The 113,443-nt window shown below is 67.4% G+C and carries 114 protein-coding genes and 1 riboswitch (1 of these 115 only partly in view); of the genes, 87 read left to right on the top strand and 27 right to left on the bottom strand.

All coding sequences use genetic code 11. The annotated features are described in order from the left end of the window. Together ACIBK2_RS19330 and ACIBK2_RS19325 are read left to right on the top strand one after the other, a co-directional pair. Window positions 1–356 carry the 3' end of an NAD(P)H-dependent glycerol-3-phosphate dehydrogenase gene (locus ACIBK2_RS19330; RefSeq protein ID WP_396968895.1) on the top strand. Its footprint begins 640 nt before the window's first position, so the window shows 356 of its 996 coding nt (coding positions 641–996); its start codon lies off the left edge, out of view; it ends in the stop codon at window positions 354–356. Between the two features lie 79 nt (window positions 357–435). Next, entirely contained in the window at window positions 436–1,539 is a 1,104-nt protein-coding gene (locus ACIBK2_RS19325) for a D-alanine--D-alanine ligase family protein (protein WP_396968894.1), read from the top strand. A 4-nt stretch (window positions 1,540–1,543) separates the two neighbouring features. Here ACIBK2_RS19325 and ACIBK2_RS19320 read toward each other — a convergent pair whose 3' ends face one another. Continuing rightward, the gene (locus tag ACIBK2_RS19320; RefSeq protein ID WP_396968893.1) at window positions 1,544–2,224 is read right to left on the bottom strand and encodes a DUF3515 domain-containing protein; all 681 of its coding nucleotides are present in this window, start codon (window positions 2,222–2,224) and stop codon (window positions 1,544–1,546) included. Window positions 2,225–2,401: 177 nt separating this feature from the next. Between ACIBK2_RS19320 and ACIBK2_RS19315 the strand changes: the two genes are divergently transcribed. Genes ACIBK2_RS19315 through ACIBK2_RS19300 form a run of 4 tightly spaced genes read left to right on the top strand, consistent with a single transcriptional unit; the run spans window position 2,402 to window position 5,323 of the window. Then, entirely contained in the window at window positions 2,402–3,373 is a 972-nt protein-coding gene (locus ACIBK2_RS19315; RefSeq protein ID WP_396968892.1) for a thiamine-phosphate kinase, read from the top strand. An 11-nt stretch (window positions 3,374–3,384) separates the two neighbouring features. After that, on the top strand, window positions 3,385–4,068 hold the full coding sequence (locus tag ACIBK2_RS19310; protein WP_357378196.1) for a uracil-DNA glycosylase: 684 nt from the start codon (window positions 3,385–3,387) through the stop codon (window positions 4,066–4,068). A gap of 54 nt (window positions 4,069–4,122) precedes the next feature. Continuing rightward, complete coding sequence (locus ACIBK2_RS19305) at window positions 4,123–4,401, top strand: hypothetical protein (protein WP_357378197.1); 279 nt, start codon at window positions 4,123–4,125, stop codon at window positions 4,399–4,401. Window positions 4,402–4,459: 58 nt separating this feature from the next. Continuing rightward, window positions 4,460–5,323, top strand: a complete 864-nt coding sequence (locus tag ACIBK2_RS19300) for an alpha/beta fold hydrolase (protein WP_396968891.1) — start codon at window positions 4,460–4,462, stop codon at window positions 5,321–5,323. A 1-nt stretch (window position 5,324) separates the two neighbouring features. On the opposite strand, the gene ACIBK2_RS19295 is transcribed toward ACIBK2_RS19300, so the two are convergent. From ACIBK2_RS19295 to rpmB, 3 genes are all read right to left on the bottom strand, one after another. Continuing rightward, entirely contained in the window at window positions 5,325–6,104 is a 780-nt protein-coding gene (locus tag ACIBK2_RS19295; protein WP_396968890.1) for an enoyl-CoA hydratase/isomerase family protein, read from the bottom strand. Window positions 6,105–6,150: 46 nt separating this feature from the next. After that, window positions 6,151–6,657, bottom strand: a complete 507-nt coding sequence (locus ACIBK2_RS19290; protein ID WP_396968889.1) for a GNAT family N-acetyltransferase — start codon at window positions 6,655–6,657, stop codon at window positions 6,151–6,153. Between the two features lie 86 nt (window positions 6,658–6,743). Beyond that, a complete protein-coding gene (rpmB, locus tag ACIBK2_RS19285) occupies window positions 6,744–6,935 on the bottom strand; it encodes a 50S ribosomal protein L28 (protein WP_011210730.1) in 192 nt (63 codons plus the stop codon). Between the two features lie 296 nt (window positions 6,936–7,231). Here rpmB and ACIBK2_RS19280 point away from each other — a divergent pair, with 296 nt between their 5' ends. Then, window positions 7,232–8,881, top strand: a complete 1,650-nt coding sequence (locus tag ACIBK2_RS19280) for a DAK2 domain-containing protein (RefSeq protein WP_396969224.1) — start codon at window positions 7,232–7,234, stop codon at window positions 8,879–8,881. After that, window positions 8,882–11,167, top strand: a complete 2,286-nt coding sequence (recG, locus tag ACIBK2_RS19275) for an ATP-dependent DNA helicase RecG (RefSeq protein WP_396968888.1) — start codon at window positions 8,882–8,884, stop codon at window positions 11,165–11,167. A gap of 30 nt (window positions 11,168–11,197) precedes the next feature. Here recG and ACIBK2_RS19270 read toward each other — a convergent pair whose 3' ends face one another. From ACIBK2_RS19270 to ACIBK2_RS19260, 3 genes are all read right to left on the bottom strand, one after another. Continuing rightward, a complete protein-coding gene (locus tag ACIBK2_RS19270; protein WP_396968887.1) occupies window positions 11,198–11,602 on the bottom strand; it encodes a nuclear transport factor 2 family protein in 405 nt (134 codons plus the stop codon). A gap of 64 nt (window positions 11,603–11,666) precedes the next feature. After that, on the bottom strand, window positions 11,667–13,088 hold the full coding sequence (locus ACIBK2_RS19265) for a short-chain fatty acyl-CoA regulator family protein (protein ID WP_396968886.1): 1,422 nt from the start codon (window positions 13,086–13,088) through the stop codon (window positions 11,667–11,669). Between the two features lie 170 nt (window positions 13,089–13,258). Next, window positions 13,259–13,432, bottom strand: coding sequence for a DUF1737 domain-containing protein (locus ACIBK2_RS19260; RefSeq protein ID WP_396968885.1), 174 nt, complete (start codon window positions 13,430–13,432; stop codon window positions 13,259–13,261). Between the two features lie 136 nt (window positions 13,433–13,568). Here ACIBK2_RS19260 and ACIBK2_RS19255 point away from each other — a divergent pair, with 136 nt between their 5' ends. Further along, window positions 13,569–13,946 carry a nuclear transport factor 2 family protein gene (locus ACIBK2_RS19255; RefSeq protein WP_396968884.1) on the top strand — a complete coding sequence of 126 codons (378 nt, stop codon included), beginning with the start codon at window positions 13,569–13,571 and terminating at the stop codon, window positions 13,944–13,946. A 339-nt stretch (window positions 13,947–14,285) separates the two neighbouring features. On the opposite strand, the gene metE is transcribed toward ACIBK2_RS19255, so the two are convergent. Further along, a complete protein-coding gene (gene metE / locus ACIBK2_RS19250) occupies window positions 14,286–16,553 on the bottom strand; it encodes a 5-methyltetrahydropteroyltriglutamate--homocysteine S-methyltransferase (protein WP_396968883.1) in 2,268 nt (755 codons plus the stop codon). 151 nt (window positions 16,554–16,704) lie between these two features. Continuing rightward, window positions 16,705–16,912: riboswitch (cobalamin riboswitch) on the bottom strand. A gap of 257 nt (window positions 16,913–17,169) precedes the next feature. Here metE and ACIBK2_RS19245 point away from each other — a divergent pair. From ACIBK2_RS19245 to coaD, 4 genes are all read left to right on the top strand, one after another. Continuing rightward, window positions 17,170–18,042, top strand: a complete 873-nt coding sequence (locus ACIBK2_RS19245) for a glycosyltransferase (protein WP_396968882.1) — start codon at window positions 17,170–17,172, stop codon at window positions 18,040–18,042. Between the two features lie 115 nt (window positions 18,043–18,157). Further along, window positions 18,158–21,556 (top strand): pyruvate carboxylase, encoded by a 3,399-nt coding sequence (locus tag ACIBK2_RS19240; RefSeq protein ID WP_396968881.1) that lies wholly within the window; start codon window positions 18,158–18,160, stop codon window positions 21,554–21,556. Further along, window positions 21,553–22,104, top strand: a complete 552-nt coding sequence (gene rsmD, locus ACIBK2_RS19235; protein WP_396968880.1) for a 16S rRNA (guanine(966)-N(2))-methyltransferase RsmD — start codon at window positions 21,553–21,555, stop codon at window positions 22,102–22,104. Before ACIBK2_RS19240 ends, rsmD begins: the two co-directional genes overlap by 4 nt. A gap of 59 nt (window positions 22,105–22,163) precedes the next feature. Continuing rightward, a complete protein-coding gene (gene coaD / locus ACIBK2_RS19230) occupies window positions 22,164–22,649 on the top strand; it encodes a pantetheine-phosphate adenylyltransferase (RefSeq protein WP_396968879.1) in 486 nt (161 codons plus the stop codon). Window positions 22,650–22,719: 70 nt separating this feature from the next. On the opposite strand, the gene ACIBK2_RS19225 is transcribed toward coaD, so the two are convergent. Then, on the bottom strand, window positions 22,720–23,238 hold the full coding sequence (locus ACIBK2_RS19225) for a GtrA family protein (protein ID WP_396968878.1): 519 nt from the start codon (window positions 23,236–23,238) through the stop codon (window positions 22,720–22,722). A 368-nt stretch (window positions 23,239–23,606) separates the two neighbouring features. On the opposite strand from ACIBK2_RS19225, the gene ACIBK2_RS19220 reads away from it, so the two are divergent. From ACIBK2_RS19220 to ACIBK2_RS19180, 9 genes are all read left to right on the top strand, one after another. Then, a complete protein-coding gene (locus tag ACIBK2_RS19220; RefSeq protein WP_396968877.1) occupies window positions 23,607–24,353 on the top strand; it encodes a DivIVA domain-containing protein in 747 nt (248 codons plus the stop codon). A 162-nt stretch (window positions 24,354–24,515) separates the two neighbouring features. After that, window positions 24,516–25,184 (top strand): YceD family protein, encoded by a 669-nt coding sequence (locus tag ACIBK2_RS19215; protein WP_396968876.1) that lies wholly within the window; start codon window positions 24,516–24,518, stop codon window positions 25,182–25,184. 2 nt (window positions 25,185–25,186) lie between these two features. Beyond that, window positions 25,187–25,369 carry a 50S ribosomal protein L32 gene (gene rpmF / locus ACIBK2_RS19210; protein ID WP_014987105.1) on the top strand — a complete coding sequence of 61 codons (183 nt, stop codon included), beginning with the start codon at window positions 25,187–25,189 and terminating at the stop codon, window positions 25,367–25,369. A 99-nt stretch (window positions 25,370–25,468) separates the two neighbouring features. Beyond that, complete coding sequence (gene rnc / locus ACIBK2_RS19205; RefSeq protein ID WP_396968875.1) at window positions 25,469–26,179, top strand: ribonuclease III; 711 nt, start codon at window positions 25,469–25,471, stop codon at window positions 26,177–26,179. 2 nt (window positions 26,180–26,181) lie between these two features. Then, a complete protein-coding gene (gene mutM / locus ACIBK2_RS19200) occupies window positions 26,182–27,042 on the top strand; it encodes a bifunctional DNA-formamidopyrimidine glycosylase/DNA-(apurinic or apyrimidinic site) lyase (RefSeq protein WP_396968874.1) in 861 nt (286 codons plus the stop codon). A 64-nt stretch (window positions 27,043–27,106) separates the two neighbouring features. Continuing rightward, window positions 27,107–27,688 carry a dihydrofolate reductase family protein gene (locus ACIBK2_RS19195; RefSeq protein ID WP_379284786.1) on the top strand — a complete coding sequence of 194 codons (582 nt, stop codon included), beginning with the start codon at window positions 27,107–27,109 and terminating at the stop codon, window positions 27,686–27,688. Between the two features lie 5 nt (window positions 27,689–27,693). Next, window positions 27,694–28,755 (top strand): PHP domain-containing protein, encoded by a 1,062-nt coding sequence (locus tag ACIBK2_RS19190; protein ID WP_396968873.1) that lies wholly within the window; start codon window positions 27,694–27,696, stop codon window positions 28,753–28,755. Window positions 28,756–28,861: 106 nt separating this feature from the next. Then, the gene (locus ACIBK2_RS19185; protein ID WP_396968872.1) at window positions 28,862–30,388 is read left to right on the top strand and encodes a PstS family phosphate ABC transporter substrate-binding protein; all 1,527 of its coding nucleotides are present in this window, start codon (window positions 28,862–28,864) and stop codon (window positions 30,386–30,388) included. 80 nt (window positions 30,389–30,468) lie between these two features. Continuing rightward, complete coding sequence (locus tag ACIBK2_RS19180; protein ID WP_396968871.1) at window positions 30,469–30,900, top strand: carboxymuconolactone decarboxylase family protein; 432 nt, start codon at window positions 30,469–30,471, stop codon at window positions 30,898–30,900. An 84-nt stretch (window positions 30,901–30,984) separates the two neighbouring features. Here the strand turns inward: ACIBK2_RS19180 and ACIBK2_RS19175 are convergent, their stop codons facing one another. Next, window positions 30,985–31,281, bottom strand: coding sequence for a hypothetical protein (locus ACIBK2_RS19175; protein ID WP_396968870.1), 297 nt, complete (start codon window positions 31,279–31,281; stop codon window positions 30,985–30,987). A gap of 80 nt (window positions 31,282–31,361) precedes the next feature. Here ACIBK2_RS19175 and ACIBK2_RS19170 point away from each other — a divergent pair, with 80 nt between their 5' ends. The 4 genes from ACIBK2_RS19170 (at window position 31,362) to ACIBK2_RS19155 (ending at window position 36,399) form a co-directional block, all read left to right on the top strand. Continuing rightward, window positions 31,362–32,450, top strand: a complete 1,089-nt coding sequence (locus tag ACIBK2_RS19170; protein WP_396968869.1) for a winged helix DNA-binding domain-containing protein — start codon at window positions 31,362–31,364, stop codon at window positions 32,448–32,450. Window positions 32,451–32,784: 334 nt separating this feature from the next. Further along, window positions 32,785–33,981: a glycosyltransferase family 4 protein gene (locus ACIBK2_RS19165; protein WP_396968868.1), complete on the top strand. Its 1,197-nt coding sequence runs from the start codon at window positions 32,785–32,787 to the stop codon at window positions 33,979–33,981. Continuing rightward, a complete protein-coding gene (locus ACIBK2_RS19160; protein ID WP_396968867.1) occupies window positions 33,978–36,116 on the top strand; it encodes a glycogen debranching N-terminal domain-containing protein in 2,139 nt (712 codons plus the stop codon). Before ACIBK2_RS19165 ends, ACIBK2_RS19160 begins: the two co-directional genes overlap by 4 nt. A 97-nt stretch (window positions 36,117–36,213) precedes the next feature. Beyond that, a complete protein-coding gene (locus ACIBK2_RS19155) occupies window positions 36,214–36,399 on the top strand; it encodes a hypothetical protein (protein ID WP_396968866.1) in 186 nt (61 codons plus the stop codon). A 63-nt stretch (window positions 36,400–36,462) separates the two neighbouring features. Here the strand turns inward: ACIBK2_RS19155 and ACIBK2_RS19150 are convergent, their stop codons facing one another. Continuing rightward, the gene (locus ACIBK2_RS19150; RefSeq protein ID WP_396968865.1) at window positions 36,463–36,684 is read right to left on the bottom strand and encodes a hypothetical protein; all 222 of its coding nucleotides are present in this window, start codon (window positions 36,682–36,684) and stop codon (window positions 36,463–36,465) included. 276 nt (window positions 36,685–36,960) lie between these two features. Between ACIBK2_RS19150 and ACIBK2_RS19145 the strand changes: the two genes are divergently transcribed. Together ACIBK2_RS19145 and ACIBK2_RS19140 are read left to right on the top strand one after the other, a co-directional pair. Beyond that, on the top strand, window positions 36,961–37,674 hold the full coding sequence (locus ACIBK2_RS19145; RefSeq protein ID WP_396968864.1) for a hypothetical protein: 714 nt from the start codon (window positions 36,961–36,963) through the stop codon (window positions 37,672–37,674). Between the two features lie 209 nt (window positions 37,675–37,883). After that, the gene (locus ACIBK2_RS19140) at window positions 37,884–38,951 is read left to right on the top strand and encodes an NAD-dependent epimerase/dehydratase family protein (protein ID WP_396968863.1); all 1,068 of its coding nucleotides are present in this window, start codon (window positions 37,884–37,886) and stop codon (window positions 38,949–38,951) included. 3 nt (window positions 38,952–38,954) lie between these two features. Here the strand turns inward: ACIBK2_RS19140 and ACIBK2_RS19135 are convergent, their stop codons facing one another. The 3 genes from ACIBK2_RS19135 to ACIBK2_RS19125 are packed head-to-tail and all read right to left on the bottom strand — an operon-like array spanning window position 38,955 to window position 42,025. Continuing rightward, complete coding sequence (locus tag ACIBK2_RS19135; RefSeq protein ID WP_396968862.1) at window positions 38,955–39,980, bottom strand: sensor histidine kinase; 1,026 nt, start codon at window positions 39,978–39,980, stop codon at window positions 38,955–38,957. Then, entirely contained in the window at window positions 39,973–40,677 is a 705-nt protein-coding gene (locus ACIBK2_RS19130) for a response regulator transcription factor (protein WP_396968861.1), read from the bottom strand. Before ACIBK2_RS19130 ends, ACIBK2_RS19135 begins: the two co-directional genes overlap by 8 nt. Before the next feature lie 4 nt (window positions 40,678–40,681). Next, window positions 40,682–42,025: a hypothetical protein gene (locus ACIBK2_RS19125; protein ID WP_396968860.1), complete on the bottom strand. Its 1,344-nt coding sequence runs from the start codon at window positions 42,023–42,025 to the stop codon at window positions 40,682–40,684. 124 nt (window positions 42,026–42,149) lie between these two features. On the opposite strand from ACIBK2_RS19125, the gene ACIBK2_RS19120 reads away from it, so the two are divergent. The 8 genes from ACIBK2_RS19120 (at window position 42,150) to ACIBK2_RS19085 (ending at window position 47,787) form a co-directional block, all read left to right on the top strand. Continuing rightward, on the top strand, window positions 42,150–42,821 hold the full coding sequence (locus ACIBK2_RS19120; protein ID WP_396968859.1) for a glycosyltransferase family 2 protein: 672 nt from the start codon (window positions 42,150–42,152) through the stop codon (window positions 42,819–42,821). Continuing rightward, complete coding sequence (locus ACIBK2_RS19115) at window positions 42,818–43,498, top strand: DUF2064 domain-containing protein (RefSeq protein ID WP_396968858.1); 681 nt, start codon at window positions 42,818–42,820, stop codon at window positions 43,496–43,498. The genes ACIBK2_RS19120 and ACIBK2_RS19115 overlap by 4 nt, the downstream gene beginning before the upstream one ends. A gap of 178 nt (window positions 43,499–43,676) precedes the next feature. Further along, window positions 43,677–44,336, top strand: a complete 660-nt coding sequence (locus tag ACIBK2_RS19110; protein ID WP_396968857.1) for a methyltransferase domain-containing protein — start codon at window positions 43,677–43,679, stop codon at window positions 44,334–44,336. A 46-nt stretch (window positions 44,337–44,382) separates the two neighbouring features. Further along, entirely contained in the window at window positions 44,383–45,657 is a 1,275-nt protein-coding gene (locus ACIBK2_RS19105; protein ID WP_396968856.1) for a molybdopterin-dependent oxidoreductase, read from the top strand. Then, complete coding sequence (locus tag ACIBK2_RS19100; protein WP_396968855.1) at window positions 45,654–46,094, top strand: hypothetical protein; 441 nt, start codon at window positions 45,654–45,656, stop codon at window positions 46,092–46,094. The genes ACIBK2_RS19105 and ACIBK2_RS19100 overlap by 4 nt, the downstream gene beginning before the upstream one ends. Beyond that, complete coding sequence (locus ACIBK2_RS19095; protein ID WP_357378269.1) at window positions 46,091–46,795, top strand: flavodoxin family protein; 705 nt, start codon at window positions 46,091–46,093, stop codon at window positions 46,793–46,795. The genes ACIBK2_RS19100 and ACIBK2_RS19095 overlap by 4 nt, the downstream gene beginning before the upstream one ends. A 120-nt stretch (window positions 46,796–46,915) precedes the next feature. Then, entirely contained in the window at window positions 46,916–47,302 is a 387-nt protein-coding gene (locus ACIBK2_RS19090; protein WP_396968854.1) for a hypothetical protein, read from the top strand. An 86-nt stretch (window positions 47,303–47,388) separates the two neighbouring features. After that, window positions 47,389–47,787 (top strand): VOC family protein, encoded by a 399-nt coding sequence (locus ACIBK2_RS19085; protein WP_396968853.1) that lies wholly within the window; start codon window positions 47,389–47,391, stop codon window positions 47,785–47,787. A 118-nt stretch (window positions 47,788–47,905) separates the two neighbouring features. Here ACIBK2_RS19085 and ACIBK2_RS19080 read toward each other — a convergent pair whose 3' ends face one another. The 4 genes from ACIBK2_RS19080 to ACIBK2_RS19065 are packed head-to-tail and all read right to left on the bottom strand — an operon-like array spanning window position 47,906 to window position 52,725. Continuing rightward, on the bottom strand, window positions 47,906–48,796 hold the full coding sequence (locus tag ACIBK2_RS19080) for a potassium-transporting ATPase subunit C (protein WP_396968852.1): 891 nt from the start codon (window positions 48,794–48,796) through the stop codon (window positions 47,906–47,908). Window position 48,797: 1 nt separating this feature from the next. After that, window positions 48,798–50,966 carry a potassium-transporting ATPase subunit KdpB gene (gene kdpB / locus ACIBK2_RS19075; RefSeq protein WP_396968851.1) on the bottom strand — a complete coding sequence of 723 codons (2,169 nt, stop codon included), beginning with the start codon at window positions 50,964–50,966 and terminating at the stop codon, window positions 48,798–48,800. 1 nt (window position 50,967) lies between these two features. Then, on the bottom strand, window positions 50,968–52,638 hold the full coding sequence (gene kdpA, locus ACIBK2_RS19070; protein ID WP_396968850.1) for a potassium-transporting ATPase subunit KdpA: 1,671 nt from the start codon (window positions 52,636–52,638) through the stop codon (window positions 50,968–50,970). After that, window positions 52,639–52,725, bottom strand: a complete 87-nt coding sequence (locus ACIBK2_RS19065) for a potassium-transporting ATPase subunit F (protein WP_357379335.1) — start codon at window positions 52,723–52,725, stop codon at window positions 52,639–52,641. A 381-nt stretch (window positions 52,726–53,106) separates the two neighbouring features. Between ACIBK2_RS19065 and ACIBK2_RS19060 the strand changes: the two genes are divergently transcribed. From ACIBK2_RS19060 to ACIBK2_RS19020, 9 genes are all read left to right on the top strand, one after another. Beyond that, window positions 53,107–53,268, top strand: coding sequence for a hypothetical protein (locus ACIBK2_RS19060; protein ID WP_396968849.1), 162 nt, complete (start codon window positions 53,107–53,109; stop codon window positions 53,266–53,268). Window positions 53,269–53,334: 66 nt separating this feature from the next. Then, window positions 53,335–55,836: an ATP-binding protein gene (locus tag ACIBK2_RS19055; protein ID WP_396968848.1), complete on the top strand. Its 2,502-nt coding sequence runs from the start codon at window positions 53,335–53,337 to the stop codon at window positions 55,834–55,836. A gap of 56 nt (window positions 55,837–55,892) precedes the next feature. Further along, complete coding sequence (locus ACIBK2_RS19050; protein WP_150405534.1) at window positions 55,893–56,600, top strand: response regulator; 708 nt, start codon at window positions 55,893–55,895, stop codon at window positions 56,598–56,600. Between the two features lie 165 nt (window positions 56,601–56,765). After that, a complete protein-coding gene (locus ACIBK2_RS19045) occupies window positions 56,766–57,212 on the top strand; it encodes an OsmC family protein (RefSeq protein ID WP_396968847.1) in 447 nt (148 codons plus the stop codon). Beyond that, the gene (locus ACIBK2_RS19040; RefSeq protein ID WP_396968846.1) at window positions 57,212–57,499 is read left to right on the top strand and encodes an acylphosphatase; all 288 of its coding nucleotides are present in this window, start codon (window positions 57,212–57,214) and stop codon (window positions 57,497–57,499) included. Before ACIBK2_RS19045 ends, ACIBK2_RS19040 begins: the two co-directional genes overlap by 1 nt. A gap of 31 nt (window positions 57,500–57,530) precedes the next feature. Beyond that, window positions 57,531–58,322, top strand: a complete 792-nt coding sequence (locus ACIBK2_RS19035) for a hypothetical protein (protein ID WP_396968845.1) — start codon at window positions 57,531–57,533, stop codon at window positions 58,320–58,322. Beyond that, a complete protein-coding gene (locus ACIBK2_RS19030; protein WP_396968844.1) occupies window positions 58,322–59,503 on the top strand; it encodes a glutathionylspermidine synthase family protein in 1,182 nt (393 codons plus the stop codon). Before ACIBK2_RS19035 ends, ACIBK2_RS19030 begins: the two co-directional genes overlap by 1 nt. Further along, complete coding sequence (locus ACIBK2_RS19025; protein WP_396968843.1) at window positions 59,503–59,958, top strand: DUF350 domain-containing protein; 456 nt, start codon at window positions 59,503–59,505, stop codon at window positions 59,956–59,958. The genes ACIBK2_RS19030 and ACIBK2_RS19025 overlap by 1 nt, the downstream gene beginning before the upstream one ends. A 137-nt stretch (window positions 59,959–60,095) precedes the next feature. Continuing rightward, complete coding sequence (locus ACIBK2_RS19020) at window positions 60,096–60,416, top strand: helix-turn-helix domain-containing protein (protein ID WP_396968842.1); 321 nt, start codon at window positions 60,096–60,098, stop codon at window positions 60,414–60,416. An 18-nt stretch (window positions 60,417–60,434) separates the two neighbouring features. On the opposite strand, the gene ACIBK2_RS19015 is transcribed toward ACIBK2_RS19020, so the two are convergent. Beyond that, window positions 60,435–61,055, bottom strand: a complete 621-nt coding sequence (locus ACIBK2_RS19015) for an MBL fold metallo-hydrolase (protein ID WP_396968841.1) — start codon at window positions 61,053–61,055, stop codon at window positions 60,435–60,437. Continuing rightward, entirely contained in the window at window positions 61,052–62,137 is a 1,086-nt protein-coding gene (locus ACIBK2_RS19010) for an S-(hydroxymethyl)mycothiol dehydrogenase (protein ID WP_396968840.1), read from the bottom strand. The genes ACIBK2_RS19015 and ACIBK2_RS19010 overlap by 4 nt, the downstream gene beginning before the upstream one ends. Before the next feature lie 196 nt (window positions 62,138–62,333). On the opposite strand from ACIBK2_RS19010, the gene ACIBK2_RS19005 reads away from it, so the two are divergent. Further along, entirely contained in the window at window positions 62,334–62,759 is a 426-nt protein-coding gene (locus tag ACIBK2_RS19005; protein ID WP_396968839.1) for a DUF1707 domain-containing protein, read from the top strand. A gap of 11 nt (window positions 62,760–62,770) precedes the next feature. Here the strand turns inward: ACIBK2_RS19005 and ACIBK2_RS19000 are convergent, their stop codons facing one another. Further along, window positions 62,771–64,807, bottom strand: a complete 2,037-nt coding sequence (locus tag ACIBK2_RS19000; RefSeq protein ID WP_396968838.1) for a hypothetical protein — start codon at window positions 64,805–64,807, stop codon at window positions 62,771–62,773. A 555-nt stretch (window positions 64,808–65,362) separates the two neighbouring features. Between ACIBK2_RS19000 and smc the strand changes: the two genes are divergently transcribed. Continuing rightward, the gene (gene smc, locus ACIBK2_RS18995; protein ID WP_396968837.1) at window positions 65,363–68,989 is read left to right on the top strand and encodes a chromosome segregation protein SMC; all 3,627 of its coding nucleotides are present in this window, start codon (window positions 65,363–65,365) and stop codon (window positions 68,987–68,989) included. A gap of 117 nt (window positions 68,990–69,106) precedes the next feature. Here the strand turns inward: smc and ACIBK2_RS18990 are convergent, their stop codons facing one another. Further along, window positions 69,107–70,024: an NmrA family NAD(P)-binding protein gene (locus ACIBK2_RS18990; RefSeq protein ID WP_396968836.1), complete on the bottom strand. Its 918-nt coding sequence runs from the start codon at window positions 70,022–70,024 to the stop codon at window positions 69,107–69,109. A 105-nt stretch (window positions 70,025–70,129) separates the two neighbouring features. On the opposite strand from ACIBK2_RS18990, the gene ACIBK2_RS18985 reads away from it, so the two are divergent. Continuing rightward, on the top strand, window positions 70,130–70,900 hold the full coding sequence (locus tag ACIBK2_RS18985; protein WP_396968835.1) for a TetR/AcrR family transcriptional regulator: 771 nt from the start codon (window positions 70,130–70,132) through the stop codon (window positions 70,898–70,900). 245 nt (window positions 70,901–71,145) lie between these two features. On the opposite strand, the gene ACIBK2_RS18980 is transcribed toward ACIBK2_RS18985, so the two are convergent. After that, window positions 71,146–71,535 (bottom strand): DUF2237 family protein, encoded by a 390-nt coding sequence (locus ACIBK2_RS18980; protein WP_040737431.1) that lies wholly within the window; start codon window positions 71,533–71,535, stop codon window positions 71,146–71,148. A 119-nt stretch (window positions 71,536–71,654) separates the two neighbouring features. Between ACIBK2_RS18980 and ftsY the strand changes: the two genes are divergently transcribed. The 11 genes from ftsY to ACIBK2_RS18925 all read left to right on the top strand — a co-directional run bounded on the left by ftsY (window position 71,655) and on the right by ACIBK2_RS18925 (window position 85,827). Continuing rightward, window positions 71,655–73,394, top strand: a complete 1,740-nt coding sequence (ftsY, locus tag ACIBK2_RS18975) for a signal recognition particle-docking protein FtsY (RefSeq protein ID WP_396968834.1) — start codon at window positions 71,655–71,657, stop codon at window positions 73,392–73,394. Window positions 73,395–73,874: 480 nt separating this feature from the next. Next, window positions 73,875–75,254, top strand: coding sequence for an ammonium transporter (locus tag ACIBK2_RS18970; protein ID WP_396968833.1), 1,380 nt, complete (start codon window positions 73,875–73,877; stop codon window positions 75,252–75,254). A gap of 5 nt (window positions 75,255–75,259) precedes the next feature. After that, a complete protein-coding gene (locus tag ACIBK2_RS18965; RefSeq protein WP_040737447.1) occupies window positions 75,260–75,598 on the top strand; it encodes a P-II family nitrogen regulator in 339 nt (112 codons plus the stop codon). A 65-nt stretch (window positions 75,599–75,663) separates the two neighbouring features. Continuing rightward, complete coding sequence (locus ACIBK2_RS18960) at window positions 75,664–78,144, top strand: [protein-PII] uridylyltransferase (RefSeq protein WP_396968832.1); 2,481 nt, start codon at window positions 75,664–75,666, stop codon at window positions 78,142–78,144. A gap of 118 nt (window positions 78,145–78,262) precedes the next feature. After that, the gene (locus ACIBK2_RS18955) at window positions 78,263–78,577 is read left to right on the top strand and encodes a hypothetical protein (protein ID WP_357378324.1); all 315 of its coding nucleotides are present in this window, start codon (window positions 78,263–78,265) and stop codon (window positions 78,575–78,577) included. A 147-nt stretch (window positions 78,578–78,724) separates the two neighbouring features. Continuing rightward, window positions 78,725–80,290 carry a signal recognition particle protein gene (gene ffh, locus ACIBK2_RS18950; RefSeq protein WP_396968831.1) on the top strand — a complete coding sequence of 522 codons (1,566 nt, stop codon included), beginning with the start codon at window positions 78,725–78,727 and terminating at the stop codon, window positions 80,288–80,290. A 494-nt stretch (window positions 80,291–80,784) separates the two neighbouring features. Continuing rightward, window positions 80,785–81,714 (top strand): LysR family transcriptional regulator, encoded by a 930-nt coding sequence (locus tag ACIBK2_RS18945; protein ID WP_396968830.1) that lies wholly within the window; start codon window positions 80,785–80,787, stop codon window positions 81,712–81,714. 368 nt (window positions 81,715–82,082) lie between these two features. Next, entirely contained in the window at window positions 82,083–83,222 is a 1,140-nt protein-coding gene (locus ACIBK2_RS18940; RefSeq protein WP_396968829.1) for an amidohydrolase family protein, read from the top strand. Between the two features lie 191 nt (window positions 83,223–83,413). Continuing rightward, window positions 83,414–84,397 (top strand): LLM class F420-dependent oxidoreductase, encoded by a 984-nt coding sequence (locus ACIBK2_RS18935; protein WP_396968828.1) that lies wholly within the window; start codon window positions 83,414–83,416, stop codon window positions 84,395–84,397. A 61-nt stretch (window positions 84,398–84,458) separates the two neighbouring features. After that, a complete protein-coding gene (locus tag ACIBK2_RS18930; protein WP_396968827.1) occupies window positions 84,459–85,202 on the top strand; it encodes a class I SAM-dependent methyltransferase in 744 nt (247 codons plus the stop codon). Between the two features lie 67 nt (window positions 85,203–85,269). After that, a complete protein-coding gene (locus tag ACIBK2_RS18925) occupies window positions 85,270–85,827 on the top strand; it encodes a dihydrofolate reductase family protein (protein ID WP_396968826.1) in 558 nt (185 codons plus the stop codon). A gap of 146 nt (window positions 85,828–85,973) precedes the next feature. Here ACIBK2_RS18925 and ACIBK2_RS18920 read toward each other — a convergent pair whose 3' ends face one another. Beyond that, window positions 85,974–86,126, bottom strand: coding sequence for a hypothetical protein (locus ACIBK2_RS18920; protein ID WP_396968825.1), 153 nt, complete (start codon window positions 86,124–86,126; stop codon window positions 85,974–85,976). A 228-nt stretch (window positions 86,127–86,354) separates the two neighbouring features. Between ACIBK2_RS18920 and rpsP the strand changes: the two genes are divergently transcribed. From rpsP to trmD, 4 genes are all read left to right on the top strand, one after another. Next, window positions 86,355–86,795, top strand: a complete 441-nt coding sequence (gene rpsP, locus ACIBK2_RS18915; protein ID WP_396968824.1) for a 30S ribosomal protein S16 — start codon at window positions 86,355–86,357, stop codon at window positions 86,793–86,795. An 82-nt stretch (window positions 86,796–86,877) separates the two neighbouring features. Continuing rightward, window positions 86,878–87,120, top strand: a complete 243-nt coding sequence (locus ACIBK2_RS18910) for an RNA-binding protein (RefSeq protein WP_011210690.1) — start codon at window positions 86,878–86,880, stop codon at window positions 87,118–87,120. Further along, complete coding sequence (gene rimM / locus ACIBK2_RS18905; protein ID WP_396968823.1) at window positions 87,121–87,645, top strand: ribosome maturation factor RimM; 525 nt, start codon at window positions 87,121–87,123, stop codon at window positions 87,643–87,645. It abuts the gene before it with no gap. Between the two features lie 46 nt (window positions 87,646–87,691). Further along, window positions 87,692–88,378, top strand: coding sequence for a tRNA (guanosine(37)-N1)-methyltransferase TrmD (trmD, locus tag ACIBK2_RS18900; RefSeq protein ID WP_396968822.1), 687 nt, complete (start codon window positions 87,692–87,694; stop codon window positions 88,376–88,378). A gap of 80 nt (window positions 88,379–88,458) precedes the next feature. On the opposite strand, the gene ACIBK2_RS18895 is transcribed toward trmD, so the two are convergent. Next, on the bottom strand, window positions 88,459–89,310 hold the full coding sequence (locus tag ACIBK2_RS18895; RefSeq protein WP_396968821.1) for a LuxR C-terminal-related transcriptional regulator: 852 nt from the start codon (window positions 89,308–89,310) through the stop codon (window positions 88,459–88,461). A 166-nt stretch (window positions 89,311–89,476) separates the two neighbouring features. On the opposite strand from ACIBK2_RS18895, the gene ACIBK2_RS18890 reads away from it, so the two are divergent. From ACIBK2_RS18890 to ACIBK2_RS18865, 6 genes are all read left to right on the top strand, one after another. After that, window positions 89,477–91,099, top strand: a complete 1,623-nt coding sequence (locus ACIBK2_RS18890) for an AMP-binding protein (RefSeq protein WP_396968820.1) — start codon at window positions 89,477–89,479, stop codon at window positions 91,097–91,099. Next, a complete protein-coding gene (locus ACIBK2_RS18885) occupies window positions 91,099–92,724 on the top strand; it encodes an AMP-binding protein (protein ID WP_396968819.1) in 1,626 nt (541 codons plus the stop codon). The genes ACIBK2_RS18890 and ACIBK2_RS18885 overlap by 1 nt, the downstream gene beginning before the upstream one ends. 108 nt (window positions 92,725–92,832) lie before the next feature. Continuing rightward, entirely contained in the window at window positions 92,833–93,300 is a 468-nt protein-coding gene (locus ACIBK2_RS18880) for a hypothetical protein (protein ID WP_396968818.1), read from the top strand. A gap of 238 nt (window positions 93,301–93,538) precedes the next feature. Then, a complete protein-coding gene (locus tag ACIBK2_RS18875; protein WP_396969223.1) occupies window positions 93,539–95,914 on the top strand; it encodes a Tex family protein in 2,376 nt (791 codons plus the stop codon). A 24-nt stretch (window positions 95,915–95,938) separates the two neighbouring features. After that, a complete protein-coding gene (locus ACIBK2_RS18870; protein WP_396968817.1) occupies window positions 95,939–96,835 on the top strand; it encodes a hypothetical protein in 897 nt (298 codons plus the stop codon). A gap of 87 nt (window positions 96,836–96,922) precedes the next feature. Further along, window positions 96,923–97,336 (top strand): DoxX family protein, encoded by a 414-nt coding sequence (locus ACIBK2_RS18865; protein ID WP_396968816.1) that lies wholly within the window; start codon window positions 96,923–96,925, stop codon window positions 97,334–97,336. 23 nt (window positions 97,337–97,359) lie between these two features. On the opposite strand, the gene ACIBK2_RS18860 is transcribed toward ACIBK2_RS18865, so the two are convergent. Beyond that, window positions 97,360–97,794 (bottom strand): hypothetical protein, encoded by a 435-nt coding sequence (locus ACIBK2_RS18860; RefSeq protein ID WP_396968815.1) that lies wholly within the window; start codon window positions 97,792–97,794, stop codon window positions 97,360–97,362. A gap of 75 nt (window positions 97,795–97,869) precedes the next feature. Between ACIBK2_RS18860 and ACIBK2_RS18855 the strand changes: the two genes are divergently transcribed. The 10 genes from ACIBK2_RS18855 (at window position 97,870) to ACIBK2_RS18810 (ending at window position 106,145) form a co-directional block, all read left to right on the top strand. Next, complete coding sequence (locus ACIBK2_RS18855) at window positions 97,870–98,436, top strand: helix-turn-helix domain-containing protein (RefSeq protein ID WP_396968814.1); 567 nt, start codon at window positions 97,870–97,872, stop codon at window positions 98,434–98,436. A 161-nt stretch (window positions 98,437–98,597) separates the two neighbouring features. Then, window positions 98,598–98,939 (top strand): 50S ribosomal protein L19, encoded by a 342-nt coding sequence (gene rplS, locus ACIBK2_RS18850; protein WP_029893064.1) that lies wholly within the window; start codon window positions 98,598–98,600, stop codon window positions 98,937–98,939. A 78-nt stretch (window positions 98,940–99,017) separates the two neighbouring features. Further along, complete coding sequence (lepB, locus tag ACIBK2_RS18845) at window positions 99,018–99,875, top strand: signal peptidase I (protein ID WP_396968813.1); 858 nt, start codon at window positions 99,018–99,020, stop codon at window positions 99,873–99,875. Window positions 99,876–99,906: 31 nt separating this feature from the next. Next, window positions 99,907–100,668 (top strand): signal peptidase I, encoded by a 762-nt coding sequence (gene lepB, locus ACIBK2_RS18840; protein WP_379284873.1) that lies wholly within the window; start codon window positions 99,907–99,909, stop codon window positions 100,666–100,668. 28 nt (window positions 100,669–100,696) lie between these two features. Continuing rightward, entirely contained in the window at window positions 100,697–101,512 is an 816-nt protein-coding gene (locus tag ACIBK2_RS18835; RefSeq protein ID WP_396968812.1) for a ribonuclease HII, read from the top strand. 46 nt (window positions 101,513–101,558) lie between these two features. Next, window positions 101,559–101,864, top strand: coding sequence for a DUF2469 domain-containing protein (locus tag ACIBK2_RS18830; RefSeq protein WP_011210678.1), 306 nt, complete (start codon window positions 101,559–101,561; stop codon window positions 101,862–101,864). Window positions 101,865–102,009: 145 nt separating this feature from the next. After that, window positions 102,010–102,366, top strand: coding sequence for a YraN family protein (locus ACIBK2_RS18825; protein WP_379284726.1), 357 nt, complete (start codon window positions 102,010–102,012; stop codon window positions 102,364–102,366). After that, window positions 102,366–103,874 carry a YifB family Mg chelatase-like AAA ATPase gene (locus ACIBK2_RS18820; RefSeq protein ID WP_396968811.1) on the top strand — a complete coding sequence of 503 codons (1,509 nt, stop codon included), beginning with the start codon at window positions 102,366–102,368 and terminating at the stop codon, window positions 103,872–103,874. The genes ACIBK2_RS18825 and ACIBK2_RS18820 overlap by 1 nt, the downstream gene beginning before the upstream one ends. 95 nt (window positions 103,875–103,969) lie before the next feature. Continuing rightward, window positions 103,970–105,127, top strand: coding sequence for a DNA-processing protein DprA (gene dprA, locus ACIBK2_RS18815; RefSeq protein WP_396969222.1), 1,158 nt, complete (start codon window positions 103,970–103,972; stop codon window positions 105,125–105,127). A gap of 94 nt (window positions 105,128–105,221) precedes the next feature. Beyond that, window positions 105,222–106,145, top strand: a complete 924-nt coding sequence (locus tag ACIBK2_RS18810; RefSeq protein WP_396968810.1) for a tyrosine recombinase XerC — start codon at window positions 105,222–105,224, stop codon at window positions 106,143–106,145. Between the two features lie 175 nt (window positions 106,146–106,320). Here the strand turns inward: ACIBK2_RS18810 and ACIBK2_RS18805 are convergent, their stop codons facing one another. Next, window positions 106,321–107,781, bottom strand: a complete 1,461-nt coding sequence (locus tag ACIBK2_RS18805) for an MFS transporter (protein WP_396968809.1) — start codon at window positions 107,779–107,781, stop codon at window positions 106,321–106,323. A 54-nt stretch (window positions 107,782–107,835) separates the two neighbouring features. Between ACIBK2_RS18805 and ACIBK2_RS18800 the strand changes: the two genes are divergently transcribed. The 8 genes from ACIBK2_RS18800 (at window position 107,836) to ACIBK2_RS18765 (ending at window position 113,309) form a co-directional block, all read left to right on the top strand. Then, window positions 107,836–108,561, top strand: coding sequence for a TetR/AcrR family transcriptional regulator (locus tag ACIBK2_RS18800; RefSeq protein WP_396968808.1), 726 nt, complete (start codon window positions 107,836–107,838; stop codon window positions 108,559–108,561). A 110-nt stretch (window positions 108,562–108,671) separates the two neighbouring features. Then, complete coding sequence (locus ACIBK2_RS18795; protein ID WP_396968807.1) at window positions 108,672–109,403, top strand: acetoacetate decarboxylase family protein; 732 nt, start codon at window positions 108,672–108,674, stop codon at window positions 109,401–109,403. 148 nt (window positions 109,404–109,551) lie between these two features. Beyond that, window positions 109,552–109,965 carry a DUF3159 domain-containing protein gene (locus ACIBK2_RS18790; protein ID WP_396968806.1) on the top strand — a complete coding sequence of 138 codons (414 nt, stop codon included), beginning with the start codon at window positions 109,552–109,554 and terminating at the stop codon, window positions 109,963–109,965. Beyond that, complete coding sequence (locus ACIBK2_RS18785; protein ID WP_396968805.1) at window positions 109,962–110,327, top strand: YidH family protein; 366 nt, start codon at window positions 109,962–109,964, stop codon at window positions 110,325–110,327. Before ACIBK2_RS18790 ends, ACIBK2_RS18785 begins: the two co-directional genes overlap by 4 nt. Next, complete coding sequence (locus tag ACIBK2_RS18780; protein WP_396968804.1) at window positions 110,324–110,632, top strand: DUF202 domain-containing protein; 309 nt, start codon at window positions 110,324–110,326, stop codon at window positions 110,630–110,632. Before ACIBK2_RS18785 ends, ACIBK2_RS18780 begins: the two co-directional genes overlap by 4 nt. Window positions 110,633–110,678: 46 nt before the next feature. After that, window positions 110,679–110,816 carry a hypothetical protein gene (locus ACIBK2_RS18775; RefSeq protein WP_396968803.1) on the top strand — a complete coding sequence of 46 codons (138 nt, stop codon included), beginning with the start codon at window positions 110,679–110,681 and terminating at the stop codon, window positions 110,814–110,816. A 156-nt stretch (window positions 110,817–110,972) separates the two neighbouring features. Beyond that, the gene (locus ACIBK2_RS18770; RefSeq protein WP_396968802.1) at window positions 110,973–112,889 is read left to right on the top strand and encodes an alkyl/aryl-sulfatase; all 1,917 of its coding nucleotides are present in this window, start codon (window positions 110,973–110,975) and stop codon (window positions 112,887–112,889) included. Window positions 112,890–112,943: 54 nt separating this feature from the next. Beyond that, window positions 112,944–113,309: a hypothetical protein gene (locus ACIBK2_RS18765; RefSeq protein WP_396968801.1), complete on the top strand. Its 366-nt coding sequence runs from the start codon at window positions 112,944–112,946 to the stop codon at window positions 113,307–113,309. Window positions 113,310–113,443 lie beyond the last annotated feature (134 nt).

Raw genomic sequence — 113,443 nt, 5'->3', positions numbered from 1 at the left:
TCACCCGCGGCCTCGCCGAGATCATCCGGCTCGGCGTGGCCCTCGGCGCCGAACCGGCCACCCTCTCCGGCCTGGCCGGCGTCGGCGACCTGGTCGCCACCTGCACCTCACCGCTGTCGCGCAACCGCTCGTTCGGCCATGCCCTCGGCGCGGGCGGTTCGATGGAAACCGCGCAGGAAGCAACGCATGGCCAGGTGGCCGAGGGCGTGAAGTCCTGCACCTCGATTCGCGCACTGGCCGTCAAACACGACGTCGACATGCCGCTCACCACCGCCGTGAACCAGGTCTGCCACGAGGGCATGGCGGTGCGCGAAGCCGTCGGCAATCTCCTCGGCCGGCGGATCAAGCCGGAGTAGTCGCAGCACGGACACGCGCCGCAGTTACGCCAGCGGGTAGCGGTGGGGACTACGCGCCGCGACGGGTACGGTTCGGGGCATGACGAAGCGGATCCGGGTGGCTGTGGTTTTCGGCGGGCGGAGCAATGAGCACGCCGTCTCCTGCGTGTCGGCGGGCAGCGTGCTGCCGAACCTGGACCCGGAGAAGTACGACGTCGTGCCGATCGGCATCAGCACCGAAGGCACCTGGGTGCTGGCCGATTCGAACATCGCGGCGCTCGGGTTCCACGATCGCGCGTTGCCGTCGGTCGACGCCACCGGTACGGCGTTGACCTTGGCGTCCGGTCCGAGTAACTCGGGTGCGCTTGTCGCACTCGACGATCCCGGCGCCACCCTCGGTTCGGTGGACGTGGTGTTCCCGCTGTTGCACGGACCGTTCGGCGAGGACGGCACCCTGCAGGGCATGTTGGAGCTCGCCGGTGTGCCGTACGTCGGTGCGGGCGTGCTGGCCAGCGCGGCGGGCATGGACAAGGAGTTCACCAAGAAACTCCTTGCGGCAGAAGGCTTGCCGGTCGGCATCCAGGTGGTGCTGCGGCCGGGCACCGAGACGGTGAGCGAGGCGGACCGGGCCCGGCTCGGGCTGCCGGTATTCGTGAAGCCCGCGCGCGGCGGTTCGTCGATCGGCATCACGAAGGTCGACGACTGGACCGAGTTGGCCGCGGCCATCGCCACGGCCCGTGCGCACGACCCGAAGGTGATCGTCGAGGCGGGCATCGTCGGCCGCGAAGTCGAGTGCGGCGTACTGGAATTCCCGGACGGCCGGGTGGAAGCCAGTGTGCTGTCGGAGATCCGGATGCCCGAGGAAGGCGCGACCGCCGCGAATCCCGAGTTCTACGACTTCGAGACCAAATACCTCGACGACGTCTGCGAATTCGACGTGCCGGCGAAGCTGGACGACGAAGTCTCCGACAGCGTCCGGGAACTCGCGGTCCGGGCGTTCCGCGCGCTGGACTGTCAGGGCCTGGCCCGCGTCGACTTCTTCGTCACCGCCGACGGACCGGTGATCAACGAGATCAACACCATGCCCGGCTTCACGCCGATCTCCCAGTACCCGCGGATGTGGGAGGCCACCGGCATCGACTACCAGGATCTGGTGTCGATCCTGGTCGAGACGGCCCTCGCGCGCGGCACCGGACTTCGCTAGCGCCTCAGTTGGGGAGCGGGCCAGGGTCGAGTGGGGTCGCGGGGAGGTTGGCGGTGATGGTGTCGGAGACCGCTTGCAGTGGGGTGGGGCCGGAGCCGTCGGGGACGGTCAGGGCGATGTAGGTCTCGCGGTCGACGGCGAACCAGGTGCTTGCTTTGGCGGCTTGGTCGCGGGCCTCGAACCACTGGACGCCGTTCACGATCTGCAATGCAGAGGCGCGATTGAATTCGAGCGGGCGGTCCAGGCCGCAGCGCAACACGATCGGGTCGCCGCCGTCGGTGTGCTGCCAGGCGCGGGTGGCCGGTGGGGAGGGTTCGACGAGGGTGGATTTGGTGTAGTCGCCGAGTTCGGTCGGCAGGGCGGGCAGCAAGTTGGTGCAGGCGGCGCCGGTCGCGGCGGGGGCAGGGACCGGGCCGAGGACCAGCGGTTCGCGGTCGACGGGGGCGTTGCGAGCGAAGATCGCGATCCCCAGCACGACGACGACCAGCGCGACCGGTAATGCGACTGCGGTGGCGATGAGTGCCGGGGAGTGCTGGCGCGTGCTCGCGGTCGAGTCGGTGCTGCTCGCCGCAGTGTCCGAGGTAGCGGATTCGGTGTCCGACGGACCGTCTGCGAGCGTGGTGCTCTCGGCGACTTGTCCGGCCGTGTCCTTCGCCGAATCGTGGTCCGACGATTCCGCCGCCATGCTCACCGATCCTTCCTGTTGCGCTGACCGGGCGGTCGGCGGCCGTGCGAAGGCGCGGCGATGCCGTGACCGGCCCGGTAGCAGTCGATTGCCCTGAAAAGGGTACCTTCGGGTCGATTCCAGCCGTCAGCGCGTCTGAAAGGACCGGTCATCAGCGAGCACACGGGACCAAGGACGGTGCGTGAACTGGGCGAGTTCGCGTTGATCGAGCGGATCAACCGCGGCCGGGTCCAAGCGCCGAGCGTGCTGCTCGGGCCCGGCGACGACGCCGCCCTGGTCGCCGCGCCGGACGGCCGGTTCGTGGTCACCACCGACATGCTCGTGCAGGACCGGCATTTCCGCCTCGACTGGTCGAGCCCCGAGGACATCGGCCGCAAGGCGATCGCGCAGAACGCGGCCGACGTGGTGGCGATGGGCGCGTGTCCGAGCGCGTTCGTAGTGGCGCTCGGCTGCCCGGCCGACACCGCGCTCGACGTGATCGATGGCCTGACCGACGGAATGTGGGCCGAGGCGACCCGCGCGGGCGCCTCCATCGCGGGCGGCGATCTGGTTCGCAGCCGCGAGCTCGTCATCTCGGTCACCGCGTTCGGCAATCTGCGTGGCCGGGCGCCCATCACGAGAGCCGGTGCGCGCGTGGGGGACACGGTCGCCGTCGCGGGCCGCCTCGGTTGGTCGGCCGCGGGCCTCGCGATCCTGACAGCGGGCATCGAATCTGCCGACTTCACCGAAGCGCTTGCCGCGCACCGTGTCCCGCAGCCGCCCTACTCGGCAGTGCTGAATGCGCAGCCGGAAACGGGCCTGAATGCACTGACCGATGTGTCCGACGGGCTACTGGCGGATCTCGGCCATATCGCCGAATTATCCGGTGTCGCTATTGATCTGGATTTGTCCGCATTGCACGACCGAGCACTCGCCGATATCGCCGCCCGCATGGATGCCGATGCGGCGCAATGGATTCTGACCGGCGGCGAGGATCACGCATTCGTCGGCACCTGGTCGGCCGAAGGTGACCTGCCCGCCGGATGGGTGCCGATCGGCCGCGTGCGCGCCGGTCACGGCGTCACGGTCGACGGCGCGGCGCGGTCGGGCAGCGCCGGCTGGGAATCATTCGGTGGGGCGGACTCGGCGGTCGCGAGCGAACCACGATAAGTTGTGCGGTCATGGGCGCGAAACCACTGTCGGAAATTGTGGATCCGGGATGGGCGAAGGCACTCGAGTCGGTGGCGGAACGCATTTCCGCCATGGGCGAGTTCCTGCGCGAAGAGAACGCGGCGGGCCGCGGCTATCTACCGGCCGGTGAGAACGTGCTACGCGCCTTCCAGCGCCCCTTCGACGCGGTGCGCGTGCTGGTCGTCGGCCAGGACCCCTATCCGACTCCCGGCCATGCGATGGGCCTGAGTTTCTCTGTCGCGCCGGATGTTTCACCGGTCCCGCGCAGCCTGGCGAACATCTTCGCCGAATACACCAAGGATCTCGGCCACCCGACGCCGTCCTGCGGCGACCTGAGCCCCTGGTCCGATCAGGGCGTGCTGATGCTCAACAGGGTGCTCACCGTGGCGCCCGGCCAGCCCGCCTCCCATCGCGGCAAGGGCTGGGAAGCGGTGACCGAACAGGCCATTCGCGCGCTGGTCGCGCGGGACGAGCCGCTGGTCGCGATCCTCTGGGGCCGCGACGCGGCCACCCTCAAGCCGACCCTGGTCGAGGCCGAGATCCCCTACATCGAGTCCGCGCATCCGTCGCCGCTGTCGGCCTCGCGCGGCTTCTTCGGTTCGCGCCCGTTCTCCCGAGTGAACGAACTGCTCGACGAACTGGGTGCCGAACCCGTTGACTGGCGCCTGCCCTGAGCCGGCGTCTGTGTGTGAGTTACCTAGATTGATTGTCGAGTGAGGAGCTTTTCCATGCCCAACACCACCGTTCGCGGCGTTCTGCGCGGCACCACCGCCACCCTGGCCCTCTGCGCCGCTCTCGCGGGTGGCGCCGCCACCGCGAATGCCTCGGGGCTGCCGCTGGAGCCTGCCACGGAGACCACGTCGGCACCGGCCGCCGATACCTCGTCGACACAGATCGGCGAGGAGTTCACCTCCAACGGCTCCTCCACCATTTCCTCCTCGGTCAACGCCAAGGTGGCCTGCCTGCTGCAGCGCACCCTCAGCGCCTCCGGCAAGTGGGACTGCTGAACCAACCGTTCGGGAGGCTCGCCGCGAACCGTAACCGGTTCTATGCGATGCTCGGTTCGTGAGTAATGCGAACAATCTTCTCGAGCCCGCGCCATTTCGGCTGCGCGGCTCGGGTGGGCTCGAGCTGGCCGCCGACCAGTTCGGCCCGGCCGACGGTCCGCTCGTCGTCTTCCTGCACGGCGGCGGGCAGACCAGGCACTCGTGGAAACAGACCGGCGCGAAACTCGGCGCCGCGGGCATGCGCGTGGTCACGCTGGACGCGCGCGGACACGGCGACAGCGCGTGGTCCGAAGACGGCGACTACCGCCGCGACACCATGGTGCGCGACCTACTGCTCGCGCTCGAACAGCTCGGTGCGCCCGCCGTCGTGGTCGGGGCGAGCATGGGCGGCATCACCGGCCTGCTCGCCACCGCAACGCCCGGCGGCGAGGCGATCAGCGCGCTGGTGCTCGTCGACATCGTGACCAGGCCCGAGAAGGCCGGTGTCGCGCGGGTGATCGACTTCCTCGGCAAGCACCGCGACGGCTTCGACAGCCTGGAGCAGGTGGCAGACGCGGTCGCCGAGTACCTGCCGCATCGGCCGCGCCCGAAGAACACCGACGGTCTGCTGCGCAACCTGCGCGAGCGCGACGGCCGCTGGTACTGGCACTGGGACCCGGACATGCTGTCCGGCCGGGTCGAGGACGCGTCGGAGATGACCGACCAGCTGGAAGCCGCCGCGCGCAAGCTGACGATTCCGGTGATGCTGGTGCGCGGCCTGCAGTCGGACGTGGTGAGTGCCGAAGGCGCCGCGGCGTTTCAGGAGTTGGTGCCGCAGCTGCAGCTGGTCGAGATCGGCGGCGCGGCGCACACCGCGGCCGGTGACGACAACGACTCGTTCACCGACGCGGTCGCCAAGTTCGTCTTGCAGACCAAACAGTGAGTTACGCGTAGTTCGGCTTGCGCTTCTCGACGAACGCGTCGACGCCCTCGCGGCCGGTCGCGTTGTTGGCCGCCGCGGCGATCGCGTCGCGTTCGCGATCCAGCTGATCGCCGAGAGCCGACGAAGAAGACTGTGCGAGAAGGGTTTTGATGCTCGCGTAGGTGGAACGTGGTCCGGCGGCGAGGGTTCGGGCCAGGTTCAGTGCCTCGGCCTGCACCTCGTCGTCGGCGACCAGCCTGCTGAGGATGCCGAGCCGGACCGCCTCGTCGGCGTCCAGAACCGCGTCGGTGAGCAGGATTTCGCGAGCCCGGCCGAGTCCGACGATGCGCGGCAGCGTCCAGGACATGCCGCCGTCGGGGCTGAGGCCGATGCCGGGGTAGGCCGGGCGCAGCTTGGTGCTCGGCCCGCCGAGTGCGATGTCGGCGGCGCAGACCAGGCTCATTCCGGCACCCGCCGCCCAGCCCTGGACGCCGACGACTACCGGGATCGTGGTCGCGTCGAGCGCGCGCACGAAGTGGTGCAGATCCGTTGCCAGGCCGTAGATGTGGGCCGCCCGATCGGCCGCTGCCGCGAAGCCGCGCACATTGCCGCCCGCGCAGAAGTTCGCGCCGGTGCCGGTCAGCAGCACCGCGCCGACCTCGGAGCCGAGCGAGCGCAGGGCAGCGGTGCCCGCGACGATCCCGCCGAAGTCCATGGACGTGCCGTTCGCGGCGGTCGCGATGGTGATCTGCAGAACGCCGTCGACGGAAGTCACGTACCCGGCTTGCTCGGTGGAGGTCATGTTCAGCACCCTAGCGTGTGGATATGTACGGTCCGGACGCCCGGTTTCATTCCACGGTTCCGGGCCCGCGCACCATTTTGACCTCGATCGACGGCGAGAAGGCTTCGACTCTGCTCGTGTCGTCCAGTGCGAAACCGTGTTTGCGGTAGAAGGCCAGTGCGCGCGGATTCTGCTCGAATACCCACAGCGAGTACGTCTCTGACGGGTCGAGTGCGGCTCGCAGCAGATCGTGCGCGACGCCTGTGCCGTACCAAGGCGAACGAACGTACAGCGCGTACAGCTGGTGCGAAGGTATCGGCGGATCGTCGAGGGTCTCGCCCGCGCTGGCGAAGCCGATCACTTGCGCACCGACCAGCGCGACCCAGGTGCGTCCGGGGTACTTGACCCGGTTGCGCTCCCATTGCTCGGCTCGCCGGTCGACGTCGAAGGCGTCCAGCACGTGCGCGGGCACCAGGTCGCGGTAGGCCTCGCGCCAGCAGGCGATGTGGCATTCGGCGAGCGGGTAGGCGTGCTCGGCGGCAAGTGGGGTGATGCGCCAGTCGGGCTCGGTCATACCCACCTATCGATGACGACGCCCCGGACCACCCGTGAAGGGTGCCGGGGCGTGCGTCGGTTCTCGTACTAGGTCAGCCGTGGCAATCAGCCGCGGACGACCTTGCCCGCCTTGAGGCAGGAGGTGCACACGTTCATGCGACGGGTGTTACCCGGCGCAACCTGGGCGCGAACGGTCTGGATGTTCGGGTTCCAGCGACGGTTGGTGCGCCGGTGCGAGTGCGAGACCGACTTCCCGAAGCCGGGGCCCTTGGCGCAGACGTCGCAGACGGCAGCCATAGTCGCGAACTCCTTCATGTCATGTGGAGGACCGTCGCCCGCGGGCGGCATGTCCGGAAACAATGTTTGACGTACCCCTGCCGATGTACATCGGCCAGCGCAAACCGGCAACGGCCACGCGAAGGCAACCCTGCAAGGGTAGCGGGACCGCCCCGGATCCACCAAACCGGGTGGGCTGCGGACCTGGCTGGCACGCGCGGTGGGTGCAAACAGTATGTCGGTTGCGCCCGCTAACCTTGCGGGCGGTGCAGGTGGCGACGATTAAAGGGGTGACGGTGCCCGGAGTGCGGGATGTGATGGACGGCACGGCGTTGCTGCGCTGGGGCCGAGCCTGCCTCGACGGTTTGGAAAACCGGCGCGAGGAGATCAACGCACTCAATGTCTTCCCTATCCCGGACGCCGATACCGGCACCAACCTGCTCGCCACGATGCGCGCTGCGATGGACGCCGCGGCGGCGCGCGGTCCGGTGGACGCACTGTCGGCGCACGACGTCGCCGCCGCGATGGCGCGCGGCGCGACCATCGGCGCGCGCGGCAACTCCGGCATCATCCTGTCGCAGGTCCTGCGCGGTATCGCCGAGGCGGTCCGGAGCGAACCGCTCACCGCCACCACCTTGCGCGATGCCTTGAACCGCGCCTCGGTCCTGGTTCGCGAGGCATTGAGCGAGCCGATCGAAGGCACCATCCTTACTGTCCTTGACTGCGCGGCCGCCAGCGCGGCGTCGTGCCAGGACACCTCGCTCGCCGAGGTGGCGTTGGCGGCGGCCGACGGTGCCGCCAAGGCGCTCGGTGACACACCGTCCCAGCTCGGCGTGCTGCGCGCGGCCGGAGTGGTCGACGCGGGTGCGCGCGGGTTGGTGGTGCTGCTGGACAGCCTCGTCTCGATCACCTTCGGGGAGATCCCCGCTCGCCCGGAGTACACCCCGCGTGAACCCGTCATCGTGCGATCCGTCGAGGACAACCGCGAAACCGGTTCGGCGGAACCGCAATACGAGGTGATGTACCTGCTCGCCGACACCGACCAGGACCGGATGGCGCAGCTGCGCGCCCGCCTCACCGAGCTCGGCGACTCCGTGGTGGTCGTCGGCGACGGCGACTCTTTCTGGTCTGCCCACGTGCACTGCGCGGATGCGGGCGCCGCCGTCGAAGCCGGGCTGGCCGCCGGAAAGCTCAGCGGTATCCGCATCGAGAGCTTCGGGCTGACCGGACGCGAGACGCCGCACGACATGACCTCCGGCCACCTCGTCACCCACACCACCATGGACTCCGCGAAGGAAGTCGACGGACCCGCCGACCGCGGAATCCTGGCGGTAGCCGCCGGTGACGGTGCGGCCGAACTGTTCGAGGACGCCGGAGCGGTGGTGCTCGCCGGTGACGGCGCGGTGACCGCCGCCGACCTGCTCGCCGCGATCCGAGCCATGCCCAACCGTGAGGTACTCGTCCTGCCCAACGGCGCGTTACCCGCGCACGACCTGGTCGCGGTCGGTGTCGCCGCTCGTGACGCGCACCGCGACGTGCTCCTGCTGCCGAGCGGATCCATGGTGCAGGGCCTCGCGGCGCTGGCCGTGCACGATCGCGGCCGGATCGCCGTCGACGACGCCTTCGCCATGTCGGAGGCCGCCGCGACCACCCGGTGGGGGTCGCTGCGCGCCGCACCGGAACGGGCGCTCACCATGGTCGGCACCTGTGAAGCGGGCGACGGGCTGGGCCTGGTCGGCCAGGATGTCGTAGTGATCGACCATGATGTGCGGGCGGCCGGACTGACGCTGCTGGACCGGATGCTCGCGTTCGGCGGCGAGCTGGTCACCCTGCTGATGGGTGCGGCGGCGCCGGACGGCCTGGCCGGCGAACTAGCGGCACACATCGGCGAAAGCTTTCCCGGCGTGGAGGTCACCGTGTATTCCGGTGGGCAGCACGGGGATCTGGTGCAGATCGGAGTGGAGTAGATGGCGACCCTGAGTGATCGGCTCGACCATATTCTCGGCGTGAAGGCGGCGGGCTCGCTGGTCGACGCGTTCGACATGCACACGGTGGAGGACCTGCTCCGGCACTATCCGCTGCGCTACGCGACGCAGGGACAGCCGCTCACCGAGGAAGAGCCGGAAGACGGCACGCACATCACCGTGATCGGCCGGATCACCAAGGCCGAGCTGCGGCCGATGCGCAACCGGCGTGGTTCGCTGCTGAAGGTGGTGCTGGACACCGGATCCGGCACCGGCCGCGGCGTCGACGTCACCTTCTTCAACGGTGACAAGGTGAAATACGTTGTCCGGGAAGGTCTTCGGGCGATGATGTCGGGCACCGTCAACTACTGGCGGCCCGGTCAATGGAACCTGAGCCATCCGGGCTATCTGATCCTGCCCGAGAACGACGACGACGAGTCGGTCGTCGCGGTGCAGACCGTGCGCGGCGGCGGTGACCTGCGCGGGCTGGCGCAGAGCGCGAAAGGCGCTGAGGGCGTGGACACCTCGTTCATGGAGCGGGAGTTCATTCCGGTGTATCCGGCCACCGCGAAGGTGCAGAGCTGGGACGTGCTCGCCTGCGTGCGGCAGGTGCTCGATCAGCTGGACCCGATCGACGATCCGCTGCCGGACGCGATCAGGGACGACCGTTCGCTGATGAAGATCTCCGACGCGCTGCGCCTGATCCACCTGCCCGAGCACAAGGCCGACATCGAACAGGCGCAGCAGCGTTTGCGTTTCGACGAGGCGCTGGCGCTGCAACTGGTGCTGGCCGAACGCCGCCACGAGGTGTCCGGCCGGGCCGCGCGCCCGTGTCCGCCGCGACCGGACGGCATCGCCGCCGAGTTCGAGAAGCGGTTGCCGTTCGAGCTGACCGCGGGTCAGCAGCAGGTGATCTCGGAAATCTCCGCCGATATGTCGCGCAGCCATCCGATGCATCGCTTGCTGCAGGGCGAGGTCGGCTCGGGCAAGACGATCGTCGCGCTGCAGGCGATGCTGCAGATCGTCGACGCCGGTCAGCAGTGCGCATTGCTCGCGCCGACGGAAGTTCTTGCCGCCCAGCACTATCGGTCGCTGCGCGGGATGCTCGGCGATCTCGGCAACGCCGGTGAACTCGGCGCGGGCGAGAACGCGACCAAGGTGGTGCTGGTCACCGGTTCGATGTCGACCGCGACCAAGAAGGCCGCGCTGCTGGCGGCGATGACCGGCGAGGCGGGCATCGTGATCGGCACGCACGCGCTGATCCAGGACAACGTCGAGTTCTTCGACCTCGGCATGGTCGTCGTCGACGAGCAGCACCGCTTCGGCGTCGAGCAGCGGGATGCGTTGCGCGCCAAGGCGAAAGCGGGCACCAGCCCGCATCTGCTGGTGATGACCGCCACGCCGATCCCGCGCACCATCGCCATGACCACCCTCGGCGACCTGGAGACCTCGACACTCACCGAATTGCCAAGGGGGCGTTCGCCGATCACGTCTAAAGTTGTTCCGCGCAGGCAACATCCGAACTGGGTGGACCGTGCGTGGGAGCGCATCGTGGAGGAGGTCAAGGCCGGTCGGCAGGCCTACGTGGTGTGCTCGCGCATCGGTGACGACGAGGAGGCCTCCGGTAAGTCCGGCAAAGGCAAGGCGAAGGCGGCCGAGCCCGAAAAGGAAGGCCCGACAACGCAGGCCGCGCTGGACGTCTTCGAGATGCTGAGTACCGGCCCGCTGTCCGAACTGCGTGTCGGCCTGCTGCACGGCCGACTGCCCGCGGACGAAAAAGACCAGGTGATGCGCGCTTTCAACGACGGCGCCGTCGACGTGCTCGTCTGCACGACCGTCGTCGAGGTCGGCGTGGACGTGCCGAACGCGACCGTCATGGTGATCGTCGATGCGGACCGCTTCGGCGTCAGCCAGCTGCATCAGCTACGCGGCCGCATCGGCCGCGGCAAGCATCCCGGCCTGTGCCTGCTGGTCACCGATTCCGCCCCCAACGGTTCGGCGATGGCTCGATTGGACGCGGTCGCCGCCACCACCGACGGCTTCGAACTCGCCGTGCTCGACCTGCGCACCCGCCGCGAGGGCGACGTGCTCGGTGCCGCCCAGTCCGGCACCGCCCGCTCGCTGAAGCTGCTGTCGCTGCTCGATGATCTCGAAGTCATCACCGCCGCACAGGAACTCGCTCGCGAGGTGGTCGAGGCCGATCCAGGTTTGCGGAAGCATCCCGGTCTGGCGAGCATGATGCACGCCGCGGTCGACTCCGAGCGCCTGGAGTACCTGGCCAAGTCGTAACCGGCTGACCGGCAACCGAATCGGGGCACATCATCCGGTCGAGACGGCGGTGATATGGGTGAGTGAGCACCGCCAGCCCTGCTCGGTCTCGACGAAGATGTCCGTCGTCCACTCGTCGGCGTCGAACCGCTTGCCTTGGAAGCGCGCGGTATTGGTGGCCCGCACGGTCAGCACCGCGACGTTGCCCCGGTATTCGATCGTGGCGGCGCTGACCCGCTGCATCGCCGAATGGCTGAGCACACCGGACTTGACCAGTGCGAGAAACCGCGCGGCCGGCGTGATCCCGTTTTCGGAGACCATGATCCAGTCGTCGGTCATGTAGGCGGCGATCCGGGCCGCGTCGTTGGTGACGATGGCGGCCATCCACTCGTCGAGCAGCGCTACGAGGCGATCCTCGATCGTGTGGTCCGTGCTGGGACGATGTGTCGTTTCCATGATTCGCACGGTAAACCGGACATCGGGGCCGAGGCTTGGACGAATGGAATACGTGCGTCGTGGATCAGCGCCCGATGCGCGGATAAGGCAGGTCGGTGCTGGTGTTCTCGGTGACCGCGAGCGGACTGCCGATGTGCGGGAAGGCGCGCTGCGGGCAGGACGGCCGCTCACAGACCTTGCAGCCCGCGCCGATCTGTACCGCTGTCGTCGGGTCGTCGAGCTGGAGTCCGGCCGAATACACCAGCCGGTCCGCGTATTCGATGTCGCAGCCGAGCCCGATCGCGAAATTCTTTGTCGCGGTGCCGAATCCGTGCGGCGCGGTCATCGCGGTGCGCGCGATCCACAGGTAGCGGCGCCCGTCGGGCATCTCCGCGATCTGCGGCAGGATCCGGCCGGGATGCGCGAACGCCTCGTGCACCACCCACAGCGGGCAGCTGCCGCCGACCCGGGAGAAGTGAAAGGCGGTGGCGGACTGGCGTTTCGAGATATTGCCCGCGCGGTCGGTGCGGACGAAGAAGAACGGCACCCCGCGCTGACCCTGCCGCTGCAACGTGCTCAGCCGGTGGCAGATGGTTTCGAAGCCGACCTCGAAGCGCAGGCCGAGCAGGTCGATGTCGTAGTGCAATTCCTCGGCCGAGCGTAGGAAACGTCCATACGGCAGCACCAGTGCGCCGGCGAAGTAGTTGGCCAGCCCGATCCGCGCGAGCGTGCGGGATTCGCCGGTGAGCGAGGGTGTTTCGGCGAGCACCCCGTCCAGCTCGGTCCCGTACAGCAGGAACGCCAGGGTGGTCGCGATCTGAAAGGCGCGCTGTCCCGGTCGAAGTCGCCTGGCCAGGGTCAGCGTGCGGCTCTCGGGATCGTATTGCCGCTTCGGGATGGCCGGGTCCGCGCCGTCGCCGCGGACCAGCACGGTGACCCCGGCGCGCTCCTCGGCCACCCTGGCGAGCTGGCGGTCCAGCGAGCCGATGGTCAGGCCGGACTGCTCGAACAGCTGCTCGGCGGCGATATCGAGCTGCGGGATGTGATTGTGGTGGTCGTAGAAGAAGTCCCGCACGTCCTCGTAGGGCATGGGCATGCCCGGCGCGCCGGTCGGCGCGGACACCCGGGCGGAGAGCAGGTCGAGCTGGTCGGTGGCGGCGCGCAGGCGGCGGTGCATCGCGACGACGATCCTGGCGACCTCGGGCTGCCTGGTCGCCAGCTCCTCCACCTCGGTCAGCGGCGCGGTGTGCCCGCCCGCGGCGTCGATCAGCACCTCGTGCAGGTCGGACACGAGGCGCGCGTCCGAGTCCGCGGCGAAGAACTGGACGTCGAGGTCGAAGGTGGAGTTCAGTTTCAGCAGTACCGGGATGGTGAGCGGCCGCTGATCACGTTCCAGCTGGTTGAGATAGCTGGGTGACAGATCAAGCGACTTGGCCAGCGCCGCCTGGGTGAGTCTGCGTTCCTCGCGCAACCGCCGAAGCCGCGCGCCCGCATACATCTTCCGCACGGAAAGATCGTAGTCCCGGGCCTTCGCAATCATCGCATTTCCGGACTTCTTTTGCCTGGAAATATGCCGCTGCAAGGTATTTTGCGCGATATCCCGGCTGCGTAGCGTGCGAAGGACGGTCGCGGCCCAACTCAGGCGGGCGTAGCGAAGAAACACATCGTACGTGCCTGCTAATCGTCGTCCCGGATCACCGCCTGTGCCGCGATCACGGTGGTGCCGTTGAAGGTAACCGCAGGGGAGCCGTGCAGTCGGTAGCCCTGCGCGAGCAGCTCGCTGATCCGTTCGCAGAACGAGGCGTCGTCGACGCCGGTGATCAAGCGGTAACGCAGTGGTTGGTCGTTCATGCCGCCAGCCTAGGGTGCGTGGCCGACAGCGCCGGAAGGGCAAAAAGCTTCCGAACCGAGCAATTGCTTGGTTCAATCGAGAGGGCGTTGCGCACAACGCGGTTCGCCCGCCCGGCAGCAGAAAGTGAGCCCGCCCATGCCGACTCCCGACGAACTCGTCCGCGATATGTGCCGCAGCTGGTCCGACCCGGATCCGGACCGGATCGCGTCCTTCTTCGCGGAAAACGCTGTCTACCACAACATTCCGCTCGAACCGGTGGTCGGCCGCACGGCCATCCGCGACTTCATCGCCGGCTTCCTGACCACCTTCGGGGCCATCGACTTCGACATCCACCACCAGATCACCTCCGGCAACCTGGTCATGAACGAACGCACCGACACCCTCCACAGCGCGGACAAGACCATTCCACTCCCGGTCACCGGCGTCTTCGAGGTAGCCGACAACACCATCCTCGCCTGGCGCGACTACTTCGACATGGGCGTCATCAACCGCGCGTTCAACCTGGAAGGCTGACCGTCCCCGGGAAATTCGTGGCAACTGGTCGGAACCGAACCGCGAGCGCACGCGTCGAAGGTGGATAGGGGCGATTCATGGAGTGGTTTCACTAGGTGCAAGGAGGGGTTGGGATGGATCGTTGTCCCGGGTGTCATACCGCGTGGCGAAGAGGGATGAGCTCCAGGTCACGGCAGCAACCGGTCAAGCGAACCGAGGAGCCGTGCGAGCGATACACGTCACGGCGGCGCCGGGTCTCCCGACCCGAGCCCGAGGCGGGCTGAGGGCGAAGGTGATTGAGCTCGGCGCCTCCGCCTGGATCAGGCGGAGGCGCCGAGCGTCAGCGAACAGCCGAGACGGTCAGCGTACGGCGGTCGCGGCGGCGACCATGTTGCGCAGCGACGCCTCCACCTCGACCTGGCCGCGGGTCTTCAGCCCGCAGTCCGGGTTGACCCACAGCCGTTCGGCGGGAACGGCTTTCAGTGCCGCGCGCAAGGAGGTGGTGATCTCCTCCACGCTGGGCACCCGGGGCGAGTGGATGTCGTAGACACCCGGCCCGACGCCGAGGTCGAAGCCCGCCGCGTTGAGGTCGTCGAGCACCTCCATCCGCGAGCGCGCCGCCTCGATCGAGGTCACGTCGGCGTCCAGGCCGGCGATCGCGTCGATCACCTCGCCGAACTCCGAGTAGCACAGGTGGGTGTGCACCTGGGTGGCGTCCGAAACACCGGAGGTGGCCAGGCGGAACGACTGCACCGACCAGTCGAGGTAGGCCTGCTGGTCGGTCTTGCGCAGCGGAAGCAGCTCGCGCAGCGCGGGCTCGTCGACCTGGATGACGCGGATGCCCGCGGCCTGCAGATCCACCGTCTCGTCCCGGATCGCCAGCGCGACCTGCCGCGCCGAGTCGCCGAGCGGCTGGTCGTCGCGCACGAACGACCAGGCCAGGATGGTGACCGGCCCGGTGAGCATGCCCTTGACCGGCTTCGCGGTGAGCGACTGGGCGTAGCTGATCCAGTCGACGGTCATCGGCGTCGGCCGCTTGACATCGCCGAACAGGATCGGCGGCCGCACGCAGCGGGAACCGTAGGACTGCACCCAGCCCAGCTCGGTGGCGGCGAAGCCGTCGAGCTGCTCGGCGAAGTACTGCACCATGTCGTTGCGCTCCGGCTCGCCGTGCACCAGCACGTCGAGGCCCAACTTCTCCTGCAGCGCAATGACATCGGCGACCTCGGCGCGCATCCGGCGGATGTATTCCGCCTCGTCGATCTCGCCCTTGTTGAACGCGGACCTGGCCAACCGGATCGCCGAGGTCTGCGGGTACGAGCCGATCGTGGTGGTCGGCAGCGGCGGCAGTTGCAGCTGCTCCTGCTGCAGCACGCGACGCTCTTCGGCGGGTGCGCGCCGGATCGCGTCCGGGCCGAGCTCGGCCAGCCTGGCCCGCACCTGCGGGTCGTGCAGCCGGGTGTCGGCCTGCCGCGCCGCCAATGCCGCACGGGTGTCGGCCAATTCGGTGCTGATCGCCTCGGTGCCCTCGGTCAGCGCCGTCGCCAGCAGCCGAACCTCGGCCACCTTCTCGGTGCCGAACGCCAGCCACGACCGCAGCCGCTCGTCCAGCTTGGTCTCCGCGGCCAGCGTGTATGGCACGTGCAGCAGCGAGCAGGAGGTCGAAACCGCCACCGAGGCAGCCGAACCCAGCAGGGTGCCCAGCGTGGCGAGCACGGCGTCGAGATCCGCGCGCCAGACGTTGCGTCCGTCGACCACACCGGCCACCAGCAGCTTGCTCGCCAGTGCCGGGATACCGGCCACGTCGGAAACGCTGGTGCCGGCGGTGAAGTCGAGCGCGACGCCCTCGATGTCGGTGCCTGCCAGCGCGTTCAGCGCCGCGTCGGCGTGCCCGAAGTAGGTCGCCACCAGGATCGCGGGTCGCTCGGCCGAAGCGGTCAGCTCGGTGTAAGTGCTTCGCACCAGCTCGATTTCGGCCTCGGTGAGGTCGGTGACCAGCGCGGGCTCATCGATCTGCACCCAGCCGACGCCCGCCTCGGCCAGCAGCCGGAGCAGTTCGGAGTACAGCGGGACGAGTTCGGCGAGCCGGTCCAGGGCCGCACCACCGGTGGCCTTGGCCAGCTTCAGGAAGGTGATCGGACCGACCACCACCGGACGGGCGGGCGCGCCGAGCGCGAGCGCCTCGCGCACCTCGTCGAGCAGCTTGTCCGGGTTCAGCGAAAACGCGGTGTCCTGGTCGATTTCCGGCACCAGGTAGTGGTAGTTGGTGTCGAACCACTTGGTCATCTCCAGCGGTTCGACGGTTTCGTTGCCGCGCGCGGCGGCGAAGTAGCGGTCCAGCGGATCGGCGATCCCGGCCACCCGCGGCGGCAGCGCGCCGAGCAGGACGGCGGTGTCGAGTACCTGGTCGTAGTACGAGAAGGTGCCCACCGGGATCGAATCCAGGCCTGCCGCCTGTAGTTCGGCGAGTTGGGCGTGGCGCAGGTCGCGTGCGACGGTGTGCAGCTGATCGGCGTCGATCTTGCCTGCCCAGTAGGCCTCGGTGGCCCGCTTGAGCTCACGCCGCGGTCCGACCCTAGGTAGCCCGAGAACCGTTGCGGTGAACGGTGTCTGATTTACAACAGTCACGTTGTCTCTCCAGTGCTGGTGTCGTAGGCCCTCGCCATGCGGGCTGCGCGGCTACCGGGTGACACGTCAGGAGATTTCGACAACAGAGCCCGACACATCAAGTACTGGTAGACCGCGCGCCCAGATCCACGAGGCGGTGGCCGTCGGATACGGCGTATCCGACACGGCTGGCAGGTCTTCGGACTCACAGGCACCGGCCTGGTCGGCCGACCTACTGGCCGTCGCTTCCCGGGTGTTGTGCGCCCAGTGCTTGTGACGGCGTTCGTTCCTGCTTACCGCTGCGGGACAGTCCCGGATTCCCACCGGGTTCCCTCTCGCCCGTCCGCCCTTTCGAGGCGGCCGAACTCGGCTCCGCAACGCGACGACGGGGCTCCATCTCGTACGCGCGCGGTGAACCAGCTGCACCCACCAGCATAGGGCGCTTGGCGAGAGCGCGGTGCGGCCGGGCGGTGCGGCGGTCGCTCTCGATCGTCAGGCCCGCGTTGTCTGGTCATCTGTCCAAGTCTGTGAGGAACCCCACGGAAATCGGGTGTAGCCCAGCTTTCCGGAATATGTCTAAAGTTGTCACCCTCTGGGGAGAACTTCGGCGCGGGGGTCGATACCAGGAGTGCTTGTGGTGACTGAACGATCGGTATCGATCGTCATTCCAACATATGTAGCGACGGCCGAGGGTCGTGATCTGCTCGATATACAGCTGGACGCCTTGGCGCGTCAAGACTATCCGGGGGAATTCGACGTTGTCATAGCCGACAACGGCTCACCGGTCGACGTGCGCGTCCATATCGAAAACCATCAGGTCCGGGATCGGCTGAAGCTCCAGTACGTAGACGCGTCAGGCCGGTCGGGTGCCGCATTTGCCCGAAATGTCGGAGCCGGTAGTGCCACGGGCGAGGTGTTACTGTTCTGTGATCATGACGACCGCGCGTACCCGAGCTGGATCAGCCGCATGGTCGAGTTCCTGGATGAGGGCTACGACCTGACTTGTTCTGCGATCGAGGGCGATTCGCTCAACGCGGACCACCCGCGCCTGGTCGCCAACATCCCGGCACCGGACCAATTCCAGCCGCTCGGCGTTTATGCTCCTGTGATCATCGGCACGAGCATGGCGTGCCGCGCGGAGGTCTATCGGAAGCTCGGCGGACAGGACGTCAGCTATGCCGCCAACGAGGATCTCGAATTCGGCTGGCGGGCCCACCGGGAGGGATACCGACTCGGCTATCTGGCCGAGGCGCTGGTCGCCTATCGGTACCGACGCGGTTTCCGGCCCGGCTATCGACAGGGCCGTAGCAGAGGCCTCGGCCTTGCGCGACTGAACGGCGAATTCCCGAAGAATGGTTTACCCGAGATTCATCTGCCCGAAGTTTTGTTACGGATGATCCGCTTGCCCTTTACTCGCGGATTAGTCGCCGAAGAACGCGGATTGATGATCGGCCTCGCGGTCGGTCAGTTCCGCGGTGGGTTCCGGCATCACACGATGCACTGGATCTGACGATGTGACGTCGCGGTGCCCGGATCTTCGCAACGGTGCTAGCCCGGGTTGTGAAGATGCTTGCGAAGCCCCCTTCCGTGTCTGTCTGGGGGCGGAGTCCGGGTACCTTAGGCGGATGTTCACGAAAGTTCTGGTTGCCAACCGCGGCGAGATCGCCATCAGGGCCTTCCGCGCGGCCTATGAGCTCGGCGTGGGGACGGTAGCCGTCTTCCCGTACGAGGACCGCAATTCGGTCCATCGGATGAAGGCGGCCGAGTCCTACCAGATCGGTGAACAGGGACACCCGGTCCGGGCGTATCTGTCGATCGACGCGATCGTCGACGCGGCCAAGTCGGCCGGCGCCGACGCCGTCTACCCCGGCTACGGCTTCCTGTCCGAGAACCCGGACCTGGCCGCGGCCTGCGCCCGCGAGGGCATCACCTTCATCGGTCCGTCCGCCGAGGTGCTCGAGCTCGCGGGCAACAAGGCACGGGCGATTGCCGCAGCCAAGGCCGCGGGTCTGCCGGTGCTGCGCTCCAGCGCGCCGTCTTCGGACGTGGACGAACTACTCGCCGCGTCGCAGGAACTGGACTACCCGATCTTCGTCAAGGCGGTGGCAGGCGGCGGCGGGCGCGGCATGCGCCGGGTCGCCGATGCCGAGCACCTGCGCGAGTCCATCGAGGCCGCGTCCCGCGAGGCCGAGTCGGCCTTCGGCGATCCGACCGTGTTCCTCGAGCAGGCCGTGGTGAACCCGCGCCACATCGAGGTGCAGATCCTGGCCGACCAGCACGGCAACGTGATGCACCTGTTCGAGCGCGACTGCTCGGTGCAGCGCAGGCATCAGAAGGTGATCGAGCTCGCGCCCGCGCCGAACCTGGATCCCGAACTGCGCGACCGCATCTGCGCCGACGCGGTGGCCTTCGCCAAGGAGATCGGCTACAGCTGCGCGGGCACCGTCGAGTTCCTGCTCGACGAGCGCGGCAAGCACGTCTTCATCGAGATGAACCCGCGCATCCAGGTCGAGCACACGGTGACCGAGGAGATCACCGATGTGGACCTGGTCCAGTCGCAGATGCGGATCGCGGCGGGGGAGACCCTCGAACAGCTCGGGCTCAGTCAGGAGACGGTCAGCATCCGCGGTGCCGCGATGCAGTGCCGGATCACCACCGAGGACCCGAACAACGGCTTCCGCCCCGACACCGGCCGGATCACCGCCTACCGCACGCCGGGCGGCGCGGGCATCCGGCTCGACGGCGGCGCCAACCTCGGCGCGGAGATCGGCGCCTACTTCGACTCGATGCTGGTGAAGCTCACCTGCCGCGGCCGCGACTTCGGCGCGGCGGTGTCGCGGGCGCAGCGTGCGCTCGCCGAGTTCCGAATTCGCGGCGTTACCACCAACATTCCGTTCCTGCTCGCGGTGCTGGACGACCCGGACTTCAGGGCGGGGCGGGTCACCACGTCCTTCATCGATGAGCGTCCGGAGCTGCTCAACCAGCGTGGGTCGGCGGACCGCGGTACCAAGATCCTCACGTATCTGGCCGATGTCACGGTGAACAAGCCGCACGGCGAGCGGCCGACGACGGTCTATCCGCACGACAAGCTGCCCGCGATCGATCTGTCGGTGCCGCCGCCGGACGGCTCTCGGCAGCGGCTGTTGCAGCTCGGCCCCGAGGGATTCGCTAAAGCGTTGCGCGCGCAGAAGGCGGTCGGGGTCACCGACACCACCTTCCGGGACGCGCACCAGTCCCTGCTGGCCACGCGCGTGCGCACCAACGGCCTGCTCGGTGTCGCCGGGCACGTGGCCCGGCTGACTCCCGAACTGCTGTCGATCGAGGCGTGGGGCGGCGCGACTTACGATGTGGCGCTGCGCTTCCTGTACGAGGACCCGTGGGAACGGTTGGCGGCCTTGCGCGCGGCCGTGCCGAACATCTGTCTGCAGATGCTGCTGCGTGGCCGAAACACCGTGGGCTACACGCCGTATCCGGAGCAGGTGACGCGGGCGTTCGTGTCCGAGGCCACCGCGACCGGTATCGACATCTTCCGGATCTTCGACGCGCTCAACAACGTTGATCAGATGCGTCCGGCGATCGATGCGGTGCGGGAAACCGGCACCGCCATCGCTGAAGTCGCGATGAGCTACACCGGGGACCTGTCCAACCCCGACGAAACCCTCTACACCCTTGATTACTACCTCAAACTCGCCGAGCAGATGGTCGACGCAGGCGCGCACATCCTGGCGATCAAGGACATGGCCGGACTGCTCCGCGCCCCCGCCGCCGCCACCCTGGTGACCGCGCTGCGCAGCAACTTCGACCTGCCGGTCCATGTGCACACCCACGACACCCCCGGCGGGCAGTTGGCGACCTATCTGGCCGCCTGGCAGGCCGGTGCCGACGCCGTCGACGGCGCGAGCGCCGCGATGGCCGGAACCACCAGCCAGCCTGCGCTTTCCGCGATCGTCGCCGCCGCGGCGCACAGCGAGCACGACACCGGGCTGAACCTGCAGAACATCTGCGATCTCGAGCCGTACTGGGAAGCACTGCGAAAGGTGTACAAGCCCTTCGAGTCCGGGCTCCCCGCCCCGACCGGACGCGTCTACACCCACGAGATCCCCGGCGGTCAACTCTCGAACCTGCGCCAGCAGGCCATCGCGCTCGGCCTGGGCGACCGGTTCGAGGAGGTCGAAGCGAAATACGCTGCCGCGGACCGGCTCCTGGGCCGCCTGATCAAGGTGACGCCGTCCTCCAAGGTTGTTGGTGACCTCGCCCTCGCCCTGGTCGGCACCGGCGTCGACATCGAAGACTTCGCCGCCGACCCGGGCCGCTACGACATCCCCGACTCGGTAATCGGTTTCCTGCGTGGCGAACTCGGCACCCCGGCCGGTGGCTGGCCCGAGCCGTTCCGCAGCCGCGCCTTGGCCGGACGTGGCGAGGCCAAGCCGGAGACCCCGCTCACCGCAGCCGACGAGGCGGGTCTGGCTGGCACCTCCGCCGAACGCCGCGGCACGCTGAACCGACTGCTGTTCCCCGCGCCCACCGCCGAATTCAACGCGCACCGCGAGAAGTACGGCGACACCATGGGTCTGTCGGCGAACCAGTTCTTCTACGGCCTGCGCCACGGCGAGGAACACCGCGTCCAACTCGAACCGGGCGTCGTCCTGCTCATCGGCCTCGAAGCCATCTCCGAGCCCGACGAGCGCGGCATGCGCACGGTCATGTGCATCCTCAACGGCCAGCTGCGCCCGGTCGCCGTCCGCGACCGCTCCATCGCCAGCGACATACCGGCTGCGGAGAAGGCGGACAAGGGCAATGCCGGTCATATCGCCGCACCGTTCGCCGGTGTCGTGACCTTGGCTGTCTCCGAGGGTGATTCGATCGCGGCGGGTGACACCGTCGGCACCATCGAGGCGATGAAGATGGAGGCCGCGATCACCGCGCCGCGGGCGGGCACCGTCGGCCGGGTCGCGATCGGCCAGGTACAGCAGGTCGAGGGCGGCGACCTGCTGATCGAACTCGCCGTGCGCGAGTCCGAATGACCCGGATCGTCGCCGGAACGGCGGGCGGGCGGAAGCTGCGGGTGCCGCCCGCCGGGACCCGCCCGACCTCCGACCGGGTGCGCGAGGCCGTGTTCAGCGCGCTCGACGCGCGGATCGACTTCGACGGCATCCGGGTGCTCGACCTGTATGCCGGCTCGGGCGCGCTCGGCTTGGAGGCGTTGTCCCGCGGCGCCGCCCACGCACTGCTGGTCGAAGCCGATCGCAAGGCAGCCGAGGTTGTCCGCGGCAACATCGCCGATGTCGGGCTGCCCGGCGCGGAGCTGCGTCTCGCGACCGTGGCGAGCGTGCTGGCACTGGGCGGCGCAGGCGAATTCGACCTGGTCCTGTCCGACCCGCCCTACGCGGTCGAGATCGACGCGGTGCTCGACGACCTGCGGGCGCTGGCCGACGGCTGGCTGCGGCCCGACGCCCTCGTCGTCGTCGAGCGGGCGCGCCGGTCGCCGGAAATCGAATGGCCTGCGGGCTATTCGGCGATGAAGCCGCGCAAGTACGGCGAAACACGCATCGAAATGGCGACTTTCGACTGACCGTGTGGTTTCGAGCACCCTCCGTGCCGCGTGACCCGCCCGCACGATAGCGTCTGACCATGGCAGGAGCACTGTGCCCCGGGTCCTTCGACCCGGTGACCAACGGACACATCGACGTCTTCGCGCGGGCAGCGGCTCAGTTCGACGAGGTCGTCGTCACCGTCTCGATCAACAAGAACAAGCAGGGCATGTTCAGCATCGACGAGCGCATGGAGATGCTGCGCGAGTCGACCGCCCACCTGCCCAACGTCCGAGTGGAGTCGTGGTACGGCCTGCTGGTGGACTTCGCCAAGGAACAGGGCGTCACGGCCATCGTGAAGGGCCTGCGTGACGCGACCGACTTCGGCTACGAGCTGCAGATGGCCCAGATGAACAAGAAGCTCTCCGGCGTCGAGACCTTCTTCATCGCCTCCAACCCCGCCTTCAGCTTCCTGTCCAGCTCGCTGGTCAAGGAGGTGGCGACCTTCGGCGGCGACGTCACCGACATGCTGCCCCCGTCCGTGCACAAGCGCCTGCTCGCCCGTCTGGCCGAGCGCCAGAGCTAGTCCAGAACGTAAATCAGCCCCGGCCCCAAAAGCTTTGGGACCGGGGCTGATTCCCCTCACTCGACGAGGTTCAGAACACCAAACCGCGCAGGGCCAGGAAGCGCATGCCGCCGACAACCGCGGTGATGCCGAGGATGGCCGTGGCCTCCGCCGTGCCGCCGATGGTCGGGGCCCACACGTCCAGCGCCGCCAGGCCCGCGGTGGTGATGGCCAGGCCGACCAGTGCCAGGCCGCCGCCCTCCCACTGTGCGGTGAACCAGCCGACGCGGCCGCTGGCGTGGAAGGTGAGCTGGCGGTGCAGCTCGTTGGCGATCACGGTGCTGACGATCGAGCCGACCACGTTGGCCATCAGCGGGCCGATGCCGTGCATAGCGAAGAACAGCAGCACGTAGGCGATATTGCTGGACCCACCGACCAGCGCGAAGCGAATCAGCTGAGCGAAGGCACGGTCGCCGCGCAGGTAAGCCATCAACTGCTGGAACCGCGCGGCCGTCGGTACCGGCTTCAGGAGCGGGTACGGGCCTACCCACGGCATGAAGTAGCTGGTGGTGCTAACTCCTGCCGATCTCTGTAGATCCAGAACAGTCATGGTGTTTCCGATCGAACTCAAGCCTTCGCTGGGGACAACAGCGATGGTGATCGCTTCCTTCCCGCCGACTCTTGATAGGTCCCGCTTGTTCAGTCGGAATCTGTCAACACTCGGCGGACCGGGTAGCCCTTCCCTCTGGCTTCCTCAATCCCGCAGTCCCGGTGGGGGCTGCGCTCGGGATGAAGACCTTGTCGATCTTCCTATTGACGATAACACGAAGTGGAGGCAGATCCTCCACTTGATTTGTGTGGCGTACGAGACACTGCGACGACACACCGGAGGGTGACTCGGCACAGGCCGTGATGAGGGGCACACTGGGGCTCGGCGGACAGTTCGCCATTGAGTCGTAGGAGAGTGGGGTAGTCAGCATGTACCGCGTATTCGAAGCCCTCGACGAGCTGGTCGCCATCGTCGAGGAGGCGCGTGGCATCCCGCCGACCCGCAGCTGCATCGTGCCGCGCGGCGACGTGCTGGAACTGCTCGACGACGTGCGCGACGCACTGCCGGGCGAGCTCGACGATGCCCAGGACGTGCTCGACATCAGAGACAAGATCGTCTCGGATGCCCGCTCGGCCGCCGAGATCACGGTGACCAGCGCCAACGAGCAGGCCGGTCACACCATCGGCTCGGCCCGCGAGGAGGCCGACCGCATCCTCGCCGACGCCAAGGCGCACGCCGACCGGATGGTCGCCGAGGCGAGCGCGCACGCCGACCACCTCGTCAACACCGCCCAAGCAGAGGCCGACCGCGTCGTCGCCGACGGCAACGCCGAATTCGAGGCCGTCACCGGCCGGGCCCGGCTGGAATCCGAGCGAATGATCGACGCGGGCAAGGCTTCCTACGATCGATCGGTCGCCGAGGGCGAGGCAGAGCGGGACCGCCTGGTCGCACAGACCGAGGTGGTACGCGCCGCGCACGCCGAATCCGCCAGGGTGATCGACGCCGCGCACGGCGAGTCCGATCGGATGCGCGAGGAATGCGACGTCTACGTCGACTCCAAGCTCGCCGACTTCGAGGAGACCCTGAGCAACACCCTGCGCACCGTCGGCCGCGGCCGCCATCAACTCCGCTCCGGCGCGGGCGCGCCTGACTACGCGGCCGACTACCGCCGCTGACCTCAACCAGCCGCACGGCCCCTGATTTCGCGCACCGGGTTTCGCATGCGATTCCCGGTGCCGGAAATCAATGAGCGTGCGGCGGCTGCATTTGGGTCGACACGAACCCTCGCGTATCGTGGTGTGGTTGCCCATCCCCCCCGAAAGTGAAGTGAGTTCGTGATGTCCGCCGGTTCCAGTTCTGCCCCGCGTAAAGGCTCGGTCCCGCGCCGTGAGCCCGACGCGGCCTTCGTGCTGGACGTCCGCAGTCTCGGCCGCCGGGCCGGAACGATGCGTGAGCTTCAGCGCACCATCACCACGGTCGAGCGGATCGGGCTGGATCTCATCGCGGTCCCGGTGGGCGCCGAGCTCGAGCTCGACCTGCAGATGCAGGCGGTGTCCGAGGGTGTCCTCGTCACCGGAACGGCCTCCGCGCCGATCGAGGGGGAGTGCTCGCGCTGCCTCGAGCCGTTCACCGACACGGTGAACGTGCACCTCACCGAGCTGTTCGCCTACCCGAACAGCACGACCGAGCAGACCACCGATGACGACGACTCCTACCGCATGATCGACGACACGATCGACCTCGAACCGGTGATCATCGACGCGATCGGCATCGAGCTCCCGCTGCAGCCGCTGTGCTCGCCAGACTGCGCCGGACTGTGCGCGGAATGTGGCGTCCGGATGGCGATTGCGGGATCCGAGCACTCGCATGAGATACTTGACCCTCGCTGGGCCGGGCTGGCGAAATTCGCCACTGCATCGCCCGGCAACGGCAGCCCCGACCAGGGTGCGGCCACAGCAGCAGACCAGTCAGCCGAAATGGCAAGCAATATGACAGAGGAGAAGTAGTCGTGGCCGTTCCCAAGCGCCGGATGTCCCGTTCCAACACCAGGTCGCGGCGCAGCCAGTGGAAGGCCACCGCGCCGACCCTGATCACCTGCCCGAACCGCGCCTGCGGCGAGAAGACCCTGCCGCACATCGCGTGCCCCTCCTGCGGCACGTACAAGGGCCGTCAGGTCACAGCAGCTGTCTAACAGTTCAACCTGTCGTATAGACGTGACTGAGCGCAGCGAAGGAACCAGGAACACAGCACCGCCGGTCGCAGCGGAGCCGAGCGTTAGCGAGGTGCAGCTGTGACCGAACCCGACTCGTCCCTTGGACACGCGAGCTTGCTCGCGGCGCTCGGCGTCGAGCTGCAGCCGGATCTGCTGCGGCTCGCGCTGACGCACCGGTCGTACGCATATGAGAACGGCGGCCTGCCGACCAACGAGCGCCTGGAATTTCTGGGCGATTCCGTGCTGGGTCTGAGCATCACCGAGCGGCTTTACCACGAGCACCCGGACAAGTCCGAGGGCGAACTGGCCAAGCTGCGCGCGAGCGTGGTCAACATGCATGCGCTCGCCGAGGTGGCGCGTCAGCTCGGCGAGGGCGGCCTCGGCGTGCACCTGTTGCTCGGCAAGGGCGAAGAGCTCACCGGCGGCCGGGACAAGCCGAGCATCCTTGCCGACGGCATGGAGTCGCTGCTCGGTGCGGTGCACCTGGAGCACGGCATCGACGTCGCGCGTGAGGTGGTGCTGCGGCTGTTCGCCGACCTGCTCGAGCGCGGACCCCGGATGGGGGCCGGCCTCGACTGGAAGACGAGCCTGCAGGAACTCACCGCCGAACGCGGTCTCGGTGTGCCCAGTTACGAGATCACCTCGACGGGCCCCGATCACGACAAGGAATTCACCGCGACCACCGTGGTCGGCGGCCGGGCCTACGGGCAGGGCGTCGGTCGCTCCAAGAAGGAAGCCGAGCAGAAGGCCGCGGGCACCGCCTACCAGGCGCTGACCGCCGAATCCTGATCGTGCCAGAACTTCCCGAGGTAGAGGTCGTCCGGCGCGGCGTCGCCGAGCACGTGGTCGGTCGCGTCATCGAATCGGTCGTGATCACCCATCCCCGCTCGGTGCGCCGCCACCTCGAGGGCGCCGCCGATCTCGCCGCGCGGCTGACCGGCCTGAAGGTCGAGTCCGCCGAGCGGCGCGGCAAATATCTCTGGCTCACCTTCGACGAGCCGGACACCGCGCTCGTCGTGCATCTCGGCATGAGCGGGCAAATGCTCGTGCAACCCGCGGACGCACCGCTGGAGAAGCACGCGCACATCCGCGCGACCCTCGGCGACGGCACGCAACTGCGCTTCGTCGACCAACGCACCTTCGGCGGCTGGGCGCTCGCCCCGCTGGTCGAGGTGGACGGCACCCGGGTGCCCGAACCGGTCGCGCACATCGCCCGCGACCCACTGGATCCGCTCTTCGACGCCGAATCCGTGGTCGCCGCGGTGCGTGCCAAGCAGACCGAGATCAAACGCGTGCTGCTCGATCAGAGCGTCATCTCCGGCATCGGCAACATCTACGCCGACGAATCCCTGTGGCGCGCAAAGCTGCACGGCACCCGCCTCGCCGCCGGGCTGTCCCGCCCCACCATCCGCGCACTGCTCACCGATGTCGGCGCGGTGATGGGGGAGGCGCTCACGGCCGGTGGCACCTCGTTCGACGCGCTGTACGTGAACGTCAACGGCGAATCCGGTTACTTCGAACGTTCGCTCGCCGTCTACGGCCGCGAGGACGAGCCGTGCCGTCGCTGCGGCGCCCCGATCCAGCGGGAAAAGTTCATGAATCGTTCGTCGTATTCTTGCCCGCGGTGCCAGCCGAAGCCTCGCACTCGTTAGCGGACGCGAGCTACCTTGCTAGTAGGCGGTTCGGGAAGTCGGTCCGGCCGTGGAGGAAGGACACATGCGCAAGCTCACGTATTACGTAGCGTCGACCATCGACGGATACATCGCCACCGAGGACGGATCGGTCGATTTCTTCCCGGTCGGTGGCGACCATGGGCCTGCGATCACCGCGCAATACCCGGAGACGCTGCCGACCAAGGTGCGCGAGTCGATCGGCATCGACAAGCGCAACCGCTACTTCGACACCGTGCTGATGGGCCGCAAGACGCACGACTTCGGCGTGCGCACCGGCACTTCGAGCCCGTATGCGCATCTGAAGCAGTATGTGGTGTCCACCACGCTGCCGGAGAACCCCGATCCCGACGTCGAGCTGATCGCCGCCGATCCGCTGGCGAAGGTGCGAGAACTCAAGCGCGACAACGGTCTCGGGATCTGGCTCTGCGGCGGCGGCGAGCTGGCGCAGGAATTGCTGCCGGAGATCGATCAGATCTTCCTCAAGCTGTACCCGGTGCTGCTCGGCCGCGGTAAGTCGCTGTTCGGCTCGGGTCCGCGGCTGCCCGATGCGGCCAAGTTCCGGGTGATCACCAGCCGGGTGTTCGAGGACGGAGTGGCCTTCATGAAATACAGCAGGATTCGTTAACCGCTGTGGCGGAAGACGATTCGATCGCGGCGGACCCGACGAGCACGCCGGGGCCGGTGGAGGTGCTTCGCGAGATCGGCTTCTGGCTGGAACGCTCGCGGGCCGAAACCTATCGGGTGAAGGCATACCGCCGCGCCGCCGATATCGTCGCGGAGCTGTCGGACGAGGACCGCGCGGTGCACCGGGCCGCGCACAGCTGGCGCGATATCGCCGGGATCGGGCCGAAGACCGCGGGCGTGATCGAACAGTCCTACTCCGGCGTGGTGCCGCAACAGCTGCTGGACCTGCGCAACGCGGCGAAGCCGATCGGTGTGCCGGGTAAGCCGCTGCGTGCGCAGCTGCGCGGCGACCTGCACACGCACTCGGACTGGTCCGACGGCGGTAGCCCGATTGCGGAGATGATGGGTGTTGCCGCGGCCCTCGGGCACGAATACTGCGCGCTCACCGATCATTCACCGCGCCTGACGGTCGCCAACGGGCTGTCCGCAGACCGGCTGCGCAAGCAACTCGACGTGGTCGCCGAACTCAACGACCGCCTAGCGCCGTTCCGCATCCTCACCGGCATCGAGGTGGACATCCTCGACGACGGCACCCTCGACCAAGAGGCCGACCTGCTCGCCGAACTCGACATCGTGGTAGCCAGCGTGCACTCGCACCTGCGCGCGGACAGCGCGACGATGACCAAACGGATGGTTTACGCGGTGGCCAACCCCAACGTCGACGTGCTCGGCCACTGCACCGGACGGCTCGTCGAGGGCGGCCGCGGCACTCGTCCCGAGTCGACGTTCGACGCGGAGATGGTGTTCGAGGCGTGCCGCACCTACGGCACCGCCGTCGAGATCAATAGCAGGCCGGAACGCCGCGACCCGCCCTCCCGGCTGATCCAACTCGCGGTCGAGATGGACTGCCACTTCTCCATCGACACCGACGCGCACGCGCCCGGCCAATTGGACTGGCAGGGCTACGGTTGCGAACGCGCCCTCGCGAATGGTGTTGCGGCCGAACGGGTCATCAACACCTGGCCGCTGGCCGACCTGCTGGCCTGGACCGAGTCGCCCGGCGCGTGATGGCCGTCGGGTTAAATGTTGCCGAATAGTTCTGCCGTTCCGGAGATCATCGTCGAACGCGACTGAAAATGGTTGCCAGACAGATCTTGTGGGGGTGGGTTAACCGTTGGGCGACTTTCCGGTCGAAATCGTGCTGGCGCTCATCGGTATCGCGGTGCCGATCGGCGCGTTCCTGTACGAGTTCGTGATCGTCGGGCGCAAGCGCCTGGGCTACCGCGTGCAGATGGACACGCCCGTCACCGGTGAGGTCGAATCGGTGTTCCCCGGCGTGCTGCCGCAGCTGCGGCCCGCGCTGGACGGGGCGAGCCCGGCCCTGAAGGATCTCTCGATTGTCTTGGTGCGCATCGAGAACAGCGGCGCGACCCCCATCGACACGCACGACTACAAGGCGCCCGATCCGGCGCGGATCGGCCTGCACCTGCGGTTCCCGCAGCGCCTGGTGATCGGCATGGCGGTGACCGAGCTCAGCGATCCCGGCCTGGCGGACAGCCTGGACGGTGACTCCGGCATCGCGGTGCGCGAGGACATGGCCGGGCATATCGGCGTCATCGATCTGCCCAAGGTGCCGTTGAATCGTAGTGAGCACTACAAGATCCTGGCCATCCTGCAGCGCTCCGAGGGCTCGGGGGAGTATCCCGTGCCGGTGTTGACCGGCGGCATCAAGGGCGGGCGCGTCCAGGAAACCAGAAGCCAGACCGGTATTCCCCGAATGATGTTGGGGCTGACCATCTTTCTGGTGCTGGTGATCGCCGTTCAGCTCATCGTCGCCGCGGTCGAGCCCGCGCCGACCCCGTTGGAATGCGCCTCGGGCAAGCTCACCGTTGTGGGGTCATCAGCCTTCGCGCCGGTGGTGCGGGAGGCCGCCGATTTCTATGGGAAGCGGTGTACCGGAGCGCAATTCGCGTTCAACTTCGAGGGCACCGAGCGTGGGCTCGATCGGCTGGCCGAGGAGGGCAAGGACAATCCGGCGCTGCTGGCGATCAGCGACGGTCCGAAGGGCAGCGGGTATCCCACGCTGGTGTACCGCCCGCTGGCCTTGTCGCTGTTCACCGTGATCGTCAACAAGGACGTCGGCGTGCAGAGTCTCACCGAAACCCAGATCCGGGACCTGTACCAGGGCCGGGTCGGCAACTGGCGCGACGTGGGCGGTCCCGATCTGCCGGTCGTGCTGGTGAATCGGATCCCCGGCTCCGGCACCCGAAATACGTTCGAGCGCAGGCTACTCGGCGCGGGCCAGCCCGATCGCCCGCACGTGAGCTGTACCGCGATCAAGGGCACGGCGACCGCCGCCGGGGCGCACTGCGATGTCCAGGTGACCACGGATATGCAGAAGGCGGTCGGCGAGATCCCCGGCGCCATCGGCTATTCCGAGTTCTCCGAGGCGGTGGACGCCGGGTTGCCGACCGTCGCGATCAACGGCGTCACCGCGAACCGCGACGCCGCGATCAACCGCACCTACCCGTTCTGGGGCGTGGAATACGGCTACAGCTACGGCGAGCTGCCCGGCGACTCGCTGGCCGCGGCCTTCCTGCACTTCCTGGTCGATCAGACCGGCAAGGATGTGCTGCGCGCGCACGGCAACGCGCCGTGCGCCGAGCTGCCCGACCCGGGCCGGTGCCTGCCGGATTCGTGATCGCGCGTCACACTTTTCCGGCCTGTCTCGTCTCTCTGGTGTAGCCGAAACATCGAGGAAAGGACGACAACGTGTCACGGATGAAGCTGGCGAAGGTAGCACCGGAGCTGTACCAGGCGTGGTTCGCGGCCGAGGGGGTCATCCGCCGCGGCCCGCTGGACCCGGTGGTTCGGGAACTGGTGAAGATTCGCGCCTCGCAGATCAATGGCTGCGTGTACTGCATTGATATGCACACCACCGATGCCAGGCTGGCCGGGGAAACCGAAAAGCGCATCTTCCAACTCGACGCCTGGCGTGAGTCGCTGCTCTACTCCGATGCCGAACGGGCGGCCCTCGCCTATGCCGAGGCGGTGACGAAGCTCGGCGACCACGGTATCAGCGACGAGGTATGGGCCGACGTCGAGCAGCATTTCGACGAGGCCGCCGCCGCCGGTTTGGTCGCGGTAACCGCAATGATCAACCTGTGGAACCGAATCGGCGTTCCCCTGCGCATGCAGCCCGACGTGGACTGACCCACGCACATCCGACGACCGAAGGCGCCCTTCATTCCGCCGGCCAGGCCGAAGGGCGCATTCGGTCGATCGTGGGGCCGGGTGTCAGTCGGTCGGCGGCAGCATCGGCCGGGTGAAGTAGTCCTCGACCGGTAGGGGGCCGGTGTAGCGGCGGCAGGGGCAGCGCACCCACTCCCACGTCGCGGGCGCGATGGACCGGCGCTCCTCGGCATGGCACTCGCCGGCTTGCGCATCGTGGATGGCCAGGTCGTGCCCGCATCCGCACTTCGCGACGCTCCGGATCGCCTTGTCGCCGACGCGCCCGCGCCGGCCGTAGCGTCCGACGGCCCAGCCGACGCCGAGGATTCCGGCTCCGACAGCCAGGGTGATGGGATCGAACATGCGACCATTGTACGTATACGTATGCGGGTTCACCGGCGAAGGGCCCCGTTCTGTCGGTGGTATCGGCGAAGATGGCAGGCATGACGGAACTATCGCTGCGTGAGCTGAACCGAACCCTGCTGGTGCGTCAGATGCTGGCGCAGCGGGTCGCGATGACACCGTTGGAACTGGTGCGGCATCTGGTCGCGGTGCAGGGGCAGGAACCCAACTGGCCCTACGTCGGGCTGTGGACCCGGCTCACCGACTTCGCGCACGACGACCTGGCGGCGCTGCTACGGGAGCGAAAGCTGGTGCGCTCGGCCATGATCCGCCGCACCGTGCACCTCGCCGACGCGCAGGACTTCCGCTGGCTGCGCCCGACGGTGCGTCCGGTCGTGCGGACGGCACTGCAGGCGCCGTACTACCGCGACGAGATCGAGGGCATCGATCTGGACGAGCTCGCCGCCGCGGGTCGCGACGTGCTGTCCGGGCGCATCATGTCCCGCGCCGATCTCGGAACGCTACTCGGCGAGCGCTTTCCGGGTCGGCACACGCGCAGGCTCGCCGAGTCGGCGGAGCTGCTCGTCCCCATGGTGCACAGCCCGGTGACCGGGGCCTGGGGCAAATGGCGCAACCGCTCGGTGACCGTCGCGCTCGCCGACGAATGGATCGGCGAGCCGATGGAGACAGTCCCGCATGCGGAGACGCTGATCCTGCGCTACCTGGCCGCGTTCGGTCCGGCCACCGTCGCCGACATGCAGGCGTGGGCGGGCGTCACCCGGCTCGCCGAGGTGGTCGACGAGATGCGTACCCGCCTACGCGTTTTCACCGACGACCAGCATCGGGTGCTGTTCGACCTGCCGGAAGCCCCCCTCGCAGACCCGAATCTGCCGGTGCCGGTGCGCTTCCTGCCCGCCTTCGACAACGCGCTGCTCGGCCACAAGGACCGGCGCCGGATCATCAGCGACGAGGATCGTCAGCGGATCGCCGCGGAGGCGTCGGGTGGTGTCCCGATGTACCTGGTCGACGGTTTCGTGCACGGCCGGTGGTCCTTGGACGACACCACTATTCGGGTTACCCCGTGGCATCCGTTGTCTTCGGCCGACGCGGAAGAGCTGCGCGCCGAGGCCGAGCGGATGCTGACCTTCGTCGTTCCCGGTCAGGATGGAAAGATCGTGATCGAAGGCTGAGCCGATATCCAGTCCGGTAGACATATTCGATTGAAACTCGCAAAGGCCGGTTCTACCTGGGGATCTCGGCTATCGATCAGCAACGTATCCGACTGCATGGTTTGAGACGGCTCCGGTGAGGTACATCACTGGCGGCCCCCCTGATCGCGCGGCTAGCGACCAGGCCAACCAAGCCTTACGGACTGGCGGTGCAGCACCAGCTCCACCTCCGCCGTGGCGGCCACCGGCTCGGCGCCCTGCGCTTTCCGAGTGCTGGGTGTGCGCGAATTGCTAACGGTTGTGCCCAAGCAAATGGTTGTGTCCCTGCACGGTGTGCCCCTTTGGAAGGAGGGTCATGAGCGAGTTGCCCATGTCGCGTTCGGGTCAGGTTTCTACTTCGGACTTGCTGTCGATCGATCACAGCGGCTCCCGATTCCGCATCGCGATGGTTGTTCCGCCGTACTTCGATGTGCCGCCCAAGGCGTACGGAGGTGTCGAGGCCGTCGTCGCCGATCTGGTCGACTCGCTGGTGGCCAGAGGCCACGACGTCACCCTGCTCGGCGCGGGCGAGCCGGGCACCAAGGCGACCAAGTTCATTCCGCTGTGGGACAACATCTGCCCCGAGCGCCTCGGCGAGCCGTTCCCCGAGGTGTTGCACGCGCTGCGGGCACGCCGGGCGATCGAGAAGCTCGCCGCCGCGGGCAGCATCGACCTCGTGCACGAGCACACCTTCGCGGGCCCGCTGAACGCGCCGGCGTATAGGGGACTTGGCTTGCCGACCGTGGTGACGGTGCACGGACCGGTCGAGGGCGAATGTTATGAGTACTACCGGGAAATGGGCGATGAGGTCTCGCTCGTCGCGATCAGCGACCGGCAGCAGGAGCTGGCCCCGGATTTGAATTGGGCTGGGCGCGTGCATAATGCTCTGCATCCCGAGGAGTGGCCGTTCCGTGCCGACAAGGACGACTACGCGCTGTTCCTCGGCCGCTTCAACGAGTGCAAGGCGCCGCATCTGGCGCTGGAGGCCGCGCACGCCGCGGGCATCCCGCTCGTGCTTGCCGGCAAGTGCAGCGAGCCGTCCGAGATCAAATACTTCGAGGAGCAGGTACGCCCGTTGTTGACCGACCAGGATCACGTGTTCGGCCTCGCCGACGCCACCGACAAGCGAAAGCTGTTGGCGGGAGCCAAGTGTCTGCTCTTCCCGATCCGCTGGGAGGAACCCTTCGGCATGGTGATGATCGAGTCCATGGTGTGCGGCACACCGGTCGTCGCGTTGCGCGGCGGCGCGGTTGCCGAGGTGATCGTCGACGGGGTCACCGGCCGCGTGTGTGACGATCCGGCCGAACTCACCGCCGCCATCGCCGAGGTGCAGACCATGGATCCGGCGGCCTGCCGCGCGCACGTCGAGGCGAATTTCGGCGCCGACACGCTGGGGCGCGGCTACGAGCAGGTCTACCGCAAGCTGATGCGCGCGGCACGCAAGCGGACCGGATTCCGTTGGTACCAGGATCAAGCCGTGCCGATGCAGGCCGCGGCGAGCGGACTCGCGTGACGGCGGATCCCACCGCCGCACTCAGCCCCGCCCCACTGAACTCCGGTGAGCCAACGGGTTTCGGTGGGGCGGGCTCGGTGACGCTGGTGGAGGGCGGCACCTTCTGCCTGTCGAACCGGCTCGGCGATGTCGAGCCGGGCCGCCCGCACGGACTCTTCTTCCGGGACGCGCGGGTGGTATCCCGGTGGGAGCTGCTGGTGGACGGCCAACTGCCCGAACCGCTTTCGGTGCTCAGCCCGGAGGCGTTCGCGGCCAGGTTCGTGCTGCGAAGACCGCCGACGGCCGGGCTGGCCGACAGCACGCTGCTGGTGGTGCGCGAGCGGATCGTCGCCGACGGCATGCACGAGGTGCTCACGCTGGAGAACATGGGCCGCGAGTCGACGGCGGTCACCCTCGAACTGCATATCGACGCCGATTTCGTCGACCTGTTCGCGGTCAAGGAGGGGCGGGCCGGACACGGCCGGTCCGAGGTGACGGTGGCCGAGGGCGAGCTGCTGTTCCACGATCGGACCGATCGGATGCGCGGGCTCTCGGTGTCGGCGACCGTCGAACCCACGGTATTGCCAGGCACGTTGCTGTGGCGGGTGGTGGTGCCGGTCGGCGAGAGCTGGCAGACCGAGATCACCGCCCAGCCCACCCTCGGTAACCAGCGGTTCCAGGCGCCGCTGGCACCGGGCGAGCACTACGGGGTGAGCGCGCCCGGCCGCAAGATCGCCGCCTGGCGGCACACCGCCACCGACGTCTCCGCGTCGCATCCGGAACTCAGCCAGGTGTTGCGGCGCAGCGAAAGTGACCTGGGCGCCTTGCAGATTCACGACGACACCGGCCAGAACCGGCCGTTCGTCGCGGCGGGCGCGCCCTGGTTCATGACCCTGTTCGGTCGCGACAGCCTGCTGACCGCCTGGATGGCGCTGCCCCTCGAGGTCGATCTCGCCCTCGGCACGCTGCAGCAGCTGGCCGAACTGCAAGGGCAGACGGTGAATCCGCTCACCGAGGAGGAGCCGGGGCGGATCATGCACGAGATGCGCCGCGGCCCGGCAGGCGGGCTGGTACTCGGCGGCAACATCTATTACGGAACCGTCGACGCCACACCGCTTTTCGTGATGCTGCTGGCGGAATGTCATCGCTGGGGCGCGGATTCGGCATCGATCAGGGAGCTGCTGCCCGCGGCCGACGCGGCGCTGGACTGGATCAGCGATTACGGCGACCGCGACGGCGACGGGTTCGTCGAGTACTGCCGGGCCACCGACCGCGGCCTGGTCAACCAGGGCTGGAAGGACAGCTGGGACGGCGTCAACGACCTGGACGGTCACGTCACCGAGGCGCCGATCGCGCTGTGCGAGGTGCAGGGTTACGTGCACGCCGCGCTGCTGGCCCGCGCCGAGCTCGCCGAGGCGTTCGACGACCCGCACCGGGCCGGGGAACTGCGCGATCAGGCGGCTCAACTGCGCGGCAAGTTCGGCGAAGCGTTCTGGCTGCCCGAGCGCGGCTGGTACGCCATCGCGCTCGACAAGGGCAAGCGTCGCATCGACGCACTGACAAGTAATGCGGCGCACTGCCTTTGGTCCGGCATCGCCAGCGATGCGCACGCCGCCGAACTGGTGCAACGACTCTCGGGACCGGAGATGGACAGCGGTTTCGGATTGCGCACGCTCGCTTCGACAATGGGCGCCTACAACCCGATGAGCTACCACTGTGGCTCGGTGTGGCCGCACGATACCGCCATCGCGGTCGCCGGTCTGCTGCGCTACCGGCACGTGCCAGGCGCCGTCGAGCTGGCGACCCGGCTCGCCACCGGATTGCTCGACGCCGCAACGGCTTTCGACGGCAGACTACCCGAGCTGTACTGCGGCTTCCCACGCTCGCGGTTCCCGGCCCCGGTGCCGTACCCGACCTCCTGCTCACCTCAGGCATGGGCGAGCGCTGCCCCGCTGCTGCTGGTGCGGGCATTCCTCGGCCTCGACCCCGACGTACCCAACCGCACCATCACGGTACGCCCGCTGGTGCCGCCGGAATGGGGCCGAATCACGTTGTCCGCGTTGCGACTCGGCCCGATCACCGTCGACCTGGAGGTGGAGGGCGCGCAGGTCACCGCCGCCCGCCTACCCGACGATTGGCAATTGATCACGCGATGATCTTTGGTATGAACGGCCCGACATCGGGTACTCGTCCGATGTAAGCATTCAGGTCATGCTTTTCAGGCTGATAGACGACGCAGGCTGGAGGCGCACCATGCAGACATCGCTGGATATGCGGGACCTGTGGAGCACACAGCACCGCGACTGCACCATCGAACCCATGGATCTGGACATGGACCTCGCCCAGTTCGTCCGCAGTACCCACGCGGGCCACGGCCCCGAATGCTGCCAGTACCTAGCCGCTTCGGCCTATTACTTCGACCACGCCGCAGTGGGCTGACCACAACGATTGACAGTGCCTCGGCTCCGTGTGGTGGGAGCCGAGGCGCTGTTGAGTGCTGTATTACTCGTGAGCAGTGGGGGTGGCGCCGCCGAGGCCGCCGGACAGACTCGACAGGGTCTTGGAGAAGGTCGTCGCGGACCCGGTGACGGGGTCGTCGACCGATTGGGCGCTGGGGGCGCCCTCCAGGAGCAGGCCGGATTCGGCGGTCGCGTGGGCGGCGCCGAGTAATGAGCCGACTCCGAGCGCACCGAGTAGCAGGCTGTTCGTCACTATTCGCTTCATGAATTCGTTCCCTCCGTTGGCGATACGGCGTTGCCGTGTGCGGGCTGGCCGATGACTTTTCGGTAAGCATTCGTTGCCGTGTTCGTTCCGGATGGTCGGCAGGTCGGCGGAGAGCCAGCGCCCGCCGGATGCGCTCGCGAGATCCACCCATCCGGTAACGCATTGGTGACGAATACTGTCCGGCACCACAACCATTCCACGCCCGAACGGTGGTCGGCTTACCGAGACGGCACGACCGGAAGGATCACTATTTTGGCGCGCATACGCTTCGTCTCGATGTTCGCTGCGGCCTGTGTGAGTTTGGCTGTCGCGGCTCCCGCGCTGGCGAGTCCGGCGCCCAACGAGCAGTTGGATGTGCTCGGCGGTCGGACTCTCGGGGAGATACGAGACGACTTGAAGAGCAATCTGTACGCGAACGCATGGCTGACCGTGATGGGATCCGCGAATGCGCGTGGGCTGTGCGAGAAGGATGATTTCGACACTCAGACTCTCGCGGCCCTCGGTGAAATCCAGGATCGCTATCCGGTAGCAGGAATCGAGAGCCCCAGTAAAACCGCGAGGTACATGGTCTCGCACGGGACGAAGTGGGGATTTTCCGAGGTCACCAGCGACTACACCAACGAATTTCGGCATAAGTTCTGTGCCAGCCAAGAGGTCAGAAGCGAGTACGAAAGCCAAAAGAAGAAGGCCGCCGAGGATGGCGGAAAGGTGATGTTCGAGACCGACAAAGAATTTCTGAAGGTGTACTACGCGCAGGCGATCGATTACTACAAGGTGCTGGTCGGCGCCGGTGTGGACGTCGACGCCTACTTCGCGGAGGCGAAAGAGAAGGACAACGCGAATCAATTGGTGAACAGCGGAAAAGAAATGGGGGAAAGGATCAAGTTGCGAGAATGCTATCTGGCGACCTGGACGACATCACCTGCGGGAATCGGCACGATGGAGGAAGAAGAGGAAAAGGCCGCTTGTAAGGACAAGAAGGACGAGTAGCCGCCTCGGCCCGCGCGATCTCGTGCGCGGGCCGCCGGTCGATCAGTTGTGCTGTAGTCCGGCGTGCGCTGTTCATGACGAAATTCTGACGGTGCGGCGTGGATGGCCTGCGATGCCGGTCGGACCAGGCACGATCTGTTCATGACATCAGTTCTCGCAGGGACGTTCGTGCTCGACGCCCGGGCCGGGCGGCCGCCGAAGAGGCAGGGGTGAGTGGCGTGCGGGTGTTGCTGACCGGTGCCGCCGGGTTCATCGGGTCGCATATTCGGCGGGAGTTGGTCGATGCGGGGCATGCGGTGGTTTCGCTCGATCTGATGCTGTCCGCGGCGCATGGTCCGTCGGCGGCGACCCCCGAAGGCGTTGAGCGAGTGGATGTCCGGGATGGTGCGGCGCTCGATGCGGTGCTGGGTGGTGTCGATGTCGTCTGTCATCAGGCCGCGGTGGTCGGTAACGGGGTGAGTGCGCAGGACGCGCCTGCCTATGCGAGTCACAACGACTTCGGGACCGCCGTCTTGCTGGCGGCGATGGATCGGGCCGGATGCCGTCGGCTGGTGCTCGCGTCCTCGATGGTCGTGTACGGCGAAGGTCGCTATCGCGGCGAGCGTTGCGGCCCAGTCGAAGTCGGTGTTCGCCGGATCGAGGACCTGGATGCCGGAATGTTCGAGTACCGCTGCCCGGACAGCGGCGAGATACTCACCTGGGATTCCGTGCACGAGGATGCGCCGTTGCGTCCGCGCAGCTTGTACGCGGCGAGCAAACTCGCACAGGAGAATTACGCTGCCGCCTGGTCCGCGGTGACGGGATCGTCGGTGACCGCACTGCGCTATCACAACGTCTACGGCGACGATATGCCCAGGGACACACCCTATTCCGGGGTCGCGGCGATCTTCCGATCGGCGCTGGAGGCGGGGCAACCGCCGCAGGTTTATGAAGATGGTGGGCAGACACGGGATTTCGTACACGTCACCGATATCGCCGCGGCGAACCTCGCCGCGGTCGAGCAGCCGCTGCCCGGTTTCGTTCCGCTCAATGTCTCCTCCGGACGCCCCATCACGATCCGGGAGGTCGCGGTCACGCTGGCGGCGGCGCGCGGCGGGCCGGACCCGGTGGTGACGGGGCGCTATCGTCCGGGCGACGTGCGACATGTGGTCGCGGATCCGGACAAGGCCAGGCGTGCACTGGGTTTCGCCGCGCGAGTGGATCCCATTGCAGGCCTCACCGAGTTCGCGTTCGCGCCGCTGCGCAGTAGCGCGGGGGTTTGTGCGCCGACCCTGTGATGGTCAGTTGCCGGATAGTGGTAGCCGAACCTCGAAACGGCTACCGGTAGGCCGGTTCTCGGCGGTGATGTCGCCGCGATGGGCCTCGACCAGACCGGCGGCGATCGCCAATCCCATGCCGCTGCCGGTGGGTACGCCGTCGGCGGCGACCGGCGAACGGGCCGCGGTGCCGCGGTAGGCGACCTCGAAGATGCGCGGCAGGTCCGCCTCGGCGATGCCGGGCCCGGTGTCGTCGACCCGGGCCCATGCTCGACCGTCGGCGGCGCCCGCCGAGATGGCGACCTCGCCACCGGGCGGCGTGTGCGCGATGGCGTTGGACACCAGGTTGGTCAGCACCCGGCCGAGCGCCTGATCGTTGGCCGCCACCACGATTCGGGCGTCCGGTTGTTCCGCGCGCAGCTTGACCTGCGCACGTTCGGCAGTCGGCCGGTTCGCGGCGAGCACCTCGTCGATCAGCTCGCGTAGATCCACCGGTTCCAGTTCGAGTCGCAGCGCACCCGCGTTGATCTTGGACATCTCGAACAGGTCGTCGACCATGCGGGACAGCCGGTTGGTCTCGATGCCGATCTGCTCGGCGTAGGACGCCACGTCGGCCTGCCCGCTGACCACACCGTCCGAGAGTGCCTCGGCCATCGCGCGAATGCCCGCCAACGGGGTGCGCAGATCGTGGCTGACCCAGGCGACCAGCTCGCGCCGCGACTGCTCCGACGCCCGCTCCTGCTCGCGGATCTGCTTCTCCCAGACCATCTTTCGTGCCTGCTCCCGGCCGAGCCAGACCGCGGCGGGCACGGTGACCGCCGCGACGATGCCGAGCACCACCGCGGTGCGCTGGAGCTGCTCGGTGAACATCAAGCCGCTGACGCCGATGATGCCCGCGAGCGTGGACAGCGTCGGAATCAGCACCAGCACAGCCATACTCGTGGTGACCGAGCGATTGCTGGTGGCGCGCAGGATCAGTGCGCCGATCAACACCACCGGCACCGAGCAGGCCAGCGAGTACAGGATCAGCTGGGTGGTGTCCTCAGGCATCGACGGCTCCATTTCCCGGTTCGGTCCGCGCCCACGCGTAGCCGCGGCCCCAGACAGTCTCGATGCGGTGGCGGTTGCCGAGCTTCGCGCGTAATCGCTTGATGTGCACGGTAACCGTGGAAAGGTCACCGAAGTCCCAGCCCCACACCTGGGCGAGCAGTTGCTCGCGGCTGAACACCTGCTGCGGATGCTGGAGCAGGAAAACCAGCAGATCGAACTCGCGTGGCGTGAGGTCCACCGGCACGCCGTCGACCAGCGCGAGCCGGAAGGCGGGCCGCACCTCGACCGCGCCGTCGCGCAGCGTCGGATGGGCGTCCTCGCGCACCACCTGTGCGCGCCGCAGCACCGACGCGACCCGCAGCGCGAGTTCGCGCGGACTGAACGGCTTGGTGACGTAGTCGTCGGCGCCCGCCTCCAGCCCGAGCACCCGGTCGTCCTCGTCGCCGAGCGCGGTGAGCAGGATGACCGGCGTCTGCGGGCGCGGCCCCGAGCGGATCGCGCGGCAGATCTCGATACCGTCCGGTGCGGGCATCATCACGTCGAGCACGGCCAGGTCGATCTGGTCGTCGGTGTCCGCCAGCGCCGCCAAAGTGGCTGGGCCGTCGGCGGTTTCGCGGACGGTCAGGCCGTCGCGTTCGAGGTAGCGCCGGACCACGTCCCGGACAACGGGGTCGTCGTCGGCGATCAGGATAGACATTGTTTCACCAATTCGTCAGGATCGAGTGGACCAGCACGAGCGTGCCGATGCCCTGCACCGCGAGCCAGCCGCGGGCGGTGGACCGGGGCAGGAACGCGGTCGCGGCGAGCAACCACATATCGAACGGTAACCAGATGCGTTCGGTTTCCGCCTTACTCAGCCCGCTGATGTCCGCGGCCAGGATCGCGCACAGGGCGGCGGCCACCAGTAGCGCCGTCGGATCGAGGGCGCGCAGCACGCGCGGGGACAAGGCGCGATGCAGCGCCGCCGCCGTCGCAAGGCCGATCGCACAGACTGTCGCGGCCAGATTGCCCCACCACCAATACGCGTACGACCGATTCTTGGCGACGCCCTGGTAGTAGCGCTCGACGACCAGGTGATAGCCGTCGACCCACCAGAATCCGGACAGCGTGAAGGCGGCGACGACCACCAGTGCACCGGCCACCGCGGGCAGCAGCGGCCGGATGGTCCGGCCCGCCAGCAGGACGGCTACGGCGGGTATCGCCATCAACGTCAACCCGTAACTGAGATAGATGCCGAAGGCGAACAGCATCCCCGCCGCGACCGCCGCGACGTGACTACCCGCGGGCCGAGCGGCGAGCGCGAGTAACGCGACCGCCCACGCGGTGACACCGGCGAACATCGCGTCGGCGGAGACGGCGATCCAGACCGCGGCGGGCGCCAGCGTCAGAAACGGGAGCGCGGCCCGCGCGCGATCCTCGGCGCCGACCGCGCGCAGCGCGACCGCGACCGCGACCACCGCGCTGGTGCCGATCAGCATGCAGGCCAACGCCGCCCAGGTACTGCCGCCGAGACCGAGCCGATCCAGCAGCACGAAGAACAGCAGCGCGCCCGGCGGATGTCCGGACACGTGGGTGGTCCACGAGTCCGGTTGGAAATCGAGGATGCGGCCGGAGAAGCCGCGCAGCATCGCGCCGATATCGGTGACGCCGCCGACCTCGTGCAGGTATTCGTTGGGGTCGTTGAACCGGTTGGTGAAGCCGCGATGCCAGCCATCGACCATCGCCAGTGCGAACGTCCAGGCGATCGAGGTGACCCAGGACATCGCCAGCACCCGCCGCCACGGTAACCGCTGGGCCAGCGCTGGACCTTGCAGGGCAACGAGTGCCGCGATGACGATCGCGGGGCCGGTGCCCCAACCGATGTGCGGTAACCAGGAACCGAAGATCGGCGCACTGGCCGCGTAGAGTTTGCTAACCCATTGCGGGTTGGCGATTCTCGGGATGATGAACGCTGTCGCTACCAGTGCGGCAGCGATGCCCGCACTGATCAGGTCGCCGCGGATCTGGACACGCGGCTGGGCTGCGACCTCGGAGACGTCATGCACGGTTATCACGATAGGTCGGCCATCGGCCCGTTATCGCTGTTCCGGACGCATATTTTGACGATGTCACTGTTTCGTCACAGGTTTTTCGGCCGTGCGGCGGGTTCGACGGCTTAGCGTCGGTGCCGTGACTCGAACCCAGGTTGATCCGGCCGGAGTGACTGTGGTGATTCCGTGCCGAGACGAAGCTGATGCGTTGCCGGATGTCCTAGCAGCCATTCCCGCCGGATACCACGCCCTGGTCGTGGACAACGGCTCGACCGACGAGACGGCGGCCGTTGCCCGCGCCCGTGGCGCCACGGTGGTGCACGAAGGCAGACCCGGCTACGGCGCGGCGGTCCAAGCGGGCATCGCGGCGGCGCGCACCGAGATGGTCGCGGTACTCGACGGCGACGGATCGATGGATCCGGCCGAACTGCCCGGCCTGGTCGAATTAATCCGTGGCGGAGCCGATCTCGCGGTCGGCCGGCGGCGACCGACCCGCGCCGGGGTCTGGCCGTGGCACGCGCGGCTCGGCAATCTGCTCATCGCCCGCAGGCTACGACGCAAATACGGTCTGCCCGTGCACGATATCGGCGCGATGCGGGTGGCGCGGCGGGCCAGAATGCTGTCGCTCGGACCTCTGCACCTGCGTTCCGGGTATCCGCTCGAACTGCTCGTGGGTGCGGCGGGTGCGGGCTGGCAGGTTGTCGAGCGGGACATCGCCTATCGACCACGAGCCGGGGGAGTATCGAAGGTCTCCGGCTCGTGGCTCGGCACCGCGCGCGCCACCAAGGACTTCCTGGCGGTGCTGCGATGAGCCCCTGTGCCGCAACACTGTTGGTGATCGCGAAGGCGCCGATCGCCGGCTTCGCCAAAACGCGATTGACGCCACCGCTCACCCCGCAGGAAGCCGCACGGGTGGCCGCCGCGGCCCTGCTCGACACCCTCGACGCGGTGCTGCACAGCGACGTCTCCCATCGAGTCGTCGCGTTCACCGGCGACCTGGCCGCCGCCGAGCGCAGCCACGAATTGGCCACCGCCCTTGGTGAATTCGAGGTCATCCCGCAGCGCGGCGACGGTTTCGGCGCTCGCCTCGCCAACGCCCACGCCGACGCCGCCCGCCTCGGCGCCCCGGTCCTGCAGATCGGCATGGATACACCACAGATCGGCCCCGAGGTACTGACGGCGGCGGCAATCGAACTCGCGTCGGGCGACACCGCGCTGCTCGGCCCCGCCGACGACGGCGGCTGGTGGGCACTCGGCCTGCCGTCCGCCCAGCCCGCCCGAGTACTCGCGGACGTTCCGATGTCCACCGATCAGACAGGCGTGCTCACCCGGAAGGCCTTGCAGGACTGCGGTTATCGGGTGAATCTGTTGCCGCAGTTCAGCGATGTCGACACCTTCGCAGACGCCGTCCGAGTGGCAGCAGAATCCGGCGGCCGCTTCGCCGAGACGTTCCTCGAACTACGCGATCGCGGGTTGGTGCTGCGATGAATGCCACGGGCACACCGGGTTTCGCGGGTCGTATCCGCGCCTCAGTATTCGGCAGTTGTTGCGCCTACGGGACAGGGCAAGTATCGCGATCGCGGGTTGGTGCTGCGTGGAGCGACACGGGCACAACCGGTCTCACGGGTCGGGTTCGTGTCACAGGGGAGTATGGGGCGGTGGCGCGATGATCGGCGCGGATTTCGACATCTTCGATCGTGCGTTGGCGGGTGAAAGATGTTGGATGCGTGCGGCGGACGGGACTCGACACCGGTTGCCGACCGGGCGTTGGCTCGGACTGGCCGGTGGCGATCGTGGTGCTGATCGTGCGCTCACCGGCTGCTGTGACGGGCCGACGCTGGATCTCGGTTGTGGGCCGGGACGATTGGTTGTCGCCTTGCTGCAGCGCGGGGTGCTCGCGCTCGGCGTGGACATCTCGCCAACGGCTGTCGCTATCACCAGGTTTCGTGGAGCGCCCGCGCTGCGCCGGGATCTGTTCGGGCCGTTGCCCGGAGCCGGTCGCTGGTCCTATGCGCTGCTGGCCGACGGCAATATCGGGATCGGTGGCGACCCGCAGCGCATCCTTGCGCGTACCGCGGAACTGCTCGCGCCGGACGGTCTGGCGATCGTCGAATTCGCGCGTCCCGGTAGCGGTTCGGTCACCCGTCAGATCCGGCTGGAGTCCCGGTCACATGTCGGTTCCTGGTTTCCGTGGGCATCGGTGGGTATCGATCACGCGGAACAACTCGCGCACCGCACCGGGTTTCGAGTGCTGAACACCGCCGAGATCGGCGGCAGGCACATCGCCTGGCTGCGCCGCCATGCTTCGACGGCGGTGATCCCGTGATGCGCCGCGCTGGGTGCCGTCGATCGGCTAGCTCGGGAGGTGTCCGATGAGCGTGCGCGAATCCATCGAGCGCAGAGGGGCAGCCGCGGCACGGTGGTTCCACGTATCCGATGCCCGCGGCCCGGAGGTGGCCAGCCGTGTCGGCATCGCCCTCGGATCAGCCATCCTGATCTGCTTCATCACCGGCCTGCTGAGCCACTGGATCCAACACCCACCCACCTGGTTCTGGTGGCCCGTCCACCCGGTATGGCTCTACCGCTTTACCCAAGGGCTACACGTCATCTCAGGCGTCGCCGCGATCCCACTGCTCCTGGTGAAGCTGTGGGCGGTGTACCCAAAGCTGTTCCAACGCCCGGTGATCGGCTCCCCGCTGCGCATGCTGGAGCGAGGATCGATCGCCCTGCTCGTAGGCGCCATAGTGTTCGAGCTGGCGACCGGACTGCTGAACATCGCCCAGTACTACCCGTGGAAGTTCTTCTTCCCTCCGGCGCATTACGCGATGGCCTTCGTCGCGGCGGGAGCGCTGGCAGTGCACTTGGCGGTAAAGCTGCCCGTGATCAGAGAGGCACTGAGCCGTCCGATCGATTCGGACCGCATCGGTGTCGATAACAAGGCCGGTGCCGAAACCGGTGTGACGAGCGACGCAGACGCTGCCGGTGCTGGTGGCAGTGCGGTCGGTCATGGCGGTGGCAGGGTTGTCGGCCATCGCGGCGACGGTGCGCGGCGTCACGTCTCGCGGCGAACGGTGCTGACCGCTGCGTGGGTCTCTGCGGGAGTGGCCTCCTTGGCGGTCGCCGGTCAAACCGTTCCCTTTCTGCGCTGGGCGGCTGTGCTCGCGCCGCGCAGTGGGGAAGGGCCGCAGGGGGTTCCGGTCAACAGGTCGGCGACGGCGGCGGGGGTTGTCGAGTTGGCGCGGGCGGCCGACTACCGGCTGACTGTGCTGGTGGGCGATCAGCGGCGCAGCTTCACCAGGGATGAATTGCTGGCTATGCCGCAGGTGCATGCTCGGCTGCCGATCGCCTGTGTCGAAGGGTGGAGTGCGTCTGCTGATTGGTCGGGCGTTCGACTGCGTGATCTGCTCGCGTCGGTAGGCGCCTATCCGGGGGGCGACGTGCACTTCCGGTCGTTGGAGACCAGTGGCATCTATGCGAATTCGGTTCTGCCACATCGTCATGTCGTCGATGCGGACACGCTGGTGGCGCTCTCCTTGAACGGCACGACGCTCGACGTCGATCACGGCTATCCCTGTCGCCTCATCGCGCCGAGTCGCCCCGGCGTGCTGCAAACGAAATGGCTTTCGACGATCGAGGCACGCTCATGAACGCGATCCGAGTCCTGTTGCTACTGGCCGGGCTGTGGCTCGGCTGGTACGGGATTTCCCTGTTGCTCGACTTTCCCCGAGCCGACCTGTTGTCGGTCGCACTGTGGTTCGCCGGCGGAATCCTCTTGCACGACGCGGTATTCGCCCCGCTCTGCGCCGCAGTTGGTGCCACCGCCCGCCACCTCCTGCCCGGCACCTGGTGGGGCCCGACCGCCTGCGGAGCGGTCTGCACGGTGGCGTTGGTCGCGATCGCCGCCCCCGTGCTCGATCGCGGACACGCCATGCCGGACAACCCGACCGTCCTCGACCGGAATTACCCCCTCGGGCTCGCCGTGGCACTCGTCCTGATCTGGGCGCTGGTAGTCGCCGCAGCGCTGATACGACTCGCCGATGATCACCGATCCCGCAGTACCGAAACGCCAAGGAGCGCACCGTGACCAGCTACGACGACTTGCGGGCAGTGTTCATCAACTGCACCCTCAAGCGCTCGCCGGAGGTGAGTAACACCCAGGGCCTCATCGACATCAGCGCCCACATCATGGCGAAGAACGGTGTCCAGGTCTCCCACATTCGCGCGGTCGACCACGACATCGCGTTCGGTGTCTGGCCGGACATGACCGAACACGGCTGGCCCACCGACGAATGGCCCGCGCTACAGCGCCAGGTCATGGACGCCGACATCCTGGTGATAGCGGGCCCGATCTGGTTGGGCGACAACAGTTCTGTCACCAAGCAGGTGATCGAACGCCTCTACGCGAACTCCTCGATCCTCAACGACCGCGGCCAATACGCCTACTACGGCCGCGTCGGCGGCTGTCTCATCACCGGCAACGAGGACGGCGTCAAACACTGCGCCATGAACATCCTCTACAGCCTCCAACACCTCGGCTACACCATCCCACCGCAAGCCGACGCGGGCTGGATCGGCGAAGTAGGCCCCGGCCCTTCCTATCTGGACCCGGACTCCGGCGGCCCCGCCAACGACTTCACCAACCGCAACACCACCTTCATGACTTGGAACCTCCTGCACCTAGCCCGAATGCTCAAGGACGCCAACGGAATCCCTGCCCACGGCAACCAACGCTCCGAATGGGACGCAGGCTGCCGCTTCGACTTCCAAAACCCCGAATACCGCTGACCCGAACGGGGCATGGCGGCGCCGAAGCGCGAGTAACCCCGCCGCCATGTCCCGTTCGCGGTGTTAGCATCCCGTTCGGGGGTGTTCGTACGGTGCACCTGTACGGCGCAGGGGGAGTTCGTGTTCGGTACGTATGTGGTGCTGCTTGTGATCAGTGGCGTCGTTCTGCTTGCGCTGGCCGCTGCGGCACGGGAATTGCCCTTCGGCTCCCGGTTTGCCAACGGCGTCTTCGGAGTCGGCTTCCTGGTGTACGCCGGTTACCTCGGCCTCGTGTTCGAGGGCGGCAAGTACCACATCCTTTGGGCGGTGTTCGTCCTGCCCGTCTCGATGCTCGTGCAATTCGTCCGATCGATCGACCTGACCGACGAGGACCTGGCCGTCCCGCGGCGGCGAGAGCCGCCCGTCCCGCAGACCAGGCGTACAGCGGAAAGCCGGGAACGTCGGGCCGCCCGCACCGCCGCCGACCGCGCCGCGATCCGTGCGAAGCACACGGCCGACGAGAACTGAATCATCACTCGCCGCCGGTCCGTCGAACGGACCCGACGACGAATCCTTGCGGCGCGCCCCTCCGCAGCGCCCGTACGATCGTTTTCGTGGCTATCGCTCAGTTGAGTCTGATCACTTTGAACTGTGCCGACAAGGAGGAGTTGGCGGCGTTCTGGGCCGCCTTGCTCGGAGGGGAGATCGTTTATCGTGCCGATGATTTGGCTGTAGTGCACACCGAACGCGGGTCGCTGTGCGCACTGACGGTGCCGGACTATCGTCCGCCGACCTGGCCCGGGGGTGATACCCCGAACAACATCCATTTCGAGCTCAAGGTCGACGACCTGGACGACGCGCAGGCGAAGGCGATCGAGCTGGGTGCCCGCCTCGCCGAGGTCCAACCGGACCCGAACACCTGGCGAGTCCTGCTCGACCCCGCCGGACACCCGTTCTGCCTCGTCCCGCACGCCCCGCTGTTCCCCCTCGGCCCCAAGAAGGACGACGCCTGAATCTCGGCACACGATGGCGGCAAAACGCGAGTAAGCCCGCCATGGTGTGCCACTCGATGGCAGGGAATGGCGAGAGGGCCGGTGACAATGTGTCACCGACCCTCTTCGAGTTTTCCGATCAGCCGCGGAACGGGTACCGCTGGTCGAGGTCGAGGTTCAGCTCGACCACGTTGACGCGCGGTTCACCGAGGAAGCCGAGGGTGCGGCCGCTCGTGTGCGCGTCCACCAGTGAACGCACTTGGTCCACGGAGATGTTGCGCGCCTTGGCGATTCGCGCGATCTGGATGTCCGCGTACCTGGGCGAGATGTGCGGGTCGAGCCCACTGCCACTGGCGGTGACCGCATCGGTCGGCACCGGGGTGTCGACGGGAGCATCACCGAAGATCGGGACGATCCGCCCTGCCGAGTAGTCCTCGCCGGGCTTGGCGCACTCGACCTGAACACCCTTGTAGGTGGTCAGGAACGGCGTCGCCGGGCATGCCTCGTTGACGCTCACCACCTGGGTCGGATGCGAAACCTCACCGTCGGTGTCGCGCGGCCCGATCACCGAGAGCACCGCCCCGACACCATCTTTGGTGCAGAACGGACGAGCGCCGTCGACCCCCTCACGGTCGCCGACCTCCTTGCTGCGGGTGCACACGGTGGACAGCAGGCTCAGCTTCACGTTCTTCGGGTCGGCGTCGAGGGTATCCACGATGCTTTCGGGCCCGAGGTTGCTGGCCGCGGTGGCCATCGGGTCGTAACCGTTGCTGCCCGCGGCCGACGGACGACTCTGGAAGTACTGCACCAGCGCCTTGCCGTCCGGGTCGGTGAAGGACTGCCCGATCAGGCTGGAGCCGACCACCTTGTCGTCGACCTTGATCAGCGACCCGTCCGCCTTGTCGTGCAGGCCCGGTATCTGAGCGACCGCGAAAACCGCTAGGGGATAGACGATTCCGGTGATCACGGTGAGCACGAGCAGCGCACGCAACGCGGCCAGGTGCTGCCGGATCCAAGTTGAAAACTGCATGTCAGGACATCCCAGGGAGGAGTTGGACGACGAGGTCGATGATCTTGATGCCGATGAACGGCGCGATGATGCCGCCGAGGCCGTAGATCAACAGGTTGCGGCTCAACAACTTCGACGCATTGGACGGCGTGTAGTTCACGCCACGCAGCGACAGCGGGATCAGCGCGACGATGATGATCGCGTTGAAGATGACCGCGGACAGGATCGCCGACTGCGGGCTGTGCAGCCGCATGATGTTCAGCGCGTCCAGCCCGGGGAACAGCCCGATGAACAGCGCGGGCAGGATCGCGAAGTACTTGGCGATGTCGTTGGCGATCGAGAAGGTGGTGAGCGCACCGCGGGTGATGAGCAGCTGCTTGCCGATCTCGACGATCTCGATCAGCTTGGTCGGATCGGAATCCAGATCGACCATGTTGCCGGCTTCTTTGGCCGCGGAGGTGCCGGTGTTCATCGCGACACCCACGTCGGCCTGGGCCAGCGCCGGTGCGTCGTTGGTGCCGTCACCGGTCATCGCGACCAGCCTGCCGCCGTCCTGCTCCTTCTTGATCAGCGCCAGCTTGTCCTCCGGCGTGGCCTCGGCGAGGAAGTCGTCCACGCCCGCCTCGTCGGCGATCGCCTTGGCGGTCAACGGATTGTCGCCGGTGATCATCACGGTACGGATGCCCATCCGGCGCATCTCGTCGAAGCGCTCCCGCATGCCTTGCTTGACAACGTCTTTGAGGTGGATCACGCCGAGCAGCCGGGCAGTGCCGTCCCGGACCTCGCCGACGACCAGCGGCGTACCACCGGAGGCGGAGACGCCGTCGACGGTCACGCCGACCTCGCTGGGCACGTTGCCCCCTTGCGTGCGAACCCATTCGATGACCGCGCTGGCCGCGCCCTTGCGCAGCTGATGCCCGTCGTTCAGGTCGACACCCGACATCCGGGTCTGCGCGGTGAACTCGACCCAGGTCGCGCCCTTGAGCTCGCCGGGCGTGCGCTCACGCTTGTTGAACGCCTGCTTGGCGTACACCACGATGGAGCGGCCCTCGGGCGTCTCGTCGGCGAGGCTGGACAGCTGCGCCGCGTCGGCCAGCTCGTCGGCCGAAATGCCTGGCATCGGAACGAAGTCCGAGGCCTGCCGGTTGCCGAGGGTGATGGTGCCGGTCTTGTCCAGCAGTAGCGTGTTCACATCGCCCGCGGCCTCGACCGCGCGCCCGGACATGGCGAGCACGTTGCGCTGCACGAGCCGGTCCATGCCCGCGATGCCGATCGCGGAGAGCAGTGCGCCGATGGTGGTCGGGATGAGGCACACGAGCAGCGAGACCATGACGATGCCGGTGATGCCGTTGACGTCGAGCGCCGAAGTATCCGGCACGCCAGGGCTGTTCGCCTTGGAGAAGATCGCCAGCGGCTGCAGCGTGACCACCGCGAACACGAAGATGATGGTGAGCGAGGCGAGCAGGATGTTGAGCGCGATCTCGTTCGGCGTCTTCTGCCTGCTCGCGCCCTCGACCAGGGCGATCATCTTGTCGATGAAGCTCTTGCCGGGCTCCTGGGTGATCTTGACGACGATCCGGTCCGACAGCACGGTGGTGCCGCCGGTCACCGCGGAACGGTCACCGCCGGATTCCCGGATCACCGGTGCGGATTCACCGGTGATCGCCGATTCGTCAACGGAGGCAATGCCTTCCACGACATCGCCGTCACCGGGGACGACCTGTCCGGCCTCGACGACGACATGATCGCCGCGCTGTAGCTCCGGTGCGGCGACACCCTCCTCGACCACCTGGCCGCCGGGCGTCCAATCCACCAGACGCCGTGCGATGGTGTCGGTCTTGGCCTTGCGTAGCGTGTCGGCCTGCGCCTTGCCGCGCCCCTCGGCCACCGCTTCGGCGAGATTGGCGAAGATCACGGTGAGCCACAGCCACACCACGATCGCCCAGGCGAAGAAGGTGGGATCGGTGATCGCGAGCACGGTCGACCAGACGGCGCCGAGCTCGACGATGAACATCACCGGGTTGCGCCACATGGTGCGCGGGTCGAGCTTGCGTACCGCGTCGGGCAGCGAGGTCAGCAGCATCTTGGGATCGAGCGCGCCACGAGGGACGCGGCCCGACTTGCTTTCCAGCTGCTTCTTCGACTCGTTGAACTCGTCGGGGACGGTGATTTCGGTGGTGGGAGTGGTCATTTCAGTGGATTCCTTCGGCGAGCGGCCCGAGCGCGAGTGCGGGCAGGAAGGTGAGCGCGACCAGGATTACCGTGGTGCCGACGACCATGCCGATGAATTGCGGCCGGTGCGTCGGTAGCGTGCCGATCGACTCGGGGGTGTGGCCCTGCTTGGCCAGCGAACCAGCGAGCGCGAGCGCGAAGATGATCGGCAGGAACCGGCCGAAGACCATCGCGAGGCCGAGTGCGGTGTTGTACCACTCGGTATTGCCGGATAGACCCGCGAACGCGGAGCCGTTGTTGTTCGCCGCGGAGGTGAAGGCGTACAACACTTCCGAGAGCCCGTGCGGCCCGGAGTTGGCCATTCCGGCGCGTTGTCCCGGCATAGCCATCGCAATCGCGGTGCCTATCAACACGATCAGCGGGCTGACCAGGAAATAGGAAGCGGCGAGCTTGATCTCGCGTGGGGTGATCTTCTTGCCGAGGTATTCCGGTGTGCGCCCGACCATCAGGCCCGCGACGAACACGGTGATCACCGCGAGGATGAGCATGCCGTAGAGGCCCGAACCCGTTCCGCCCGGTGCGACTTCGCCGAGCTGCATGTTGAACATGGTCATCATGCCGCCGAGGCTGGTGTAGGAGTCGTGGAACGAGTCGACGGCACCGGTGGACGTCAGCGTGGTCGCACCGGAGAAGGTCGCCGAATCGGCTACACCGAAACGGGTTTCGACGCCCTCCAGGGACGCGCCGATCGCGGTGGGCACGGTGCCGTGGTGCGCCAGCTGGAAGATGTTGCTCAACGTCACGCTGATGATCGCGATGGTGCCCATCACGGCGACGATGGCGACGCCCTGCTTCTTGCTGCCGACCATCCGGCCGAAGGTGCGCGGCAGCGAGAAGCTGACCACCAGCAGCAGGAAGATCTCGAGCCAGTTGGTCCAGGTGGTGGGGTTCTCGAACGGGTGCGCGGAGTTCGCGTTGTAGAAACCGCCGCCGTTGGTGCCGAGCTCCTTGATCACCTCCTGGCTGGCCACCGGCCCGCCGGTAATCGTCTGCTCGGTGCCGTTCAGTGTCTGCGCGACCTGGTCGTGCAGGTGGAAGTTCTGAATCACACCACCGGCGACCAGCACGATCGCGAACACGAAAGCGATCGGCAGCAGGATCCGGATGGTACCCCTCACCAGGTCCACCCAGAAGTTGCCGAGATCGCCGGTGTGGCGGCGGGCGAAGCCGCGCACCAGCGCGACCGCGACGGCCATACCCACGGCCGCGGAAACGAAGTTCTGCACCGCGAGCCCGGCCATCTGCACGAGATGGCCTTGAGTGGATTCACCGGAGTAGTTCTGCCAGTTCGTATTCGTGACGAAGCTCACCGCGGTGTTCCAGGCCAGCGCCGGAGTCATCTCGGTGCCGGGGTCGTTCAGGTGCAGCGGCAGCTTGCCCTGGACCAGTTGCAGGAAGAACAGGAACAGAATGCTGACTCCGGAGAACGCCAGCACACTGCGGGCATACACGCCCCAGGTCTGCTCGACCTCGGGCTGCACGCCGATGGCCTTGTAGAGGACGCGCTCGGCGCGGGAGTGCTTGGTGTTGTTGTAGACCCGGAACATGTAGTCGCCGAGCGGCACATGCACCAGGGCAAGCGCGATGATCAGGGAGGCCGCGAAGGCGATCCCCGCTGTGGTCGTGTTCACCTAGAACCTCTCGGGGAAAAGCAGCGCCGCGACCATGTAGATCGCAACGGAGATGGCGAGAACCAAACCGATCAGGTTCGCGATCACAGCTTCTCCACCCCTCGCTGGATCAGGCCCAGCAGGGCGAAGATCGCCACGGTGAGCACCGTGAACACCACGACAGACATGTTTAACCAACCTCCATCACAGCGCTCCTGTTGTGGAGCGCGCCCAGGCGAGTCAAGTCTTCGATCAGGCCCGTGCCGAGGTTCCTTACGACTCCTTAGCGCGACAAATGCTTGCCTTTGCGCTTCGTTTACACCCGGCTCCGGATAGCTGAAAGGATGCCGTCAAAGCGCGCGGCAACACCGTCAACACACCGTAAAGATCGGCGCGATCTCTAGATGGACGGGTAGTAGTTGAGGGCCGGCCAGGCGGACCACTCCAGCGCAACCGGTTGTTCGCATTGGTCGTAAGAGAGGATCGAAATTGTCGGCTGTCACCATCGCCGTCATCGTCGGGTTCGTGTGCTGCGCGCTGTTCATTCGCGCGCTGGGGGCACGGGGTGCGGGCAGGCACGTACAGAGAGTGGTCGTCGACAACGACAGACGCACCTGGCCCGGCATCGGGCCTGGACCGTTCGATGCTTGAGCAGCAGCGCGCCGTGGTGTTCACGTGGTGCTGGGTTCAGCGACCACGACGCGCAATGATGGACGAGTGAAACGCGGACAACTCCGCATCTACCTCGGCGCCGCGCCGGGAGTCGGCAAGACCTACGCCATGCTCGGCGAGGCACACCGACGGCTCGAGCGCGGCCGCGACGTGGTGGCTGCGGTGGTCGAAACACACGGGCGGACCAAGACCGCCGCCCTGCTGGAGGGCATCGAGCGGATTCCGCCCAAGGTGGTGGAGTACCGCGGTGCCGAGCTGTCCGAGCTCGACGTCGACGCGGTGCTGCGCCGCCATCCGGCCGTGGCGCTGGTCGACGAGTTGGCGCACACCAACGCGCCGGGCGGCAAGCACGAAAAGCGTTGGCAAGACGTCGAAGAACTCCTTGATGCGGGCATCGACGTGATCTCCACGGTCAACGTGCAGCACCTGGAAAGCCTCAACGATGTCGTCGAGCAGATCACCGGCATCCAGCAGCGCGAGACCGTGCCGGATGCGGTGGTGCGCGGCGCGGATCAGGTCGAACTGGTCGACCTCACCCCGGAAGCGTTGCGGCGCAGGCTGTCCCACGGCAACGTGTACGCGGCCGACAAGGTGGATGCCGCGCTGCGCAACTACTTCCGGCCCGGAAATCTCACCGCGCTAAGGGAATTGGCGCTGCTGTGGTTGGCCGATCAGGTCGACGCCGCGTTGTCGAAGTACCGGGCCGACCACAAGATCACCGACCTGTGGGAGGCGCGCGAGCGGGTCGTCGTCGCGGTGACCGGCGGGCCGGAATCGGAGACGGTGGTGCGCCGGGCCAGTCGCATCGCGAGCAAGGCCAGCGCTGAACTCGTCCTGGTGCACGTCGTGCGCGGCGACGGGCTGGTCGGAGTCTCCACCGAACGGCTGGTCCGATTGCGTGAACTCGCCGCCAGCCTGGATGCCTCGCTGCATACGGTCACCGGTGACAATGTGCCGACCGCGCTGCTGGATTTCGCCCGCGAGGTGAACGCGACGCAGCTGGTGCTCGGTACCTCGCGGCGGTCCAGGTGGGCCAGGATGCTCGACGAGGGCATCGGCTCCAGCGTGGTGCAGCAGTCGGGCAAGATCGACGTGCACATGGTGACGCACGAGGAAGCCCACCGTGGTCTGCGCCGGTATTCGCTCATGCCGCGCCAGCCGATCCGGGCCTGGCTCGCCGCCATTCTGGTGCCGCTGGCGGTGTGCGGGATCAGCTCCGCATTCCTTGACGGCTACCTGCAGCTCGGCGGTCTCAGCGCGGTGTTCTTCATCGGCGTCGTCGCCGTCGCGTTGCTCGGTGGTGTTGTGCCCGCGGCCTTTTCGGCGCTGCTGTCCGGGCTGCTGCTCAACTGGTTCTTCGCCGATCCGCGCTACAGCCTGACCATCGCCGCGCCGGACAGCTTCGTCACGGTGGTGGTGTTGCTGTTCGTCGCGGTCGCGGTGGCGGCACTGGTCGACGTGGCCGCCAGGCAGACCCGGCAGGCGCGGCGGGCCTCACAGGAGGCCGAGTTGCTGACGTTGTTCGCCGGTGCCGTGCTGCACGGCGCGGATCTGCCGAATCTGCTCGAGCAGGTCCGGGAGACCTATGGCTTGCGTGCGGTCAGCATGCAGTGCGGTGAGCACGTGGTCGCCGCGGTGGGCACCACTCCGCCGCAGCGCGCCGCCGACGCCGACACCGCGATTCAGGCGGGCGACGCGTCGAGCTGGCTGCTGCTGGCCGGACGTCCGTTGGCCGCCGCCGACCGACCTGTGCTCAACGCGGTCGCCAACCAGGCGGCCGGGCTGGTGCGGCAATCCAGGCTCGCCGAGGAGGCCAGCGCCGCCGCGGCGTTGCTCGAGGCCGACCGGTTGCGCCGGGCGTTGCTCTCCGCGGTCAGTCACGACCTGCGCACGCCGCTGGCCGGGGCCAAGGCCGCAGTGTCCAGCCTGCGCAGCGACGACATCGAGTTCTCCGCCGAGGACACCACCGAATTGCTGGAAACCATCGAGGAATCGGTGGATCAGCTGACCGCTCTCGTCGGCAATCTGCTCGACTCGTCCCGGCTGGCCGTCGGCGTGGTGAAACCGCAGCTGCAGCGGGTGTACATGGATGAGGTGGTGCATCAGGCGCTGGTCAGCGTCGGCATGGGCGCACGCGGACTGCGGCGCGCGGCGATGGATCGGGTGAAGGTGGAGGTCGGCGACGTCTCCGTGCGCGCGGACGCCGGGCTGCTGGAACGGGTGGTGGCCAACCTGATCGACAACGCGCTGCGGCACGCGACGCGCGACACGCCGGTGCGGGTCACCGCCGAACGCGAAGGTGACCGCGTATCAATCGCAGTGGTGGATGTCGGTCCCGGCGTGCCGCAGGGCACCGAGGAACAATTGTTCGAGCCGTTCCAGCGGCTCGGCGACCGTGACAACACCACCGGCGTCGGGCTCGGCCTCTCGGTGGTGCGCGGTTTCGTCGAGGCGATGGGCGGCACCGTGCACGCCGAACCGACCCCTGGCGGAGGATTGACCATGATCGTGGACCTGCCTGCCGACGAAACGGAAGCGAGCAGCTGATGATGAGTACATCGACAGTGGGAGCACCGCAGCCCCGGACCACACAGGAAGCCGTGATGACCGACAAGAAACAGGATGCCCCGGCGATCAAGGTGCTGGTGGTCGACGACGAACCGCAGATCGTGCGCGCGCTGCGGATCAACCTGTCCGTCCGCGGCTACGAGGTGATCACCGCGGGGACCGGCGGTGCCGCGCTGCGTGCGGCCGCCGACAAGCACCCCGACGTAGTGATCCTCGATCTCGGGCTGCCCGATATCGACGGCATCGAGGTGCTCGCCGGGTTGCGCGGCTGGACCTCGGCGCCGGTGATCGTGCTCTCCGCGCGCACCGATTCGGCGGACAAGGTCGAGGCGCTGGACGCCGGCGCCGACGACTACGTCACCAAGCCGTTCGGCATGGACGAGCTGCTGGCCAGGCTGCGCGCCGCGGTCCGGCGCGGCGCCGCCGACACCGACTCCTCCGATCCGGTGGTGGTGACCTCGTCGTTCACCGTCGACCTCGCCGCCAAGAAGGTGACCAAGAACGACGAGACAGTGCATCTCACGCCGACCGAGTGGGGCATGCTCGAGATGCTGGTGCGCAACAAGGGCAAACTGGTTGGGCGCAAGGAGCTGCTGCGCGAGGTATGGGGGCCGTCATATGCGACCGAAACCCATTACCTGCGCGTGTATTTGGCGCAGTTGCGGCGCAAACTCGAGGACGATCCGTCGCACCCCAAGCACCTGCTGACCGAGGCGGGGATGGGTTACCGATTCCAGGAGTGAGCTCGGAGATAAGACAGGACAACTGATATCGCAAGGAGATGGGTAACTCGTCGGGGACGGGCTGACTCGACCTGTCTCCTGCCGCCGGTCGCCAACGAAACTCGAGTGGCACACGAGTCTGGCCTGAAGACTCGGAGAGGCGGGGGAGCTGGCAGGATCGAGCGCATGGCTGAACAGACACCCGCGACTGCGGCAACACAACCGACCGAACTATGGGTCGAGCGCACCGGGACGCGGGCGTACACCGGGCGCAGTTCGCGCGGCGGCGAGGTATTGATCGCTTCACAGGGCGTGCCGGGCGCTTTCACCCCCGGTGAATTGCTGAAGATCGCGCTGGCCGGTTGCTCGGGGCTGAGCGCGGACTTCTCGCTCGCGCGCAAGCTGGGCGACTCCTTCGACGCGACCATCCGGGTGTCCGGTGACGCGGATCGGGAGAACGAGCTGTACCCGCAGTTGGACGAGACGTTCGAGCTGGACCTCAGCGAATTGGACCAGGAGGCGAGGGAGCGGTTGCTGGTTACCGTGCAGCGCGCCATCGACAAGGCGTGCACAGTGGGCCGGACTTTGCAGGCGGGGACGAAGGTGACTTTGTCCTTCGATGTCGAAGCCTGATGGGCGAAGCCGCTGAGCTATGTCGGCTGAGCGCGTGGGTGCACGGCCGCGTCCAGGGTGTGGGATTCCGCTGGTGGACGCGGTCGCGTGCGTTGGAGCTCGGGTTGACCGGGCACGCGACCAATGCGCGGGACGGGCGGGTGCACGTTGTCGCGGAAGGGCCGCGAGACGACTGCGAGCGGTTGCTCGAACTGCTACGTTCCGGTGATACTCCTGGTCGGGTGACCTTGGTTGTGGAAAGCTGGGAGCCCGCGCGGGGTGATTTGACCGGATTCGAGGAGCGGTAGTGGTGGGCCGGGATAGGACGAGGACTCGACAGTGAGCACGCACAATCCCGGCGACGAGCGTCCGGGGAACGAGCCGAACGAACCCGCCGCCGCGGCGGAGCAACCGTCGAGCACGTCCGGGGCGCACGAGGCGACCACGCCAGGGCCGAGTGGTACTCCAGGGCCGAGTGATACGGCCGCCTTCGGCACCGGCACTCCGAATCCTGTCGAACCGGGCTCGACGCCGATTCCCGGACCGTCGAACGCTGCTCCGGAATCGTCTGTACCGCAACAAGTCCCACCGCGCCGCGGCAGCGTCCAGCGGCAGGAGCCCGGCATCACCCAGCCGCGCCCGCCGACGGTGGCCGAGGCGCGAGCCAGGGACAAGGCGCGCAAGCGAGCCGAGGAAGCACAGCAGGCCGCCGTCGCGGCGGGTGCGGCCAAGAAGCGCACGCGCAAGCGGGTGATGATCGGCGGGGTCGCGATCGTCGGCGTCGCGGCGCTGGTCGGTGGCGGATACCTCGCCTATCGGGCGTTCACCGCGCCCGACAAGGTCACCGCGTCGTGCGTGAAGACCGAGAACGGTCAGGACATCGTCGTCGACGACCGCTATTGCGGCGACGGGCGTCAGGGCTTCGTCAGTGACGGCGGCATCGGACCCGGCCTGATCCTCCTCGGCGGTGGCCCGCAGTACCGCTACTACTACGGCGGCACGCCGACCATCGGCAAACCGCCGACCGGTGGCACCACCGTGAAACCCAAGAGCGCGGAGATAAAGACCAAGAGCGGCACCACAGTTCAGCGCGGCGGACTGGGTAGCAAGAGCACCGGCGGAGGTTCGTAGTGCGGCGAGTGCGCAGTACGCCGCGGCCGGATTGGCAGCAGATCACCGAGAGCCAGGGCCTCGTCTACGGCGTGCCCGGCCGCGATGCCAGCGGTCGGCCACGGCCGTACTGGGACGAGTCGGTGTACTACGAGTTCGAGATGGACGAAATCCTCGCGCTGGAAGCCGATGTCGAGCTGCTGCACTCGATGTGCCTGGACGCCGTCGAGCACGTCGTGCTGACCGAGCGGTTCAAGGATTTCGGTCTGCCCGAATGGAGTTGGGGGCCGATCGCCGAATCCTGGCGGCGCAATGACCCTTACGTGTATGGACGGTTCGACCTGCGCTACGACGCGCGGCGTCCGGCGAAACTGCTGGAGTACAACGCCGATACGCCGACGTCGCTGCTGGAGGCGGCGATTGTGCAGTGGCACTGGCTGACCGCGCTGTACCCGGGCGGTGATCAATGGAATTCGTTGCACGAGAAGCTCGTCGAGCGCTGGACCGAGCTGCGTGACATCCTGCCGACCGCGCAGCTGCACTTCAGCTGGTCGGGGGCCGACGCCACCGGTGAGGACAACGTCACCACCGCCTACATGCAGGAGACCGCGGCCGAGGCCGGGTTCGACACCATCGCGTTGCCGATCGAAGAGGTCGGATTCGACACGGAGCTGGCGCGTTTCGTCGATCTGGCCGAGGCGCCGATCGAGGCGATCTTCAAGCTCTATCCGTGGGAATGGGCCTTGGACGACGACTTCGGCAAGCGGGTGGTGGGTAGCCTGCCGCAGACCATGTGGATCGAACCGTTGTGGAAGACGTTGCTCAGCAACAAGGCGATCCTCGCGATCCTGTGGGAGATGTACCCCGGGCATCCGAATCTGTTGCCCGCCTACCTCGATCAGCCCAACGAGCTCACCGAATACATCCGCAAGCCGAAGCTCGGCCGCGAGGGCGCCAACATGACCATCGTCGGCGCGGGCCTGGAAACCGCCACCGGCGGCGTCTACGGCGAAGAGGGCTACGTCTACCAATTGCTCGATCCGCTACCGGAATTCGACGACATGCGGCCCGTGCTCGGCGCCTGGATCGTCGGCGACACCGCCGCGGGCCTCGGCATCCGCGAGACCGCCGGACTGATCACCGACGACGGCTCCGCCTTCGTCCCACACCGCATCGCCCAATCCGCCTCGGAAGGATCATGATGACCACAGTCGCCCTCGAATCGGGGTACTGGAGCTCGCTCGGCGAGGGCGTGGGAGCGATCATCCTCTACGCCCTGATCGGCCTGGTACTGATGCTCGTCGGCTTCTACGCCATCGACCTGACCACCCCCGGCAAGCTGCGCGCACTGGTCGTCCAGGGCAAGCCCAACGCCATCATCGTCGCCGCCGCCGGCATGATCAGCATGGCCTTCATCGTCGTGCTCGCCATCCTCGCGGTGGGCACCGGCGGCAAACTCTCCGAAGGCCTCATCGCCGCCCTCATCTTCGGCCTGGTCGGCATCATCGCCCAGGTAGTCTCGGTCCGCGTCATCGAAAAGGCCCTCGGCATCGACATCGGCGCCACCCTGCACGCCGACACCTACACCACCGAAGTCCTGGTAGTAGCCGCCGCCCACTTCGCCCTCGGCCTAGTAGTAGCCTTCGCCATCCTCTGACCGCTAACCCCCGGCGGTACCCCGTCGCTGCTGTTCAGCCCCACTTGTCGGACCAACGCCCTAACCTGCAACCGCATTCGCTCGATCAATCCTTGTTAAGGAAATCCTTGAATCGCGGACGTTGGGGAGGTGCACCGATGACTACCCACCGTCGCTGGCGCGACACCGGACATCTCGAACGCGCAATCGACGCCGCGGGCGGGCCGGAGGCCTTCGAAGAGGGCGTCGATCGTCTGAAAGACCGGGCCCGTGGCTGGCGGCTTGCCGAACTCCGCAAACATCGTGGCCTGAGCCAGAAACAGGTTGCGGAACACATGGGCGTGTCCGTGGCGCGGGTGTCGCAGATCGAACAGGGCGAGGTGTCCACCCGAGAGGTGTTGGACCGGTACGTATCCGCCCTCGGCGGCGTGCTGAAGCTCGTCGCCGACTTCGGCGACGAGCAACTGCGGGTGGGCTGACCGCGCGTAGCGCCTCCGTTAGTGGCCGCGGGCGATCCAGTCTGCGAGGGAAGGCTTTTCGGTGCCGATGGTGGTGGCGTCGCCGTGGCCGGTGTGCACTGTTGTTTCGTCGGGGAGGGTGAGTAGGCGGTCGCGGATGGAGGCGATGATGGTGTCGAAGTCGGAGTAGGAGCGGCCGGTGGCGCCGGGGCCGCCGGAGAACAGGGTGTCGCCGGTGAAGAGGGCGGCTGCTTCGGGAAGGTGCAGGGAGACCGAGCCGGGGGAGTGGCCGGGCGTGTGCAGGATGTCGATGTCGGTGTCGGACACGGTGATTCGAGGGGTGTCGGCCAGGGAGCGGTAGTCGACGTCGGGGTGGGTCATTCGCCAGAGGGGTTCGTCGGCGGGGTGCAGCAGGATGGGGGCGTCGAGGCGGGTGCTCAATTCCGGTGCGACGGTGACGTGGTCGTTGTGACCATGGGTGCACAGGATGGCGACGACGTTGCGGTTGCCGACGGCGTCGGCGATCACGTCCGCGTTGTGCGCGGCATCGATGACGAGGACGTCGTGGTCATCGCCGATGAGCCAGACGTTGTTGTCGACGTCCCAGGTGCCGCCGTCGAGGGAAAAGGTGCCGGAGGTGATGACGCGGTCGATCCTCACAGGACCACCACCGAGCGCAGCACATCGCCCGCGTGCATCGCGGTGAACGCAGCCTCCACCTGGTCGAGCGAAATGCGTTCGGTGACAAAGTGTTCCAGCGGCAGACGACCCTGCAGATGCAGGTCGATCAGCGTGGGGAAGTCGCGTTCGGGCAGGCAGTCGCCGTACCAGGAGGACTTCAGCGCGCCGCCGCGGGAGAACAGGTCGATCAGCGGCATCTCGATGGTCATGTCCGGCGTGGGGACGCCGACCAGGACCACGGTGCCCGCCAGGTCGCGGGCGTAGAACGCCTGCTTCCAGGTTTCCGGCCGGCCGACCGCCTCGATCACGACGTCGGCGCCGAAGCCGTCGGTGTACTCCTGGATCTTCTCGACCACGTCCTCACTGGTCGCGTCGATGGTGTGGGTCGCGCCGAAGTCGGTGGCCCAGGCCAGCTTTCGGGCGTCCCGATCGACCGCGATGATGGTCTTCGCGCCGGCCAGTCGCGCGCCGGCGATGGCCGCGTCGCCGACCCCACCGCAGCCGAGCACCGCGACGGTGTCGCCACGGGACACGTTGCCGGTGTTCATCGCCGCGCCGATACCCGCCATCACGCCGCAGCCGAGCAGCCCGGCCACCGCGGGATCGGCCGCGGGATCGACCTTGGTGCACTGCCCTTCGTGCACCAGCGTCTTGTCGACGAAGGCGCCGATGCCGAGCGCCGGGCTCAGTTCGGTGCCATCGGTGAGCGTCATCTTCTTGCTCGCGTTGTTGCTCGCGAAGCAGTACCAGGGCCGACCGCGCTTACAGGCCCGGCATTCACCGCACACGGCCCGCCAGTTCAGGATGACGAAATCGCCGACCGCGACGTGGGTGACGGCAGCGCCGACGGTCTCCACGATCCCGGCGGCCTCGTGCCCGAGCAGGAACGGATACTCGTCGTTGATGCCGCCCTCGCGGTAGTGCAGATCGGTGTGGCAGACGCCGCAGGCCTGCACCCGCACGACCACGTCGTTGGCGCCGGGATCGGGGATCACCACGTCGACGATCTCGACCGGCGCGCCCTTGCTACGGGCGATGACACCGCGCACGGTTTCCGACACCTATGCCTCCTAGGAGTTTTCGTCGACGCGAACCCTGACCGCCCGCGCGCTGAGCATCGTCCATACTGCCGCGCCCGGGGTGGTGACACCAGCGCCGGGTCCGGTCGGGCGGCAAAGGGTTGACATTCCACATTGGAGGGTGCATTGTTCTGAATATTCCACTATGTAGGGTGGAACCGTCGACAAGGAACCTCAGATGGAAATCTCGACTGGTACCCGCGCCTCGAACGCCGAACGCGAGAAGGTGGTGCGTCTGCTCGCCAGGCACCTGGACGATGGGCGGATCGACCTCACCGAGTACGACCAGCGCACCGCACAGGTGTACGCGACCACCACCACGGACGAACTGCAGCTGGTGTTGTCGGATCTGCCCAAGTTGCCGAAAGAGTCTGCCGGAAAGGTGGATTCGCGGTCCCGGATTCCGATCTGGCAGAAGATCGAGGGCTCGAGCTGGCTCGGTGTGAGTGTGCTCGTCCTGTTTATCTGGGGCGCGATTTCGTTGAGCGTCGGCGAATTCACCTATCCGTGGCCGATCTGGGTGATCGGGCCGTGGGGTGCCGTGCTCGTGTTCCGGATGCTGACCGGGTTCGAGTCCGGTCGGTGCGCACGTCGCATCAGCTGACGCGACTCGGCCTAAGGCCAAGGTGGCGTAGCACTCTGCGATGTCGCGTGGCGGCCCGAGCCCGCTGAATTCGGTGGCGGGCTCGACCGGCGGCGGCGCGCGGGCGGTTCGTCGGGCTGGTCGGTCCATGGCCGGGTGTAATCGTCGCGCGGCTGTTCCGGTGGCGCCTGCCGCTGGCGTGGCATGGATCGCTCGGGCCAGGACGGTTCGGGGTTCGGCGCGGGTCGTTGCCGGGGCGGTGAAAGTTGCTCGTATCGGCCCGATTCCGCGTAATCGTGCGGCACGGCCGAACTGCCTCTGCGCTGTAGCGGCAAATCCGGTTCGCCGCGGTGTGAATCATAGTGGGGCTGTGCGGTTTCCCTGCGGTATGCCCGTGACGGTTGCTCCGGTGCAGGCGAGGGTTGCTCCAGTTGCGACTGGATGGCATCGAGCCGTCGGCGCCGCGCCCAGGCATCGGCCGGGTCCTCGTAAGGAGACTGCGCGGGTGCGTCGTCGTCGCGGGACCAGTCGTTTGCCGGTTGCGCGGGCTGTGACCGCCTGCGCCGCTCGAGTGGGGGCCGTGCGTTGTCGTCCCGGACCGGCCAATGCGGTGCGGGGTCCTCGTAGTGGGGTGCGGGCTCGTCCCCCCATCGGGGCGAGTCCTCGTACGGTGTGGGGCCGAAATCTTCACGAGAGCGCGCGGGCACGGCGGAAGGCCACTGCGCGCGTGCCGGCTCGGGCTGAGGGGCGGCGTCCTCGTACGGTGACCGGGCGGGTTCGAATTCCGCACGCGGCAAGCGCACGGGTGCGGCGGAACGCCACTGCGCGTGTGCCGCTTCCGGTTCCTCGAACGATGAGCGGACTGGTTCGGCCTCCTCGTACTGGACCCTGGAGGGCGCGAGGGGATCTCGCCATGCGCGTGCTGGTTCTGGAGCGTCGTATGGGGACTGCGCCGGTTCGGCGTCTTCGTACTGGGATCTGGAGGGCGCGAGGGGATCTCGCCGTGCGCGTGCTGGTTCTTGGGGGTCGTATGGGGACTGCGCCGGTTCGGCGTCTTCGTACTGGGATCTGGAGGGCGCGAGGGGATCTCGCCGGGCGCGAGCCGGTTCCGATTTGTCGTACGGCGACCGCGCAGGTTCGACGTCCTCGTATCGGGACCTGCCGGATGTGATCGGATCTCGCCGCGAGCGTGCGGGTGTGGCCGGAATGGGTGCCGACTCTTCGTCGAGTGGTGCGGCATTCCGCGGCTCGCGACGGGAGCGCTTGGACGGCAGCTCGTTTCGGTGTGCCCGTGCCGAAACGGGTTCCGTACGCCGAGGTGTCGGGCGGGGGAGGCCCGGCTGCTGGATCGGGAGTTCGCGGGTTTCCTGGGTCGCGCTCACGCCCTTCTCGCGGTAGGTCGCCGGGATGTCGTGGGTGCGCAGCCAAGCACCAGGGTCGTGCCTGCCATGTCGATTCAGTTGCGGGACAACCTCTTCGAGCAGTTCGAGGATCTCACCTTCGTCATCACCGAGGGCGGTACGGATGTCGGGGAAGGTTTCGGGGTGGAAGACCCACATCCATTCGTAGGGCGGATAGGTGCCACCCAGATCGTGGCCGTGGAAGACGAGGTCGCCGGACCTGGCGATCTTCGCGCGCATCGACCAACCCTCGGACTCGACCAGGAACTCCCGCGTCCCGGACCGGTCGGCGAGCGGTTCGCTGTCATCGGCCCGGAGTATGCCGGGAATCCATCGGCTCTTGCTCGTGCGGCCATGCGTTGCGCCACGGACTTCCGCACGACCTTTGGCGTGGCCGCTGCGAATCCCCGCACTGTCCTTACGGCTTTCGACCCGCTCCGCCTCGAGCTCGTCATCCTGCTCGCGATAGTCGGTCAACTTGATCTCGAACCACGCCGCACCGAGCCCGGCTGCCAACAACGCACCGGAGATGGCGACCTCGACCCACTTGTCCGCCAGCACGGCACTCTTGCTGTTCTCGCACGCGTACAGAAACAACAGACTGCCGAGCACGAGCGCCGCGATTCGGGCAAGCCGGAACGCCGTACTGGTCCCGGCTGGGGCTGGCATCCTGTGGCGCTCCAAACATTCCCGCTGGCGAATCAGACTGGATCGTATGCGGCGAGGTCGCCGGGCGTCAGGGCGTGCGGCGAGTCCGTCGGTCTGTTGGTGTAAAGGTTCCGCTGACGTCTCTAGTTCGTTACCTGCGGGCATCGGCGCGGCCTATGCTGGCGCGCTATCGTCCTGCATGTGGTGGGCGCGTCGGTCGCCGCGCCGGATCCGGTGCGGTAGACAGTAGGACGACGCGTCCGGCAAACCTCGGGCACATCGAAATACGCGATATCGCGGGATGACTCGATAACCTACGTGTATCGCCGAAGCACCATACGGTCACCCGCGCCGTCCCGCGTCGGGGGTATTCGACACTCGACGGATACCATGGCTGGTCGCCCGCGTCTGCTGACCAGGCAGAACACGGCGGCATGCGCGACGGGCAGCGTGCCGAACCGGACGAAGGCCGCCAACCGAACACGGCGACGTGAGCGTTCGGCCCGGAGGAGGCAGCTTGCGTAACCACGGAGGGGCGGCGAAGGTCGCCGATGCAACACGGAAAGGTCGTCGAACTTGCATCTCAAGAGCCTGACGTTGAAGGGCTTCAAGTCCTTCGCGTCTGCGACGACGCTGCGGTTGGAACCCGGTATCACCTGTGTGGTCGGTCCGAACGGATCCGGCAAGTCCAATGTGGTCGACGCGTTGACCTGGGTGATGGGCGAGCAGGGCGCGAAGGCGCTGCGCGGCGGCAAGATGCAGGACGTGATCTTCGCGGGCACCGCGGGCAGGGCCGCGCTCGGCCGCGCCGAGGTCACCCTCACCATCGACAACTCCGACGGCGCGCTGCCGATCGACTACGCCGAGGTGTCCATCACCCGGCGGATGTTCCGCGACGGCGCGGGCGAATACGAGATCAACGGCAGCTCCTGCCGGCTGATGGATGTGCAGGAACTGCTCAGCGACTCCGGCATCGGCCGTGAGATGCACGTCATCGTCGGGCAGGGCCAGCTCTCGGCCATTCTGGAATCGCGCCCGGAGGATCGGCGCGCGTTCATCGAAGAGGCCGCGGGCGTGCTCAAGCACCGCAAGCGCAAAGAGAAGGCGGTCCGCAAGCTGGACGCCATGCAGGCCAACCTGGCCCGCCTCACCGACCTCACCACCGAACTGCGCCGCCAGCTCAAACCGCTAGGCAGGCAGGCCGAGGTGGCCCGCCGCGCGCAGACCGTGCAGGCCGACCTGCGCGACGCGCGCATGCGCCTGGCCGCCGACGACCTGGTGACCCGCCGCGGCGAACTGGAGAGCCAGCAGAGCAAGGAAGCCTACGCGCGCGAGCAGCACATCAACGTACAGAGCGAACTCGACGCCGCCAATGCCGCACTGGCGCAGCAGGAATTCCAGCTGTCCAGGCTGACGCCGAGCGCCGAGGCCGCCGCGCAGATCTGGTTCCAGCTCTCCGCGCTGGCGGAGCGGGTCAACGCGACCATCCGGATCGCGCAGGATCGCGCCCGTCATCTCGATACCGAAACTCCGGTCGGCAGCGGGCGTGACCCGGAACAGCTGGAGGCCGAGGCCGAGCGGGTGGAGGCCGAGGAGGCCGAGCTGCGCGAGGCGGTCGAGATCGCGACCGAGACCCTCGAAGCGGCCAGGGACGCGCTGGGCGAACGCGAGCAAGCCGCCAAGGCCGCCGAGCAGGCGCACCTCGCCGCGGTGCGCGCGATCGCGGACCGTCGCGAAGGCGTGGCAAGACTGGTCGGCAAGGTCGACACGTTGCGCACCAGGGCACAGTCTTTCGATGGCGAGATCGCCCGGCTGACCACGTCGATCGCCGACGCGCGGCAGCGCGGCGAGGCCGCGCAGGCCGAATTCGACACGGTGCAGACCGAACTCAGCGAGCTGGACGCCGGCGAGGCGGGCCTGGACGCGCAGCACGAGCACGCGACGCAGGCGCTCGCGCTGGCCGATCAGCGGGTGACCGAACTGCGCGAACAGGACCGCGAGGCCAGCAAGCGGGTCGCGTCGCTGTCGGCGCGGATCGAGGCGCTCGGCATGGGCCTCGCCCGCCGCGACGGTGCCGCCTGGCTGGTCGAGCATCGATCGCAGGGTCTGCTCGGACCGCTGTCCGGACTGTTGCGGGTGCACGGCGGGTTCGAAGCCGCGGTCGCTGCCGCGCTCGGTCCGCTCGCGGACGCCGTCGCGGCGGACACCGGTGAGTCGGCGCACGACGCCATTCGCGCGTTGAAAGACGCCGATGGCGGCCGCGTCGCATTGGTATTCGGTGCCGAGGGCGGCAGCCGTCCACAGCTCGGCCCGCTGCCCGGTGCCGCGCGCTGGCTCGCCGATGTGGTCGAGTGCCCGGACAGCGTGCGCGGCGCGATCACAGCGCTGACCGCCGGTATCGCCGTCGCCGACGACTTGGCTACCGCCCGGTCGGTGGTAGCAGCCCGCCCGGACCTGCGGGTGGTCACCCGCGAGGGCGATCTCACCGGAACCGGTTGGCTCCTCGGCGGATCCGACCGCGCGCCGAGCCAGCTGGAGATCCAGGCCGACATCGATGGCGCGAAGACCGACCTCGTCGCGGCGCAGCGCCGGGCCGAGGAACTCGAGGCGGCACTGTCCGGCGCGCTCGCCGAACAGGCCGACCGCAAGGACGCCGTCGACCAGGCGCTGCTCGCGCTGCACGAATCCGATCAGTCGCTGGTCGCCATCTACGACCGGCTCGGCAGGCTCGGCCACTCGGCCCGCACCGCGCAGGCCGACAGCGAGCGACTGCTCGCCCAGCGCACGGAAGCCGAAGCGAGCCGGGAGGAATCGCTCACCTCGCTGGCCGAGATCGAGGACCGGCTGCGCAATGCCGAACTCGAACAGTCCGAAATCGACTCCGACGGCACCTCCGCGGGCACCGAGACCGCGGGCCGCGAACGCGAAGAGGCCGCCGCCGCGCTGGCCGAGGCCCGCTCGATGGAGGTGGAGGCGCGACTGTCGGTGCGCACCGCCGAGGAACGCGCGGAATCGGTTCGTGGCAAGGCGGATTCGCTGCGCCGGGCCGCGCGCGCCGAACGCGAGACCCGCGCCCGCGCCGAACGCGCCCAGGCCTCACGCAAAAAGGCCGCCGAAGTCGCTGCGGCAGTTGCCGAATCCGGCGCCCGCGTCGCCGCGGAGCTGGAAAAGGTTGTCGCCGAGGCGGGTACCCGGCGCGACGACCTGGTTCGCCGGCGCGGCGAAGCGGCCGCCCAGGTCGAGCAGGTCAAGGAGCGGGTGCGCGTGCTGTCCACCCAGCTGGCCCAGCTCACCGACGCGGTGCACCGCGACGAAGTGGCGAAAGCCCAAGCGGCACTGCGTATCGAACAGCTGGAGACGACCATCTCCGAGCAGTTCGGCATCGCCCTCAACGACCTGATCGCCGAGTACGGCCCGGACGTGCCGCTGCCGCCGACCGACCTGGAATGGCAGGAGTACGAGCAGGCCAAGGAGCGCGGCGAACAGGTCACCGCGCCCGCGCCGATGCCGTATGACCGGCCGACCCAGGAACGCCGCGCCAAACGCGCCGAGAAGGACCTCACCACCCTCGGCAAGGTGAATCCCCTTGCGCTGGAGGAGTTCGCGGCGCTCGAGGAGCGCTACAACTTCCTGGCCACCCAGCTCGAAGACGTCAAGAGCGCGCGCAAGGACCTCCTGGAAGTGGTCGCCGAGGTGGACGCCCGGATCCTGCAGGTGTTCACCGAGGCGTGGGAGGACGTCGAGCGTGAGTTCGTCGGCGTGTTCGCCAAGCTGTTCCCCGGCGGCGAGGGCAGGCTGATCCTCACCGACCCGTCCGACATGCTCACCACCGGCATCGAGGTGGAGGCACGGCCGCCGGGCAAGAAGGTCAAGCGGCTGTCGCTGCTGTCCGGTGGCGAGAAGTCGCTCACCGCAGTGGCCTTGCTGGTGGCCATCTTCCGCGCTCGCCCGTCCCCGTTCTACGTGATGGACGAGGTCGAGGCCGCGCTCGACGACACCAACCTGCGCCGCCTGATCGGCCTGTTCGAGCAGCTGCGCGAGAAGAGCCAGCTGATCGTCATCACCCACCAGAAGCCGACCATGGAGATCGCCGACGCCCTCTACGGCGTGAGCATGCGCGGCGACGGCATCACCCAGGTCATCTCCCAGCGCCTCCGCGGCCAGAACGTGGCCCCGGCCCCGGTAGGTGCCGCCGCCAGCTGAGCCGCACACCTGCTGACCTGCCGCACCGGGTGAGCTCTGCCGCACCATCTTTGATCTCCCGCGCCGAGAATCGCATGCGAAATTCGGTGCGGGAAGCCGGAACACGTGCGGCTGGCGTCAGCGTGCTGCGCTGGCTCGTTCGCTGTCCAGCAACGACTTGATCTGGGCGGCACCGGTTTCGGTGAGCCAGGTGTCGAAGGTGCGCAGGCCGGGGTGGATTTCGCGGATGGCGGCGATGTCGGCGCGCCAGCCGCCGGTCGCGCGCATCAGGCGCCAGGTGTGCGCGATCGAGTCGCCGAGTTCGGCGGCGGCGGCCTCGTCGAGTTCCTGGTAGCGGACTGGGTGGCCGGTGGCTTTGGTGATCGCTTCGGCTGCGGTACGTGGCGTGAGTGCGTCGCCTGCGAGTTCCAGGGTCTTGCCGTGCAGGCGGTCCGGGTCGGCGAAGGCCAGGGCGGCGATGTCGGCGATGTCGGCCAGGGCAATGACTTTCATCGGCCGATCGGCGGGGAACAGGTGCCGGTGGACGCCGTCGATAATGCCATCGACCGGGAAACCACGCATGAGGTAGTTCTCCATGAAGCGGACCGGGCGCAGCAGCGTGTAGCGGGTGCCGCTGGCGGCGATAGCTGCCTCGATGCGGCTCTTGCCGCTGGCACCCCAGGTGTTGTCGCCGTTGAACGAGGCGATGCCGGTGAAGACGATCTGTTCGACGCCGGCTCGCCGGGCGGCGTCGACGAGTGTCTCGCCGCGTTGCGCTTCGAGTTCCACATCCCAGCCCTGCGGGCCGTGGGCGGCTGGTGGTACCGCGAAAAGTGCTGTGGCACCGGAGAGTGCGGCGGGCAGAGTCTCGGGAGCGTCGAAGTCGCCGACGGCTAGTTCCGCGCCTGCTGCGGCCAGCGCTCGCGCGGCGGGTGCGTGTGGATCGCGGACCAGCGCCCGGACCGCCCTGCCGTCCGCGAGCAGCCTGCGGGCGGTCGCGCCGCCCTGCTTGCCGGTGGCTCCGGTGACCAGGACGAGGTTGTGCTGAGGGGACATTCTTGCCTTCTCTGTCGATAGAATCGGGTCGGGCAACCCGTATTTCGGACCATACGGGTGCCGTGACCCGGTTGACCAGGTCAGGCAAGGGAAGGACGTAACGAAATGACCGCTTCAGTCGACGCCGCACCGAGTACCGCGGCGCGTGCCGACGCTCGACGTAACCGCGCACTGGTGCTTGCCGCCGCGCAGCGGGCGTTCGCCGAATACGGACCCTCGGTGTCGCTGGCCGAGGTGGCCCGCCGGGCCGGGGTCGGCGCTGGCACGGTGTATCGGCACTTCCCGACGAAATTCGATCTGCTGGAAGCGGTTATGCAGCAGCGCGTCGACCGCCTGGCCAAGCTGGCCGCCGACCACCTCGACGCGCCGGATCCCGGTACCGCCTTCTTCGACTTCTGTACCGAGGTAGTGGCGTCGACACCAGGCAACGAGGCGCTCTGTGAGCTGATGCAATCCGATGACGGCTGGCCACGCGCCCTGCTGATGAGCGCGGGTGCGCGTTTCCATAAAGCGCTGGGTGGGCTACTGCTGGCCGCACAGCGTCAGGGCACGGTGCGCACCGATATCGAAGTGTCCGATGTGCTGGCCATCTTCACCGGATGTGTTGCCATCCAACGTCTTCAGCAGTCCAAAGGCCGGATCGATCGCACTGCCGCGATCGTCCTCGACGCTATGCGCGCTGCACCGGGCGTGACGAATCGTGGCACTGAACCCAACGTGCGTAACGAATCATCGGATCGTAACGAATCCAGTGACCGCCACTGCCCCGTGTGCGACACGACGGTTCGGCACACCGGAACCGGCCGCCGCCCTCGCTACTGCTCGGCCGCTTGCCGCCAGAAGGCACACCGACAACGCGTCGCCGCCCGAGCCTGAGTCGTCGGCAACCACCGCACTCTGGGGATCTGCGCCACTTACGGGCACCCACGGTGGGTGCGGATACCGTGAGCGGGCGCAGATTCGCGCCGATCAACGCAGCGGCAGCGTGATTTGAATCGCATTGGGCGGGGACGACATCGGATGGCACAAAAGTGACGTAGGTCAGAACCGGACGGAATCGGTGGACAGGGCCGGTCGGCAGCCGGGGCACGGGCCACGGGCTGCCGCCGGGAATGGGCGATTTACAGCAGGTCGCTGACGTCGTTGGGCACGTCGACGGCGTATTTGCGGAGGATGTCCATCGAGATCACTTCCAGGGCGTTTTCGTGCGTTGCGGCCAGCACTACGGGTGCGGCGACACCGTCCTCATGCGCATGCAGCCATCGCACGGCCACCACACACCACCGGTCTCCTGGTTGTAGGCCCGGGAAGTTGTTCTCCGGGCGCGGCGTACTCAGATCGTTGCCGATGGACGCCTGGTGCTCCAGGAATTCGGCCGTGACGACGGTGCACACGGTGTGGCTACCGAGATCCTCCGGCCCGGTGCTGCAGCAGCCGTCCCGGTAGAAGCCGGTGAGAGGATCGGTGCCGCACTCTTCCAGCGGCCCCCCAAGCACGTTTCGATCGGTCACGTCGCCGATCCTATTGCCACCTCGCGAGAAGTTCCGCAGGACAAGAAATCTCGGGGGTTGTGTCTCGGCCCCGGGGCGGCGTGGTAAAGCAGGTCGCTGCGTTCTGCAAGGATGGGCGCGTGAGTTCCGAAGCCTGGATCCTGATCGCCGTCGTCGCCGCCTTGCTGCTGGTGGTGCTTGTTGTCGGATTTGTCCGGTACAAGCGCTCTCGGGTATCGCTGACGCCGCCGCCCGTCGACAAAGAACTGACCGACAAGTCCGGTGGATACTCGGCGTCGGGTGGGTTCAGCTTCAGCCAGGGCGGCACCGCAACCAAGGAGCCGCAGCCAGTCGAGCGGACCGACACCGATGGCCAGCCGCACGTCGGCGACGACGCGGCCATCCCGCGCGACGCGCCGAAGCGGGGGATCACGAATGTCGCGCTGCCGGAGACCGATGTCGTCGCGGCGCCGGAATCCGAATCCGGCGCGGCCGCGCCCAAGGGAACAGACGCGACCCAGTCCGTACAGACGAACCCGACTCCGGGCACTGCCGAATCGGGCACCGCGTCGTCGCAATCCGGCACGGCGTCGGCCGAATCCGGTACTGCGCCCGCCGAGTCGGGCACCGCGTCTACCGACACGGGCACCACGGCGACTGAATCCGGCACGGCGTCGGCCGGATCCGGTACTGCGCCCGCAGATTCGGGTACTGCGCCCGCAGATTCGGGCACTGCGTCTGCTGAATCGGGCACTGCGTCTGCGAAATCGGACACGGCTCCGGCCGAGACGGGTACCGCCCGGACCGAGACGGGCGCTGCTCCGACTGCGACGGCCCCAACCACAACGGGTGCGTCACCGACCGGAGCTTCCCTGAGCGGAACGGATGCGGCTCCGACCGCAACCGCCGCCCCCGACACCGCCGCAGGCGCCGAAGCCCCCATCCCCCTCGAAGACATCGATCCCACCGCAGGCCGCCTGGTCCGCCTGCGCGGTCGCCTGTCCCGCTCGCAGAACGCGGTCGGCAAGAGCCTGCTCGGCCTGCTCGGCGGCGGCGATCTCGACGACGACTCGTGGGAAGAGGTCGAGGACACCCTCGTCCTCGCCGACCTCGGCACCGCGAGCACCGCCGCCGTGGTCGAGCGGCTGCGCGCCGAGATGGCCGCCCGCAGCGTCCGCACCCCCGAAGCGGCCCGCGCGGTCCTGCGCGACGTGCTGATCGAGGCGCTGCGCCCCGAGCTCGACCGCTCGATCCGCGCCCTGCCGCACGCCGACCACCCGTCGATCCTGCTCGTCGTCGGCGTCAACGGCACCGGAAAGACCACCACCACCGGCAAACTCGCCCGCGTGCTCGTCGCCGACGGCCGCCGCGTGCTGCTCGGCGCGGCCGACACCTTCCGCGCCGCCGCCGCCGACCAGCTGCAGACCTGGGGTGAGCGGGTCGGTGCCGACACCATCCGAGGCAAGGAATCCGCCGATCCGGCCGCCGTCGCCTTCGACGCGGTGACCGCCGGTATCGAGCGTGGCGTCGACGTGGTGATGATCGATACCGCAGGCCGTCTGCACACCAAGACCGGCCTGATGGACGAGCTGGGCAAGGTCAAGCGCGTAGTAGAGAAGAAAGCCGCCGTCGACGAGGTGCTGCTGGTGCTCGACGCCACGGTCGGCCAGAACGGCCTGATGCAGGCGCGCGTTTTCGCCGAGGTGGTCGACATCACCGGCGTGGTGCTCACCAAGCTCGACGGAACGGCCAAGGGCGGCATCGTCTTCCAGGTCCAACACGAGCTCGGCGTCCCGGTGAAGCTGGTCGGCCTCGGCGAAGGCGCCGACGACCTGGCCCCCTTCGAACCCGGCGCCTTCGTAGACGCACTCCTCGGCTAGCCCCTCAATTCAGTCCCGACCGAAGGCGCCCTTCACGCTGTCAGACAGCGTCAAGGGCGCCTTCGATCGGTTCACCCCCCAGCGGTACATCCGGAATGAAGGTGGCCTTCGATCGGTCTTGGCGACTGAAGGGCGCCTTCGGTCGGCGATTCCGTATTCGATGGGATGAATTGTGGGACCGGCTCGAGCGTGTCCCGGAATTCGGCTCGGCATCCGTTGTGTTTGCGGTAAATCGCATCGAATACGGAATGTTTGCTAGCTCTACTCGCCGGTAACCGCATATCCCTTTTGTCTGAAGCTAGCCGCCGATCCGCCCGGAAACTCGGGGCGTAAACCACGAAACGTGGAAGCAACACAACTGGCCCATCCGTTCACGCAGGTGAAACACGCCAGCTCTGTGGATGAAACACCAAGTGACCACCCTTCTGTGCAGGTCCATTTGCCGGAGTCGGCAGGGCCCGAGATGAGGAGGACTTCAAGGTGGCTTTTCCCCTTACCGGTGCACCGGACACTGGTGACACCGCATGGATGCTGGCGAGTTCAGCGCTTGTGTTGTTGATGACGCCCGGTCTGGCATTTTTCTACGGCGGCATGGTCCGTTCGAAGAACGTGCTGAACATGATCATGATGAGCGTCAGTGCCATGGGTTTGGTCGGCGTCCTATGGTCGCTGTACGGATACTCGGAGGCATTCGGCAACAACAAGTTCGGCGTGATCGGTGACCCCGCGCAGTTCTTCGGCCTGAAGGGTTTGATCGGCGGCAACTCGGTTGCCGAGGTCAAGGACGCCAGCGGCGCGGTCACCACCGCGGCGGTGAACATTCCCCTCGCGGGCACTATCCCGATGAGCGTTTTCGTCGCCTTCCAGCTGATGTTCGCCATCATCACGGTTGCTCTCATCTCGGGTGCGGTCGCCGACCGCCTGAAGTTCGGCTCCTGGCTGCTCTTCGCGGGTATCTGGGCCACGGTCGTCTACTTCCCGGTCGCGCACTGGGTCTTCGACTTCGACGTGAAGGACGCGGACGGCACCGTCGTGCACGAGGGCGGTTGGATCGCGAACAAGCTGCAGGCGGTCGACTTCGCCGGTGGCACCGCGGTGCACATCAACGCCGGTGCGGCCGGTCTCGCGCTGGTGCTGGTCCTCGGCAAGCGCAAGGGCTGGCCGACCACCGCGTTCCGCCCGCACAACCTGCCCTTCGTCATGCTCGGCGCCGGTCTGCTGTGGTTCGGCTGGTTCGGTTTCAACGCGGGTTCCGCGGTGACCTCGGGCGGCCTGGCCGGTTCGACCTTCATCACCACCACCTTCGCGACCTGTGCGGGCATGCTCGGCTGGCTGCTGGTGGAGAAGTTCCGTGACGGCAAGCCGACCTCGCTCGGCGCGGCCTCGGGTGTGGTGGCGGGTCTGGTTGCCATCACCCCGTCCTGTTCCTCGGTGAACGTGCTCGGCGCGCTGATCATCGGCGTGGTGGCCGGCGTGCTGTGTGCCCTCGCGGTGGGCCTGAAGTTCAAGTTCGGCTTCGACGACTCGCTCGACGTGGTCGGCGTGCACCTGGTCGGCGGCATCGTCGGCACCCTGATGGTCGGCCTGGTCGCCGCGCCGGAGGCGGGCGCCGGTAAGACCGGCCTGTTCTATGGCGGCGGCATCGACCAGCTGTGGCGCCAGGCGGTGGGTGCCGGTGCGGTACTTGCCTTCTCCTTCATCGCCAGCCTGATCATTGCCTATATCGTGAAGTTCACCATTGGGCTGCGAGTCAGCGACGAAGCCGAGGCGGTGGGCTTGGATGAGTCCGAGCACGCGGAAACCGCCTACGATTTCGCCGCGCTGGGCAGCACGGCACGTTCGGCCGTCAAGGAGGCATGACGAACATGAAACTGATCACCGCAATCGTCAAACCGTTCACACTCGAGGACGTCAAGACCGGGCTCGAGCAGGCGGGCGTGCTCGGCATGACTGTCAGCGAGGTGCAGGGTTACGGCCGCCAGAAGGGGCACACCGAGGTCTACCGAGGTGCCGAGTACTCCGTGGATTTCGTGCCCAAGGTCCGGGTCGAGGTGGTCGTCGACGACGCGTCCGTGGACAAGGTCGTCGAGGTGATCGTCGAGGCTTCCCGCACCGGCAAGATCGGTGACGGCAAGGTCTGGGTGACTCCGGTCGACACGATCATCCGGGTGCGGACCGGCGAACGCGGTACCGACGCTCTGTAACGAATATCGATCGAGCGGCGGCCCCGCCTCCCACCGGAGCACCGGTCGGGGCGGGGCCGCCTTGCATGGATGGGTGGTGGGTTGTGGGTAACAGCGAGCACGGCGCCGGAGAAAGCAACGGCGGCAAGGTATCCAATGGAGCGGCCGATCTGGTCCGCGCGCGAAACCAATTGCTCGACGGCGGTATGCCGCGCAACCCACGACTCGATGCCGAGTCCTTACGACAAGCCTTGGTCGACCTCTATGAACTGTGGCTCACCAGCAAAGGCACCGAGCTCGGCATCACCAAGGAAAGCGGCCTCGCCGTGGTCGCTGTCGGCGGGCTCGGCCGCAGGGAGATGCTGCCGTACTCCGACCTGGACCTGGTGCTGCTGCACGACGACGTCGACCCCGCCAGGGTCGCCGAGGTGGCCGACCAGCTCTGGTATCCGTTGTGGGACGCCCACATCAAGCTCGACCACAGCGTGCGGACCGTCCCGCAGGCGCTACGGGTGGCCGCCGACGATCTCATCGCCGCGCTCGGCATGCTCGAGGCCAGGCACATCGTCGGCGATCACGACCTGAGCAATCTGCTGATCGGCGGCGTGCGCCGGGAGTGGCGGACCGGAATCCGTTCTCGCTTCGACGAATTGATCGCCCAGGCCGAGGCGCGGTGGCAGCGCAGCGGCGAGATCGCGCATCGCGCCGAACCCGATCTGAAGAACGGGCGCGGCGGCCTGCGCGATATCCAGCTGCTCGACGCCCTCGCCATCGCCCAATTGACCGATGCCATGCCGGGACTCGGTCCGGAAGTACCAGGAGGTGGCCTGAAACAGGCACATCGCCGTTTGCTGGATGTTCGCACTGAGTTGCACCGGGTGGCCGGTCGAGCCCGTGACCAGCTACGAGCCCAGGATGCCGACGAGATCGGGGCGGCGCTGCGTATCGGCGACCGGTTCGATCTCGCCCGCACCCTGAGCGATTCCGCGCGGACGGTGAGCTATTCGGTGGATGTCGGATTGCGTACCGCGGCAAACGCTTTGCCGCGGCGCGGGCTGGCCCGCCTCCGTCGCATGCCGGTGCGCCGACCACTCGATGAGGGGGTGGTCGAGCACGCGGGGGAGGTGGTGCTGGCCAGGGACGCGCGGCCGCAGCGCGACCCCGGCCTCATCCTGCGGGTGGCGGCCGCATCGGCGCAGACCGGGCTGCCGATGTCGGCCACCACCCTCAACCGGCTCTCCGAAGACGCGCCCGAGCTACGCGAACCGTGGCCCAAGGACGCGCTCAACGATCTACTCGTGCTGCTCGGCGCGGGCCGCGGCGCCATCGATGCGATCGAGGCGCTCGATCGAACGGGCTTGTGGGGCAGGCTACTTCCGGAATGGGGTGCTGTCCGCGACCTGCCTCCCCGCGACGCTCTGCACACCTGGACCGTCGATCGGCACCTGATGGAGACGGTGTCCTACGCCAGCGCGATGAGCACCCGGGTCGCGCGGCCGGACCTGCTCGCCTTGGGCGCGCTGCTGCACGACATCGGCAAGGGTCGCGCGGGCGACCACAGTGTTGTCGGTGCCGAACTGGCCACCCACATCGGCCGTCGCCTCGGCCTGTGGCCGTCCGACGTGCGCACTCTCAGTGCCGTTGTGCGCCACCACCTGCTGCTTCCGGACACCGCGACCCGTCGCGACCTGGCCGACCCCGCCACCGTCCAGCACGTCGTCGACACGCTCGGCGGCGATCCGGAACTCCTCGAACTGCTGCACACCCTGGCCGAAGCGGATTCGCTGGCCACCGGTCCCGGTGTGTGGGGCGACTGGAAGGCCTCGCTGATCGGCGATCTGGTCCGCCGTTGCCGCCTGGTCATGGCGGGCGGCGAGCTGCCGACGCCCGAGCCGATCGCGCCGGAACTGGTCGCCAAGGCCAAGGCGGGCGGGGTGCACGTCGAATTGAAGCCGGGGGAGGGCAAGTACACCTACTCCGTCACCGTGATCGCGCCGGACAGCGCGGGCCTGCTCTCCGACGCCGCCGGGGTGCTCGCACTGCACTCGCTGCGGGTGCTCTCGGCCTCGCTCGGCGTCGAAGGTGATTCCGCCATCGACACTTTCGTGGTGTCACCGAAGTTCGGTGACCCGCCGGATGCCGGACTGTTGCGCCAGGAACTGATTCGCGCCATCGCCGGTGACCTGGACGTTCCCGCCGTACTCGCGAAACGCGAACGCGAGGCGGGCGGCATCGGGCCGAGCCAGTACGCGCAGGCGCAGCCGCGGGTGCTCTGGTCCGGCACCTCGGTGCCCGGGCAGGTGCTGCTGGAACTGCGCGCCGAGGACCGGATCGGTCTGTTGAGCAGACTCGCCGCCGCGTTGGAGGACTGCGGGGGCGACGTCCGCTGGGCGAAGGTGGTCACCATGGGCTCCGCAGTAGTCGATACCTTCTGTCTCGACCTCGGTTCCGCGGACAGTCCGGACCGCAGGGCGGACATCGAAAAGGCGATCCTGGCCGTCGTCCCGCGACCGGCCCCGAAGAAGCCTGCGGACGGCATGCCCGGCCCGGAGATCATCGGGTCCTGACCTTCGCTACCAAGTAACCAATCTGTTGCACATGATTTGCTGGAACCCATATCTCGAGGCTCCCTCACGTTCTACTATCAGAGCGTCTGGCTATCGCTAGCATGAGGGGAGCACGTCGGTGGCAATTGAAGTTGTTTCGGCGTCGATGATGACGAGCGACGAAACCACGCACATGGCGCGGTGCGTCGGCGGGGATCGCTGGGTTGTTTCCTGGCTACCGGGTCGGACACTGACCGGACAACAGGCTGTGACCGCCATGACTATCGCCTCCACGGTCGCCAACTCACGCATCCCCACCACCACGGAATGGGCCATCCTCGACGACCTGGCACTCGAGCTGGGACTGACCGCGCGCGAGGCGGTATACATGGTGGCCAAGGAGAATCACGACTACCGCAAGACGGCCAAACCGCGTCGCCGTTCGCTCGAATAAGACCGGCTGTCAGCGCGGGAAATCCGGCGACCGGGCAGCGAAATGCCCCGGTCGCTTTTCCGTGCGTTCATCCCCGTGCGCAGAACTGTCGGCTATCCCATTACCCTGGGAGGCAATTGACGTCCCCCGAGATCAGGAGCGCGATCGGTGTTCGAATCCCTGTCCGACCGGCTTACCGGTGCCCTCAAGGATCTGCGTGGTAAGGGGCGTCTGTCACCGGCCGACATCGACGCCACCTGTCGCGAGATCCGGCTTGCCCTGCTCGAAGCCGACGTCGCGCTGCCGGTGGTGCGTGGTTTCATCGCCCGAATCAAGGAGCGCGCCAAGGGCGCCGAGGTCTCCGCTGCGCTGAATCCTGCGCAACAGGTTGTCAAGATCGTCAACGAGGAACTCGTCGGGATCCTCGGCGGCGAGACCCGTCGGCTGACCCTGGCCAAGAACCCGCCGACCGTGATCATGCTCGCCGGTCTGCAGGGTGCCGGTAAGACGACCCTCGCGGGCAAGCTCGCCAAATGGCTGAAGGGACAAGGACATCAGCCGTTGCTGGTGGCCTGCGACCTGCAGCGGCCCGGCGCTGTCACACAGCTGCAGGTGGTCGGCGAGCGTGCGGGCGTGCCCGTGTTCGCGCCACACGGCGGCACCTCCATCGGTGGCGGCGACAACGCGCTCGGTGTCTCGGCCGCCGACCCGATCGAGGTCGCCCGCGGCGGTATCGAAGAGGCCCGAGCCAAGCAGTACGACGTGGTCATCGTCGACACCGCCGGTCGCCTCGGCATCGACGAAGAACTGATGCGCCAGGCCGCGGGCATCCGTGACGCCGTGCAGCCGGACGAGACGCTGTTCGTGCTCGACGCGATGATCGGTCAGGACGCGGTCGCCACCGCTCAGGCCTTCCGCGACGGCGTCGGCTTCACCGGTGTCGTGCTCACCAAGCTCGACGGCGACGCCCGCGGTGGTGCCGCGCTGTCGGTGCGCGAGGTGACCGGCGCGCCGATCATGTTCGCGTCCACCGGTGAGAAGCTCGAAGACTTCGACGTCTTCCACCCGGACCGGATGGCCAGCCGCATCCTCGGCATGGGCGACGTGCTCAGCCTGATCGAGCAGGCCGAGCAGATCTACGACCAGGAACAGGCCGAGGAAGCCGCCCGCAAGATCGGCAGCGGCGAGATGACGCTCGAGGACTTCCTCGATCAGATGCTCGCCATCCGCAAGATGGGCCCCATCGGCAACCTGCTCGGCATGCTGCCCGGCGCCGGTCAGATGAAAGACGCGCTCGCCGCCGTCGACGACAAGTCGCTGGATCGAGTGCAGGCCATCATCCGCGGCATGACGCCCGCCGAACGGGACAACCCGAAGATCATCAATGCCTCCCGCCGCCTGCGCATCGCCAACGGTTCCGGTGTGCAGGTCTCCGAGGTCAACCAGCTCGTCGACCGCTTCTTCGAAGCCAAGAAGATGATGGCCATGATGGGCCGCCAGATGGGCATGCCCGGCTCCCGCCGGTCCAACAACAAAAAAGGCAAGAAGGGCAAGAAGGGCGGCCGCGGCCCCACCCCGCCGAAGGTGCGCGGTGGTCTGCCCGGTATGCCCGCGGGAATGCCAGGACTGCCCGCCGGCATGCCGGACATCTCGAACATGCCCGCCGGCCTGGACCAGCTGCCGCCCGGTCTCGAAGGTTTCGACCTCTCGAAGTTGAAGTTCCCCAAGAAGTAGACCGACCTGTTGCGCCGCGCACGAATTCGCTAGTTGATTCGTGCGCGGCGCGCGGTTTTGTTCGCGGCGGCCTGGACCAGCTCCCTCCCGGTCTCGAAGGTTCGACCTCTCGAAGCTGAAGTTCCCAAGAAGTAGACCCGTCGCGCGGAACTTGTTGCGCCGCGCATGAATTCGCTGGCTGATTAATTCGCGGCGGCTGATTTCGTGCGCGGCGGCGTTTCGGGGGTCAGGGCCTGACGAGTCGGCGTTCGATAGTTTCCAGCCAGACAGTGAAGGTGCCGCAGACGCAGTGGGTGTAGACGACGACGCCCTCCGAGGTTCGGTGGCTCGACACGATGGCGCTCGGCTGATCGATCGGCCGGCCGCACTGTCGGCAGCCAGGGTGGTCAGCGGGTTCGGTCTGCGGTGCGGAAGCGGTCATACCTCGAATGGTTGCCGGAGTTGACGTTCGAATCCATCAAAAGATTTCGTACTTGATCGTGTTGAATTAGTGCATGATCGACCCTCGCCTGCACACCCTGCGGCTGCTGCGTGAACACGGAACGGTGACCGCCGCCGCGGCCGCGCTGCACTTGACACCCTCCACGGTGTCTCAGCAATTGCGTTTGCTCGCAAAGGAACTCGACGTGCAACTGCTGGAGCAGATCGGCCGCCGGGTCCGACTGACCTCCGCCGCGCACACCCTGCTCCGGCACGCCGACGAACTGTTCGCGCAAGCCGAGCGGGCCAGGGCCGAACTCGCCGCCCACCGCACCGGCATCACCGGTGTACTGCGGATCAGCGCCATGCCGACCGCGCTCGTCGCGCTGGTCGCCCCCGCCGCGGCCCGGTTACGCGACGCCAACCCACTGCTGACGATAGAGATGAGCGAGGACGAAAGCAGACACTGCTTCGACCTGTTACTCACCGGCGACAGCGATATCGGCGTCCTGATCCCGACGTCAGGCGGCCCCGCCCCCGACGACGCTCGCTTCGAGCAACGCCAGCTCATCGACGAGCCGCAAGACCTACTGGTCCCGGCGGGTCACCGCCTTGCCGAATGCCGCAGCGTCGCCCTGGCCGAGGCCGCCGAGGAACCCTGGGTCGGCGCCCCGGAGCGAGTCGCCCACTGCCAACTCCAGCTAGGCGCCTGCGCCGCAGCCGGTTTCATGCCCCGCATCACTCAACGCGGCGTCGACTGGATCGGCATCTCCGCAATGGTCGCCCACGGCTTCGGCGTAAGCCTGATCCCCCGCCTGGCCACCCTCCCCACCGACCACGCTGTCGTCCGCGTCCCCCTACACGGCGACTCAGCCCCCACCCGCCGCCACATCATCTGCATCCGCCGAGGCAGCGCCGCCCAACCAGCCATCGCGGCAGGCCTCACCGCGATCCGCGAAGTCTGCCAGGAACGCGACGACGTCACCCTGGTCGACATCGGCTAGTCAGTCACCCCCGAGCTTCCCGCGCGCGTTGTGTTCTGCTGCGCACGAGTTCGCCAGCGGTTTCGTGCGCGGCGGGAGAATCGCTGCGCGGCGTGATGGCTTTTTGCCGCGGTCGGGGCTGCTGTCAGCGTGACGGCGTCGCGCTGGTTGAGGCGGACTGCGGGCTGAATTGAGTTCCCGCGCGGGTTCTGTTCTGCTGCGCACGAGTTCGCCAGCGGTTTCGTGCGCGGCGGGGGAATGTGTCTGCGGCGTGGTGCCGGCCTGCGGCCGATCGGAGGTCTGCCGCACCCAGGCAACGATCTGTGGCGGGGTGGTCACTACGTCGCCGGTAGTCCTCGGGTGGGCCTGGTGCGTGACGGTCAGGGGGGATGGACGTTAGGTTGGTGGGAGCCGACGACGTCCAGGAGGTTTCTGTGCATCTGCGTGGTGTGGTTCTCCCTGGTGAGGAAGCCCGCGATCTTTGGGTGCGGGATGGGTTGGTGTCGTTCGAGCCTGTTCCTGGCGCCGAAACACTTTGTCGCACAGGGTGGATCGTGCCGGGACTGGTCGATGCGCACTGTCATGTCGGGATTCGGTATGGCGGGGGAGACGAGGATCGGGACGGGGCTATCGCGCAGGCCGAGACCGAACGGGACGTCGGTGCGCTGCTGTTGCGTGATGCCGGGTCGCCGATCGACACCAGGTTCATCGACGATCACGAGGAACTGCCGCGGATCATCCGCGCGGGTCGTCATATCGCCCGTCCCCGCCGATACATCCGCGAGCTAGGTATCGAGCTCGACGACGAACGCGACCTGCCGGAGATCATCGCCGAACAGGCCCGGTTCGGCGATGGTTGGGTGAAGATCGTCGGCGATTGGATCGATCGCTCCGTCGGCGACCTGCGTCCACTCTGGAGCGACGCCATCCTCAAGGAGGCCATCGACGCCGCCCACGCCAACGGCGCCCGCGTCACCGCACACGTATTCGGCGAGGACGCGCTGCCTGGCCTGATCGACGCGGGCATCGACTGCCTCGAACACGGCACCGGCCTCACCGACGACACCATCGAGATGATGGTGGAACACGGCACCGCCCTCGTACCGACCCTCGTCAACATCGACACCTTCCCCGAAATCGCCGACAGCGCAGGAAAATTCCCCACCTACGCCGCCCACATGCGCGACCTGCACCGCCGCGTCCGCACCACCGTCGCCAACGCCAACGACGCGGGCGTCCCCATCTTCGCCGGCACCGACGCGGGCGGCTCCATCCGTCACGGCCGCATCGCCGACGAGATCACCGCCTTGTCCGGCGCGGGCCTATCCCCGCACGACGCCCTCGGCGCCGCGTCCTGGAACGCCCGAACCTGGCTCGGCCGCCCCAGCATCGAACCCGGCGCTCCGGCGGATTTCGTTGTCTACCAGGAAGACCCGCGCATCAACCCCGAGGTACTGAACACCCCCTACGCCGTCGTCCTCCGTGGCCGCCTCTACGCGCACCACGACCCCGTCACCGGCCACCGTTAGCGCGGTTACCTTCCAACGACTACCCGCGATCGACCGTATTGCCAAAGATCTGCACTCTGTCTCGGGATCTGCACTGAGAATAGAGCCCTATTCTCAGTGCAGATCCCGAGTGAGGGTGCAGACGTTGCCGAGTTCGGCTGAGTGCGGTCGTGTCGGCGGGTGGATCGTGGGCGCGCGTATCGTCGGGCGGTATGAGCATTCGTCTCGGTTATCAGATGCCCAACTTCAGCTATGGACAGCCGGTTTCCGAGCTGTTCCCGACGGTGGTCGCGCAGGCCAGGGAGGCCGAGGCGGCGGGGTTCGACACTGTGTTCGTGATGGATCATTTTTATCAGTTGCCGGGGATCGGGACGCCGGAAGATCCGATGCTGGAGTCCTACACGACGTTGTCCGGGATCGCGGCGTCGACTGAGCGAATTCAGTTGTCCGCCTTGGTGACCGGCAATACCTACCGCAATCCGGCGATGCTCGCGAAGACTGTCACCACGCTCGACCTGGTCAGCGCGGGGCGCGCGATTCTCGGCATCGGGGCGGGCTGGTTCGAGTTGGAGCACAAGTCGTTCGGTTTCGAATTCGGCACCTTCACCGATCGTTTCGAGCGCCTCGACGAGGCCTTGCAGATCATCAAGCCGATGCTGCGCGGGGAGCACGCCACCTTCGACGGCAAGTGGTACCACACCGAGAATGCCATCAACGAGCCTCGTTTGCGCGACGATCTGCCGATCATGCTCGGCGGCGCGGGCGAGAAGAAGACCTTCGCGTTGGCCGCCCGCTACGCCGACCATCTCAACATCATCTGCAACGCCTCGGAACTGCCGCAGAAGATCGCGGCCCTGCACCAGCGCTGCGCCGAGGTCGATCGCGATCCGGCCACCCTGGAGGTCAGTTACCTGTGCTTCCTGATGGTCGACGAGGACGGCGATCAGGCTCGCAAGGAGCAGCGGGACATGTTGCGGGGCATCGGCGTCGACGTGGACAACCTCTCCGAGGAGGAACGCAAGCAGAGCATCGCGGACCGCCAATTCGTCGGTGCGCCAGACGAAGTCGCCGAGCAGTTGCAGACCAGGGTGCTCGACCACGGCGTGCAGGGCATCATCGTCAACATGATCACCAACGGCCACCAGCCGGGCGCGGTCGATCTCGCCGGACGCACCCTCGCTCCGCTGGTCCGCTGAGCATTCGAGCCCTGAAAAGTGTTGGGGCGCGAAATTTCTCGAGCTCGATAGAATCGGCCTTGTGACGGCGAACACAGCGCGGCGGGCGTCCTACGGCTTCGACGCGCCACCCATCATGCTCATGCTCGGTGTCCTCGCGGTCGGCTTCCTGGTCGCCGCGATCGCCAATGCGCTGGTCGGCAATACCGTACCGGCGTGGGTGACGTTCCTGGTCGGCCTCGCCATGGCCGCGCAGTTCGGACTGTTCCTGCACGCCACCAGGCGCGGCAAGTTCCGCGCCTGGGACGGCCTGCTCGACGACCTCGCCCTGCGCGGCGACGAACGCCTGCTCGACCTGGGCTGCGGCCGTGGCGCGGTGCTGCTCGCCGCCGCGAAACGGCTGCCCGAGGGACGTGCGGTCGGCATCGACCTGTGGCGCTCGGTCGACCAATCGGGCAACAGCCTCGCCACCACCGAGCGCAACGCCGTCGCCGAAAACGTCGCCGACCGAATCGAATTGCACACCGGAAACATGACCGCGTTGCCGTTCCGCAACGGCGAATTCGACGTGATCGTCTCCAGCCTCGCCATCCACAACATCAAAGCCTCCGCGGGCCGCGCCGCCGCGGTGCGCGAGGCGCTGCGCGTGCTGCGGCCCGGCGGGCACCTCGTGCTGGTCGATATCGGCCGGACCGGCGAATACGAGACCACCCTCACCGCCAATGGCGCACAGACCCTCACCGCGCGTTCACTCGGCTGGCAACTGTGGTGGGGCGGGCCGTGGACGCAGACCCACGCCCTCACCGCCGCGGCACCGGGCGTATGAGACACCGATGAATTCGGTTGGTGTGGCACGTCTTCAGTAGGAGAGATTTCCGACTGAAGGAGCGACGATGCGGGATCTGGTAGTCACCGAGAACATCACTCTGGACGGCGTGATCGAAGCCGCGGAGTGGTTCAACGTGGCCAACGCCGAGGGGCTGGATCAGTCCGACCTCAACGAGGTGTTGAGCGCGCACATGGCGAGCTCCGACGCGGTGTTGTTCGGGCGGGTCTCCTTCGAGCAGATGCGTGGGTACTGGCCGAACCAGACCAACGACACCAGCGGCGTTACCGACCACCTGAACAATGCCACGAAATACGTTGTGTCCAGCACGCTCGAGGACCCCGAGTGGGCGAACACGGTGATCCTGCGCGGCATCGATGAGGTCCGCGCGGTGCGGGACCAGCCGGGCAAGGACATAGTCGCGACCGGCAGCATCCAGTTGGTCCATGCCCTGATCGCCGCTGACCTCGTCGACGAGTACCGGCTTTTCGTCTACCCAGTCGTCCAGGGCGCGGGCAAGCGGTTGTTCGCCGAGGGCCTCGAGATTCCGGTGCTACAACTCGTCGAGACCCGTCCGTTCAAGTCCGGGGTGGTTCTGCTGCGTTACCGGCGGTCGTCGCGCTGACCCGTCTCCGCCGTAGACAGGTCATGCCGAGTTTCAGCAAACGGAGCTTCGCCACAGGCCGCGACCTCGATCCGAAACACCGAGTGGGCAGGCTGATGGTCCTAACCAGCTATCAATGCCCTGCTCGGCAGCTGACCTGAGCGTCCTCAGGTGAAGAGGTGCACGATCCCTGACAAGACCCCGCGCAGCACGCGGAACAGGCCGGTCGCGGCAAACTCGACGGCGACGTCAGTGCCCACATCGGCCGCGACCTCGCGGGCGGTGCTCTTATTACGCTTGCCGCGCCGGAAGATCCCCATGCCTCGTTTATAGCCGCGCGGCGCGGATTCGCAACGTGTTGGGCGGGCGATTTCAGGTGAACGTGGCCCATCTGGCAGAATGAACAACCGTCCTTCCGGACAAGTGTCAGCCCGTCTCCGGTTACGTACCGCGCGGCGGTCACACACTCCATGCGCTAAACCGGGCTCGCAGACCGTGCGGGTCGCTGAATTGCGCCGTGACCAACCTACGAAAGAGGCAGAACAAGCATGGCTGTTCGCATCAAGCTCACCCGCTTGGGCAAGATCCGCAACCCGCAGTACCGCATCGTCGTCGCCGACGCGCGCACCCGCCGGGACGGCCGGGCCATCGAGTCCATCGGCCTGTACCACCCGAAGGAAGAGCCGTCGCTCATCGAGATCGATTCCGAGCGCGCTCAGTACTGGCTTGGTGTCGGCGCGCAGCCGACCGAGCCCGTCCAGCGCCTGCTGGAGATCACCGGCGACTGGCAGAAGTTCAAGGGCCTGCCGGGCACCGAGGGCACCCTGAAGGTCAAGGCCGAGAAGACGTCCAAGCTGGACCTGTTCAACGCCGCGCTGGCCGCCGCCGACAACGGCCCCTCCGGCGAGGCCACCACCCCGAAGAAGAAGGCCGCCAAGAAGGAAGAGGCCGCCGCCGAGGCGCCCGCCGCTGCCGAGGCCGCTGAGTAACCGTGAGCGAGCGTAGCGAGCGAACCATAGGCGCAGCGCCAATGGCATTCGCGACGGAGCCGAGCGCCAGCGAGGCGCAGTCGTGAGTGCTGTCGTCGCCGATGCTGTCGAACATCTTGTTCGCGGCATCGTCGCGAATCCGGATGACGTCCGCGTCGAGCTGATCACCGGCCGCCGCGGACGCACCGTCGAGGTGCACGTGCACCCCGACGACCTGGGCAAGGTGATCGGTCGCGGCGGTCGTACCGCGACCGCGCTGCGCACCCTCGTCGCCGGTATCGGCGGCCGGGGTATCCGGGTCGACGTGGTCGACACCGATCAGTAGATGGAACTTGTCGTAGGACGGGTCGCCAAGTCGCACGGCGTGCGCGGTGAACTGGTCGTCGAGATACGTACCGACGAGCCGGACGTCCGGTTCGCGCCGGGCAGCAAGCTGCGCGGGCGGCTGGCCCGATCCAAGGAAGTCCGCGACTTCACCGTGGAGTCGGCCCGAGAGCACTCGGGCCGGCTTCTGGTGTTTCTCGCCGGCGTCGGCGACCGGGACTCGGCCGCCGCGCTGCGTGGCACGCTGTTCTTCGTCAACAGCGAGGATCTGCCGCCGGGCGACGACCCGGACGAGTACTACGACCACGAACTCGAGGGGCTGACCGTCCAGCTCGCCGACGCCACCGTGGTCGGCACCGTCAGCGAGGTGCTGCATTCCGCTGCGGGAGAACTGCTTTCGGTGAAAGCCGCCGACGACGGCCGGGAGATCCTGATCCCGTTCGTCAACGCCATCGTGCCCACCGTGTCGCTCGCGGACCGGCTGATCGTCATCGATCCGCCCGAAGGACTCCTCGACCCGGAGTAACTGGGTGGGCGTACCTACCCAATGTCCCGCAGATACGGGGGATCTCATGAAGCTCGACGTAGTCACGATCTTTCCGGAATACCTGGAACCACTGCGAACGGCGTTGCTCGGCAAGGCAATCGACAAGGGCCTGATCTCCCTCGACGTGCACGACCTGCGTGGCTGGACCCATGACGTGCACAAGTCCGTCGATGACTCGCCCTACGGCGGGGGACCGGGCATGGTCATGAAACCCACCGTCTGGGGCGACGCCCTCGACGAGGTCTGCCCCGACGACGCACTGCTCGTCGTCCCCACGCCCGCCGGCGTCCCGTTCACCCAGCAGACCGCGCACCGCTGGGCTACCGAAGATCACCTCGTCTTCGCGTGCGGCCGCTACGAAGGCATCGATCAACGCGTCTTCGACGACGCGGCCCGCCGAGTCCGCGTCGAAGAGGTCAGCATCGGCGACTATGTCCTGATCGGCGGCGAGGCAGCGGTCCTCGTCATGACCGAAGCCGTAGTCCGCCTACTCCCCGGCGTCCTCGGCAATCAACAATCCCACCAAGAGGATTCGTTCTCCGACGGCCTCCTCGAAGGCCCCAGCTACACCCGCCCCGTCACCTGGCGCGACCTCGAGGTCCCCCCGGTCCTGCTCTCCGGCGACCACGCCAAGGTAGCCACCTGGCGCCACGAACAATCCCTCGAACGCACCCGAACTCGCCGCCCGGACCTCCTCCCCGACGCGGACTGACCCCCGACTTGACGTACGAAAGGTGCTCGTGACGCAGGCTGCAACCTGCGTCACGAGCACCTTTCGTACGTCAAGTGTGTCTACGGGAGCAGGCCGTGGCGCCGGGCGGTGACGACGGCTTCGTGGCGGGAGTGGGCGTCGAGTTTGGTCATGGCGTTGCGGAGGTAGCTTTTGACGGTTTCCGGGGCGAGTGAGAGGCGTTGGGCGGCTTCGTGATTGGTGCAGCCGAGGGCGATCTGGGAGAGGACGTCCAGTTCGCGGCGGGAGAGGTGTGGAGCGTCGGGGAGCGGGTCGCCGACCATTACTCGGGACAGGCGCTCGCAGACGGTGTGCAGGCGACCGCGCAGCTGGTCGTCGCCGGCTGAGCGAGCCATGCCGCGGAGTTCGGCGTGGATGTCGCGCAGTTCCTCCGAGACAGCGGGGGCGGTGTCGGAGGTGGGGATGGTCGTTTCGAGCAGCCGTAGGCGGCGGTCGACCTCGTCGCGGATGGTGATTTCGGAAGCCAGGCGGCGACCGGCCTGCACCACTAGGTCCGCAGTCCGGTCGCCGAGGGGACTCGCGCTGCGGGTGGCGGCGTAGAGGACGGCCCGGGAGCGTTTGTCGACGACCACCGGCACCGCGACGATCGAGCGGAGTCCCTCGCCGGAGACCGGGCCGTCGTAGTGGTGGGTGATGCTGGAGGTGTTGACGTAGTCGGCGACCGAGGCGGGCCGCCCGGAATCCATCACCCGGCCGCCGAGGCCCGAGGTGCGGAGCACGGAAAGCCCGCGCAGCCCGTTGGTCAGCGTGCCGACGAATTCCGACAGCAACAGCGCGTCGTCGTGCACTTCGCCGCCGAACGCCACCGGCACCCCGGCCGTGCCCGCTACCCAGCGGATCTCGGCGCGCAACGCGTCCGCGTCGCGCGGCCGCAGCAGTGCGGTGTGGGTCATGACTCCACCTCGCTGGCGCTCGGCTCCGTCACGCCCCAAGGCGGGCTGCATCATGACTCCCTCGCTGCGCTCGGTCATGGGACTCACCCCTTTTCGGGGGTAGTAGCGGAATCGGTGTGACCCACATCCTATTGGGTGAGCTGGATCACGATGAGGAGTGGCGAAGATGGGTACCGACCTGAATCCCCGGGTGCGCGAACTGCTGGACATGTATGACCGGCCCGAGGCGTCCGCGGCGGATCTGCTGTGCGATCGGCATCCGTCGGACGGCATCGCTTTCACGATCGTGGAGCGCGATCTGTCGTCGATCGACCTCACCTACGGCGAACTGCGGGAGCGTTCGACTCGTTTCGCCACGGGATTGGCGGAACTCGGGATCAAGCGGGGTGACCGCGTCGCCACGTTGATGGCGAAGTCCACCGATCTGGTGGTGGCCTTGCTCGGGATCTGGCGTCTCGGGGCGGTGCATGTCCCGCTGTTCACCGCGTTCGCGCCGCCCGCCATCGCGTTCCGCCTGGAAGCGAGCGGCACCTCGATCGTCATCGCCGATGCCGACCAGGCGGCCAAGCTGGCCCCCGGCCCCGACATGCCCGCCGCCGCGACGTGGCAGGTCATCGTCAGTGGCGACGCACCCGAGGGCACGCTGGGCATGGTGGATCCGCAGGCCGACGACGCACCCCAGCAACCGGCGGTGGCGGTCGGCGGCGACGGGCTGCTGGTCGAGCTGTTCACCAGCGGCACCACCGGAACCCCGAAGGGCGTGCCGATTCCGTTGCGCGCGCTGGCGTCGTTCCAGGCGTACCAGGAGTTCGCGCTGGACGTCCGCGCGGACGATGTCTTCTGGAACGCGGCCGATCCCGGCTGGGCGTACGGCTTGTACTGGGCGATCATGGCCCCGCTGGCCAGCGGCGTCCGCAGCATTCTGTTGCACGCACCGTTCTCGCCGACGCTCACCTGGCAGGTGCTGGAACGTTTCGGCGTCACCAACTTCACCGCTGCCCCGACGGTGTACCGCGCACTCCGCGCCGACTCGGCGGCAGGGCCACTGCATGCCACGCTGCGCCGCGCCTCGTCGGCGGGGGAGCCGCTGACCCCCGAGGTCGTCGCCTGGTCGCGGGAGCATCTCGGCGTCGCCGTGCGCGACCACTACGGGCAGACCGAACACGGCATGCTCATCTGCAACTCCTGGCACGACGCGCTCGACGCCGACGTCCCCGCGGGCTCGATGGGCCGATCGCTGCCCGGCTGGACCTGTGCGGTGCTGTCCGACAACACCGACACCGTCGCGCCGACCGGTGAGCTCGGTCGCGTCGCCATCGACACCGAAAACAGTCCGCTGCTGTGGTTCCTCGGCTACCTCGACGCCCCGGAACGCACCGCCCAGCGCTACACCCCGGACGGCCGCTGGTATCTGACCGGCGACGCGGGCTCGCAGGACGAGAACGGTTTCTTCCGCTTCTCCGCCCGGGACGACGACGTGATCATCATGTCCGGCTACCGGATCGGCCCGTTCGAAGTGGAAAGCGTGCTCGTCCTGCACGACAAGGTCGCCGAGGCGGCCGTCGTCGGCATGCCGGACGAACTGCGCGGCGAGGTGCTGGAGGCCTTCGTGGTGTTGCGTGACAATTCCGCGATCGGTACCGCGCTCGAGGCCGAACTGCAGGATCTGGTGAAAAAGAAATTCGCCGCGCACGCCTACCCGCGCACGGTGCACTTCGTGACCGAGTTGCCGAAGACGCCGAGTGGCAAGGTGCAGCGCTTCGTGCTGCGGCAGAGGGGAAACAAGTGATGCCGAACCCGAGCTATGCGTCAGGCCCTTCGGACACCCCGCTACTAGGTGACACCATCGGTGGCAATCTCGACCGCACCGTTGCCACCTTCCCTGACCAGGAAGCGTTGGTAGACAAGCCGTCTGACCGCCGCTGGACCTACCGCGAGCTCGGCGCCGCGATAGACGCGCTGGCCACCGGACTCGCCGCACGCGGCATCGGGAAGGGGGACCGGGTCGGCGTCTGGGCGCCGAACTGCGCGGAGTGGTTCTTCGTCCAGTACGCGAGCGCGAAGATCGGCGCGATCCTGGTCAACATCAACCCCGCCTACCGCACCAACGAACTGGAATACGTGCTGCGCCAGGCGGGTGTGCGGGTGCTGGTCGCGGCGCCCGAGTTCAAGACATCGAACTATGTCGCGATGATCGATGAGGTCCGGCCGAACTGTCCCAAGCTGGAGCAGGTGCTGGTGCTCGGCACACCGGAGTGGGATGCCCTGGCGCAGACGGTGATCGATGCGGACCGCTTGGCCGCCGTCGCCGCCGAACTGTCCATCGACGACCCGATCAACATCCAATACACCTCGGGCACAACGGGTTTCCCCAAGGGGGCCACGCTGAGCCACCACAACATCCTGAACAACGGCTTCTTCGTCGGCGAGCTGTGCGGCTATACCGAAGTGGACCGGATCTGCGTGCCGGTGCCGTTCTATCACTGCTTCGGCATGGTGATGGGCAACCTGGCCAGCACGAGTCACGGTGCGACAGTGGTGATTCCGGCCCCGGCGTTCGATCCGAAAGCGACACTGGCCGCCGTCGAGTCCGAACGCTGCACCTCGCTCTACGGCGTGCCGACCATGTTCATCGCGCTGCTCACCGAATTGGATTCCGCCACACCGGATCTGTCCAGCCTGCGCACCGGCATCATGGCGGGCTCGCCGTGCCCCGTCGAGGTGATGAAGCGGGTGATCGACCGGCTCGGCATGCACGAGGTCTGCATCTGTTACGGCATGACCGAAACCTCGCCGGTCTCCACCCAGACCCGCCGCGACGACGGCATCGACCGGCGCACCGCCACCGTCGGCCGGGTCGGCCCGCACCTCGAGGTCAAAATCGTCGACCCCGCAACGGGTCTCACGGTGCCGCGCGGCGAGCCGGGCGAACTCTGCACCCGCGGCTACTCGGTGATGCTCGGCTACTGGAACGACGAGGCCAGGACCGCCGAGGCCATCGACACGGCCCAGTGGATGCACACCGGCGACATCGGCGTGATGGACGACGACGGCTATCTGGCGATCACCGGCCGGATCAAGGACATGGTCATTCGCGGCGGCGAGAACGTCTACCCGCGCGAGATCGAGGAATTCCTCTACACCCACCCCGACATCCTGGACGCCCAGGTGATCGGCGTGCCCGACCCGAAATACGGCGAGGAACTGATGGCCTGGGTCCGGATGCGCGAGGGCGCAACGCCGTTGGACGCCACCGCCGTCCGCGAGTTCTGTGCGGGCAAGCTGGCGCACTTCAAGATTCCACGTTATGTGCACGTGGTGGACGAGTTTCCGATGACCGTCACCGGCAAGATCCGCAAGGCCGAAATGCGCGAGCTGTCCCGTGCCCTCCTGGGGCTGCGTGACGAGACCTGATATCGGGTGCCCCGATTAATGTGGTCATGTGACTTGCCGATATAACACATAGGGTGAGACAAGGTCATTCGTCGGGGATCTGGTTTATCTGGTCGCGAAAGGTCTTGTATGTCAATCGGTTCGTTTTCACGTGTCTTGTCCTGTGTTATCGCCAGTGCGGCACCACTTCTCGCGCTCGCACCGGCCGCCGTCGCTGACCCGAACAGCCCGTACAGCTGCTCGGGTCTATTTTTGACGAGTGATGGCTCCGCAGACGTAGAGTCGTGCATTTATGCGGAGAACGGAGTGCCGCGGGCATTCGGTGGACTCAATATCAAAAATGATTCCATCAACGACAAGAATTGCACCATGGTTGTGACAGTCATCGATAAAGATGCCTATGCCGGCGGCGGCACCGATGAACGGGTCGCGACCAGTGGTCCATTTCCTTGCTTCAACGGGCGCTATCCCTCTCCGCCACTGACGGTGGACGCGGTATTCGCCAAGCCGGGCCATCGGTATGTCAGCTTCACTGCCGTCACCAAGAACGGTCAGACGTTCAGTCCCATCTACAGCCCGGAACTGGTCCTGCCGTAGGCAATACGGTGCGTCGAAATTTCCCCAACCAGGCCGAGCACGCTCGGCCTGGTTCGGTGCGTCCTGCCCCCGGCACGGCCGGACCAGCGATGATGCGGCACGCGCGACCCGGTTCCGCTGGGTGTGGGCCTCATGTCAGGCGGTCCCGGTAGTGTCTCCGGACGTGACGACAGCGCCCGAGACCGCCAGTGCAGAGTCCGACCCCGCCGTGCTTCCACCCGCGACGTCCGCCGGTGTCATGAGCCAGGCCAGCGTGAACCGTCGCATCGCCGACGAGCTCGCGGTGCGGGAGAGCCAGGTGCGTGCCACCGTCGAGCTGATCGACGGCGGCTCGACCGTGCCGTTCATCGCGCGATACCGCAAGGAGGTCACCGGCGGTCTCGACGACGCGCAGCTGCGCCTACTGGACGAGCGTCTGCACTACATTCGCGAACTCGACGAGCGCCGCGGCGCCATCCTCGAATCCATCCGCGGCCAGGGCAAACTCGACGACGCGCTGCACCAGCAGATCATGCTCGCCGAGACCAAGGCCCGGCTCGAGGACATCTACCTGCCGTACAAGCCGAAGCGGCGCACCAAGGCGCAGATCGCGCGCGAGGCAGGCCATGAGCCCGTCGCCGACGCGCTCATCACCGACCCGACCACCGATCCCGCGCAGTACAACGCCGAGCAGCTCGACGGCGCGCGGTCGATCCTGGTCGAGCGTTTCGCCGAGGACGCCGACCTGGTCGGTGAGCTGCGCGAGCTGATGTGGAATCGCGGTCAGGTCAAGTCGACCGTGCGCCCGGGCAAGGAGGAGGCGGGCGCCAAGTTCGCCGACTACTTCGAGTTCGACGAGCCGTTCACCAAGCTGCCCTCGCACCGGATCCTCGCGCTGCTGCGTGGTGAGAAGGAAGACGTGCTCTCGCTGCACCTCGAGCCGGACACCGAAGAACTCGAGCCGGGCGAACGGTCCATCTACGAGGGCCGGATCGCGATCAAGTTCAATATCGCCGAGAAGGGCCGCGCCGCCGACACCTGGCTGCTGGACACCGTGCGCTGGGCGTGGCGGACCAAACTGCAAGTGAGCCTTGGCATCGACACCAGGATGCGGCTGCGGCAGGCGGCCGAGAAGGACGCCGTCGACGTGTTCGCGGCGAACCTGCGCGATCTGCTGCTCGCCGCGCCCGCGGGCACCCGCACCACGATGGGCCTCGACCCGGGCTACCGGACCGGCGTGAAGGTGGCCGTCGTCGACGCCACCGGCAAGGCGGTCGCCACCGAGGTGATCTATCCGCACAAGCCGCAGGGACAGACCGAGAAGTCCCTCGCCGTGCTCGGCGCGCTGGTCGCCCGATTCGGCGTTGAACTCATCGCCATCGGCAACGGCACCGCCTCGCGGGAGACCGATGCCCTTGCCACCGAGCTGATCTCGCGCATTCCGGAGAACAAGCCGACCAAGATCGTGGTGTCCGAGGCGGGCGCGTCGGTGTACTCCGCCTCGGCGTACGCCACGCAGGAACTGCCGGACATGGACGTGTCGCTGCGCGGCGCGGTGTCCATCGCGCGACGCCTGCAGGATCCGCTCGCCGAGCTGGTGAAGATCGATCCGAAGTCGATCGGCGTCGGCCAGTACCAGCACGACGTGTCCGAGACGCTGCTGGCGCGATCGCTGGGCGCGGTGGTCGAGGACGCGGTGAACGCGGTCGGCGTCGACGTCAACACGGCCTCGGTGCCGCTGCTGTCGCGGGTGTCCGGCATCGCCGGGTCGGTCGCGGAAAGCATTGTCGCGCACCGGGATCAGAACGGCCCGTTCCGCAGCCGGACCGCGCTGCTTGAGGTGCCGCGGCTCGGCCCGAAGGCGTTCGAGCAGTGCGCGGGCTTCCTGCGAATCCGCGGCGGCGACGACCCGCTGGACACGTCGTCGGTGCACCCCGAGGCCTACCCGGTGGTCCGCCGGATCATGGAAACGACCGGACGCGACATCACCGAGGTCATCGGCAACACCACCGTGCTGCGCTCGCTGCGCGCCGACGACTTCACCGACGAACGCTTCGGTGTGCCGACGGTGACCGACATCATCACCGAGCTGGAGAAGCCGGGCCGCGACCCGCGACCGGAATTCAAGACCGCGGAATTCGCCGCGGGCGTGGAGAAGGTCGCCGACCTCGAGCCGGGCATGGTGCTCGAAGGGGTCGTCACCAACGTCGCCGCCTTCGGCGCGTTCGTCGACATCGGCGTGCACCAGGACGGACTCGTGCACGTTTCGGCCATGTCGCACAACTTCATCAAGGATCCGCGCGAGGTGGTGAACACCGGCGACGTGGTCAAGGTGAAGGTGCTCGAGGTCGATGTGGCCCGCCAGCGCATCGGGCTGTCGCTGCGGCTGGACGACGAGCCGGGCGCCACCGCGAAGGGGGAGCGGGGCGAGAACCGGCAGCGTGGCCAAGGTGACCGCAAGGGTGGCGCGCCCGAGCGGCAGAATGGACAGGGCAAGACCCCGCAGGGCCGCAACCAAGGGCAAAAGAATCAGGGCCAGGGCCAAGCACGCGGTGGCGGCAACCAGCGCCGTAACGCGCCCGCGCCGACCGGTTCGATGGCGGATGCGTTGCGCCGGGCAGGTTTCGGACAGTAGGTCGGACGGAGGTTTCAGGCGGCCATGCGACGATGGCTCAGTGAGGATGTGATCGCGCAGGGCAGGCTTCCGCTGCTGTGCTTCCTTCTAGGGTTCATCGTCGGCTTCCTGTTGATTCGGCTCAGCGTCCGGCTGATCCGGAAAAAGGTGCGCTGGTGGCCGGGCAACCTGCGCTCCGGCGGGGTGCACATCCACCACATGGTGTTCGGGGTGATCCTGGTGCTGGCGTCCGGCGTCGGCATGGTCACCCTGTACCAGACCGCCAGTGTCACCACCGCCGCCGTGCTCGCCGCGTTCTTCGGGGTCGGTGCCGCGCTGACCCTCGACGAATTCGCGCTGATCTTCTACCTGCGCGATGTGTACTGGGAGGAGCAGGGGCGGACCTCGGTGGACGCGGTGTTCGTCGCGCTCGCGGTTACCGGGTTGCTGCTGCTGGGTTTTCATCCGCTGTGGTTGCTCGACATCAACGACTTCCGCAGTGACCCGAGCATCGAGGTCCGGGTGTTCGTCGTCTTCTTCGCGGTGGTGAACCTTGCGCTCGCCGCGATCGTCATCGCCAAGGGCAAGATCTGGACCGGCCTGTTCGGCATGTTCTTCCTGCCGCTACTGTTCGTCGGCGCGTTTCGGCTGAGCCGACCGGGCGCCCCATGGGCTCGTTGGCGCTACTCCAACCGCCGCCGCCTCATGTATCGCGCCATCGTCCGCGAACGCCGCTACCGCCGCCCCGTCATCCGCGCCAAAATCTTCGTCCAAGACCTGGTCGCCGGTAAACCCGACGTCGAACACGTCCGCACCGCCGCCGAGGCCGAGCTGACCCGCACCGTGGTCCCCGCCCCACCGGCCCCCCACCGCCACCACCTCTCCCTCTTTTCCTCCGATCAAGAGCCTGAACCCATCGCCCACGCCCCCGATCGCGACTGAGTTCCGCCGGGCACGTCGCACGGCTTGTTACCTTCGCGCGCCGCCCTCCGTCAGACAGATAGCAGCACTGACGGAAGGAACGAAATGATGAATACCAAGGACCTGGCATTGCGTGTCGCCTACGTCGGCGCGACCGCCGCGGTGCTCCTCGAATCGGTGGTGGGCTCTTATTGGGATATTGCCCGGATCCCTTATGTCCATGAGGTTTTCGATCGACTCGAATACCCGATGTATTTCGCGACGATCCTCGGCGTGGCCAAGGCGGCGGCGGTGGTCGCGATCGCGGTGCCCGGCCGTCCGCGCCTCGAGGAATGGGCCTATGCCGGACTGACTTTCGTCTATCTCGGCGCGGTGGCATCACATCTGGCGGTCGGTGAGGGGCCGGGGATATGGATCGCGCCGTTGGTCATGGCAGGTCTCTGCCTAGCGTCCTATGGACTACGCCCGCCCGCCGGTCAGCGCAATCCCCTTGCGTTGCTGCGGCGTTCAGCGCACGCCTGATACCCGGCTCGAAACACGCAGGGCTAGAAATTGATTCGTCGCATGGGCGGCGGCGTTGCCGCGCGATCCGGCGTCAGCGCGACATGCATACACGCGGCGATCAGGGCGGTCTCGCCCACCGCGCTGAGCAACGATTGCGCGAACGGGGCGCCCGGATCCGCGGTCACCAGGTCGAACCACATGTCGATCATCGTGATGCCGCCGACCGCCGACGCCACCAGCCGCGCTCGGGAGTCGTTGCGGCGCAACAACCCTGTGGTGAGTGCACAACCGGCGGCCAGAAAGAGGTCCAATCCGACCCACGCCGCCGACCAGTTCCGCACCTGCGCGGTGCTCGGCAGCGTATTCCAGAGGACCGCCGCCCACGGTATGAGCGCGACCGTGCTCGCGGCGATGAACCAGCGCGCCTTGTCGCGGGCGAAACGGGTTCGGGAAGGGAGCAGTGCTGTTCTTCGCATGACGGCCACGCTACGTCCGCAAATAGTTCTTTGCAAACATTTATTTGCAAAGAACTATTTGCTATCCTTCGGCGTATGGCACCGCGTAAACCTGACGACATGACCAGCGCCGAGCGCACTGCGCTCTATCGCACGCTGGCTCACCCCTTGCGTGGCCGAATCCTGCAGTACCTGGGCAAACATGGCGAAGCCAATTCGGCGACGCTGGCCGAGGTGCTGGACGAGAGCACCGGCAGTACCAGCTACCACCTGCGTAAACTCGCCGAACTCGGCCTCATCACCGAAATCGCGGAGAAATCGGCGGGCCGGGAGCGCTGGTGGAAGTCGCTGCCGTTCGAGCACACCACTCCCGATCCGGCGACCATGGCACCGGCCGAGTACGCGGCCGCCGAGCATCTGGGCAGGTTGAAGGCGGGCCACGACATCGACCTCTACCTGCGGGCGGTACGCGAATGGGCGGGCCCCGACGGCTGGGCGCAGGTGCAGCGAACCGGAACCTACATGGCGAAGGCCCAGGTGAGAGAGTTCGTCGAGGAGTACAAGGCGCTGCTCGCGCGCTACAGTTTCAGTCGCGAAGACGCGCCTGCGGATGCCAAGCCGATGAGTGTTCGACTGTTCGCGGTACCGGACAAGCCGGCCTGATCCAGGGGCCGATTTTTCCCGCGACCCGCTGATCTGGCACAATACTCAGGTTGCCCTGGGAGAGTCTCTGCCCGGCGCACCCCCTTAATCGGAGCATGAACCGGTCGAGCACGTCCCGTGCCGCCAGGGTCCTCTGTTCGCGCGAACCCATAAGGATGGAAATGAACACCCTTGACTTCGTCGACGAGAAGTCGCTGCGCAGCGACGTCCCCGACTTCCGGCCGGGCGACACCCTCAATGTGCACGTAAAGGTCATCGAAGGCTCGAAGGAGCGCATCCAGGTCTTCAAGGGCGTCGTCATCCGACGCCAGGGCGGCGGCATCCGCGAGACCTTCACGGTCCGCAAGGTGTCGTTCGGTGTCGGCGTGGAGCGCACCTTCCCGGTGCACACCCCGAACATCGACCACATCGAGGTCGTCACCCGTGGTGACGTCCGTCGCGCCAAGCTGTACTACCTGCGCGATCTGCGCGGCAAGGCCGCCAAGATCAAGGAAAAGCGCTGAGATAGCTTTTCCGCACGATAGAGCGTCTGGTAGCCCGGCCTCGGAACTCAGTTCCGGTGCCGGGCTACTGTTTTCGGTGTGACAGAGCACAGCGCGTCCTCGGCGGAGCCGGGTGACCAAGGGGCAGGCCGTCGCCGCAGGCGGCGCGGGAAGAAGCAGCGGCCGTTCTGGCAGGAGCTGCCGATCCTCGTCGTGATCGCGGCGGTGATCGCCGCGTTGCTGGTCAACTTTGTCGGGCGGCCGTATGTGATCCCGTCCGAGTCGATGGAAACCACGCTGCACGGTTGTGCCGGTTGCACAGGGGACCGCATCTACGTCGAGAAGCTGAGCTACTACTGGGGCGACCCGAAGCCGGGCGACGTCGTGGTGTTCGTCGGGCCGTCGTCGTCGTGGAACGACACCTACAAGTCGACGCGTTCGAGCAACGCGGTTGTTCGCGGCGTCCAGAACTTCTTTTCCTTCTTCGGTCTGGTGCCGCCGGACGAGAACGATCTAGTGAAGCGGGTGATCGCGGTCGGCGGCCAGACGGTGCAGTGCTGCGACGCGCAGGGCCGCGTCCTCGTCGACGGCAAGCCGCTGGACGAGCCGTACGCCACGTACACCATCCCGTACACGCCCGGCCAGCCGTTCGGCGCCGGCGGCGGGCGGGAGTTCGCGCCCATCAAGGTGCCCGAGGGCAATCTGTGGGTGATGGGCGACAACCGCAACAACTCGCGGGATTCCCGCGCGCACACCCGCGATGAACTCCACGGAACCGTCCCCGTCAGCAACGTTCGGGGCAAAGCGGTGTTCAAGATTTGGCCGCCGAGCCGGATCGGGCCGGTGCGTTCGCAGGACCCGCGGCCTCGCGCATTCGCGCTCGCAAGCGCTCCAAGCAATCGAAATAGTGTGACGCCGATCGCCCGGCGTCGGACGACTCACAGGGTGCCGGGCTAATCTGTTCGGCGTGGCAGACGAAAGTGGGTCGGTGTCGGTGTCCGATTCGGACGACGAGGGGGTGCGTCCGCGTCGCGGCAGGCGGCGGCGCGAGAAGAAGCAGCGGCCGTTCTGGCAGGAGCTGCCGATCCTCGTCGTCATCGCGGCCGTGATCGCCGCGCTGATGGTCAGTTTCGTCGGACGCCCGTACGTGATTCCGTCGCAGTCGATGGAAACCACGCTGCACGGTTGCGCCGGGTGCACCGGCGACCGCATCTACGTGCAGAAGCTGAGCTACTACTGGGGCGATCCCAAGCCGGGCGACGTGGTGGTGTTCGTCGGCCCGTCGTCCTGGAACACCCACTACCAGTCGATCCGTTCCGACAACGCCGTCATGCGCGGTGTGCAGAACTTCTTCTCGTTCTTCGGCTTGGTGCCGCCGGACGAGAACGATCTGGTGAAGCGGGTGATCGCCGTCGGCGGCCAGACCGTGCAGTGCTGCGACGCGCAGGGCCGCGTCCTGGTCGACGGCAAGCCGCTGGACGAGCCATACGCGCGCTACCTCCTGCCGTACGTCCCGGGCCAGCCCTTCGGTGCCAGCGGCGGACGCGAGTTCAAGCCGGTCAAGGTGCCCGAGGGAAACCTGTGGGTGATGGGCGACAACCGCAACGAATCCGCCGATTCGCGCGCCCACATCACCGACGAACTGCAGGGCACCGTGCCGGTGGACAACGTCCGCGGCAAGGCCGTCTTCAAGATTTGGCCGCCGAGCCGGATCGGTCCGGTGCGCTCACAGAACGCCCAAGCGAACTGATCATCAGCGGCCGCAGCATAATTGGACGGTGGGGCAGAGCCGAGTGGTACAGAGCAATGGGTGGCCGCCGCGCGTGGTGATGCGGAAGGCGAGTGGGTTACGCACGCTCGAAGCGGCGTTGATCCGCAGCGGGCTCGGCCCGGTCGCCGGCGTCGACGAGGCGGGTCGTGGACCGTGCGCGGGGCCGCTGGTCGTCGCGGCCTGCCTGCTAGCGCCCAAGGCCTACGACAAGCTGTCCGGGCTCGATGACTCGAAGAAGCTCACCGAGGCCGTCCGGGAAGAGCTGTACCCGGTGATCATCCGGCTGTCGCTGGCCTGGAATGTGGTGGTCATCCCGTCCTGGGAGATCGACTCGATCGGCATCCACGTCGCCAATATCGAGGGCATGCGCCGTGCGGTCGCCGGGCTCGGCCACACACCGGGATACGTGCTGACCGACGGGTTCCGGGTGCCCGGCATCCCCGCGCCGTCGCTGCCGGTGATCGGCGGTGACGCGGCCGCGGCCTGCATCGCCGCCGCCAGCATCCTGGCGAAGGTCACCAGGGACCGGATGATGGTCGAGCTGGACGAGCGGTTCCCCGGCTACGGTTTCGCGACCCACAAGGGCTACAACACGCCCGACCACCTCGCCGCCCTGCGCCGCCTCGGACCCAGCGACGAGCACCGGCGTTCCTGGCGCAATGTGCGGGAGCTGGCGGGCCTGCGACCGGTCGCCGCGGTGGCCGACGAGGCCGGCGTGGCCGACGCCGTGCTCGCCGACGAGGCCGACCCGATGCTGTTCGATGAGTTCCACGACGTGCGTCCGGATAGCCGAGTGGCTACCGGCGCTACCCATGCGCGATGATGTCAGCACACGACGCAGCGCGGCGAGAAGGAGGACGTCCCACCCGATGAGTGCCGAGGACCTCGAGAAGTACGAAACCGAGATGGAGCTCTCGCTGTACCGAGAGTACAAAGACATCGTCGGTCAGTTCTCGTACGTGGTGGAGACCGAGCGCCGCTTCTACCTGGCCAACTCCGTGGAGTTGCGCCCGCAAAACGCCGACGGTGAGGTGTATTTCGAGGTTCGGATGAGCGATGCCTGGGTGTGGGATATGTACCGTCCCGCCCGCTTCGTCAAGCACGTCCGGGTGATCACCTTCAAGGACGTCAACATCGAAGAGCTCGAAAAGCCGGACCTGCGCCTGCCGGAGTAACCGCCTAGCACGGCCCACCGACAACTCGGCGTGCTCCGGTACCCGCGCATCGCGAGTTGTGCACAGGGCAGCGGCTATCCCCAAGGCTGGTATTTGCCCAGGTCGACGCCCGAAGCCGCGGCGCGGTGCCGAGCACGCTGGCCGAGTGACAGACAGAAAAGCGCTCGGCGCGCACGGAGAAGAGCTGGCGGCACGGTTCCTGCAGGCAGCCGGGATAGAGATCGTCAGCAGAAACTGGCGATGCAAATACGGTGAACTGGACCTGATCGTGCGCGACGCGGGTGTCACCGCGTTCGTGGAGGTGAAGACCCGGTCCGGGCTCGGGTTCGGCATACCGGCCGAGTCGGTCACCTTCACCAAGCAGCAGCGGATTCGGCGGCTCGCCCTGCTATGGCTGGCCGAGCAGGACGGCCCGTGGCGGCACATCCGGTTCGATGTCGTCTCGGTGCTGCTCACCCGCGGGCACGAGCCGGTGATCGATCATCTCAAGGCGGTGTTCTGATGGCACTCGGCCGAGCCCACTCGGTCGCGGTGACCGGGGTCGACGGCCTACTCGTCGAGATCGAGGCCGATATCGGGCAGGGTCTGCCCTCGGTGCACCTGGTGGGGCTGCCGGACACGGCGCTGCAGGAGTCGCGGGACCGGGTGCGGTCGGCGGTGGCCAACTCGGGGGAGAAGTGGCCGGACGGACGGGTGATTCTGGCGCTCTCGCCTGCGACGCTGCCGAAGATCGGCAGTGTTTACGATCTGGCCCTGGCTATCTCGGTGCTCGACGCGTCGGGCGCGGTTCCGTCGGAGCGGCTGGCGAAGACGGTGTTGCTCGGTGAGCTCGCGCTGGATGGCCGGGTCCGGCGGGTGCGCGGCATCCTGCCCGCGGTGATCGCGGCCCGCAACGCGGGGTGGCTCGCGGTCGTGGTGCCGGAGGAGGCGTTGGCCGAGGCCGGATTGGTCGATGGGATAGAGGTTTTCGGGGCGGCGAGCCTGCGCACCGTGGTGGCCTGGTTGCGCGGCGAAGGCACGCTGCCCGAACCGAGCGGGCAACTGCCCGATCCGGTGCGGTCCGGCGGTGATCTGAGCGAGGTGGTCGGGCAGGACGAGGCGCGCTGGGCCTTGGAGGTTGCCGCGGCGGGCGGGCACCATCTGCTGCTCACCGGTCCGCCCGGCATCGGGAAAACGATGTTGGCGCAACGTCTTCCCGGCCTGTTGCCGCCATTGTCGGAGTCCGAGTCGCTGGAGGTGACCGCCATCCATTCGATGGCGGGGGTGTTGTCCGGTGATCATCCGCTCATCACCATGCCGCCGTTCGTCGCACCGCACCATTCGACCTCGGTGACCGCGATGGTCGGTGGCGGGTCGGGCACCGCCCGGCCGGGCGCGGTGAGCAGGGCGCATCGCGGCGTGCTGTTCCTCGACGAGTGTGCGGAGATCGGCACCAAGGTGCTGGAGGCGATGCGAACTCCGTTGGAAGAGGGCGAGGTTCGCATCGCCCGCCGCGATGGGGTCGCCCGATATCCGGCGCGATTCCAGCTGGTGCTTGCCGCCAACCCCTGCCCCTGCGCGCCGGCTCGGGACGTCGACTGCATCTGCGCGCCACTGGCGCGGCGCCGCTATCTCGGGAAACTGTCCGGGCCCCTGATGGATCGCATCGACATCTGGGTGCAGATGCGCGGCCAGTCCGGCGCCGCGTTCAGCACCGACGAGGCGGAAAGCAGTGCGGTGGTGCGGAATCGGGTCGCCGTGGCGCGGCAGGCGGCGGTGCGGCGCTGGCAGGAGCACGGCTGGCTGACCAATGCCGAAGTGCCCGGGCACATTCTGCGCCAGCAGTTCCGCCTGCCGCGCGAGGCGATCGCGCCGGTCGAGACGGCGCTGCGCCTCGGACGGATGTCCGCCCGCGGTGCCGATCGCGCGATCCGGGTTGCCTGGACCATTGCCGACCTGCGTGGGGCGCAGTTGCCGACCGCTCAGGATGTGCTGGCGGCGTTGAACTTTCGGCAGCGGGGTGCGCAGTGACTGTGGTGGATGCGACCGGTGGGCCTGCGCTGTGCCAAGGCGGCGGCATCGAGGTGACGGCGGGCGTCGCCGGAAGCAGTTCCGCGCCATTCGGTATCGACGATTACGAGCGCCGGTTGGCATGGGTGTATCTGTCCCGGGTGGTGACGGGGCCGTGTGCGCCGCTGTCGGCGTTGATCGAGTCGGTGGGAGTGGTCGAGGCCGCGCGGGCCGTGCGCGAGTGTGCGTTACCGCAGTCGTTGCGCGGACCGACCGAGCAGCGGCGCGGAACGGATTCGGCCGCACGGGATCTGGAGTTGATGGACCGGATCGGCGGGCGGGTCGTCACCCCCGACGATCCGGAGTGGCCGTCGTGGCGGCTGCTCGGCCTCGCCCAACTCGATCCGAGCCGGGACCGAGACTGTGCGGTGCCGCTGGTGCTGTGGGTGCGCGGTCCGCGGTCGCTGCTGGAATCGAGTGACCGGGCCCTCGCGGTCGTCGGCGCGCGATGCAGCAGCGGGTACGGAAACCAGGTCACCGGCGAAATCACAGGCGATCTCGCGGCCAAAGGCTGGACGATCGTGTCCGGGGCGGCCTTCGGGATCGACGGGATGGCGCATCGCGCGGCCCTGGCCGTCGGCGGCCCCACCATCGCGGTGCTGGCCTGCGGTGTCGACCGGCCCTATCCCGCGCAGCACGATCGGTTGCTGGCGGAGATCGCCGAGACCGGGCTGGTGGTCAGCGAGTATCCGCCGGGAACCAGCGCGCACAAACACCAGTTCCTGGCCCGCAACCGGCTCGTCGCCGCTTTGGCAGACGGCGTGCTGGTCGTCGAGGCGGGACTGCGCAGCGGGGCGCGCAACACGGTGAAATGGGCGCGGCGCCTTGGTCGTCCGGCATTGGCGGTCCCCGGCCCGGTCACCTCCGCCGCCTCGGTCGGCTGCCATCGGATGATCCGCGACGGCGAAGCTCTGCTCGTCACCCGCGCCGAAGAAGTGATCGATGAGGCGGGCCCCCTCCGCCTGCCACTGTCAGGATCCTCGGGGCAGGCCACCTGCCCCGAGGACGCCCTGTCCGGCGACGAAGCCCGGGTCTTTGCCGCGCTGCCGAAAATCGGTTCCCGCCTGCCGCGCGAACTGGCCCAACAGTCCGGTCTGTCGCTGCCCGCCGTTCGTGCGGCGCTGCCCGCCCTCGAACTCGCCGAACTGGTCGGCGCGGACGAGGGGGGTTGGTACCGAAAGCACACCGGCCGCCGACACTTAGCGGACAAGTGACCGAACCGGCGAGCAGGCCTGCCGGGGGCTGCCCGACGACCTGTGACCGGCGCGGGGGCTTGCCAACGGAGACGACTGTCGGGACGGTGGTGAGATGGAAGAACTACCCGAGGACTTGGCGGCGCTGCTGACCGAGTACAGCAGGCACCTGCGGCTCGGCCGGAACCGGTCGGCGCACACGGTGCGCGCCTACCTCGGCGACGCGCGTTCGCTGCTGGCGCACCTGTACGCCAGGTCGGCGGATTCCGCGGTGCGCGAACTGGATCTGCTGCTGCTGCGCTCCTGGTTGGCGCAGCAGGCGCAGGCGGGGGTGGCGCGGACGACGATGGCGCGACGGGCCTCCTCGGCGCGGACCTTCACCGCGTGGCTTACCCAGACCGGACGGTTGACCGTCGATCCAGGACTGCGGCTCGGTTCCCCCAAAGCACACCGGGTGCTGCCCGCTGTGCTCGGCCGCCAGCAGGCTATCGGTGCCATGGAAGCCGCGGAATCCGGTGCCGCACAGCATGATCCGATGGCATTGCGGGACCGGTTGATCGTGGAGCTGTTGTACTCCACCGGAATTCGAGTCAGCGAGCTGTGCGGCCTCGACATCGACGACGTCGACCGCGAACGCCGGGTGGTCCGCGTCCTCGGCAAGGGCAACAAGGAACGCTCCGCCCCCTTCGGCATCCCCGCCGACGACGCGATCGGCAACTGGCTACAGCATGGCCGAGCCGCCTTCGCCACCCCCGATTCCGGCCGCGCCCTCCTGCTCGGCCGCCGCGGCAAACGCCTCGATCAGCGTCAAGCCAGAACCGTTGTGCACGAAGTAGTCTCATCCATCCCCGGCGCCCCCGATATGGGCCCGCACGGCCTACGCCACACCGCCGCCACCCACCTCCTCGAGGGTGGCGCCGACCTCCGCGTCGTCCAAGAACTCCTGGGCCACGCCAGCATGGCCACCACCCAGCTCTACACCCACGTCTCCATCGAACGCCTCAAAAAAGTCCACGACCAAGCCCACCCCCGCGCCTGACACGCGGCGATCCAGCCGTGGCAGCGGCGGTGTCGGCCACCGCGTCGTGCAGCGGGTCGGGACGCCGCCGCGGCTTGGCTCCTGGTGGGATCGCGCAGCAATCCGACTGCGGTGCAGTGGGTTACGCGCGTCACCGCCGCCCCGTACCGGGTAGCAGGGCGGCGGTGACGTTTGCCTAGCTGACCTCGACCGCGGACTCCTGCGGCTGATCGGCCTGCGTGCGCCGGGCGCGGAGCAGGGTCACGCCGAGCAGCGCGGCGGCGACACAGAAGCCTGCGCTGATCCACGAGCCGGTGGACATGGCGGTGGTGAAGGCCGCCTTGGCGGGCTCGGCGAACCCGAGTTGGAATGCGGCGCCGATGGATTCGCGCGCCGCATCGGGGGCGTCCGCAGGCATGTTCTCGGTGAACACACCGGCCAGCACGCTGCCGAGGATGGCGATGCTGATCGCCATGCCGACCTGCTGCAACGTGTCGTTCATGGCCGAGCCGACACCCGCGTGTTCGAGTGGAATGGCGCTCATGATCGCGGCGTAAGCGGCCGGACCGGCCAAACCGCCACCGATTCCCATGACAAGCATGCTGACCAGGATCATCAGGTATCCCTCGCTGACGGCGAGGATCGCGAATGCCCCGCCCATCACCAGCAGGCCGGACACGATGAGCGTCTTATTGCTGAGCGTCTTGCCCAACGTCGCGCCCAAACCATTGAATACGGCGGCGGCCACGGCATAGGGCAGCAGCGCGAGTCCAGCCTTCATCGGCCCGTAGCCCAGCACGAACTGCAGATACTGGGTGAGCATCAGCATGACCGCACCCATACCGAACACCATCAGCAGCAGCGTGAGCGCGGTGCCGGTGAAGTCCCGATTGCGGAACACCGCCAGCGGCAGCATCGGATGCTCGGACCGGCTCTCCCACACCACGAACCCGATCGCGGACAGCACTGCCAGCGCGATCATGCCGATATTCCACTCGCGTTCGATGATCACGTAGACCGTCGAGACGAGCGCGACAACGGACAGCAGCACGCCGATCAGGTCGACTGGCCGCTGCTCACCCTTGGTCTCAGGCATCAGCACCACCGCGGCGACGATGGCCAGCGCCGCGACCGGGATATTGAGCAGGAACACCGAGCCCCACCAATAGTGCTGCAGCAGCACACCACCCAGCGTCGGCCCGGCGACGATGCCGACCATCGAGACGGTGGTCCACCCGGCCATCGCCTTGCGTCGCTCGTCCTCGGCGAAAGTAGTCATCAGGATGGACAGGGTCGACGGCATCAGCAGCGACCCACCGACCCCCATCGCCACCCGCGCGACAACGACATGCCACGGCTCGGTGGCCAGCACCGCGACCAGCGAGGCCACCCCGAACACGGCCAGACCGCAGATCAGCATCCGCCGCCTGCCGAATCGGTCCGACAGGCTGCCCGCGGTGAGCAGTAGTCCGGCGAAGACCAGCACGTAGGCGTCGAGGATCCACTGCACGTCCGACGGCGTGGCCCCCAGCTCGCGAATCAGCGACGGGATAGCGAGATTGAGCACAGTGCTGTCGAGCATCAGCACCAGCAAGGACAGGCAAAGGACCCCCAGAATCCACCAACGGCGAGGGTCTCGTACATCGTTCGATTCCACTCGAACAGCGTACGATGAACTCGAACAATGTGCGAATGAATATAGGATTGGCCGGTGACCAAGCAGTTCACCTCGGTATGGCTTCGCGAACCCCGGCAACCGAAGGCGTCGGGCTTACGCCTGGACCACATCATCGGCGCCGCCGTCGAACTCCTCGACGCCGAAGGGCTCGAGTCGTTGAGCATGCGCAAGATCGGCGCGAAACTCGACGCGGGCGCCACCAGCCTCTACTGGTACGTCGCCAACAAGGACGAATTGCTCGAATGGGTGCTCGACGAGTTCTGGGGCATGGTGGAGGTCCCGGAACCGGACGAGGCGCCGTGGCGGGAAGTGCTGACGACATTCGCCTACAACTTCCGGGACACACTCCGCGCGCACCGGTGGGGTGCCTCGCTGATCGGTCAACTGCCCAGTATGGGGCCGAACGCGTTGCGGCTCACCGATCGGCTGCGCCGGGCGTATGTCCGGGCCGGCTTCCATGGCATCGACATCTATCTCGCCAGCGGCACGGTGATGTCCTATGTGCTCGGGGTGGTGACGCCGGAGCTCGCCTGGGAAAAGACCTACGGCAGTGTCGATATCAACCGGGAAGAGATCGTGCAGATGATGGAAGAAGTGACCGGGGAAGGCTATCCCGAGTTGATGGCGGACTATCGGGAGGTCTCGCCGGCCAACCCCGACGTCGCGCGGGCGATGGCGTTCGATTTCGGATTGCTGTGCCTGCTGGACGGTCTTGAGCATCGCTTGCCCGGGGGCTCGGGAGAGCGACCCGGGGGATAGGGCATGTTGCTAATCTGAAACAAGTTCTAGTTTGTCGACGGAGCCCATGGGTTCCGGAAATGCGGTGTACCTCCGCGATTCCCAGCGTGGGTGCACAGGAAGGCGTTCGCGTGAGCACCCACACCGTCCTCGGCCAGGAAGTGCAGATGCCGGTGCGCATCCGCTTCGCGCGTGCGTTCATGGCGAGCTACCTGGTCCCCGCCGTCGCCGCTCAGCGGCTGATCGACTATTCCGGACTGCACGTGCTGCGACTGCCCGGTGGTCGCGCGATGTGTTCGCTCGTTTTCGTCGACTACGTCGACGGTGATCTCGGCCCGTACAACGAGTTCGGCGTCTCGTTCATGGTCCGGCACCACACCGCCGATCCCGCCGCCCGCTTCGGTGACCTGCGCGCTTTGGCGACGAACCAGGCCGGAGTGCTGATCCATCGACTGCCGGTCGACGGCGACTTCACCCTCGCGGCCGGCCGCGGAATCTGGGGATTCCCCAAGGAACTCGCCGATTTCAGCGTACGCCACGAGGCGGGAGTTCGTCACGGCGAGCTACGTCAGGACGGCAAGCTCATCATCGATCTGACCGTCCGCCAGGGCATTCCCACTCCGCAACGCCGAAACACCGCCTCCTCCTTCGACGCCTACTCCCACATCGACGGCGTCACCCGCTGCACTCCATGGCGGATGGAGCCGTCCGGCATGCGCGCTCGCCCCGGCGGGGCAACCCTCGTCCTCGGCGACCATCCCATCGCCGACGAACTGAGGTCGCTGCGTCTGCCTCGCCGCGCCGTGATGACCTCGGCCATTTCCCACCTGGCGATGACCTTCGAGGACGCCGCCACCGTGTAGTCAACGGCTACAACCAGCAGGAACGGGCCGAGTAACCGCATGATCACGGCCTAGCGCGGTTCGTGGACGCTCTACGGATGTCCGGTTAGTGTGACGTAGCGGATTGTTTGCTCGCAGCACGAAGCCGACCTGTGTGGGAGAGGTGCCCGTGGATTCCGACGACCAGCGCCAGGTACTGCATCCAGGCGACGGTCCAGCGGAATCACGCGGCGCGGAGGTGTGGGGGAAGTTCCGGGCGATGCACGGCCCGCAGCACCTCCTGGACGGAGCCGCTCCGGCGATCGGATTTCTGATCGGCTACTCCGTGGCCGGCGCGGAGGTCGGTGTTTTCGTCGCGATCCTGATCGCCGTCGTGTTGGGCGCGGTGCGGCTGATGCGCGGCGATTCGGTTCGGGTGGTGGCGGTCGCGGTGCTGGTGATTCTGGTGTTCTCGCTGTTCGTCGAGATCACCGGGGAGGGGCGCGGTTTCTATCTGCCCGAAGTAGCGTTGAGTGTCGTGATGACCGTGCTGTCCTGGCTGTGGGTGCGCGACAAGTCCACCGTCCGAACCGGGGCGGCATGACGCTGCCGAGCCCCGACGCCGAATCGGCGGCGGGGGAAGAAGAGGTCGACTACCGGTTCACCCTCGCCAACGAGCGCACGTTCCTGGCGTGGATGCGCACATCGCTCGGCCTGCTCGCCGGTGGTGTCGCGGTGCACACCCTGGTGCAGCCGTTCCGGATGGGCGGCGTGCGGAGCGCGCTCGCGCTCAGCTGTCTGGTGCTCGCCGTGGTCATTGCCGTTGGCGCGTATGTGCATTGGCGGCGGGTGGGGCTGGCGATGCGGCAGGGACGTCCACTGCCCGACACCGTGATGGTGCCGGTGCTGTCCGCGGGTATCGCCGTCGTTTCGGTGCTCGCGGGTATCGCGGTGTTGCTGCGATGAGCCGCGCCGGACTCGCCGCGGAGCGCACCGCCCTGGCCTGGCGGCGGACGGCGGTGGCCGCGATGATCACCAGCGCGCTGTTCCTGAACCACGCGATGACCAGCGGATGGCGTCCCGCGTTGATCGCACCGATCGGTGCGGCGATTGTCATGGCCGCACTGGCAGGCCTGAGTTATCTACGCAACCGCAGCTTGCACGAGGGTCGCTACGGCCACGGCAGCTGGGTCGTCGCCACGGCGACCGTCGTGGTGGTGGCGGTCGCAGGCATCGCGGCAGTCATCGAGTTCACCGATCCATGGCCCTAGATCCCCACCGGCACACCACCTTTGCACCGACTCGCAGGAGGATGACATGAGCGAACGAAGTGAGCCAATCATGTACCGGCGCGCGTTGCGCATGCCGGAGTCGAGCCTCGGCGAGGTGCGGGCAATAGGCGCAGTCACGAGTGTGCCTGTGCCGGAGTCGGGCGTTAGCGAGGTGCAGGCATGAGTGAGCGTAGCGAGCGGGCAATAGATACAGCCACGAGTGTGCTCGTGCCGGAGTCGAGTGCTAGCGAGGTGGAGGCATGAGTGAGCGTAGCGAGCGGGCAATAGATACAGCCACGAGTGTGCTTGTGCCGGAGCCGAGCCCTAGCGAGGTGCGGGCATGAGCACAGCGACCGAGCCGAGCGACTTCATCGTCGCGGAGCAGCAGCGGGCGGCCGCCGGAATGCCGTTCGCCGACACCGCCGATCTCGAGGACGCGGACCGCGGGTTCATCGCCGCGCTGGAGCCCGGTGTGGTGACTGCGGTGGACGGGACCGTGGTGTGGGACAACGACTCTTACGACTTCCTGCGCGGACCCTGTCCCGCCTCGGTCAATCCGAGCCTGTGGCGGCAGGCCGGACTGGTCGTCAAACAGGGGCTGTTCGAGGTCACCGATGGGATCTACCAGATTCGCGGGCTCGACCTGTCCAACATGACGCTCGTCGAGGGCAAAACCGGTGTGCTGGTGATCGATCCGCTGATTTCCGCGGAGACCGCCGCCGCCGGGCTCGCCCTGTACCGGGCGCATCGCGGCGATCGTCCGGTGACCGGTCTCATCTACACCCATTCGCACGCCGACCATTTCGGCGGCGCGCTGGGCGTGACCACCACCGAGGACGTGGCGGCAGGGCGTTGTCCGGTGCTCGCGCCGGCCGGTTTCCTGGAAGAGGCTGTCGCCGAGAACGTTTACGCGGGTACCGCGATGGCCCGCCGGGCCGGCTATATGTACGGCGCGGTGCTGCCGCGCGGGCCGCTCGGCGCGGTGGGCGCCGGTCTCGGGCAGACCACCTCGGTCGGCACGGTGACCCTGATCCCGCCGACGGTCGACATCACCGCGACCGGGCAGGAGGAGACGGTCGACGGGATCCGGATCGTCTTCCAGGTCACCCCCGGCACCGAAGCGCCCGCCGAGATGAACTTCTACTTCCCGGACCACCGGGCCCTGTGCATGGCCGAAAACGCCACGCACACACTGCACAACCTGCTCACCCTGCGCGGGGCACTGGTCCGTGACCCGCACGTCTGGGCGAAGTACCTGACCGAGGCGATCAACCTCTACGCGCGCCGGTCCGATGTGGTGTTCGCCTCGCACCACTGGCCCACCTGGGGTACCGACCGGCTGGTGGAATTCCTTGCGCTGCAACGTGATCTATACGGATACCTGAACGACCAGACCTTGCGCCTGCTGAATCAGGGTTACGTCGGCGCCGAGATCGCCGAGATGCTCACGCTGCCATCGGCGGTCGAGGACAGCTGGCACACGCACGGGTACTACGGGTCGGTCAGCCACAACGTCAAGGCCATCTACCAGCGGTACATGGGCTGGTTCGACGGCAACCCGGCGCACCTGTGGGAGCATCCACCGGTCGAATCCGCCGTCCGGCACGTGGAATTCATGGGCGGTGCCGAGGAGGTGCTGCGCAAGGCGCAGGACTCCTACGACGCGGGCGACTACCGATGGGTCGCCCAGGTGCTCAACTACGTGATCTACGCCGATCCTGCCAATGACGCCGCGAAAGCGTTGCAGGCCAGCACATTCGAGCAGCTCGGCTACGGCGCGGAGAACGCGACCTGGCGCAACTTCTATCTCAGCGGCGCCTACGAACTGCGCTATGGCTCGTTCGGCACGCCGACCAAGGCGAACGCGCCGACCCTGCTCGCCGCGCTGACCGTTGACCAGATCTTCGACGCCATGGCGCTGCGGGTGGACGGCCCGAAGGCGTGGAATCAGCGGGTCGTCGCGGATTGGCAGATCAGTGACGAGGATCGGGTGCACCGTCTCGAACTCCGCAACGGCCGGTTGACCCATTACGACCGGCCCGACGGGATAACGCTGCCCGAGCCAGACGCGGCGTTCACGCTGAGCAAAGCGACGCTCATCCGGGTGCTGCTGGTGGGCGAGGATTTCGGGGTCGCGGCGGCAGCGGGGGACATCCTCATCGAAGGCGATGTCACCAAACTGGCCGAGCTCGTCGGCGTATTCGATGCGCCTGACCCGGATTTCACCATCGTCACGCCACGGGGCACGATCGGTTAGCGGCTCCCGGAAATCTGTTCGACTCGGCAAGCGACTCTCCTTACGGTGGTGATCATGTCAACCGAACCGTCGACCGACCGGCCGCCGCTGCGCGAGCGCATGCGGGCCGCGCTGTCCCTTGCGATGAAATCCCGTGACCGCCAGGCAATCACGGCCCTGCGGTCCACCCTGGGTGCCATCGACAACGCAGAGGCAGTCGACGTCGGCGAGCAGCGGGCGGGCGCAGTGGAAGGCAGCGCGGTCGGCCTGGGCGTCGCCGAGGTCGCCCGCCGCGAGCTGACCGAGGACGACATCGAACAGATCGTTCGCGCCGAGATCACCGAACGCCACACCGTCGCCGAAGAGTACGACGGTATGAGCCGCTCCGATCATGCCGAGGACCTGCGCGCGCAGGCCAAAGTATTAGCCGCTCTGTTGTAGGCCAACGAGATCGATCCAACTGAAGGTGGAGCTCGGCTGTCAAAGTTCTGTATCGAGCACCGGCAGCTATGAGGGCCTCGCTGCCAGCAGAGTCGCGGCCAGCAGATGCGCGGCCGCGACTCTGCTGGCCGCGG

Origin of the sequence: Nocardia sp. NPDC050175, from assembly GCF_044459885.1 — a bacterium.
Classification (GTDB): Bacteria; Actinomycetota; Actinomycetes; order Mycobacteriales; family Mycobacteriaceae; genus Nocardia.
The sequence above is the reverse complement of the archived record's forward strand: the minus strand, read 5'-3'. Positions and strand labels throughout refer to the sequence as shown.

Bases quoted from the DNA above. Each gene is read 5' to 3' on its own strand.
- ACIBK2_RS19325 (WP_396968894.1), top strand. From the start codon at position 436: ATGACGAAGCGGATCCGGGTGGCTGTGGTTTTCGGCGGGCGGAGCAAT.
- ACIBK2_RS19320 (WP_396968893.1), bottom strand. From the start codon at position 2,224: ATGGCGGCGGAATCGTCGGACCACGATTCGGCGAAGGACACGGCCGGA.
- ACIBK2_RS19310 (WP_357378196.1), top strand. From the start codon at position 3,385: ATGGGCGCGAAACCACTGTCGGAAATTGTGGATCCGGGATGGGCGAAG.
- ACIBK2_RS19305 (WP_357378197.1), top strand. From the start codon at position 4,123: ATGCCCAACACCACCGTTCGCGGCGTTCTGCGCGGCACCACCGCCACC.
- ACIBK2_RS19295 (WP_396968890.1), bottom strand. From the start codon at position 6,104: ATGACCTCCACCGAGCAAGCCGGGTACGTGACTTCCGTCGACGGCGTT.
- ACIBK2_RS19290 (WP_396968889.1), bottom strand. From the start codon at position 6,657: ATGACCGAGCCCGACTGGCGCATCACCCCACTTGCCGCCGAGCACGCC.
- rpmB (WP_011210730.1), bottom strand. From the start codon at position 6,935: ATGGCTGCCGTCTGCGACGTCTGCGCCAAGGGCCCCGGCTTCGGGAAG.
- ACIBK2_RS19280 (WP_396969224.1), top strand. From the start codon at position 7,232: ATGGACGGCACGGCGTTGCTGCGCTGGGGCCGAGCCTGCCTCGACGGT.
- recG (WP_396968888.1), top strand. From the start codon at position 8,882: ATGGCGACCCTGAGTGATCGGCTCGACCATATTCTCGGCGTGAAGGCG.
- ACIBK2_RS19270 (WP_396968887.1), bottom strand. From the start codon at position 11,602: ATGGAAACGACACATCGTCCCAGCACGGACCACACGATCGAGGATCGC.
- ACIBK2_RS19260 (WP_396968885.1), bottom strand. From the start codon at position 13,432: ATGAACGACCAACCACTGCGTTACCGCTTGATCACCGGCGTCGACGAC.
- ACIBK2_RS19255 (WP_396968884.1), top strand. From the start codon at position 13,569: ATGCCGACTCCCGACGAACTCGTCCGCGATATGTGCCGCAGCTGGTCC.
- ACIBK2_RS19240 (WP_396968881.1), top strand. From the start codon at position 18,158: ATGTTCACGAAAGTTCTGGTTGCCAACCGCGGCGAGATCGCCATCAGG.
- rsmD (WP_396968880.1), top strand. From the start codon at position 21,553: ATGACCCGGATCGTCGCCGGAACGGCGGGCGGGCGGAAGCTGCGGGTG.
- coaD (WP_396968879.1), top strand. From the start codon at position 22,164: ATGGCAGGAGCACTGTGCCCCGGGTCCTTCGACCCGGTGACCAACGGA.
- ACIBK2_RS19225 (WP_396968878.1), bottom strand. From the start codon at position 23,238: ATGACTGTTCTGGATCTACAGAGATCGGCAGGAGTTAGCACCACCAGC.
- ACIBK2_RS19220 (WP_396968877.1), top strand. From the start codon at position 23,607: ATGTACCGCGTATTCGAAGCCCTCGACGAGCTGGTCGCCATCGTCGAG.
- ACIBK2_RS19215 (WP_396968876.1), top strand. From the start codon at position 24,516: ATGTCCGCCGGTTCCAGTTCTGCCCCGCGTAAAGGCTCGGTCCCGCGC.
- ACIBK2_RS19195 (WP_379284786.1), top strand. From the start codon at position 27,107: ATGCGCAAGCTCACGTATTACGTAGCGTCGACCATCGACGGATACATC.
- ACIBK2_RS19180 (WP_396968871.1), top strand. From the start codon at position 30,469: ATGAAGCTGGCGAAGGTAGCACCGGAGCTGTACCAGGCGTGGTTCGCG.
- ACIBK2_RS19175 (WP_396968870.1), bottom strand. From the start codon at position 31,281: ATGTTCGATCCCATCACCCTGGCTGTCGGAGCCGGAATCCTCGGCGTC.
- ACIBK2_RS19170 (WP_396968869.1), top strand. From the start codon at position 31,362: ATGACGGAACTATCGCTGCGTGAGCTGAACCGAACCCTGCTGGTGCGT.
- ACIBK2_RS19165 (WP_396968868.1), top strand. From the start codon at position 32,785: ATGAGCGAGTTGCCCATGTCGCGTTCGGGTCAGGTTTCTACTTCGGAC.
- ACIBK2_RS19155 (WP_396968866.1), top strand. From the start codon at position 36,214: ATGCAGACATCGCTGGATATGCGGGACCTGTGGAGCACACAGCACCGC.
- ACIBK2_RS19150 (WP_396968865.1), bottom strand. From the start codon at position 36,684: ATGAAGCGAATAGTGACGAACAGCCTGCTACTCGGTGCGCTCGGAGTC.
- ACIBK2_RS19145 (WP_396968864.1), top strand. From the start codon at position 36,961: ATGTTCGCTGCGGCCTGTGTGAGTTTGGCTGTCGCGGCTCCCGCGCTG.
- ACIBK2_RS19135 (WP_396968862.1), bottom strand. From the start codon at position 39,980: ATGCCTGAGGACACCACCCAGCTGATCCTGTACTCGCTGGCCTGCTCG.
- ACIBK2_RS19130 (WP_396968861.1), bottom strand. From the start codon at position 40,677: ATGTCTATCCTGATCGCCGACGACGACCCCGTTGTCCGGGACGTGGTC.
- ACIBK2_RS19115 (WP_396968858.1), top strand. From the start codon at position 42,818: ATGAGCCCCTGTGCCGCAACACTGTTGGTGATCGCGAAGGCGCCGATC.
- ACIBK2_RS19110 (WP_396968857.1), top strand. From the start codon at position 43,677: ATGATCGGCGCGGATTTCGACATCTTCGATCGTGCGTTGGCGGGTGAA.
- ACIBK2_RS19105 (WP_396968856.1), top strand. From the start codon at position 44,383: ATGAGCGTGCGCGAATCCATCGAGCGCAGAGGGGCAGCCGCGGCACGG.
- ACIBK2_RS19100 (WP_396968855.1), top strand. From the start codon at position 45,654: ATGAACGCGATCCGAGTCCTGTTGCTACTGGCCGGGCTGTGGCTCGGC.
- ACIBK2_RS19080 (WP_396968852.1), bottom strand. From the start codon at position 48,796: ATGCAGTTTTCAACTTGGATCCGGCAGCACCTGGCCGCGTTGCGTGCG.
- kdpB (WP_396968851.1), bottom strand. From the start codon at position 50,966: ATGACCACTCCCACCACCGAAATCACCGTCCCCGACGAGTTCAACGAG.
- ACIBK2_RS19050 (WP_150405534.1), top strand. From the start codon at position 55,893: ATGACCGACAAGAAACAGGATGCCCCGGCGATCAAGGTGCTGGTGGTC.
- ACIBK2_RS19045 (WP_396968847.1), top strand. From the start codon at position 56,766: ATGGCTGAACAGACACCCGCGACTGCGGCAACACAACCGACCGAACTA.
- ACIBK2_RS19040 (WP_396968846.1), top strand. From the start codon at position 57,212: ATGGGCGAAGCCGCTGAGCTATGTCGGCTGAGCGCGTGGGTGCACGGC.
- ACIBK2_RS19025 (WP_396968843.1), top strand. From the start codon at position 59,503: ATGACCACAGTCGCCCTCGAATCGGGGTACTGGAGCTCGCTCGGCGAG.
- ACIBK2_RS19020 (WP_396968842.1), top strand. From the start codon at position 60,096: ATGACTACCCACCGTCGCTGGCGCGACACCGGACATCTCGAACGCGCA.
- ACIBK2_RS19005 (WP_396968839.1), top strand. From the start codon at position 62,334: ATGGAAATCTCGACTGGTACCCGCGCCTCGAACGCCGAACGCGAGAAG.
- ACIBK2_RS19000 (WP_396968838.1), bottom strand. From the start codon at position 64,807: ATGCCAGCCCCAGCCGGGACCAGTACGGCGTTCCGGCTTGCCCGAATC.
- ACIBK2_RS18990 (WP_396968836.1), bottom strand. From the start codon at position 70,024: ATGTCCCCTCAGCACAACCTCGTCCTGGTCACCGGAGCCACCGGCAAG.
- ACIBK2_RS18985 (WP_396968835.1), top strand. From the start codon at position 70,130: ATGACCGCTTCAGTCGACGCCGCACCGAGTACCGCGGCGCGTGCCGAC.
- ACIBK2_RS18965 (WP_040737447.1), top strand. From the start codon at position 75,260: ATGAAACTGATCACCGCAATCGTCAAACCGTTCACACTCGAGGACGTC.
- ACIBK2_RS18960 (WP_396968832.1), top strand. From the start codon at position 75,664: ATGGATGGGTGGTGGGTTGTGGGTAACAGCGAGCACGGCGCCGGAGAA.
- ACIBK2_RS18945 (WP_396968830.1), top strand. From the start codon at position 80,785: ATGATCGACCCTCGCCTGCACACCCTGCGGCTGCTGCGTGAACACGGA.
- ACIBK2_RS18940 (WP_396968829.1), top strand. From the start codon at position 82,083: ATGGACGTTAGGTTGGTGGGAGCCGACGACGTCCAGGAGGTTTCTGTG.
- ACIBK2_RS18935 (WP_396968828.1), top strand. From the start codon at position 83,414: ATGAGCATTCGTCTCGGTTATCAGATGCCCAACTTCAGCTATGGACAG.
- ACIBK2_RS18925 (WP_396968826.1), top strand. From the start codon at position 85,270: ATGCGGGATCTGGTAGTCACCGAGAACATCACTCTGGACGGCGTGATC.
- ACIBK2_RS18920 (WP_396968825.1), bottom strand. From the start codon at position 86,126: ATGGGGATCTTCCGGCGCGGCAAGCGTAATAAGAGCACCGCCCGCGAG.
- rpsP (WP_396968824.1), top strand. From the start codon at position 86,355: ATGGCTGTTCGCATCAAGCTCACCCGCTTGGGCAAGATCCGCAACCCG.
- rimM (WP_396968823.1), top strand. From the start codon at position 87,121: ATGGAACTTGTCGTAGGACGGGTCGCCAAGTCGCACGGCGTGCGCGGT.
- trmD (WP_396968822.1), top strand. From the start codon at position 87,692: ATGAAGCTCGACGTAGTCACGATCTTTCCGGAATACCTGGAACCACTG.
- ACIBK2_RS18895 (WP_396968821.1), bottom strand. From the start codon at position 89,310: ATGACCCACACCGCACTGCTGCGGCCGCGCGACGCGGACGCGTTGCGC.
- ACIBK2_RS18890 (WP_396968820.1), top strand. From the start codon at position 89,477: ATGGGTACCGACCTGAATCCCCGGGTGCGCGAACTGCTGGACATGTAT.
- ACIBK2_RS18885 (WP_396968819.1), top strand. From the start codon at position 91,099: ATGCCGAACCCGAGCTATGCGTCAGGCCCTTCGGACACCCCGCTACTA.
- ACIBK2_RS18880 (WP_396968818.1), top strand. From the start codon at position 92,833: ATGTCAATCGGTTCGTTTTCACGTGTCTTGTCCTGTGTTATCGCCAGT.
- ACIBK2_RS18875 (WP_396969223.1), top strand. From the start codon at position 93,539: ATGAGCCAGGCCAGCGTGAACCGTCGCATCGCCGACGAGCTCGCGGTG.
- ACIBK2_RS18870 (WP_396968817.1), top strand. From the start codon at position 95,939: ATGCGACGATGGCTCAGTGAGGATGTGATCGCGCAGGGCAGGCTTCCG.
- ACIBK2_RS18865 (WP_396968816.1), top strand. From the start codon at position 96,923: ATGAATACCAAGGACCTGGCATTGCGTGTCGCCTACGTCGGCGCGACC.
- ACIBK2_RS18860 (WP_396968815.1), bottom strand. From the start codon at position 97,794: ATGCGAAGAACAGCACTGCTCCCTTCCCGAACCCGTTTCGCCCGCGAC.
- ACIBK2_RS18855 (WP_396968814.1), top strand. From the start codon at position 97,870: ATGGCACCGCGTAAACCTGACGACATGACCAGCGCCGAGCGCACTGCG.
- rplS (WP_029893064.1), top strand. From the start codon at position 98,598: ATGAACACCCTTGACTTCGTCGACGAGAAGTCGCTGCGCAGCGACGTC.
- ACIBK2_RS18830 (WP_011210678.1), top strand. From the start codon at position 101,559: ATGAGTGCCGAGGACCTCGAGAAGTACGAAACCGAGATGGAGCTCTCG.
- ACIBK2_RS18820 (WP_396968811.1), top strand. From the start codon at position 102,366: ATGGCACTCGGCCGAGCCCACTCGGTCGCGGTGACCGGGGTCGACGGC.
- ACIBK2_RS18810 (WP_396968810.1), top strand. From the start codon at position 105,222: ATGGAAGAACTACCCGAGGACTTGGCGGCGCTGCTGACCGAGTACAGC.
- ACIBK2_RS18785 (WP_396968805.1), top strand. From the start codon at position 109,962: ATGACGCTGCCGAGCCCCGACGCCGAATCGGCGGCGGGGGAAGAAGAG.
- ACIBK2_RS18780 (WP_396968804.1), top strand. From the start codon at position 110,324: ATGAGCCGCGCCGGACTCGCCGCGGAGCGCACCGCCCTGGCCTGGCGG.
- ACIBK2_RS18775 (WP_396968803.1), top strand. From the start codon at position 110,679: ATGAGCGAACGAAGTGAGCCAATCATGTACCGGCGCGCGTTGCGCATG.
- ACIBK2_RS18770 (WP_396968802.1), top strand. From the start codon at position 110,973: ATGAGCACAGCGACCGAGCCGAGCGACTTCATCGTCGCGGAGCAGCAG.
- ACIBK2_RS18765 (WP_396968801.1), top strand. From the start codon at position 112,944: ATGTCAACCGAACCGTCGACCGACCGGCCGCCGCTGCGCGAGCGCATG.